Origin of the sequence: Streptomyces sp. NPDC087440, assembly GCF_044744005.1 — a bacterium.
GTDB lineage: Bacteria > Actinomycetota > Actinomycetes > Streptomycetales > Streptomycetaceae > Streptomyces.
In genome coordinates this window covers 113,992-219,401 of the sequence record NZ_JBIUXN010000012.1, presented here as the reverse complement: position 1 = coordinate 219,401, position 105,410 = coordinate 113,992, and the positions used below count along the sequence as shown (strand labels likewise).

At 71.2% G+C, this 105,410-nt stretch carries 82 protein-coding genes, 1 tRNA gene and 3 pseudogenes (1 of these 86 running past the window's edge); 50 read left to right on the top strand and 36 right to left on the bottom strand.

Translation table 11 applies throughout. The features are described from left to right. Both ACIO3O_RS23950 and ACIO3O_RS23945 read left to right on the top strand, forming a co-directional pair. A pseudogene (locus ACIO3O_RS23950) lies at positions 1–477 on the top strand (chaplin family protein); the annotation flags it as partial. Positions 478–1,162: 685 nt separating this feature from the next. After that, positions 1,163–1,480, top strand: a complete 318-nt coding sequence (locus ACIO3O_RS23945; RefSeq protein ID WP_401749018.1) for a hypothetical protein — start codon at positions 1,163–1,165, stop codon at positions 1,478–1,480. Between the two features lie 441 nt (positions 1,481–1,921). Here ACIO3O_RS23945 and ACIO3O_RS23940 read toward each other — a convergent pair whose 3' ends face one another. The 3 genes from ACIO3O_RS23940 to ACIO3O_RS23930 all read right to left on the bottom strand — a co-directional run bounded on the left by ACIO3O_RS23940 (position 1,922) and on the right by ACIO3O_RS23930 (position 5,232). Next, positions 1,922–2,161, bottom strand: a complete 240-nt coding sequence (locus ACIO3O_RS23940) for a chaplin (RefSeq protein ID WP_401749016.1) — start codon at positions 2,159–2,161, stop codon at positions 1,922–1,924. A 203-nt stretch (positions 2,162–2,364) separates the two neighbouring features. Then, the gene (locus ACIO3O_RS23935; RefSeq protein WP_401749014.1) at positions 2,365–4,431 is read right to left on the bottom strand and encodes a reprolysin-like metallopeptidase; all 2,067 of its coding nucleotides are present in this window, start codon (positions 4,429–4,431) and stop codon (positions 2,365–2,367) included. 402 nt (positions 4,432–4,833) lie between these two features. Continuing rightward, complete coding sequence (locus ACIO3O_RS23930) at positions 4,834–5,232, bottom strand: rodlin (RefSeq protein ID WP_401749012.1); 399 nt, start codon at positions 5,230–5,232, stop codon at positions 4,834–4,836. Positions 5,233–5,504: 272 nt separating this feature from the next. Here ACIO3O_RS23930 and ACIO3O_RS23925 point away from each other — a divergent pair, with 272 nt between their 5' ends. Further along, the gene (locus ACIO3O_RS23925; protein ID WP_401749011.1) at positions 5,505–5,915 is read left to right on the top strand and encodes a rodlin; all 411 of its coding nucleotides are present in this window, start codon (positions 5,505–5,507) and stop codon (positions 5,913–5,915) included. Positions 5,916–6,056: 141 nt separating this feature from the next. Here the strand turns inward: ACIO3O_RS23925 and ACIO3O_RS23920 are convergent, their stop codons facing one another. The 3 genes from ACIO3O_RS23920 to ACIO3O_RS23910 form a co-directional block, all read right to left on the bottom strand. Further along, the gene (locus ACIO3O_RS23920) at positions 6,057–6,554 is read right to left on the bottom strand and encodes a DUF5949 family protein (RefSeq protein WP_401749009.1); all 498 of its coding nucleotides are present in this window, start codon (positions 6,552–6,554) and stop codon (positions 6,057–6,059) included. A gap of 220 nt (positions 6,555–6,774) precedes the next feature. Then, the gene (locus tag ACIO3O_RS23915) at positions 6,775–7,968 is read right to left on the bottom strand and encodes a hypothetical protein (RefSeq protein WP_401749007.1); all 1,194 of its coding nucleotides are present in this window, start codon (positions 7,966–7,968) and stop codon (positions 6,775–6,777) included. A 131-nt stretch (positions 7,969–8,099) separates the two neighbouring features. Then, positions 8,100–8,957, bottom strand: coding sequence for a hypothetical protein (locus ACIO3O_RS23910; RefSeq protein ID WP_401749005.1), 858 nt, complete (start codon positions 8,955–8,957; stop codon positions 8,100–8,102). Between the two features lie 1,874 nt (positions 8,958–10,831). Here ACIO3O_RS23910 and ACIO3O_RS23905 point away from each other — a divergent pair. Then, a pseudogene (locus ACIO3O_RS23905) lies at positions 10,832–11,134 on the top strand (thiamine pyrophosphate-dependent enzyme); the annotation flags it as partial. Between the two features lie 553 nt (positions 11,135–11,687). Here the strand turns inward: ACIO3O_RS23905 and ACIO3O_RS23900 are convergent. After that, the gene (locus ACIO3O_RS23900; RefSeq protein ID WP_401749003.1) at positions 11,688–13,544 is read right to left on the bottom strand and encodes a potassium transporter TrkA; all 1,857 of its coding nucleotides are present in this window, start codon (positions 13,542–13,544) and stop codon (positions 11,688–11,690) included. A gap of 518 nt (positions 13,545–14,062) precedes the next feature. Here ACIO3O_RS23900 and ACIO3O_RS23895 point away from each other — a divergent pair. The 4 genes from ACIO3O_RS23895 to ACIO3O_RS23880 all read left to right on the top strand — a co-directional run bounded on the left by ACIO3O_RS23895 (position 14,063) and on the right by ACIO3O_RS23880 (position 17,917). Beyond that, positions 14,063–14,257 (top strand): hypothetical protein, encoded by a 195-nt coding sequence (locus tag ACIO3O_RS23895; protein WP_401749001.1) that lies wholly within the window; start codon positions 14,063–14,065, stop codon positions 14,255–14,257. A gap of 197 nt (positions 14,258–14,454) precedes the next feature. Further along, positions 14,455–14,871 (top strand): hypothetical protein, encoded by a 417-nt coding sequence (locus tag ACIO3O_RS23890; RefSeq protein WP_401749000.1) that lies wholly within the window; start codon positions 14,455–14,457, stop codon positions 14,869–14,871. 1,598 nt (positions 14,872–16,469) lie between these two features. Further along, positions 16,470–16,880, top strand: coding sequence for a rodlin (locus ACIO3O_RS23885; protein WP_401748999.1), 411 nt, complete (start codon positions 16,470–16,472; stop codon positions 16,878–16,880). 299 nt (positions 16,881–17,179) lie between these two features. Next, positions 17,180–17,917, top strand: a complete 738-nt coding sequence (locus ACIO3O_RS23880) for an SGNH/GDSL hydrolase family protein (RefSeq protein WP_401748997.1) — start codon at positions 17,180–17,182, stop codon at positions 17,915–17,917. A gap of 177 nt (positions 17,918–18,094) precedes the next feature. Here the strand turns inward: ACIO3O_RS23880 and ACIO3O_RS23875 are convergent, their stop codons facing one another. Further along, positions 18,095–18,589 (bottom strand): GNAT family N-acetyltransferase, encoded by a 495-nt coding sequence (locus ACIO3O_RS23875; RefSeq protein WP_401748995.1) that lies wholly within the window; start codon positions 18,587–18,589, stop codon positions 18,095–18,097. Positions 18,590–18,644: 55 nt separating this feature from the next. On the opposite strand from ACIO3O_RS23875, the gene ACIO3O_RS23870 reads away from it, so the two are divergent. Then, on the top strand, positions 18,645–19,442 hold the full coding sequence (locus ACIO3O_RS23870; RefSeq protein ID WP_401748993.1) for an exodeoxyribonuclease III: 798 nt from the start codon (positions 18,645–18,647) through the stop codon (positions 19,440–19,442). Positions 19,443–19,488: 46 nt separating this feature from the next. Here ACIO3O_RS23870 and ACIO3O_RS23865 read toward each other — a convergent pair whose 3' ends face one another. Then, positions 19,489–20,124 (bottom strand): MerR family transcriptional regulator, encoded by a 636-nt coding sequence (locus ACIO3O_RS23865; RefSeq protein WP_401749129.1) that lies wholly within the window; start codon positions 20,122–20,124, stop codon positions 19,489–19,491. A gap of 248 nt (positions 20,125–20,372) precedes the next feature. Here ACIO3O_RS23865 and ACIO3O_RS23860 point away from each other — a divergent pair, with 248 nt between their 5' ends. From ACIO3O_RS23860 to ACIO3O_RS23850, 3 genes are read left to right on the top strand one after another with little or no spacing between them, the layout of a single operon-like run. Beyond that, complete coding sequence (locus tag ACIO3O_RS23860) at positions 20,373–21,890, top strand: flavin-containing monooxygenase (protein ID WP_401748991.1); 1,518 nt, start codon at positions 20,373–20,375, stop codon at positions 21,888–21,890. Next, complete coding sequence (locus ACIO3O_RS23855) at positions 21,887–22,834, top strand: alpha/beta fold hydrolase (RefSeq protein WP_401748989.1); 948 nt, start codon at positions 21,887–21,889, stop codon at positions 22,832–22,834. Before ACIO3O_RS23860 ends, ACIO3O_RS23855 begins: the two co-directional genes overlap by 4 nt. Further along, entirely contained in the window at positions 22,831–23,709 is an 879-nt protein-coding gene (locus ACIO3O_RS23850; protein ID WP_401748987.1) for an SDR family oxidoreductase, read from the top strand. Before ACIO3O_RS23855 ends, ACIO3O_RS23850 begins: the two co-directional genes overlap by 4 nt. 23 nt (positions 23,710–23,732) lie before the next feature. On the opposite strand, the gene ACIO3O_RS23845 is transcribed toward ACIO3O_RS23850, so the two are convergent. Together ACIO3O_RS23845 and ACIO3O_RS23840 are read right to left on the bottom strand one after the other, a co-directional pair. After that, positions 23,733–27,104 (bottom strand): S41 family peptidase, encoded by a 3,372-nt coding sequence (locus ACIO3O_RS23845; protein ID WP_401748985.1) that lies wholly within the window; start codon positions 27,102–27,104, stop codon positions 23,733–23,735. A 158-nt stretch (positions 27,105–27,262) separates the two neighbouring features. After that, entirely contained in the window at positions 27,263–27,739 is a 477-nt protein-coding gene (locus ACIO3O_RS23840; RefSeq protein WP_401748984.1) for an SsgA family sporulation/cell division regulator, read from the bottom strand. A 234-nt stretch (positions 27,740–27,973) separates the two neighbouring features. On the opposite strand from ACIO3O_RS23840, the gene ACIO3O_RS23835 reads away from it, so the two are divergent. The 4 genes from ACIO3O_RS23835 to ACIO3O_RS23820 all read left to right on the top strand — a co-directional run bounded on the left by ACIO3O_RS23835 (position 27,974) and on the right by ACIO3O_RS23820 (position 31,856). Next, complete coding sequence (locus tag ACIO3O_RS23835; protein ID WP_401748982.1) at positions 27,974–29,029, top strand: energy-coupling factor ABC transporter permease; 1,056 nt, start codon at positions 27,974–27,976, stop codon at positions 29,027–29,029. A gap of 1 nt (position 29,030) precedes the next feature. Continuing rightward, complete coding sequence (gene cbiQ, locus ACIO3O_RS23830) at positions 29,031–29,795, top strand: cobalt ECF transporter T component CbiQ (RefSeq protein WP_401748980.1); 765 nt, start codon at positions 29,031–29,033, stop codon at positions 29,793–29,795. Next, a complete protein-coding gene (locus ACIO3O_RS23825; protein ID WP_401748978.1) occupies positions 29,780–30,544 on the top strand; it encodes an energy-coupling factor ABC transporter ATP-binding protein in 765 nt (254 codons plus the stop codon). Before cbiQ ends, ACIO3O_RS23825 begins: the two co-directional genes overlap by 16 nt. A gap of 145 nt (positions 30,545–30,689) precedes the next feature. After that, positions 30,690–31,856 (top strand): serine hydrolase domain-containing protein, encoded by a 1,167-nt coding sequence (locus ACIO3O_RS23820; protein ID WP_401748977.1) that lies wholly within the window; start codon positions 30,690–30,692, stop codon positions 31,854–31,856. 122 nt (positions 31,857–31,978) lie between these two features. Here the strand turns inward: ACIO3O_RS23820 and ACIO3O_RS23815 are convergent, their stop codons facing one another. From ACIO3O_RS23815 to ACIO3O_RS23785, 7 genes are all read right to left on the bottom strand, one after another. Further along, positions 31,979–32,872, bottom strand: a complete 894-nt coding sequence (locus ACIO3O_RS23815) for a D-alanyl-D-alanine carboxypeptidase family protein (protein ID WP_401748975.1) — start codon at positions 32,870–32,872, stop codon at positions 31,979–31,981. Positions 32,873–33,078: 206 nt separating this feature from the next. Next, positions 33,079–33,525 (bottom strand): hypothetical protein, encoded by a 447-nt coding sequence (locus ACIO3O_RS23810; protein ID WP_401748973.1) that lies wholly within the window; start codon positions 33,523–33,525, stop codon positions 33,079–33,081. Positions 33,526–33,728: 203 nt separating this feature from the next. Then, entirely contained in the window at positions 33,729–34,385 is a 657-nt protein-coding gene (locus ACIO3O_RS23805; protein WP_401748971.1) for a hypothetical protein, read from the bottom strand. A gap of 188 nt (positions 34,386–34,573) precedes the next feature. Further along, positions 34,574–35,425 carry an EamA family transporter gene (locus ACIO3O_RS23800; RefSeq protein ID WP_401748970.1) on the bottom strand — a complete coding sequence of 284 codons (852 nt, stop codon included), beginning with the start codon at positions 35,423–35,425 and terminating at the stop codon, positions 34,574–34,576. After that, positions 35,422–35,982 carry a YbaK/EbsC family protein gene (locus ACIO3O_RS23795; protein WP_401748969.1) on the bottom strand — a complete coding sequence of 187 codons (561 nt, stop codon included), beginning with the start codon at positions 35,980–35,982 and terminating at the stop codon, positions 35,422–35,424. Before ACIO3O_RS23795 ends, ACIO3O_RS23800 begins: the two co-directional genes overlap by 4 nt. 123 nt (positions 35,983–36,105) lie before the next feature. Next, on the bottom strand, positions 36,106–37,755 hold the full coding sequence (locus tag ACIO3O_RS23790; RefSeq protein ID WP_401748967.1) for a penicillin-binding transpeptidase domain-containing protein: 1,650 nt from the start codon (positions 37,753–37,755) through the stop codon (positions 36,106–36,108). 132 nt (positions 37,756–37,887) lie between these two features. Next, positions 37,888–39,651, bottom strand: a complete 1,764-nt coding sequence (locus ACIO3O_RS23785; RefSeq protein WP_401748966.1) for a dolichyl-phosphate-mannose--protein mannosyltransferase — start codon at positions 39,649–39,651, stop codon at positions 37,888–37,890. A gap of 168 nt (positions 39,652–39,819) precedes the next feature. Between ACIO3O_RS23785 and rsmI the strand changes: the two genes are divergently transcribed. The 6 genes from rsmI to ACIO3O_RS23755 all read left to right on the top strand — a co-directional run bounded on the left by rsmI (position 39,820) and on the right by ACIO3O_RS23755 (position 46,139). After that, complete coding sequence (gene rsmI, locus ACIO3O_RS23780) at positions 39,820–40,767, top strand: 16S rRNA (cytidine(1402)-2'-O)-methyltransferase (RefSeq protein WP_401748964.1); 948 nt, start codon at positions 39,820–39,822, stop codon at positions 40,765–40,767. A 130-nt stretch (positions 40,768–40,897) separates the two neighbouring features. After that, on the top strand, positions 40,898–41,353 hold the full coding sequence (locus ACIO3O_RS23775; RefSeq protein WP_401748963.1) for a hypothetical protein: 456 nt from the start codon (positions 40,898–40,900) through the stop codon (positions 41,351–41,353). Between the two features lie 45 nt (positions 41,354–41,398). After that, complete coding sequence (locus ACIO3O_RS23770; protein ID WP_401748961.1) at positions 41,399–42,367, top strand: TatD family hydrolase; 969 nt, start codon at positions 41,399–41,401, stop codon at positions 42,365–42,367. Between the two features lie 162 nt (positions 42,368–42,529). Continuing rightward, positions 42,530–44,140 carry a ubiquitin-like domain-containing protein gene (locus ACIO3O_RS23765; protein ID WP_401748959.1) on the top strand — a complete coding sequence of 537 codons (1,611 nt, stop codon included), beginning with the start codon at positions 42,530–42,532 and terminating at the stop codon, positions 44,138–44,140. A 197-nt stretch (positions 44,141–44,337) separates the two neighbouring features. Continuing rightward, complete coding sequence (gene rsmA / locus ACIO3O_RS23760; protein WP_401748957.1) at positions 44,338–45,228, top strand: 16S rRNA (adenine(1518)-N(6)/adenine(1519)-N(6))-dimethyltransferase RsmA; 891 nt, start codon at positions 44,338–44,340, stop codon at positions 45,226–45,228. After that, a complete protein-coding gene (locus tag ACIO3O_RS23755) occupies positions 45,225–46,139 on the top strand; it encodes a 4-(cytidine 5'-diphospho)-2-C-methyl-D-erythritol kinase (protein WP_401748955.1) in 915 nt (304 codons plus the stop codon). Before rsmA ends, ACIO3O_RS23755 begins: the two co-directional genes overlap by 4 nt. 55 nt (positions 46,140–46,194) lie before the next feature. On the opposite strand, the gene ACIO3O_RS23750 is transcribed toward ACIO3O_RS23755, so the two are convergent. Beyond that, positions 46,195–47,055 (bottom strand): hypothetical protein, encoded by an 861-nt coding sequence (locus ACIO3O_RS23750; RefSeq protein WP_401748954.1) that lies wholly within the window; start codon positions 47,053–47,055, stop codon positions 46,195–46,197. Between the two features lie 493 nt (positions 47,056–47,548). Between ACIO3O_RS23750 and ACIO3O_RS23745 the strand changes: the two genes are divergently transcribed. The 3 genes from ACIO3O_RS23745 to ACIO3O_RS23735 all read left to right on the top strand — a co-directional run bounded on the left by ACIO3O_RS23745 (position 47,549) and on the right by ACIO3O_RS23735 (position 53,611). Next, positions 47,549–49,354: an ABC-F family ATP-binding cassette domain-containing protein gene (locus ACIO3O_RS23745; RefSeq protein ID WP_401748952.1), complete on the top strand. Its 1,806-nt coding sequence runs from the start codon at positions 47,549–47,551 to the stop codon at positions 49,352–49,354. A 303-nt stretch (positions 49,355–49,657) separates the two neighbouring features. Beyond that, positions 49,658–51,460, top strand: coding sequence for a PQQ-binding-like beta-propeller repeat protein (locus tag ACIO3O_RS23740; RefSeq protein WP_401748950.1), 1,803 nt, complete (start codon positions 49,658–49,660; stop codon positions 51,458–51,460). Between the two features lie 147 nt (positions 51,461–51,607). Then, the gene (locus ACIO3O_RS23735) at positions 51,608–53,611 is read left to right on the top strand and encodes a PQQ-binding-like beta-propeller repeat protein (protein ID WP_401748948.1); all 2,004 of its coding nucleotides are present in this window, start codon (positions 51,608–51,610) and stop codon (positions 53,609–53,611) included. Between the two features lie 62 nt (positions 53,612–53,673). Here the strand turns inward: ACIO3O_RS23735 and ACIO3O_RS23730 are convergent, their stop codons facing one another. After that, on the bottom strand, positions 53,674–54,123 hold the full coding sequence (locus ACIO3O_RS23730) for a hypothetical protein (protein WP_401748946.1): 450 nt from the start codon (positions 54,121–54,123) through the stop codon (positions 53,674–53,676). A 226-nt stretch (positions 54,124–54,349) separates the two neighbouring features. On the opposite strand from ACIO3O_RS23730, the gene ACIO3O_RS23725 reads away from it, so the two are divergent. From ACIO3O_RS23725 to ACIO3O_RS23705, 5 genes are all read left to right on the top strand, one after another. Next, complete coding sequence (locus ACIO3O_RS23725) at positions 54,350–55,030, top strand: LuxR C-terminal-related transcriptional regulator (RefSeq protein WP_401748944.1); 681 nt, start codon at positions 54,350–54,352, stop codon at positions 55,028–55,030. Between the two features lie 142 nt (positions 55,031–55,172). Continuing rightward, complete coding sequence (gene galT / locus ACIO3O_RS23720; RefSeq protein WP_401748942.1) at positions 55,173–56,219, top strand: galactose-1-phosphate uridylyltransferase; 1,047 nt, start codon at positions 55,173–55,175, stop codon at positions 56,217–56,219. After that, entirely contained in the window at positions 56,216–57,202 is a 987-nt protein-coding gene (gene galE, locus ACIO3O_RS23715) for a UDP-glucose 4-epimerase GalE (RefSeq protein WP_401748940.1), read from the top strand. The genes galT and galE overlap by 4 nt, the downstream gene beginning before the upstream one ends. 3 nt (positions 57,203–57,205) lie before the next feature. Next, entirely contained in the window at positions 57,206–58,363 is a 1,158-nt protein-coding gene (galK, locus tag ACIO3O_RS23710) for a galactokinase (protein WP_401748939.1), read from the top strand. A 392-nt stretch (positions 58,364–58,755) separates the two neighbouring features. Beyond that, entirely contained in the window at positions 58,756–59,547 is a 792-nt protein-coding gene (locus ACIO3O_RS23705) for a LuxR C-terminal-related transcriptional regulator (protein WP_401748937.1), read from the top strand. Here the strand turns inward: ACIO3O_RS23705 and ACIO3O_RS23700 are convergent. After that, entirely contained in the window at positions 59,503–60,003 is a 501-nt protein-coding gene (locus ACIO3O_RS23700) for a MarR family winged helix-turn-helix transcriptional regulator (protein WP_401748935.1), read from the bottom strand. The genes ACIO3O_RS23705 and ACIO3O_RS23700 overlap by 45 nt on opposite strands. Before the next feature lie 89 nt (positions 60,004–60,092). Between ACIO3O_RS23700 and ACIO3O_RS23695 the strand changes: the two genes are divergently transcribed. Then, positions 60,093–60,896 carry a trans-aconitate 2-methyltransferase gene (locus ACIO3O_RS23695; protein ID WP_401748933.1) on the top strand — a complete coding sequence of 268 codons (804 nt, stop codon included), beginning with the start codon at positions 60,093–60,095 and terminating at the stop codon, positions 60,894–60,896. After that, positions 60,893–61,270 (top strand): VOC family protein, encoded by a 378-nt coding sequence (locus ACIO3O_RS23690; protein WP_401748931.1) that lies wholly within the window; start codon positions 60,893–60,895, stop codon positions 61,268–61,270. Before ACIO3O_RS23695 ends, ACIO3O_RS23690 begins: the two co-directional genes overlap by 4 nt. Here the strand turns inward: ACIO3O_RS23690 and ACIO3O_RS23685 are convergent. The 3 genes and pseudogenes from ACIO3O_RS23685 to ACIO3O_RS23675 form a co-directional block, all read right to left on the bottom strand. Next, positions 61,257–61,692, bottom strand: a pseudogene (locus ACIO3O_RS23685) (Uma2 family endonuclease); the annotation flags it as partial. The gene ACIO3O_RS23690 and the pseudogene ACIO3O_RS23685 sit on opposite strands and share 14 nt — an antisense overlap. 243 nt (positions 61,693–61,935) lie before the next feature. Then, complete coding sequence (locus ACIO3O_RS23680; protein ID WP_401748929.1) at positions 61,936–62,643, bottom strand: TetR family transcriptional regulator; 708 nt, start codon at positions 62,641–62,643, stop codon at positions 61,936–61,938. Continuing rightward, positions 62,640–63,680 (bottom strand): acyl-CoA desaturase, encoded by a 1,041-nt coding sequence (locus tag ACIO3O_RS23675; RefSeq protein WP_401748927.1) that lies wholly within the window; start codon positions 63,678–63,680, stop codon positions 62,640–62,642. The genes ACIO3O_RS23680 and ACIO3O_RS23675 overlap by 4 nt, the downstream gene beginning before the upstream one ends. A 360-nt stretch (positions 63,681–64,040) precedes the next feature. On the opposite strand from ACIO3O_RS23675, the gene ppc reads away from it, so the two are divergent. Continuing rightward, positions 64,041–66,770: a phosphoenolpyruvate carboxylase gene (gene ppc, locus ACIO3O_RS23670; protein ID WP_401748926.1), complete on the top strand. Its 2,730-nt coding sequence runs from the start codon at positions 64,041–64,043 to the stop codon at positions 66,768–66,770. 129 nt (positions 66,771–66,899) lie between these two features. On the opposite strand, the gene pth is transcribed toward ppc, so the two are convergent. The 6 genes from pth to ACIO3O_RS23640 all read right to left on the bottom strand — a co-directional run bounded on the left by pth (position 66,900) and on the right by ACIO3O_RS23640 (position 72,067). Beyond that, positions 66,900–67,523 (bottom strand): aminoacyl-tRNA hydrolase, encoded by a 624-nt coding sequence (pth, locus tag ACIO3O_RS23665; RefSeq protein WP_401748924.1) that lies wholly within the window; start codon positions 67,521–67,523, stop codon positions 66,900–66,902. A gap of 112 nt (positions 67,524–67,635) precedes the next feature. After that, a complete protein-coding gene (locus ACIO3O_RS23660) occupies positions 67,636–68,220 on the bottom strand; it encodes a 50S ribosomal protein L25/general stress protein Ctc (protein WP_401748923.1) in 585 nt (194 codons plus the stop codon). Positions 68,221–68,467: 247 nt separating this feature from the next. After that, positions 68,468–69,445, bottom strand: a complete 978-nt coding sequence (locus ACIO3O_RS23655; RefSeq protein WP_401748921.1) for a ribose-phosphate diphosphokinase — start codon at positions 69,443–69,445, stop codon at positions 68,468–68,470. Positions 69,446–69,547: 102 nt separating this feature from the next. Continuing rightward, the gene (gene glmU / locus ACIO3O_RS23650) at positions 69,548–70,996 is read right to left on the bottom strand and encodes a bifunctional UDP-N-acetylglucosamine diphosphorylase/glucosamine-1-phosphate N-acetyltransferase GlmU (protein WP_401748920.1); all 1,449 of its coding nucleotides are present in this window, start codon (positions 70,994–70,996) and stop codon (positions 69,548–69,550) included. A gap of 110 nt (positions 70,997–71,106) precedes the next feature. Further along, positions 71,107–71,177: transfer RNA gene (locus ACIO3O_RS23645), tRNA-Gln, on the bottom strand. Positions 71,178–71,188: 11 nt separating this feature from the next. Continuing rightward, positions 71,189–72,067, bottom strand: a complete 879-nt coding sequence (locus ACIO3O_RS23640; protein ID WP_401748918.1) for a hypothetical protein — start codon at positions 72,065–72,067, stop codon at positions 71,189–71,191. Between the two features lie 161 nt (positions 72,068–72,228). Here ACIO3O_RS23640 and ACIO3O_RS23635 point away from each other — a divergent pair, with 161 nt between their 5' ends. Next, positions 72,229–73,539, top strand: a complete 1,311-nt coding sequence (locus ACIO3O_RS23635) for a sensor histidine kinase (protein ID WP_401748916.1) — start codon at positions 72,229–72,231, stop codon at positions 73,537–73,539. Between the two features lie 299 nt (positions 73,540–73,838). Here the strand turns inward: ACIO3O_RS23635 and ACIO3O_RS23630 are convergent, their stop codons facing one another. Beyond that, a complete protein-coding gene (locus ACIO3O_RS23630) occupies positions 73,839–74,375 on the bottom strand; it encodes an SUKH-3 domain-containing protein (protein ID WP_401748914.1) in 537 nt (178 codons plus the stop codon). An 11-nt stretch (positions 74,376–74,386) separates the two neighbouring features. Continuing rightward, a complete protein-coding gene (locus ACIO3O_RS23625) occupies positions 74,387–74,932 on the bottom strand; it encodes a YwqJ-related putative deaminase (RefSeq protein ID WP_401749127.1) in 546 nt (181 codons plus the stop codon). A gap of 695 nt (positions 74,933–75,627) precedes the next feature. On the opposite strand from ACIO3O_RS23625, the gene ACIO3O_RS23620 reads away from it, so the two are divergent. The 3 genes from ACIO3O_RS23620 to ACIO3O_RS23610 all read left to right on the top strand — a co-directional run bounded on the left by ACIO3O_RS23620 (position 75,628) and on the right by ACIO3O_RS23610 (position 80,403). Beyond that, positions 75,628–76,611: an SMI1/KNR4 family protein gene (locus ACIO3O_RS23620; protein WP_401748912.1), complete on the top strand. Its 984-nt coding sequence runs from the start codon at positions 75,628–75,630 to the stop codon at positions 76,609–76,611. Positions 76,612–76,656: 45 nt separating this feature from the next. Next, entirely contained in the window at positions 76,657–79,314 is a 2,658-nt protein-coding gene (locus ACIO3O_RS23615) for an SUKH-4 family immunity protein (protein WP_401748911.1), read from the top strand. Positions 79,315–79,515: 201 nt separating this feature from the next. Further along, positions 79,516–80,403: a cellulose-binding protein gene (locus ACIO3O_RS23610; protein WP_401748909.1), complete on the top strand. Its 888-nt coding sequence runs from the start codon at positions 79,516–79,518 to the stop codon at positions 80,401–80,403. Between the two features lie 203 nt (positions 80,404–80,606). Here the strand turns inward: ACIO3O_RS23610 and ACIO3O_RS23605 are convergent, their stop codons facing one another. After that, entirely contained in the window at positions 80,607–82,205 is a 1,599-nt protein-coding gene (locus tag ACIO3O_RS23605) for an MDR family MFS transporter (protein WP_401749125.1), read from the bottom strand. A 341-nt stretch (positions 82,206–82,546) separates the two neighbouring features. On the opposite strand from ACIO3O_RS23605, the gene ACIO3O_RS23600 reads away from it, so the two are divergent. The 3 genes from ACIO3O_RS23600 to mfd all read left to right on the top strand — a co-directional run bounded on the left by ACIO3O_RS23600 (position 82,547) and on the right by mfd (position 90,139). Next, positions 82,547–83,335 (top strand): ABC transporter ATP-binding protein, encoded by a 789-nt coding sequence (locus tag ACIO3O_RS23600; protein ID WP_401748907.1) that lies wholly within the window; start codon positions 82,547–82,549, stop codon positions 83,333–83,335. Beyond that, positions 83,332–85,908, top strand: a complete 2,577-nt coding sequence (locus ACIO3O_RS23595; protein WP_401748905.1) for an ABC transporter permease — start codon at positions 83,332–83,334, stop codon at positions 85,906–85,908. Before ACIO3O_RS23600 ends, ACIO3O_RS23595 begins: the two co-directional genes overlap by 4 nt. A gap of 700 nt (positions 85,909–86,608) precedes the next feature. Further along, positions 86,609–90,139: a transcription-repair coupling factor gene (gene mfd, locus ACIO3O_RS23590; RefSeq protein ID WP_401748904.1), complete on the top strand. Its 3,531-nt coding sequence runs from the start codon at positions 86,609–86,611 to the stop codon at positions 90,137–90,139. Between the two features lie 99 nt (positions 90,140–90,238). Here mfd and ACIO3O_RS23585 read toward each other — a convergent pair whose 3' ends face one another. Next, positions 90,239–90,421, bottom strand: a complete 183-nt coding sequence (locus ACIO3O_RS23585) for an antitoxin (protein ID WP_401748902.1) — start codon at positions 90,419–90,421, stop codon at positions 90,239–90,241. Between the two features lie 317 nt (positions 90,422–90,738). Between ACIO3O_RS23585 and ACIO3O_RS23580 the strand changes: the two genes are divergently transcribed. Further along, a complete protein-coding gene (locus ACIO3O_RS23580) occupies positions 90,739–91,440 on the top strand; it encodes an HNH endonuclease family protein (RefSeq protein ID WP_401749123.1) in 702 nt (233 codons plus the stop codon). A 99-nt stretch (positions 91,441–91,539) separates the two neighbouring features. Here ACIO3O_RS23580 and ACIO3O_RS23575 read toward each other — a convergent pair whose 3' ends face one another. After that, entirely contained in the window at positions 91,540–92,439 is a 900-nt protein-coding gene (locus ACIO3O_RS23575; protein WP_401748901.1) for a DUF4352 domain-containing protein, read from the bottom strand. A 181-nt stretch (positions 92,440–92,620) separates the two neighbouring features. Between ACIO3O_RS23575 and ACIO3O_RS23570 the strand changes: the two genes are divergently transcribed. From ACIO3O_RS23570 to ACIO3O_RS23550, 5 genes are all read left to right on the top strand, one after another. Next, positions 92,621–94,711, top strand: coding sequence for an N-6 DNA methylase (locus tag ACIO3O_RS23570; protein WP_401748899.1), 2,091 nt, complete (start codon positions 92,621–92,623; stop codon positions 94,709–94,711). Positions 94,712–94,815: 104 nt separating this feature from the next. Continuing rightward, positions 94,816–95,484, top strand: a complete 669-nt coding sequence (locus ACIO3O_RS23565) for a hypothetical protein (protein ID WP_401748897.1) — start codon at positions 94,816–94,818, stop codon at positions 95,482–95,484. Then, positions 95,481–97,004, top strand: a complete 1,524-nt coding sequence (locus ACIO3O_RS23560; RefSeq protein WP_401748895.1) for a protein kinase — start codon at positions 95,481–95,483, stop codon at positions 97,002–97,004. Before ACIO3O_RS23565 ends, ACIO3O_RS23560 begins: the two co-directional genes overlap by 4 nt. Before the next feature lie 160 nt (positions 97,005–97,164). Beyond that, the gene (locus ACIO3O_RS23555; RefSeq protein ID WP_401748893.1) at positions 97,165–98,076 is read left to right on the top strand and encodes a class I SAM-dependent methyltransferase; all 912 of its coding nucleotides are present in this window, start codon (positions 97,165–97,167) and stop codon (positions 98,074–98,076) included. A 17-nt stretch (positions 98,077–98,093) separates the two neighbouring features. After that, entirely contained in the window at positions 98,094–98,477 is a 384-nt protein-coding gene (locus tag ACIO3O_RS23550) for a GtrA family protein (protein WP_401748891.1), read from the top strand. 165 nt (positions 98,478–98,642) lie between these two features. On the opposite strand, the gene ACIO3O_RS23545 is transcribed toward ACIO3O_RS23550, so the two are convergent. Next, complete coding sequence (locus ACIO3O_RS23545) at positions 98,643–101,126, bottom strand: YfhO family protein (RefSeq protein WP_401748889.1); 2,484 nt, start codon at positions 101,124–101,126, stop codon at positions 98,643–98,645. Between the two features lie 123 nt (positions 101,127–101,249). Here ACIO3O_RS23545 and ACIO3O_RS23540 point away from each other — a divergent pair, with 123 nt between their 5' ends. From ACIO3O_RS23540 to ACIO3O_RS23525, 4 genes are all read left to right on the top strand, one after another. Next, on the top strand, positions 101,250–102,278 hold the full coding sequence (locus ACIO3O_RS23540; protein WP_401748887.1) for a glycosyltransferase family 2 protein: 1,029 nt from the start codon (positions 101,250–101,252) through the stop codon (positions 102,276–102,278). 61 nt (positions 102,279–102,339) lie between these two features. Then, the gene (locus ACIO3O_RS23535; protein WP_401748885.1) at positions 102,340–103,017 is read left to right on the top strand and encodes a SurA N-terminal domain-containing protein; all 678 of its coding nucleotides are present in this window, start codon (positions 102,340–102,342) and stop codon (positions 103,015–103,017) included. 34 nt (positions 103,018–103,051) lie between these two features. Beyond that, positions 103,052–104,137, top strand: a complete 1,086-nt coding sequence (locus ACIO3O_RS23530) for a nucleoside triphosphate pyrophosphohydrolase (protein ID WP_401748883.1) — start codon at positions 103,052–103,054, stop codon at positions 104,135–104,137. A 32-nt stretch (positions 104,138–104,169) separates the two neighbouring features. Beyond that, positions 104,170–105,410, top strand: partial view of a cytochrome P450 gene (locus ACIO3O_RS23525; RefSeq protein ID WP_401748881.1) — the 5' portion only. Its footprint extends 43 nt past the window's final position; 1,241 of the gene's 1,284 nt are visible here — the first part of the coding sequence; it begins with the start codon at positions 104,170–104,172; its stop codon lies off the right edge, out of view.

Genomic DNA, 105,410 nt, shown 5'->3' with positions numbered 1-105,410 from the left:
TCGCCCGGCGTCGGGTCGGGCAACAACGTGCAGGTCCCCGTGCACGTTCCGGTCAACGCCTGCGGCAACACGGCGAACGTGGTGGCTGCACTGAACCCGGCGTTCGGCAACAAGTGCTCCAACGGCTCCTCGGTGAAGCCGGGCAAGAGCAGTGGTGCGACGGCATCTTCGACCGTGGCAAAGTCGCCCGGCGTCGGGTCGGGCAACAACGTGCAGGTCCCCGTGCACGTTCCGGTCAACGCCTGCGGCAACACGGCGAACGTGGTGGCTGCACTGAATCCGGCGTTCGGCAACGAGTGCTCCAACGGGCCGGCCGAGACGACTCCGCCGATCGTCACGCCCCCCGCGGACGAGCCCCCGGCCGACGAGCCCCCCGCCGACGAGCCCCCCGCGGACGAGCCCCCCGCGGACGAGCCCCCGGCCGACGAGCCCCCCGCGGACGAGCCCCCGGCCGACGAGCCCCCCGCCGATGAGCCGCCGGTGGTCCAGCCCCCGGTCAACCAGCCCCCGGTCAACCAGCCCCCGGTCAACCAGCCGCCGGTGACCCAGCCCCCGGCTGACGAGCCGCCCGCCGACGAGCCGCCCGCCGATGAGCCGCCGGTGGTCCAGCCGCCGGTCAACCAGCCCCCGGTGACCCAGCCTCCGGTGACCCAGCCCCCGGTCAACCAGCCCCCGGTGACCCAGCCCCCGGCTGACGAGCCCCCGGCTGACGAGCCCCCGGCCGCGGATGAGCCTCCGGTCGCTCCTCCGCACTCCCCGTCGAAGCCCGGCAAGCCCGGCCACGGCAAGCCCACGGGCCACAAGCCCGGCCACAAGCCTGGCGGCAAGCCCCACCTTGCGCACACTGGTGCTGGTGAGCTCGGCGGCGCTGCGGCCCTGAGCGCGGCGCTTGTTGCCGGTGGTGTTCTGCTGACCCGTCGCGGGCGCGCTGCTCAGCGCTGATCCGGTCGGACGGCAATTGTTTCTGGTGGGGCAGGCCTCGGAGGCCTGCCCCACCTTCTTTTACCTTTTTCCTGGCATGCGAGTGAAGCCCGGAGATTTGTGCATGAATTCAGTTTCTCTGGAGGCTGCGTGCGCGTTAGTCATGATGCTGGCGCCACGTGAGGAAATTGCGCAGCGCCAAATTCCTGAGTAGGCAACGACAGAGAATGAGGAAATTTTCATGAAGTACACGAAGGCGGCTTCGGTTCTGGCTGTGTCGATGGCTGCCGTCGCTGCGGGGTCCTCGGTGGCGACCGCTCAGTCCGGCGGCATGCCGACCAGCCCCTCGATGAGCCTGAACTCGGGTGTGGCGCAGGTGGTTGAGGCGTACAACACGCACACCAAGCCCCTCAACGCCCCGTTGCCGGTGGTCAACGAGGCCAAGGGCGCCGCCAAGATGGTGACCGACGCCAAGGACGCGGACCCGATGAAGCTGGTCGAGGGGGCGGTGGGCGGCCAGGGGGCATCGTCGATGCTCGGCGGGCTCCCCCTCGGCTGATTGAGCACGCCAGGTGGGGCAGTTGGCCCAATCGATTGCCCCGCAGGCGTGACATGGAGGGAGCTTAGGGAGGAAGGAGGAAGGCGGCGGTATGCCTTCTTGCGTCTCCATCCCCCTCCATGGGAGTGCACATGCGCAAGTTCGGAAACATTGCAGTACTGGCGGCGCTTACAGGCGCTGCTCTTCTTCCGCTGGCCGGTACGGCGTCAGCAGCAGGCGCTGAGGCGTCGGCCAAGCCTGCGGCGGTTGACCGCTGTTGGGTGCACCACGGCAAGGTGATGTGCTCTGATGACCCGCGGTGGTACCCGCACTACACCGGTGTCGGCGTGGGCCTGGGCTTGGGCCTGGGTATTGGGGTGCTCTGAGCGGTAAGTGACACTCAAATGAAGGTGGGGCCCCACAGCTGCTGTGTGGGGCCCCACCTTCTTGCCAAAACTGCTATCAGTTGTTGGCGGCGTCGTTGCCGAACGCCGGGTTGAGCAGGCCAGCCGCGTTGGCCGTGTTGCCGGCGACGTTGACCGGGACGTGCACGGGAACCTGCGCCTGGTTGCCAGAGATGACGCCCGGGGACTGGGTCGCGGTGCCGTCGGCGTCGGCGTCGGCAGCGGCGGTACCGGCGGCGGCGCCAGCAGCGAGACCGGCAGTGGCAAGGACGAATGCAGCCTTCTTGGCAGCGTTCATTTTGGTGCACCTCCTGGAGGAGTTGGGGTGTTTCGAGGATCTTTGCACACCCGCGGCACTACCCGGAAAGCAGAAGGAACTGCTGAATAAAGGTTCCCACCGATGGCTTATTGATAATTCTTTCTCTATGTATTACTCAGCGTGGATTGCAGTGTGCCCGGCCTCTTACCGAGGCCGGGCACACTGCTTGCGGTCGGAGGGGGTCAGCCCGTCTTGTAGAAGAGGGCCGTGAGAGTGTGGTCAGTGTCGTTGCTGAAGGACACGGCAGTCTCGCCGGTTGCCTTGTCGGTGTCCCCGCCGTACTCCTCACCGTCCAGGAGCCAGCGCTCGAACACGAAGCCCGGCGCGGGGGTGGCGGTGGCGATGACGGTGTCGCCCTCGGCGTAGGGGCCCTGCTCCGAGAGTGCGATCCGGCCTTGCCCTTCTCCAACCTCGGTGTCGAGGTCGTACTTCCTGCGGTCGAATTCCGCTCGCAGTTGGAGATCCTCGTCGTCCAGCTGGAGTTCGACGGTGTCCTCGTCACCGGCGCTGGAGCCGTTCAGTGTCCAGCCGGAGAACGACCAGCCCGGCTTCGGCACCGCTTCGTAGAGCAGGGTGTCGGTGGCTCCCCGTTTGGCGGGCGCCTTCTTGGCAACCGTGCCGCCGCGCGAGGCGGAGGTCTGGACGCTCTTCTGCGGGGTGTTGCCCTTGCGGAAGGTCGCGGTGAGCTTCCGGTCGGAGGTCACAGGCAGGTTGAGGGTGCGGTCGGATCCGTAGGCGCGCCCGTCGAGGGTCCATCCGGCGAAGACATAGCCCGCGTTCGGCTTGGCGGTGAACAGGGCCGAGGTGCCCTTGGGGTAGGGGCCGTTCTCGGCGGCCTCGACCGTCCCGGCTCCGGCGGGGGTGACGGCGGTGCTGACCGCGCAGAGGGTGTCGCTGGCCTTGGTGTCGCGGTAACTGGCGATGGCCGCGACGGTGGTGTTGAGGACGCGTGCGGCGTCGGCCTCGTCGGGCTGGCCGAGCGGCACGCCCAGAGGCAGCCCGCGGTAGGTCAGAGAGGCGTTCGAGAATCGGTTGATGCGCCCGCACGGGCCGTTGGTGGTCTTGCGGCAGCCGGACTCGTACGCCATGAGGGAGGCGAAGTCGCCGGTGCGGGGGAAGTAGCCGTTGGCGCCATAGGGCGGCGGCTGGTTGGGCTGGGTGGCGCGGTCGTGCGAGGAGCCCAGGTTGTGGCCGATCTCGTGTCCCAGGGAGAAGTTCTTCAGTGCGGCGTGTGCCACCACGTTGAAGCCGTAGTTGGCGGTGGACTTCGCGGGGGCCTTGGGCGAGTAGCCGAGGCCGCCTGCCGCCCGGCCGCCGGCGATCACCGAGACGAGGTCGGCACCGTACTGGTTGCGCAGGGTGTGCATCTCGTCGAGGAGGTTGTCGCGGGGGGTGGCCAGAGCCTTGATCAGGTCCTGGGTGACGCCGTCGCGGGCCGCGGGAACATTGCTGACGGCAGGAATGTGGACCAGCCGGACCCTGGCGTTGACCTTGCTGTCGGCCAGGGCGTCGTTGGTCAGGGCCACGGAGCGGGTGATGTCCGCCCGCATCTGGCTGACACCACCCGCCTCGGCGAGGGCCTTGGGCGTGTAGCCGACGAGAAGGTCGATCAGGGCCGTCCTGCTGCCCTGAGCACAGTTCTTGTCCGGGGCGATCGGGGCAGAACGCGGTGTGGCCGGCGCGGCTGCCGCAGGGGTGGGCGGCATGCTCATGTTGATTTCGTCCTCGTCGTCCACCGGGGTCACCTGGGTGATCGACACGCGGCCGGGGCCGTTGGACTCGATGGCGTAGTTGTCGCCGCCCAGCATGAACTGGGCCGTCACCTGTTCGTTGCCCAGCGCGCCGTCGCAGGCTCCCTGGGCGGTGGCGATCACTTGCTGGCCGACGGCCCCCTTGACGGCGGCGCTGATGACGGTGACGTCACCGACCTGGCTGCGAGACTGCTCGACCACCTCGACCGTGACGTCGTCGAACAGCGGGAAGGAGTACTCGCGGTCAGAGGGACCCTGGCACAGGGCGTTGACCGCTTGGGGGTTGAGCATTGCATCGCGCTGGCGCACGGCCTCCGAGCCGCCGCCGTCCTCCGGGGTGGTGTCTTCGGCAGGGGGCGCCGTGGAGAGCATGGAGCCGGATCCGCTGAACGCCACTGCTTCTGGGCGGGGTGGGGCGGGCGGGGCGGAGAACCCGGTGGCGCCGAGGACCATCGCGCCGAGCGCGATGCCTCCGGCCCACTTCTTACTGCGCGTCACGTGTCAGCTTCTTCCTGCCGGTGTGAGAGGGGAACGCACTGTCTCTTCCCGGGCAGAGGTACTGCCGCATCGTGGCATTGCGTGATGTCACCCGCGTGCCGCGCGCGCGATCATTCGGGTCCGTCTCTTCGCCTGAAGACATGGAAAGCAAATGGGGTATTTTTGTCCGGCGCGCTGCGGGATTGCGGTAATGTGGCGCTTGAGCCTGTTCGGGCGGTTTTCACAGCCGTCGGCTGCAATGCCGTCGAAAGCCGCCGCAGAGTGTCGTTCAGGTTGCCATTCCTCCGCACAACGGAAAAGCACAGTGTTGAGCCCCCCGGCCTGGATTCCGGGGGGCTCAACACTGTGTGGAAAGACCAGAATGGGTGCATGCAGCCCCGCAAGCTGCACGCACTCGGGAAATCAGCGGTTGTTGGCGCCGTTGCCGGAGAGGACCGGGAAGTCGTTCAGGAGGTGCGAGAGCGGCTCGTCACCCTTGGCCTGGGTGGAGTTCTCGACACACTGCTGGTTCTGCGGCGCGGACAGGATCGGGATGTCCTGGACGCCGACCGGGACCACACCGATGAGCGAGGTGGCGTTGGCCTTGGCCGGCAGGCCGATGCAGGGCTTGTTGAGCGAGCCCTGGACCAGGGACATCTGCGGGCTCATGTCACCGGCGGTCTTGGCGTTGCCGTAGTGCTGCTCGGCGCCGTTCCCGCTCTGGGAGGTGGTGCCGTGGTCATCGGCAAGCGCGACGGCCTGGGGGGCAGCCATGCCCATCGTGGCGGCGGCAAGCATGGCCGTTGCCATGATCTTCTTCATCTCTCAGTCCTTCTTTCCCATGGAGTACCCCTGTCCTGGAGCCCCCTGCAAAACTTCGGACTGAGCGTTTAGTTATCTACATTCACTCCAATGGCGGCATGATGGGCTTGAGCTCGGCCTTTTAGGCGACGAGTCTATTTCCCGGAGATAGTAGCGGAGCTGCCAGATGAGTAGCTTTTATGCCATACGGGTGAACGGACAGAACCAAACCCGTCACCGGGGGGTTGTGCAGCACGTAAGCAGCCAGCCCCCGGAACGAAGAGGTTTCCTCCATGCGTAACAAGATGATGGTTTCGTCTGCGGTCGCCGCAGCCGCCATGTCCCTCGGCGTCATCGCCGCTCCGCAGGCCATGGCAATCGCGGACGACGACGGCACCACGTCGATGAGTGGCAACGGCGCCGAGCAGCACTACGGCAACGCTGAGACCGCCGGTGACATGAGCCCGCAGATGTCCCTGGTCCAGGGCTCGCTCAACAAGCCCTGTGTCGGCCTGCCGGCCAAGGCCAACCTGACCTCCCTCGCCGGCGTGGTCCCGGTCGGCGTCCAGGACATCCCGATCCTGTCCGCGCCGCAGAACCAGCAGTGTGTCGAGAACTCCACCCAGGCCAAGGGTGACGAGCCGCTCTCGCACATCCTGGAGGACTTCCCGGTCCTCTCCGGCAACGGCGCCAACAACCGCTGACGCCGGGGCTGATTACCCTGGGCTGGTAGTTGCGGTACATGCGCGCGAACAGCCGCTTGCGCGCATGGGGACGAGGTGAGCAGTGTGTGGCCCCGCGAAGGGTTTTCCTCGCGGGGCCACACGCATGTCTGGGTGACGCGGCTACTTGCGCAGGCGGGCAGCAGGCAGCCGGCAGTGGGCGGCCGTCCGGATGGTGTCCTCGTCACCCACGAAGGCCTGGAGCTGATCCTCGGTGACCGACTGTCCGGGCTTGAGGTCTGGCCAGGGCCGTGTGGTGAACATCAGGTGCACTTGGCCGCGCTTTTCGGCCGCGGCGGTCCATTGCGGCGGGACGGTGCAGGTGACATTGAGGTGGGGCAGGGTCAGAACGGCGTTGACACCGTCCACCATGAGAGTCACGGGAACAGTGGAGAGCGCGCCGTTGACGATGGGCCCGCCCACGGGGAGCCCGGCGCTGGTGAGCACGGTCCGTACTGCAGCAAGTCCTTCCTCCTCGGAGCCCGTGCCGTCTCCCAGGGCGTAGGCGAGGAGGAAGGCGGCGTCGTGGCCGTCATCGGCGTTCTCTCCCGCCCAGGGAAGAACAGCGATGGTGCCCAAGTGGGCGCGGTTGAGAGGGGCATCTGTCTGGGTTGAAGTCATGCGACAGGACAGTAATTGCGCCGCTTGCACCTTCCAGGGCACTTGTCACCCACTCAGGCTAAAAAGTACCTGCTGATAGCCCGTACGTGTATCCCTGACGGTGGGCTCGTGCCAGCAGCCCCCTCCTCTGCGCACCGTGGGCTCCCCAGGATGCCTCGTCCACGCCCTCCTCGGGGCAGCCTCTGGGCGGCGAACCGTACACGCTCCTTGTGACTGTTCATCAGCGGGGCCGCGGGAGGCTGTGCGGGCCGAAAGGTGGTGGCCCATCGGCTGAGGGCGTGCGCGCGCTGGGCTCTGCCTGGGTGTATTCGCCGTGTTCATTGGCGTGGACGGAATGGGGAGCTCTTGGTGGGCAGGGCGGGGGGCGATCGGTGGTTTCCTGGCGTGGTGTTGGAGCGGCGGGGCCCGGGCCGAGCGTCCAGGGCACAGCGGGATTGTGGGACAGCCACCCGGTAGTGATCAGCCGGTAGATGACGAATCTGGTCAGCTCGAGGGGCTGGCATCCCCAGCCGAGGCCGTTGCGGACCTGATGCTCTGAGGGGCCGTGCCGGTGCCGGGCCCAGAAGGCGGCGACGAACTGGGCGGCAAGGGGACCGCGGTCGGGGTGGTTGCCCTTCCACGAACCGAACATGTCGCGGATGCGCGGGGAGAACTGCGGGGGTGCCGCGCCGCTCGTGAATGCCTGCACAAGGGTCTGAGCGGGGATACGGCACAGGGCGCAGTTCTCGACTGTGTCCACATGGCGGCGGAGCGGCCGGCTGGCCAGTTCCTTCCACCGTTGCCAGCTCAGGAAGCCGGGATCGATGCGCGGGGTGTGGTGGCCGACCAAATGCCAGGCGCTCTCGTCCAGCAGGTAGTGATCATGGCGCCAGTCTCGGATGTAACCCCGGGAGAGGAGGCCGGGCAGTACGGCCCGGCCGACCCGAGGGAACTCTGCGGGCAGTCGGCCGTGGCGGTTGGCGGCACTGTGGGCGGCCAGGGTCAGTGCGGCCAGGCCGCCTTCGGCGGTGGTGCTCCCTGCCTCTCGGCCGATGTGGGAGAGGGTCGCGGTGACCCACGCGGAAAGCCGGGAGCGGGTCAGCTTCCCGATGGGCAGCGGATGTTCCAGGTGGGCGCCGGTCAGAGGGGGAACAGTAATCCGTACGGGCTGTTGTCCCGGCTTTCGTGACGGGTCAATGGCGATGTGCCAGCCCAGTCGGGCGAGATCTCCCAGAGTGCGCGCTGCGTCAGCCAGCGGCTGCAGGTCACGGGCAGTGAGCGTGCTCTGGCCCGTCCGGGCGGCGCGGGACACCACCACCACGGCCAGCAACTGCGCGTCGGCGGCTGGCAGATTCAGGGTCGAGGCGTAGTGCAGAAGACTACGGGCGGCCTGTCCTTGTTCGCGCGAGAGGAGGAAGGCTGTGGGAACAGTCACCGGGAGGCTGTGGGTGCATGGCAGGGAAAGCAGTGAGGAAGACACACGGGTACAACCGGTACCGCTGGGCCGGGGTCACTGTCAGGGAGAGCGAGCCGTGCCGGCCGCCGCACGGCGAGGCCGGGGCGGATTCACACGGCCGGCGAGCAGCGCTGACAGAGCTTGAAGTACATGCCTCCCCTGGGGCCGGTGCGCTGCGCGATCCAGAAGTGAATCTCGTAGGCGTTCAGGGCCTCGAGCCGGGGATAGCGGCGAGCCCCGTGAAAGGCCCAGAGGTCACCGTGCCGGTCGATGCTGTGGCTGTATTCGCGCAGCGCGCTCGGGTAGGCGTCCCCACGGGGGCGTGCGTATGAGTCGGGGGTTTCTCGGTAGACGATGGAGCAGCCCGCCCTGTGCACCGATCGCTGGCTGACAATGAAGGGGTACTGAGTGGGCTGCGCGAGCCGCTTCCAGACGTCGTCACAGGTGTCGAGGAACTTGTCGAAGTGCCCTCGGTGGTGGGCGCACAGTTGGCAGCCGTTCTCGACGCGGCAGGCGTTCATGACAGCGTCCGGGTCCTCGGCGTGTACGCATCCCAGCGGCTCGTAGAGCGCGGCCGCTGCTTGTAGGAGCAGGCGGCGCAGTGAGTCGGCAGTGAGCGCGCCGGAGTCGACGTGGGCCAGGAGGTCGAGGACAGCGGGCAGTTCCACGGCAAAGCCGAAGCCGTCAGTAATGGGACGCTTGCGCATTTCTGCATACAGCTGACCGAAGTTCATCTGCACGTCGGGTACCGGTGCGTTGGGCACGAGGAAGTCGCAGGAGGCCTGTCCGCGGGTCTCCTGGAGGGGTTCAACGAAAAAGGCGTCGGCCTGAGCCGCGGGCGGCACATGCCGGGGCTGAACCCGTACTGCGGCCTCTGCAGCAGGGCGGCGCGACTGGGGGAGGTTCGCCTGCTTGTGGTCCTGCATGCCGGGCCCCCAGGGCAGTACGGGCTCGCGGGTTCGTGCCATCTGTGCTCCTGGAGTGCCGGTTTCGACCGGCTGGGCCGATGGTGTGCTCAGGGCGGGCCGGGGTGTTCTCGGCCCGCTCTGCGAGCGTTGTCCTCTACTGGGGCTAACGCGCGACTCGCCCGGGCGGGACTGCGCCAACCGGGTGGTGTGGCAGTCACCAGGTGGGAGCCTTCTTCCGGTGCCGGAACTGGACCATCAGGAGAGGCTGGATCGGGTCCTGGCCGAGCGAGCAGCTGCGCAGTCTGGGGGGGGGGGGCACCCTGATGCCGCGTCCCGCATGCGCCGGGGCTTCGGACTCCGTAGCGTCATCGGCGGGTGCTCCTGCCACAGGGACACACGTGGGAGGAATGGCTCCGCAATCCTTATGACGGAAGGTTGCGGGGCCATTTCCGTGTCGCTCGGCGAAGGGGCTTCCCGAGCCCTCTCGATTCTCCTGAAGCAGCGGGCAACCTGGCGGAACGGGCGGTAGCGGCCGTGCCGCGCATCCTGGGGAGGACGGTGCCGCCTGTGTCCTCGATGAGGAACGGCGAGAGGGCGACGGGCGCTTCCTCTGCACTTTGAAGCAGGTGTTCAGGGCCGCGTTCGGTGGCCCGGCTCAGCGCAGGAAGCCGAGCAGAGGTGCGGAGGAACACCGGCTTCCGCGTACGGGCCGAGGGCGCTGTCGCAGCTTGCACAGCGCTCGGCCGCCGTCCGGATACGGTGCGCCTCGACGCGTCCGATCTCTGTGAGCCGATGGCGTTCTCGTTCCTGGGCTCTGCGAAGGGCCCACCCTCTCTGCTCAGGTGGGACGGCCGACTCCTCATGTTCCTGCTGCGAGAAGGCTGCATCCACCAGCACGCCGACCACCCTGTCGCTAGCCCCGGCAGCAGCCGCTGCCCGTGCGATCAGCTCTGCCTCCGGGCGTCCTTCCCTGTGCCCCGGGCTGTCGTGCAGGTTCTGCGCGAGTCCCCAGCGGCGGGCAAGGGCGGTGAGTGTGTCCACACTGCAGCGGGCCAGGTGCTCGTCACAGAAGGCGATCTGTGGATGGGGAGCGGGGAAGGCGCAGCCAGGATGGCGGCAGAGTTCGTCGAGGCCGGCGCAGAGGAACGCGAGGGAGATGCGGCGCCCTTGGTGCACAACCACTGCACGCCTTCCGGGGTCCAGCGATTCCAGCGTCAGCTTCGCGTCCCGGCCGACACTCGCCAGGGCACCTGCGAGATGCAGCACACAAGTGACCGGTACCGCTGTGCCCAGGACTTCGGAGACGAAACCCAGCGGTACCGGTCCCGGGATGTCACTCCGCAGCGGGGCCGTGGGAGAGGTCGCGCACTCCGCCAGCAGTTCCCACAGGAAGAAGCCGGGCCGCGTGGGTGAGGGGAGGAATGCAGCACATGTACCGCGGAGGGCCTGTGCGCCGTACGCATCCCCCGCGCGCCACCACGAGGCGTCTCTGCCCTCCGCCCGTCGGCCGTCCTTCGCCATGCTCGTCCTTCCACGTCACGCAACGGGACTGAGGCTGCGTCAGGACCGGGTTTCGCAGTGCATACCGATCCGGTGCCGTTGTTCAGGAACGGCCGGACGTGAACTGCGCAGCTCCTACAGTGTGGCCTCTGCCAGGGACCTGGACGTGACGCCACGGCCTGGGAGAACGGCACGGCGGGCCAAGGGAGGGGGACCGACGGGCAAATCTCCGGGAGCGGCGGCGCGTCGCGCCGCCGCGCGGACTCCTGGCGTCCCCGGTTCGCCCGGGCATCGGACTCGTGGAAGCAGGCCCAGTCATGAGCTCCCTGAGCTGCCCTTCCGAGATCGTTTTCGAGAACGACATCATCTAGTGGGAGGAGACGCAGCACCTCAACGATCTACACCAACGACGCGCCCCAGGGCTATCGGATCGGATGGCACCCAACCGGGGCCAGGTCCTGTGCACCCTGGGCGACGGGGCCGCCATGCACTCCCCCCAGGCTCTGTGGACCGCAACCCAACTCACCTACGTCGTCGCCAACAATCAGGAGTACAACGTCCTCAAGGCCAACTGGCAGCACCGCAAGCCGGAATTCACCGCGTTCATCGGACTCGACCTGCACAAACCCGCACTCGACGTCAGTGCCTTGGCCACCTCAATGGGCGTCGCTTCTCACCGTGCGGAAACGCTCGACGGACTTCGCGACATGCTGCGCGCACCGTCCGTCGGCCCACGGCTCATTGACGTCACCCTCCCGCCCGGCAAACTGATCCTCAGCGCCGGGTGCTGGGCTCGGGGCGACGAGCACGTGCGGGCACACTCGCCTCGGGCTCAGGGGGTGGAGCAGACGTTTCAGATCATCCAGCTGCCCACGACGCAGGTCTTCTTGAACTGCCAGTCGCAGGTGCGGTGTTCGTCGGCAAGGGTCTGCCGAGAAATGGGCATCGACAACTGTGGGCTGTGTGCTCGCGCGTGTGCATCAGCGCCGGGCACGAAGAATGTGGGCGCGGCAGCTGTTGCCGCCCCTACGAGCAGCAGCAGGCCGTCAAGCCGTCGCGGGAACATGCAGGACACCTCTTTCGCCGTGTGTGTGGCGGGGGGCCTGGCCTCACACCGCCGTCACGCACCGGCCGCTCCTGGCAGGCATGAGTGCAGGTGGGGCGAGAGGCGCAGGGGTGGCCTTCGCTCGTGTTGCGGTCACCGCTGATATTTTACGAAGGCATCCCGTCGAGCGCCGCTCTTCACCTATCGGCAGGTAGGCGGAAGGAGTCCGGCCCGCCCAGGTCGCGTCACCGCGTCAAGATGATGATTCTGTCCTGGGACTCGTAGAAGACCTGGGCTTTCTTGTCCGGATTGAGGGTGTTCCCGAAACGCGGGGCCATATGGGCTTGCGCGTGGATGCGCTGCCCGATGGCGATTTCTCCTCGCTGGCGTGCTGCCTCGACGACGGTGTAGAAGTCGGTCTCCTCACCCAGAGGCGTGTAGTCGGCGGCCGGGCGAAGGGCGATGCGGCAGCCCTCCGGGGAGAAGAGTTCCTCGAAGATCCCTTCCAGCGGAGGATTCTCGGACACTTGGGCGAGCCAGAGGCTCAGCAGGTTGCCGCTCACCACGAAGTCGTCGGGTTTGGCGGCCTGGGCAAGGGCACGATGGCGGTCGTCAGCCATCTCGGTGACCATCGAGAAACCGCAGTGGCGCGACTCGGAGAGGTCCCGGAGGTTCAGCAGGACGGTAAGGGTCCGGGCGTCAGCACTCTCGGTACCGCGGGTGTCGGGGCTGATGACCAGTACGTGATCGTACGTTTCCAGCGGGAGTTCTTGGAGAACGTCCCGGCGCGTGACGTCCGCCCGACGAAAGCTCACCATGGCGCAGTCGGCCGTCTCGACTGGCGGTGAAGGGCTCTGTTCGGCCACCACGTCGATCCGGGAGCCGTCGGCCAGATGCGCGCGTAGCTGCCCGATGACGTCGGGAAGCCGCCGGTTGCTGCCCAGGATCAACACGGCCCGCTCTGTGGGTACCGCGCGCCCCGGTACGGCGGGTGTGGCCGGATTCGGCCGCACTGTGGGGGCTTGTGTCGTGTGGATGGTGCTGTCGTCCGCGCTGAGGACGACGATCTGGTGCGCAGCTTCGATCCGGGTAGCGCCGGGCGGGTTGAGGAGGATGCGCCCGTTCTGTTCCATCAGGCCGATCGCGCTGGAGGTCCGGTAGGCGCGCACGGCATCGTCAAAGGTGCGGCCCACCAGTTCGGGCTGGGCCCGGACGTAAATCTCGTCTCCGGCGAAGTCCAGGAGGTCGGTGTACACCGAAGACAGTCCGGTGTGCAGACTCGTCTGCACCAGGAGCCGCGAAATGAATCCCTGAACGCTCACGAGACGACAGTTGGGCCCGCCGGCGAGTCTCGCTGCGGGCACGTTCTCCTCGTTCTTGATTCCCGCCACGATTCCTGGCCCGGTTCCGTCGCCCTGCCTGGTCGAAGAGACGGCAAGGAGGCATTTGATGACCGTGAAGTCGGGCTCGTCCTCCTCCGGGGCCACCACGATCACCGACCGGGCCTGTTCGGGACACACCAGAGCGATGTCGCGGGCGTCCGAGGGGTCCCCTGTCCGGCAGACGACCCGGGTGCTTGCCAGGTCACCGACCCTCGCGCGGATCTCGTTCTCCATCTCGGTGCGGTCCCGCTCGGCGAGAACGACGACACAGGCACGTGGTCTGCTGCGATTGGCCTCCACCAGTTCCGTCACCAGCACGTGCACCTGGGGCGACCATCCGAGCAGGACCACATGCCCGGATTCAACCACCGGTGTTCGCCCCTGGCGCAGCCGAGCCAACTGATTCTGCAGGCCCGCACTGATCACCGGAATGAGAGTGCTCATCAGCAGGATGCCGCCGAAGGCCATGAACACGGCCGATGCGAGAAAGGGTGCCGGCCCCCGGTCCCGCATCAGAGCGGTCGGACTGAGCACCCGCAGAAACCCCGACCAGAGAGAGGACCCGACGTCCCCGTGATGCGTGCTTTCAGGAGCCAGCAGCAGGAGCAGCGCACCGTTCACCAGCGTGAACAGCAGACACGCAACGGCCAGCACACCCACCAGGGCGGGTGTGCCCCGCGTCATCACGTTGTCCAGCCTGTAGCGCAGACTCCGCAGCAAGAACAGCTCCTCATTGGTCGGCCCGGAACACCCCGAGGGGTAACGCCATGGTTGCCGCAGGCACAGCCGCGTCCGACGGCTGCATCCGGGGGCATGCCAACGGCATTGTTGCTCCGTGGCCCGCCTCGGGCTGGCTGACACAACGTTGGCTGCGGTCGTTTCCGACGGACCCGCGCGGAGTGGCCGCCCTGGTTGCGTTGTCCCGGCCGCCGTAGAAGATCCCTTCCACGTTCCGGATACGGATGCCCGGCCCTCGCCCAGGTGCTCGGTCCGGGATCCAAACCACCGCCTGCTCTGTCCACGCGAGGAACTGGCCGAGTGTCCGGAGGTGAGGTGAACGCACCGCCGAGACCCGGATGTTGTATCTCCGGCGTCACCACATCCTGGTGACCCTTGGCCTGCAAAGTAACCGAGCGTGAACGTCTGTCGTGCGAGTTCCCCCGCCGCGTGTGAGGCTGTTCGAGGCCGCGGGCACCCCGCCACGGCCCTTCCCCATCTCTCCGCAGGAGTGGTTCAGCATGGGTATTTCGGACCAGTTCAAGGACAAGGCGCAGGAGCTCCAGGACCGGGCCAAGCAGGCCGTTGAAGGCGTGAAGGACAACGCCCAGGAACGTGGCCAGCAGGAGCAGGAGCGTGGCCAGAAGGCTGCCGAGCAAGGGCGGGAGCAGGCCCAGCAGGCCCGCGAGGACGTCGAGGGCCGCTCCGAGCGCTGACACGCAGCGCTTCCGGCTGAACAGAGGTGGGGCTCCGGCGATTCGTGACGGGCCCCACCTCTGTCGCGGGAGGCCGCAGCAACCACCGCATACACCCCGGGGGCCGCATCCTCACAGCATCTGCAGCCGAGACGGACACGACTGGCGTGGACGGCTCCGCAGTGACAGCGACCACCTCACGGGACATGGAGATTTCGGTGACAGACACCGTCGAGGACACCGCAGGCACGGCGCTCGCCCAGGTCCTCGTGGAGAGGGTGACCGACCCCTGCAAGCGAACGGCGACGCGCCTGCTCGGCTCCTACGCAGACGGGTACTGGCTGCGGCGGCACCAGGACGAGGCAGTGCTCTCGCGTGAGGCCGACCTTCCCGTTCTCCACCGTGCGGGCGGCGCGACCTGCATGGACTTCGACGCGATCGGCCTGCTGCTGCTCGCCGGCCCCGCAGCGCTCGGCGGTTCGCCCGCCGATGTGGCCGTGCTGGAGATCGCGGCGTCGCTCACCACCCGGTGCGGCGTTCAGCTTGGGCAGACCGTTCAGCATGTCAGTGCGGCGGACTGGACGCTGATTCTGGGCGCCTTCGCGGAGATCAGCCCGCCCCGGGTTCAGATGTGATCTGCGGTTCGCTGTCGGGCCGCGCCACGATCTCAGCATGGGGGCGACCGTGTCCGTTTCCTGCACGCCTGGTTTGCCGTCAGTGGTGCTGGTGCTTCCCGCAGGGTTACCCCATCTGAAGTCCCGGGGCCCGAAGAAGTGGCGGTCCGTGGACCTATCGTCCCTCTGATGCCAGGAGGCGTAACCGAAGTCTGTGACGTGCTCGTAGCTGTTGCGGCCGACTCCGAGAACTGTGGCGCCCGTGTACCGGGCGGTCTCCACACAGGCTCCCTGTGCGGGGCGTATCGCTCAGTCAGCAGCCCTGGCTGAGGGGGCACCTTCGGCCGGCTACGCCGGGCCGGGCGCGGGCGAGACCGAGCCGCCGTCGACGTGGCGGCTCCCGGACTTCGGGCGCTGCGTTATGACGCGAGGCCGGGCGGCCGTCTGGGCGGTGTGAGGGGAGATCATCGGCCCAGCCCACAACACGTCGGACCTTCGCACCGTTGTGCAGCCAGGACGCTGTACGCAACGGCGTCTCCCGCCCGGCAGAAATCCTGCGCGACGGGCACCACGCGAAGGAGTATCGAGTGGGACGCAAGGGGCGCATGACGGTGGCGCAGCGGACAGCAGGCGAGGCGCTACGGCGAGCTGACGCGGCTGCACGACTGGCCGCTGCCAGGCGTGCAGTGCATCGGCCGCGAGCGGGACTGGCCGCGCGCACTGAACCTGCCGCCGCGGCTGAGGCGGTGTCGGCATGCGCCTCGGCCTGCGCGGTATGCGCGGCCGCAGCCGGGCAGTTCCGGGCAGTTCGCGACCAATCCCTGGCCCAGATGCGGCGTCTCGATCTGCCTGAGCAGTACCAACACGCCACCGTGGCAGGCAAACACGTTCTCCACGCGGTGTCATGCAGCGAGATCACGGCCGCCCTCGCGCCGATGAGAGGTGGCTCGCCGGTACGGGATGATGCGTTGGGCCGCTTCGCCCACGACGGTGACACCTCCGGGTGGTCGACTCAGGTTCGTGTGCTGGACCGGGCGGAGACGGAGGCGTGGATGCTCGAACGAACCGGTCCCCGCGGTGGTCTGCGGTACCGGCTGTGCCGTCGGTGCGCTCCTCAGCTCTGACCGCGACTTCCAGGGTGCTGTGCTGGCACCCCCTCGGGCGACCGGCGCGCCGGGGCATGTGCCCGGCGAGGACAGCGGGCTCGCGGCAGCCCCGTTCCGCTACCGGGTCGGTCATCAGCCGATTCTGTTGACGGGCGTAGGAGGGGACCGCGTTGTCTTGGCGGGGATGTCCTTGCGTGCCGGCATGCCCTCCAGGGTGCGTCCCGGTGAGGAGAGGTCCTTGAGGTGGGCGAGGGCCAGCTGGTCCTTGGTCCTGAAGTGCGAGTAGAGGACAGCGCGGGCCGGGAAGCGACGTGAGAACCGAAGACGTCGGCCGGACGGAATCCGGATGGGCTCGTCAGAGCCCCGGCGGCTTCGTTTCAGGTCCGGAGGCTGCTGCCTGACGGTGATATTGCGCGTCCGTTCGGGCGAAGAGTGATAACCGGCGGGCCCGGCAGGAGTTCTGCAGGGCACCCCAGTCCGGGGCGCAGCACGCAGACGGAAAGTGGAATCTTCATGAAGCATGCCATCACGTACGCAGCCCTCGCAGCGACCTCGCTGGGTCTTGGTGCCATGGGCGCCCCGCAGGCTCTTGCGATCACCGACGATGGCGGTACGACCTCGCAGAGCGGCGTCGGCGCGGAGGACCACTACGGTGACGCCACCACCGCCGGAAAGATGAGCCCCCAGATCGCTCCGGTACAGGGCACGCTCAACAAGCTGTGCGTGGGTGTCCCGGCCAAGGCGAACGCCACCTCCCTGGTTGGCCTCCTCGTGCCGGTCGGTGTCCAGGACATCCCCGTCCTGTCCGCGCCGCAGAACCAGCAGTGCGCCGACAACTCCACCCAGGCCAAGGGCGATGAGCCGCTGTCCCACCTCGGCAACGACTTCCCGATCCTCTCGGGCAACGGCGACGACAACCGCTGATCTTCGTCGTGTGTGCGGTCCTGTTCGGGACCGCACACACGACGGACGGGCGCTGGGCGGCGGTTGCAGGTGCGGTGCTGCAGTCACCGTCGAACCGGCTGGAAGAGGTCGCCGCCCAGCCTGTGCGGGGGGGCGTCCGGTGTGGCTGCACCGGACGCCCCTTGTGACGCCACCGCGCTCCGGCCCAGAATCCTGCCTCCTCCCCCGCCACTTCGTGTGCCGCCCGCGCACCGGGGGCCCGGCATGAGCTCCTAGATCAGAGTCCGGGCCGTCTTTCCTTCCCCGCCGTCAGGAGCGCCGTGTTCGACCGTCGATCCCTGCTCAGGACCGCCGCTTTCGCGGCCCCTGCCTTGTCCCTCACCACCGGTACAGCAGCTGCGTCGGTGCGTCCGCGCACCTTGGCTGCCGCGGGCGGACCACTCGTCTACGGGGTGCTCGGGGACAGCATCACCGGTCGCGGCAGTTTCGCCTCCCGCAACGACACAGCATGGACAGCCTTGCTGCAGGCACGGCTGGCGAAGGACTGGCAGGTCACACGGGTCGATGGCAGCACGTCGCGCGACGCTGCGAACCTGACCTGCCTGGCAACGGTGAACACCATCCCCTTCGGGTGTGATCTGGTCGTCGTCGGGCTCGGCACCAACGACTGCCATGAACAGCGCAACGGCCGCTACGTCTACACTCCGCACGACACCCGTATCGCTGCCCGCGGCCTGTTCAGGGCCGTTGCGGCCGCCAACCCCTGTGCGGTGATCGTGAGCCTGGGTGTCTGGGGCGACCGCAGCGTCCGGTGGAGCGTCGACGACTGGACGCCTCCCGTCTCCCGGGTGGCCTACTGGGACGCGATCATCGCAGAGTGCTGTCTGGAGAGCGGAGGCATTCCTCTCTCCTGCGCCGACCTCTACGACACCTCCGCCTATCGGCTTCCCGCAGGACGGCAGGCGTTCGGCGGCAACGTCACCGACGGATTCCATCCGAACGACGCCGGGCATGGAGCCCTGTATCAAAGGGTGGCGAACCAGCTGGGCCTCGCCTGACCGACTCCGCCCGTGCAGAAGGCGCCTCCCGTCGTTCACCCCGACTGCACGGTTGCCGGGATGCGATGGCCGGTGGCGTGGTTATGGCTATGCCGGTGGCCTGGGAGCGGAGAGTGTTGCATCCGGGGGCGCCGGGAGCGATGGTCGCGGGGCCGACGGCTTCCAGTGTGAGGCGAGTTACAGCAGGGGCTGCAGGGGTTTGGTGAAGCAGCGGCTCTCGTCGGTGTGGCGGTAGAGGCCGAAGCGGTCGGCCAGGGGGACCGCGGTGTAGCCGCTGGAGAGGTAGAGGGCGACGGCCTCGGGCTGTTCGGTGCCGGTCTCCAGGACCATGCGGGTGCGGCCGGCCGCCAGGGCGTCGGCTTCCAGGAGGGCCAGCATGCGGCGGGCGAGCGCCCTGCCGCGGGCGGCGGGGGCGACGTACATGCGCTTGAGTTCGGCGTCGCCGTCGGCGTAGTTCTCCTCGCCCGCGCGCTGGGTGCGCCAGCCGCCGGTGGCGACGGGGAAGCCCTCGTCGTCGTACGCGATCAGGTACAGGCCGCGCGGCGGCGTGAACATCGCCGGGTCGAGCGGGGTGAGGTCGCCCTCGCCGTAACGCTCGGCGTATTCGAGCTGTACGTCGGCGTTGAGCTTCACGGCGTCGGGGTGGTCGTAGGCGACGGGGCGGAATTCCATGCGTACGAGCGTACGAGTGCGGGGGAAGGTGGCGGAGGGTCGGTAGGGTTTTTGGATGCTCACTGTGACCAGCGTGAATGTGAATGGCCTGCGGGCCGCCGCCAAGAAGGGCTTCGTGCCGTGGCTGGCGGGGAGCGGAGCCGATGTCGTGTGCCTCCAGGAGGTACGGGCCGAGGCCGACCAGCTGCCGGAGGAGGTGCGGGCGCCCGAGGGGTGGCACGTGGTGCTCGCACCCGCGCAGGCCAAGGGGCGGGCCGGGGTTGCGGTGTACTCGCGGCAGGAACCGGAGCGGGTGCAGATCGGCTTCGGCAGCGAGGAGTTCGACGCCAGCGGGCGGTACGTGGAGATCGACCTGCCGGGGGTGACGGTGGCGAGCCTGTATCTGCCGTCGGGAGAGGTGGAGACCGAGAAGCAGGACGAGAAGTACCGCTTCATGGACGAGTTCATGCTCTACCTGGTCGCTCTGAAGGTGCGGGCCGCGGCGGCCGGGCGTGAGGTCGTGGTGTGCGGGGACTGGAACATCGCGCACCAGGAGGCCGACCTGAAGAACTGGAAGGCGAACCGGAAGTCGTCCGGGTTCCTGCCCGAGGAGCGGGAGTGGCTCGGGCGGGTCTTCGAGGAGGCCGGTTATGTGGATGTGGTGCGGAAGCTGCACCCGGATGTGGAGGGTCCGTACTCGTGGTGGTCGTACCGCGGGCGCGCCTTCGACAACGACACCGGGTGGCGGATCGACTACCAGGTGGCGACCCCCGGGCTGGCCGGCCGAGCGGTCAAGGGCTGGGTGGAGCGGGCCGCCAGCCACGGCGAGCGGTGGAGCGACCACGCGCCGGTGACGGTGGCGTACGAGAAGTAGACCCGGGGGAGTTGTGCCGGAGGGCCGTCACCGCCGGGGGAGGGGCCTATTCCGCTTGTGGGCGGGAGGGGGGCAGGTGACGGTCCAGGGCCATGGAGAGTTCGGCCTCGACCACGCTCTTGGCCAGGGGGCGCAGGCGCTGGGGGTCGGCGTTGTGGGTGCTGACCAGCGCGATGAAGATCTGGGCGAGGACGTCCGCGTGCTCGCGCACCTGGAGGCCCGCGGCCATGACTTCGGAGAGCGGGACACCCTCGCGGACGAGGGCCGCTGACGCGTCCAGCAGGCGGCGGCTGATGTGGACGATCTCGTCGCCGTCGACGGTGAGGTAGCCGAGCGACATGGCGGAGGCGAGGTTCTCGGGGGTGACCTCGCCCTCGAAGTAGTCGGCGAGGTTCTCGGGGGTGAGGCGGACCGGGGTCTCCTCGCTGGGCTCCGGTGGGGTGCCCAGGGAGAGCAGGTCGCCCATGTCGCGGCCGCTGTCGAAGGTGGAGGCCAGGTCGGCGATGCCGGTGAGGGTGTGGCCGCGCTCCAGGAGGGCGGAGATGGTGCGCAGGCGGGCCAGGTGGTGGTCGTTGTACCAGGCGATGCGGCCCTCGCGGCGGGGCGGGCCGATCAGCTTGCGCTCGCGGTAGAAGCGCAGGGTGCGCACGGGGATGCCGGCCGCCTCCGCCAGCTCCTCCATGCGGTACTCGCGGTAGGGGCGGGGCGCTTCGTCCTTGGTGCCGTCGCGCTCGCCGCCCTGGTCGGGGGATTCCGGTGCCTCTTCCACGCCGGGAAGCCTATGTCGTACCACCGGTAACTTTCCTCGGTCCTACCCCTACCGATCAGTACGGGGCTGCTCTACGCTCCCAACCATGCCAGTGATTGCTGGCGGGGTTATGGGAGTGTCACTAAGTGACATTTTGTCGTTGAGTGCGGGAGGCGTCGGGCATGGCCGAGTTCGAGCACGAGCATGTACGAGTGGCGGTGATCGGGTCCGGGTTCGGGGGCCTGGGGGCCGCGGTCCGGCTGCGCAGGGAAGGGGTCACCGACTTCGTCGTGCTGGAGCGTGCGGATGCGGTCGGCGGGACGTGGCGGGACAACAGCTACCCCGGGTGCGCCTGTGACGTACCGTCCCATCTGTACTCGTTCTCGTTCGCGCCCAACCCCGAGTGGCCGCGCACCTTTTCGGGCCAGGAGCACATCCGGGCCTACCTGGAGCACGTGACCGACACCTTCGGGCTGCGGCCGCACATCCGGCTCAACCACGAGGTCACGAAGATGACCTGGGACGCCGAGAAGCTCTGGTGGACGATCGAGGCGGCGAACGGCAAGACGTTGGTCGCGGACGTCGTCGTGTCGGCGACCGGCCCGCTTTCGGACCCGAAGACGCCGGACATACCGGGGCTCGACACCTTCCCCGGCAAGGTCTTCCACTCGGCGCGGTGGGACCACGACTACGACCTCAAGGGCAAGCGGGTCGCGATGATCGGGACCGGTGCGTCCGCGATCCAGATCGTGCCGTCGATTCAGCCACAGGTCGACAAACTCACGCTCTTCCAGCGAACGCCGCCGTGGGTGATGCCGCGTGCCGACCGTGCGATCAGCGGGGCCGAGCGCTGGCTGCACCGTACGGTGCCGGCGACCGGCAAGGCGCGGCGGGGGCTGCTGTGGGGTATCCGTGAGCTGCAGGTGCAGGCGTTCACCAAGCGGCCGAACGAGCTGGGCTTCATCGAGTCCATCGCCAAGGCCAACATGGCGAAGTCCATCAAGGACCCCGCGCTGCGCGCCAAGCTGACCCCCGACTACCGGATCGGCTGCAAGCGGATCCTGCTGTCGAGCACGTACTACCCGGCGCTCGCGCAGCGCAATGTGGATGTCGTCGCGTCCGGGCTGAGCGAGGTGCGCGGTTCGACCGTGGTCGCCGCCGACGGTACCGAGACGGAGGTCGACGCGATCATCTTCGGTACGGGGTTCCACGTCACCGACATGCCGATCGCCGACCGTGTGGTGGGTGCCGAGGGCATCACCCTCGCCGAGACCTGGAAGGGCGGCATGGAGTCGCTGCGCGGCGCCAGCGCCGTCGGCTTCCCCAACTGGATGACGATCATCGGCCCGAACACGGGGCTCGGGAACTCGTCGATGATCCTCATGATCGAGGCGCAGCTCAACTACCTCGCCGACTACATGAGTCAGTTGGACACGTTGGGCGGTCGCGTCGCGCTCGCCGCGCGGCCCTCGGCCGTCGGTGCGTGGAACCGGCGGGTGCAGGAGCGCATGAAGCGCACCGTGTGGAACACGGGTGGTTGCGACAGCTGGTACCTGGACGCCAACGGGCGCAATACGACCGTGTGGCCGGGCACCACCTCGGAGTTCCGGCGGGCGACGCGTGAGGTCAACCTCGCGGAGTACGAGGTGGTGCGGGCCGAGGTCGCCGCCCCCGCCGAGGTCGAGGAGGTCGTGGCGTGAGTCGCGGTGCGGGTCAACTCGGGCTTGACGTGCGGGAGGTGACCGTCACCTCGCGCGACGGTGCCCGGCTGCACGTCGAGGTGTACGGACAGGAAGGTGCGCCGGCGGTGGTGCTGGCGCACGGGTGGACGTGCTCGATCGGCTTCTGGGCGGCCCAGATACGGGAGCTGGCCAGGGACTTCAAGGTCGTGGCGTACGACCAGAGGGGGCACGGGCGTTCGCCGGGCTCGGACGCTTATGCGGTCGAGGGGCTGGCCGACGACCTGGAGGCGGTGCTGTCGGCGACCCTCGCGCCGGGGGAGCGGGCGGTGGTCGCCGGTCACTCGATGGGTGGCATGACGATCATGGCGGCCGCCGGGCGCGCGGTCTTCACCGAGCATGCGGCGGCGGTGCTGCTGTGCAGTACCGGAAGTTCGCGGCTGGTCGCCGAGTCGTTGGTGGTGCCGCTGCGTGCGGGCCGGCTGCGGACGCGGCTCACGCAGTCGGTGTTGGGTGCGAAGGCTCCGCTGGGGCCGGTGACGCCCGTATCGAAGGCGGTGCTGAAGTACGCCACGATGGGGCGCGGGGCGTCGCCGGAGCGGGTTTCGCAATGCGCTCGCATTGTGCACGCGTGCCCCCGGGGTGCACGCGTCGGGTGGTCGCACGTGCTGGCCGAGCTTGAGCTGGCGGACGGGGTGCGGCAGTTGGACGTGCCGGTCGCGGTCGTCGCCGGTGCGGACGACCGGTTGACGCCGCCGGTGCACGCGCGGGAGATCGAGGCGGCGCTGCCGCAGTCGCTGGGGCTGACGCTGCTCACCGGTGTGGGCCACATGACGCCGGTGGAGGCGCCGGAGGTCATCAGCGGAACGATTCGGCAGTTGGTGCGGGAGTACGTCGTCGTGGGTGCGGGCCGGCAGGCCGTCGCCGGTGCGGGCCAGGAACAGCAGAAGGAGGAAGTCGCGTGAGCTACAGCCTTGAGGGTCAGGTCGCGGTGGTGACGGGCGGAGCCCGGGGAGTGGGTGAGCTGCTCGCCCGCAAGCTGTCCGCGCGCGGGGCGAACATCGCCCTGGTGGGTCTGGAGCCCGAGCTGCTCAAGGACGTCACCGGGCGTCTGCACACCGAGAGCGACTGGTGGTACGCCGACGTCACCGACCACGAGGCGATGGCGCGCGTCGCGGAGGAGGTCAAGGAGCGGTTCGGGAAAGTCGACATTGTCGTCGCCAACGCGGGCGTGGCCGCCGGGGGACCGTTCGTCGACTCCGACCCGGAGGCGTGGCGGCGGGTGATCGAGGTCAACCTGGTGGGCGGTGCCGTCACCGCCCGCGCCTTCCTGCCCGTACTGATGGAGAGCCGGGGCTACTTCCTCCAGATCGCCTCGCTGGCGGCCATCACACCCGCGCCGATGATGAGCGCCTACTGCGCGTCGAAGTCGGGCGTCGAGGCGTTCGCGCACTGCCTGCGCGCCGAGGTCGGGTATCGCGGGGTGCGGGTGGGTGTCGGCTACCTGTCGTGGACGGACACCGACATGGTGCGGGGCGCCGACCAGGACGAGGTGATGCGGGAGTTGCGGCAGCGACTGCCGTGGCCGTCCAACCGTACGTATCCGCTGGGACCGGCCGTGGACCGGATCGTCGCGGGCATCGAGCGGCGGTCGCACCACGTGTACGCGCAGTGGTGGCTGCGCGGGATGCAGTCGGTGCGCGGCTACCTGCCCGGGGTCATCGGGACGGTCGGGCAGCGGGAGATGAAGCGTTTCGCCCCCCGGCTGGCCGGGGTCGGCAAGGGGCTGGTGGGTGCGGGCGGGGCGGCGGACGAGTCGACCCGGGGGGTGGGGGTCTAGCCCCCGTCCACCCTCCCGCCCCCCTACCTCGGCGGCAGCTGTGGCCTGCGCTTGTCCGGCACCGCCGAGTAGTCCGGCGGGGTTGCCGCCGGGGTCGACTCCAGCAGGTCGAGGGCGACCTTCACCGCGTCGTCCAGGACCGCGTACCTGCCCTCCGCCCAGTCCAGAGGGGTGCGGAGGGCGGAGACGTCCGGGGTGACCCCGTGGTTCTCCACCGCCCAGCCGTACTCGTCGAACCAGGCCGCGTTCATGGGGACGGTGATGACCGTGCCGTCCCCGAGCGGGTGACGGCCGGTCATGCCGACGACACCGCCCCACGTGCGCTGACCGACGACCGGCCCCAGCGACAGCAGCCGGAAGGCGGCGGTGATCATGTCGCCGTCGGAGGAGGTGGCCTCGTCGGCCAACGCCACCACCGGCCCCCGGGGTGCGTTCGACGCGTACGAGACGGGCTGGGCGTCCCGTGTCAGGTCCCAGCCCAGGATGCGGCGGGTCAGCTTCTCGATGACCAGCTCGCTGATGTTGCCGCCCGCGTTGCCGCGTACGTCGACGATCAGCGCGGGGCGCGACACCTCCAGGCGCAGGTCGCGGTTGAACTGCGCCCAGCCCGAACCGCCCATGTCCGGGATGTGCAGGTAGCCGCACTTGCCGCCGCTCAGGTCGCGGACGACCTCCCGGCGCTTGGCCACCCAGTCCTGGTAGCGCAACGGGCGTTCGTCGACGAGCGGAACGACGGCGACCCGCCGCGGCCGCACCTCCGCCCCCTCGGGCCCCTCCGGTACGAACGTCAGCTCGACCGTCGTGCCCCCGGCCGCCGACAGCAGCGGGAACGGGCCCGCCACCGGGTCCACCGGACGGCCGTCCACATGGGTGAGGACGGCACCGACCCGGATGCCCGTACCCGCGAGCGGCGAACGCGCCTTGGAGTCGGAGGAGTCGCCCGGCAGGATGCGCGAGACGGTCCAGTTGCCGTCCTTGACGTAGAAGTTGGCGCCGAGGAGGCCCATCGCCCGCTGGTAGTGCGGGGGGCCTTCGTTGCGGCGCGCCCCGGCGACGTACGCGTGCGACGTACCCAGCTCGCCCAGGACTTCGCGCAGCAGGTCGGCGAACTCGTCGGGGGAGGCGACCCGCTCCACCAGCGGGCGGTACTGGTCGAGGATTGTCGACCAGTCGATACCGCCCATGTTCGGCTCCCAGAAGTAGGAGTCGATGATGCGGCCCGCCTCCGCGTACGCCTGCCGCCATTCCGCGGCCGGGTCCACGTCGTGCAGGATGCGGCGCAGGTCGAGGTGGACGGTGGAGTCGCCGTCGCCGCGTTCGGTGGCGGGCACCGCGCGCAGTTCGCCGTCCTCGACGACGACCAGGCGGGTGCCGTCGCCGCTGATGGCGAACCATTCGAGGTCGTCGGCGAGTTCCGTCTTGCGGGCCTTGGCGAGGTCGAAGTGTTCGAGGGTGGGGCGGCCCGAGGTGTCGGCGGGGTTGGCGAAGGTCTCGCCGAGCGCGCCCGAGATCGGCCAGCGCAGCCAGACCAGGCCGCCGCCGCTGACCGCCGACAGCGAGGAGTACTTGGAGGCCGTCACCGGGAAGGGGGTGACGCGGTTCGCCAGGCCCTCGACCTCCACCGTCACCGTTCCGTCGCCCTCCGACGCCTCGTCCGGGTCCAGGCCGCCCGCCGCCGGGCGGCCGTCCGGTGAGAGTGCGAAGGGGGAGGGGGTCGCGGAGGAGAGCGGGACGAGGTACGGGCGGCAGCCGAGCGGGAAGGACAGATCGCCCGTGTGGACGTCGTACACCGGGTCGAAACCCCGCCATGAGAGGAAGGCGAGGTAGCGGCCGTCGCTCGTGAAGACGGGGTTCTCGTCCTCGAAGCGGCCGTTGGTGACGTCGACGATCAGCGCCGTGCCCGCGCCCTCCGCGGAGCTCGGGGACTGGATGCGCGCCATCTTGATCTGCCGCAGCGACCGGCCGATGCCCGGGTGCGACCACGTCAGCCACGTCCCGTCCGGCGAGAAGGCCAGGTCACGGACCGGCCCGTTCACCGAACGGATCAGCTCGGTCAGGGCCTCCTCGCCCTCGGTGACGGTGAGCAGCAGCAGTCGGCCGTCGTGCGAGGCGACCGCCACCCGCGTGCCGTCGGGGTCGGCCACCAGTTCGTGTACGCGGCCCAGTTGACCGGCGGCGAGACGGCGTGCGGCACGCGCCCCGGCCGCCCGGGGGAGGTACGCGATCTCCACCGCGTCCTCGCCCTCCGCGTCCGTGACGAACGCGACCTGCCCGCTGGCGCCCAGCATCTCCGGAAGCCGCACCCGTACCCCCGGAGTGTCGGCGATCGTACGGGCCGGACCGTCGCGGTGGGTCAGCCAGTACAGGCTGCCGCGCACCGAGACGGCGCTCGCCCGGCCGGTCGCGTCGACGGCGAGGCCGCCCACGTGGCCCGCCGCCGGGATCTGGTAGCCGCGGCGGCCGGTGCGCGGGCCGCCCAGGCGCACGTCCAGCCGGCGCGGCACCCCGCTCGGCGAGAAGTCGTCGACGAGCCACACCTCGCCCGCGCACTGGTAGACCACCCGCGTGCCGTCCGAGGAGGCGTGCCGGGCGTAGAAGTCCGCGTGGTCGGAGTGGCGGCGCAGGTCGGAGCCGTCGGGCAGGCAGGAGTAGAGGTTGCCGATGCCCTCGTGGTCGGAGAGGAACGCGATGCGCTCCCCGACGAACATCGGCGCCTCCAGGTGACCGTTCAGGTCCGGCAGCAGGCGTTCGCCGTGCAGCCACAGGCGGCCCGTCGCCCCGCCCCGGTACCGCTTCCAGGCGGCGGGCTCGTGCGGGGGCTTTCCGGTGAGGAGCAGGGTGCGGCGTTCGCCCTCGCAGCCGGGGAGGGTGTCGGTGATCGCGATGTCGGACACCGGCCCCCAGGGGAGCCTGCCGCCGGGGCCGCCGTCGGTGGGCAGGGAGTGCGCCCAGGAGAAGTACGAGAACGGCTGCCCGTGCGAGGACACCGCCAGGATCTGCCCGTCCGGCGTCCAGCCGCAGACCCGTGCGTCCACCGAACCCCAGTAGGAGAGGCGCCGCGAGGGGCCGCCGTCGACGGGGACGACGTGCACCTCGGGGTCGAGGCTGCGCCAGGTCGTGTACGCGAGGTGCCGGCCGTCCGGCGAGAAGCGCGGGTGCCCGACCCGGGTGCGGTCGACCGTCAGCCGCCACGCCCGGCCCGGGGCGCTCCCGGCCGGGGCGAGCGGGGCCACCCAGACGTCGTCCTCGGCCACGAAGGCCAGGGTGTCGCCGTGCAGGTGGGGGAAGCGGAGGTAGGCGGGGGACGGGGCGGCGGTGCGGTCGGTGCGGTCGGTGCGGTCGGTGCGGTCGGGGTGGCCGGGCTCCTGGGCGGACTCGTCTGTGGGCACTCGCATGCCCTCATGCTTTCCGCGCCAGGGGGGCCCGGCAACTCGTACGGCTGGATCTTTGTACGTACGTTCCGGGGCGGGCCGGTGCGGTGGGCCCGGCCAGGGGCGGCCGGCGCGGTCGGCCCCGGCTCGCGGCGGCCGGCGCGGTCGGCCCCGCCCGGCCCTCAGCCGTACGTCCGCCGCAGGAACCGCACCAGCGGCGCGCTGTCCAGCTGCAACAGCAGCACCCCCTGCGGCGCGTGCAGCTCCAGCACCACCTGCACCCGCCCGCACGGCCAGATCCGTACGTCGCCCTGCTCGGCCGGTGCCCGCAGGCCCGCCTCCAGGAGCGCGCGCGGGAAGGTCCAGGTGGGGCGGCCGCCCGTGCTGCCGGGCGGGCCGGGCACCGGCAGTTCGATGAGCAGCGCACGCGGGTCGTCCGCCGGTGCGTGTCGCAAAGTGACAGGGAGGCAGGTGGGGACCGGCGCGTCGGTGACCAGGTTCGCGCGCAGCCGCGCCTCGACGGGGGCGGCTGGTGCGGCGGGTGCGGTGGACGTGGTCGGCGCGGCGGCCGGGTTCGGGCCCTCGGCGGCCGTGGCCTCGGCGGCGGCGCTCTCGGCGTCGGTGCCCCCGAGGGGACGGTCCTCAACGGTGCGGGACATCGGCCCGCCTCCTCACCTCGTACGTACGCAACACTCACATTCGCGGTTAATTGACACCTAATGTCCCATATTCCGGCGCGGGCCCGGGTCCCGACGAATATCGACATCTTGTCGGCCGCCCAAGAGGGGTACTTATCGAGAGGGGGCTTTTGCAACTGCTTTGCAATAACTCCCTATCATCGAACGGCTGTCCGCTTGCACGCTCCGTAGCGGTTCGAACTCGGGAGTTCCGCCATGCATGTCCCCGACGGATTCATCAACGCACCCGTCTCGGCGACCGCCGGTGTCGCCGCCGTCGCCGCCGTCGGCCTCGGCCTGCGCGGCGCCCGCCGCGAGCTGACCGACGAGCGGGCGGCGCCGCTGGCGGGCCTGGTCGCGGCGTTCGTCTTCGCCGTGCAGATGCTGAACTTCCCGGTCGCCGCCGGGACCAGCGGTCACCTCCTCGGCGGGGCGCTCGCGGCGATCCTCGTCGGGCCGTGGACCGGCATCCTGTGCATATCCGTGGTGCTGCTGATGCAGGGGGTGCTGTTCGCCGACGGCGGCCTCACCGCGCTCGGCGTCAACATCACGACCATGGGCGTGGTCACCGTCCTCGTCTCCTACGGGATCTTCCGCGGCCTGGTGAAGGTCCTCCCGCGCAAGCGACGCACGGTGACGGTGTCCGCCTTCGTCGCCGCCCTCGTCTCCGTGCCGGCCGCCGCCGCCTTCTTCACCCTGCTGTACGCGCTCGGCGGGACCACCGACGTACCCGTCGGCAAGGTGCTCACCGCCATGGTCGGCGTGCACGTCCTCATCGGCATCGGCGAGGCGGCGATCACCGCGCTCACCGTCGGTGCGGTGCTCGCCGTGCGGCCCGACCTGGTGTTCGGGGCGCGCGGGCTGAGTGCGCCGCTGAAGCTGCGGATCGGCGGCGAGCTGGTGGACGCCCCGGCCCCGGACACGGCGGCCGTTCCGGTCGCGGCCCGCTCGGCCCGGCGGTTCTGGGGGGTCGGGCTGCTGGCCGCGCTCGCCCTCGCCGGTGTCGTGTCGCTGTACGCGTCGACCAGCCCCGACGGCCTGGAGAAGGTCGCCGCCGACCAGGGCATCGACAAGAACGTCCGCGAGCACGCCGCCGCCGACTCCCCGCTCGCCGACTACAGCGTCCGGGGCATCAGCGACAGCTCGCTGTCCGGCGGGCTCGCGGGCGTCATCGGGGTCGGAGCGACGGTCGTCGTCGGCAGCGGGATCTTCTGGGCGGTCCGCAAGCGTCGCGCGGACACCGCGCAGGCGGCCGACTCCGCAGGCGTCTGACATGGGTGCAGGTCACGCTCACGCGCTCTACCGACATGTCGACAGTCCCGTGCACACCCTGCCGCCGCACTGCAAGCTGGTCGCCGTCTTCGGCTTCGTGGTGGTCGTCGTCTCGACGCCGAGGGAGGCCGTGTGGGCCTTCGCGGCGTACGCGGTGCTGCTCGCGGCCGTCGCGTACGTCGCCCGCATCCCGGCCCGTCACCTGCTGAGCCGGATGCTGGTCGAGGTGCCGTTCGTGGCCTTCGCCGTCCTGATGCCGTTCGTGGCACAGGGGGAGCGGGTGGAGGTGCTCGGGCTCTCGCTCAGCGTGTCCGGGCTGTGGGGCGCCTTCAACATCCTGGCCAAGGGGACGCTCGGCGTCGCCGCCTCCGTACTGCTCGCCTCCACCACGGAGCTGCGCGAACTGCTGCACGGCCTCCAGAAGTTGCGGCTGCCGCCGTTGCTGGTGCAGATCGCGACGTTCATGATCCGGTACGGGGACGTCATCGCCGGTGAGCTGAAGCGGATGTCGATCGCCCGCAGGTCCCGGGGCTTCGAGGCCCGCGGCGTACGCCACTGGGGCGTGCTGGCGAAGACCGCGGGCGCACTCTTCATCCGATCGTACGAAAGGGGCGAACGCGTGCACCTGGCCATGGTGAGCCGCGGCTACACGGGCGTCATGCCGGTACTGGAGGAGACGGTGGCCACGCGCGCGGAGTGGACGCGGGTGGGCATGCTGCCGGGGGCGGCGCTGCTGGTGTGTCTGACGGGATGGGTGATGGTGTGACGGAAGCAGATTCGCTGGCGGTGCGCGGCCTGGCGTACGCCTACCCGGACGGGCACCAGGCCCTGTTCGGCGTCGACCTGACGATCGGGCGCGGCGAACGGGTCGCCCTGCTCGGGCCCAACGGGGCCGGGAAGACCACCCTCGTCCTCCACCTCAACGGCATCCTGACGGCGGGCGCCGGCACCGTCGAGGTCGCCGGACTGCCGGTCGCCAAACGCAACCTCGCGGAGATCAGGCGCCGGGTCGGCATCGTCTTCCAGGACCCCGACGACCAGCTCTTCATGCCGACCGTCCGGGAGGACGTGGCCTTCGGGCCCGCGGCGGCGGGGCTGCGGGGTGCGGCGCTCCAGACGTGCGTACGCGAGGCACTGGAGCGGGTGGGGATGGCGGCCTACGCGGACCGGGCCCCGCACCACCTGTCCTTCGGGCAGCGGCGGCGGGTGGCGGTGGCGACGGTGCTCGCCATGCACCCGGAGATCCTGGTGCTGGACGAGCCGTCGTCCAACCTGGACCCGGCGGCGCGACGGGAACTCGCCGACATCCTCAAGGACTTGGACGTGACCGTCCTGATGGTCACGCACGACCTGCCGTACGCACTGGAGCTGTGCCCCCGGGCGGTCGTCCTGAGCGAGGGGACGGTGGCGGCGGACGGGGCGACGCGGGACCTGCTGCTGGACGAGGAGCTGATGCGCGCGCACCGGCTGGAACTTCCGTTCGGCTTCGACCCGCGGTCGGTACGGGTGGGCTGAGCGGATGGGCTGAGCGGGGCCCTCCGGGGGGCAGTTCCCCGCCTCCCCGGAGGGGCCCCACCTGCACCCTCACCTCCCCACCCGGCACCATGGTGGGTGCAGCAACACCCCGACCCCCGACCCCTCCAGGAAGCGGAGCACACGCGTGGACGTCCAAGGCACAACGCTCGCCGGGTTCGAACCCGTCAAGGACGCCTTCCTGCGCAACTTCCGCGACCGGGGCGACCGGGGGGCCGCCGTCGCCGTCTACCTCCACGGCCGCAAGGTCGTCGACCTCTGGGGCGGCACCCGCGACGTCGACACCGCCGTCCCCTGGGCCCTCGACACCGCCCAGATCGTCCGCTCCGCGGGCAAGGGCATAGCCGCCGCCGTCCCGCTGCTCCTCCACCAGCGCGGCCAGATCGACCTCGACGCCCCCGTGGGCACGTACTGGCCCGAGTTCAAGGCAGCGGGCAAGGAGCGGGTTCTCGTACGTCACCTGCTCTCGCACCGCGCCGGACTCCCGGTGCTGGACCGGCCCCTGACCCCCGCCCAGGCCTGCGACGGCGAGTCCGGCGCGCGGGCGGTCGCCGCCCAGGCCCCCGTGTGGGAGCCCGGCACCGACCACGGCTACCACGCCCAGACGTACAGCTTCCTCGTCGCCGAACTGGTGCGCCGGGTCACCGGCCGCACCATCGGCCGCTGGGTGGCGGAGGAGATCGCCCGCCCGCTCGGGCTCGACTTCTGGATCGGGCTGCCCCAGGAGGAGGCCCACCGGGTCGGCCGTCTCGCACCCGTCGAGGAGCCGCCGACCACCACCGGCCTCAAGCTCCGCCCCAAGCGCACCGTCAGCGAGGCGTACGCCGACCCCGACTCCCTCACCCGCCGCGCCTTCGGGGCCATCGACCCGCTGCCCGACGAGAACGACGCCGCCTACCGCGCCGCCGAACTCCCCGCCTCCGGCGCCATCTCCACCGCCCGCGCCCTCGCCCGCTGCTACGCGGCGATGATCGGCCCGGTCGACGACGGCCCCCGGCTCTTCGCGCCCGCGACGCTCACCCTCGCCCGTACCGAGGAGTCGGCGGGACCCGACCGGGTGCTGGTCGTCAACACCCGCTTCGGCCTCGGCTTCATGCTGCACGGGTCCGCGTCCCCGCTGCTGGGCCCCGGTTCCTTCGGCCACCCCGGGCGCGGCGGCTCGCTCGGCTTCGCCGACCCCGAGTCGGGGATCGCCCTCGGGTACGTCACCAACGGCCTCCGCAAGGGAGTCACCGCCGACCCGCGTGCGCTCGCCCTGATCGCGGCCGTGAAGCAGAGCCTCGGCCGGGCGTGAAGCAGAGCCTCGGCCGGGCGTGAAGCAGAGCCTCGGCCGGGCGTGAAGCAGAGCCTCGGCCGGGCGTGAACGCCGGAGGGGCCGCCCCGCAGGACGGCCCCTCCCCATGTCCCGAATCCGGGTTACAGCTTGAAGCCGTAGTCCATGATCTTCTTCGCGTCCGCCGTGCGGTTCGCCTCGTTGGTCGAGGCCAGGACCGCGCCGACGACCGTGCGCTTGCCGCGCGTCGCCGCGAAGACCAGGCAGTACTTCGCCTGCGGGCCGGAGCCCGTCTTCACGCCGATGGCACCCGTGTAGCTGCTCAGCAGCTTGTTGGTGTTGGTCCACTTCATGTTGCGGTAGCCACCGCTCTTGGTGGTGGTCCGCTGCGTGGTCGACGTCGTCTTGACGATCGTCCGGAAGTTCCCGTTCTTCAGCGCGGCGGTCGCCAGCTTCGAAAGGTCGCGGGGCGTCGAGTAGTTGGCGCCGTTACCGATGCCGTCGAAGGAGTCGAACTTCGTGTTCTTCATCCCCAGGTTCTTCGCGGTCGTGTTCATCTTCCCGATGAACGACTTCACCCGCGCGTCCCGCGTGGAGCCCGAACCGAACTTGTCGGCCAGCGCGTACGCCGCGTCGCAGCCCGAGGGCAGCATCAGCCCGTACAGCAGCGTGCGCACGGACACCTTGTCACCGACGATCAGCCGCGCCGACGACGCGCCCTTGCGGACGATGTAGTCGCTGTACGCCTTCTGGATCGTGACCTTGGTGTCCAGGTTGACGCCCTTGGTGGCGAGCACCACCTGGGCGGTCATGATCTTCGTCGTGGAACCGGTGGAGAGCCGGGTGTCGCCGGCCTTCGAGAAGTACGTGCGCCCCGATGCGCTGTCCATCAGGAAGCCGCCCTTGGCGACGATCGACGGCGCCTTGGGGGCTGCGGCCTGAGCCGCCGGAGCGACGAGCGCCCCGGCGGTCACGACCGAGCCGGCGGTGACGAGAGTCGCCGTTATGCGACAGATCGCCTTGATTCCAGTCTTCAACGTGGATGCTCCAAATGCCCTTAATGGGGGGCCGCATGAGGGGGCCGCCTGCACGTGTGACGCCTGTGAAGGGCAAATGGATGTGGTGCGACGTCAGTCTTTACCAAAACTCAACCTGGATGGGTGAAGTGCGGGAACGGTGACTCCTCTTGACGTCTCGTGGCGTCTCCGGTCATGGCGTCTCCGGTCGTGACGTCTCCGGCGGCTCAGCTGCGCGCGTCGATCCGGTGCAGCAGATTCCCCTTCGCGCCGTACACGTCCAGGAGGTACCCGTGGGGAGCGTTCAGCTCCTCCCCCCGCTGGAGGTAGTCGACGACCTTCGCCTTGAAGGCGTCGAAGCCGGAAGCGTCGTAACTCCCCTTCCGGTCCGTCCAGACGACCACGCGGGGCACCTTCTCCTCCGTCCCCTCGCTGTCGATCGCCTGCACGGCCTTGTCGCCGCCGTCCTTGCGGAACCGCTCGCCGCGCTCGGCGGCCGGGGCGGGGGCGGCGCCGACCGTCGTCGTACGCGCGTAGTACGCGGGCGCAGCGCGCCCCTCTTCGCCGAGTCCGGTGGACGTGCCGAAGGCGGAGCAACCGGTGGCCAGCAGGGCGGCGGCCGCGAGCAGCGCGGCGGCGGCGAGGGGCCGGCGGCGGAGCCTGGTGGGTGTCATGCGGGGAGGGTAGCGGGGGAACGGACCCCTTCGGGGAGGGGAAGACATACCCACTTGGCGTGGAGAGCGGCCTTGTCGGGCTCGGGCCGAGGATCGCCGTGCCTCGTTCACCGACCGGTGGACGTCCCCCTCCGCGGCCCACTCCCGGGCCCGAGTGCTGCGGGCACCGTCGTGGCGCCCGCAGCGGGGTGTGGAGCGACCGGCTAGAAGGACAGGCAGTTCGCGTAGGGGGTGATCGGGAAGGTCGCCCCGTCCTCGTTCATCTGCTGGTAGGAGATCTTCCAGGCGTTGGCGGCGTGATCGGCCTTGCTCTCCCAGAACCAGAAGTTGAAGGTCTTCGTCGTGTCCGGGCGCGACCCGTGCTCGAAGCCGCCGCCCACGACCACCGTGCCCGCCGGGCACGTGGCGGTCAGCGTGATCTTCTCGTGCTTGCCCGACGGGAGGTTGCCCGCGGTGCCCGTCACCTGCGTGACCTTCGGCGGATTTGTCGGCCCCGGGTCACCCTTCGGTCCGGCAGGTCCGGCGGCACCGGCGGGACCCACAGCACCGGCAGGGCCGACGGCGCCAGCAGGACCAACGGCGCCGTCGGCACCGGCGGGGCCCGCAGGACCGGCCGGACCCGCGTCGCCCTTCGGGCCCTTCAGCTTGTCCTTGTACTTGTCGATGACCTTCTTCACGCACTTCTCGCACCACTTGTCCTTGTCCTCGTCGCCGCGCGGAGCGGCGAGGGAGGCGGCGGACGGGAGGGCGTAGACGGCGGAGGGGGCCTGGGGCACCGGGTGGGTGGAGGCGGCTGCCGTGGGGGCGAGGCCGCCCAGGGCGGCGGCGGAGAGGGCGACGAGCGCCAGCATCTTCTGCATGATCAGATGCTTAATCCCGGAGCGGCGCAGATCCGGGCCCACGCGCCCGGTGCCGCCTGCAACCCCCTCGTCTGGCCCAACACCTGGCGCCCGCCTGCGCACCCCGGCGGCGTGGACCGGAACCCGTGTGCGTACATCCGTGTGCGTACATCCGTGTGCGTACATCCGTGTGCGTACATCCGTGTGTGTCAGCTCGCCTGGAGCATGAGCCCGATGCCCACCACCATCAGGCCCGCCGCGGCGATCCTCGGGCCGCCGAAGCGTTCCTTCAGGAAGATGGCGCCGATGGCCGCGCCCACGATGATGCTCGACTCACGCAGGGCCGCGATCGGGGCCAGCGGGGCCCGCGTCTGGGCCCAGAGGACCAGGCCGTACGCGGCGACGGAGAGGGCCGCGCCGATGAAGCCGCGGATCGCGAACGGCTTGAGCTGGGAGGCCAGTTGTGCGCGGCGGCGGTAGATGGCGTAGGCCGGGATGGAGATGCCCTCCAGGACCATCAGCCACGCGATGTAGCCGAGGGAGGTGCCCGAGGCGCGGACGCCCAGGCCGTCGACCGTGGTGTAGAGGGCGATGGCGAGGCCGGTGGCCAGGGCCGCGCCGATGGCCGCCCACTGGGGCTTCTTGCCCGAGCCCCGGATGCCCCAGAGGGCCACCCCGACCAGGCCCGTACAGGCCACCGCCACCCCCGCGAGCTGCCAGCCGGTGGGGATCTCGTCGGCGAAGACCGCGGCGAGCGCGGTCACGGCGAGCGGGGCCGTACCGCGCGCGATCGGGTACATCTGGCCGAAGTCGCCCAGCGTGAACGAGCGCATGAGCAGCAGCATGTACGCGACGTGCAGGGCGGCGGAGATCGCCAGGTAGGGCCACGCCCCGGCGGCGGGGAAGGGGACGAAGACGGCCATGAGCAGGCCGATCAGCAGACCGCCGCCGGAGATCAGGGTGAAGGAGACCAGCTGGTCCTTGATGTTGTGCGCGATGGCGTTCCAGCTGGCGTGCGTGACGGCGGCGAGCAGGACGGCGGCTATGACGAGAGGGGTCACGCCGCATCTCCTCCGGAGGGTCGGGAGGGTCGGGAGGGTTCGGCAGATCCAGCAGGTCCGGCGGGGGTTTCCCGTACGTCGGCCAGCTTCGCGCCCGCGTGGGCGATCAGGTCCTTCGGGGGTATGGGGAAGACGGAGTGCGGGGTTCCGGCGGCGGCCCAGACGACGGGGTGGGTGAGCAGGCCCCGGTCGGCGAGGACGGTGGTGCGGGTGCGGTGGCCGAAGGGGGGTACGCCGCCGATCGCGTAGCCGGTGGTGGCGCGGACCAGGTCGGCGTCGGCCCGCTTGACCTTCCGCGCGCCGAGTTCGGAACGTACGAGATCGAGGTCGACGCGCGAGGAGCCGTCCATGAGGACGAGGACGGGAGCGCCGTCGGCCTCGAAGATCAGGGACTTGACGATCTCGCTGGTGTCACAGCCGATGGCCGCCGCCGCCTCGGCCGCCGTGCGCGTGGCGTCCGGGAAGCGGCGAACCTCCGCTTCCAGGTCGGAAAGCCCCATGTCGCGCAGGGCCTCGGCGAACAGCGGGTGAACGGGAGGAGGTTGCGAAGTGCTCATGGCCCGCACGCTACTGCTCCGCGTGCGGGCCGGGCGAGTGCGTTCCAAGGAATGACCCAAGGAATGACTAAAGCGTGACCAGGGGATGACTTTGGGAATGATTAATGGGTAAGTCGTGGTGAATTAGCGGGCGTTGAGGACATTCGCGACGATCGGGCCTGCGGCGTCGCCGCCGTGGCCGCCCTTGAGGACCATCGCCGCCGCCGTCAGGTCACCCGCGTACCCGGTGAACCAACTGTCCGACGTCTTCTGGCCGTCGAGCTCGGCGGAGCCGGTCTTCGCGCCCTTGTCACCGCTGACCGAGGCCATCGCGTTGGCCGCCGTGCCCGAGGTCGCCGTCAGGCGCATCATCGATTGGATGCCCTGGACGGTGGCGGGGGACAGGGTCGAGGAGGCCTTAGCGAAGGGGCGGTCGTCGAGCTCGGCGGCGACCACGTACGGCTGGCGGAACCGGCCCGTGGTCGCGGTCGCCGTGATCGAGGCGATGTTCAGCGGGTTGAACTGGGTCTGGCCCTGGCCGATGTACTGGGAGGCCGCCTCGCCCCCCTGGCCCGGCGGGATCCTGCCGTCGAACGTGGCGATGCCGGTCTTCCACTCCGGGCCGATGCCGAAGTGGGAGGCGGCGAAGGCGGGCAGCGCGCCGTCGTCGCCGACCTTGCGGATCTGCTTGATGAAGGCGCTGTTGCAGGAGACCGCGAAGGCCTGGGAGAAGGGGATGTTCCCGTACCCCTTGTGGTTGAGGTTATTGATCGTGCGGCCCTCGTACGTCACGTCCGCCGGGCACTCGACCGTCGAGCCCGGGCTGACGATGCCCTTTTCGAGGAGCATCGCGGCGGTCATGATCTTGAGGGTCGAGCCGGGCGGCGTGGCACCGCTGACCGAGACGCCGAACCCCGAGCTGTGGTTGTCCGCGATGGCCCGGATCGCGCCGCTCCGGCGGTTCAGCGCCACCACCGAGCTGCCCGGGAACCGCTTGACCGCCTTCTCCGCCGCCGCCTGCACCCCCGCGTCGATCGTCGTCTGGAGCTTCCCCGGGACGCCCTTGGAGAGCGTCAGCAGTGTGCGTGAGGGCTGTTCGGGCTGGGCGGGCTCGATGAACAGCTCGACGCCCGGCTTGCCGTGCGACTGCTCGCCGTACTTCTTGCGGAGCTGGTCCAGGACCGGGCCGAGGGAGGGGTAGTCCTCCTTGGTCAGCTCCTTGCCGCCCCGGTCGACGGCCTTGATGGGCGGCGCGGAGGCCGTGCCCGTCTTGAGCGTCTCGCCCTTCTTCAGCTCCGGGTGGATCACGGCCGGCTTCCAGTCGACCAGGGGCTTGCCGGTCGTCTTGCCGCGCACCACGGTCAGGCTGCTCTCGTACGAGAGGGGCTTGGCGGCGGTGTCCTCGGTGCCCACCTTGCCGGTGACGGTGAACGGGACCTTCGCGCCGGTCGCCGTACCGGGGGTGATCTTCAGGCCCGATATGTGGGCCTCCTCGGCGTACGCGGCCAGCACCGTGGTCGCCTCGACCGCGTTGTTGGTGAGCTGGGCGGCAGCCTCGGGGTCGCCCTTGGTCCAGGCGGCGAAGAAGGCCTGCGAGGTCTTGCCGATCTCGTCCTGGGACGGGGGGCCGGTCCGGAGTGGGGCGTTCTGGGTGCTGAGGTCACCCTTGCCGTCACCACCGGAACCACCGCCTCCGGTCATGCCGGTGTACAGGTTGTAGCCGCCGTAGCCGACACCGCCGGCGACCAGCACGAACGCACCGCCGACGACGGCGACCTTGGCTCCGCTGCGCATGACGCAGTCCCCTCCCCAGGAGCTCGCCGGGCGCTCGGTGCTGCCCGGGAGTTATCGGGGAGTGACTCTACGGGGTGGCAGTGACAGGAGCGTGGGGCGTTATGGGACTGGTACGTGGGGTGAGCGGCGCGCTCAGATCCACGTGTCCAGCCACATCCGGTGCCGCCACTCGTCGATCGGGATGGTCTGGCCGGTGTAGATCGGCCAGAAATAGATGAAGTTCCAGACGATGAGCAGGACCAGGACGCCGACCCCGATCGCGCCCACCGCGCGGCGGCGTTCGTCCGCTCCGGGGCGGCCGAGCAGGGCCCCGGCCAGCATTGCCACTGCCAGACACAGGAAGGGGACGAAGACGACGGCGTAGAAGTAGAAGATCGTCCGTTCCTGGTAGAGGAACCAGGGGAGCCAGCCCGCCGCCACCCCGGCGAGGATCGCCCCCGCCCGCCAGTCGCGGCGGAAGAACCAGCGCCACAGGACGTACAGGACGGCGAAGGCCGCCGCCCACCACAGCAGGGGGGTGCCGAGCGCCAGCACCTCGCTCGCGCACTTCTCCGTCTCCGCGCGCGGGCAGCCCGAGTGGCCCGGCTTGGGGGACTCGTAGTAGTACGAGACCGGGCGGCCGACCAGAATCCACGACCAGGGGTTGGACTGGTACGTGTGGCCCGAGGTCAGGCCGATGTGGAAGGTGTACACCTCGCTCTCGTAGTGCCACAGGCTGCGCAGCCACTCCGGCACCCACGTCATGTCGAACTGGGGGAGGGAGATCGGCCCGATGTGGTCCGGGGAGAGGCCCGCACGACCCTTCGCCCAGTCCCGGAAGTAGCCCTTCGAGGTGACGATCCAGCCCGTCCAGGAGGCGACGTACGTCAGCACCGCCACCGGGACCGTCGAGACGAAGGCCGGGAACACGTCCCGCTTCAGGACGGTCGGGTACGGGTGCCGCGCCCCGGCGGTGCGGCGTGCGGCCACGTCCCACAGGACGGTGAGCAGGCAGAAGACGACCAGCGTGTACAGGCCGCTCCACTTCGTCGCGAAGCCCAGGCCCAGGCACAGACCCGCCGCCAGCCGCCACGGGCGCAGGCCGAGCCGCAGCCGGGAGGCGACCTCCGACGACGGGCGCAGGATGCCGTCCGCGTCCACCGGGAGGGCGTCCGCCAGGCGTCGGCGGCTGTGGTCGCGGTCGACCACCAGGCAGCCGAACGCCGCCAGCACGAAGAACATCAGTACCTGGTCGAGCAGCGCCGTGCGGCTCATCACGAAGTGCAGGCCGTCGACGGCCAGCAGCAGCCCGGCGAGGCAGCCGAGGAACGTCGAGCGGAACAGGCGGCGGCCGATGCGGCACAGCAGCAGCACCGAGAGCGTGCCGAGCACCGCCACCGCGAAGCGCCAGCCGAAGGGGGTGAAGCCGAAGAGCTGTTCGCCCCAGCCGATCAGCCATTTGCCGACCGGGGGGTGGACGACGTATCCCGGGTCGGTGGGGATCGGCACCGTGTCAGGAGATGACAAAACCGATGTGTCGATGTCCTTCGGCCAGCTGCCCTCATAGCCCTGGTGGACCAGTGCCCAGGCGTCCTTCGCGTAGTACGTCTCGTCGAATATCACCGCCTTCGGGATGCCGAGGTTCCAGAACCGCAGCACGCCCGCGAGCAGGGTGACCAGCAGCGGGCCGCCCCACGGGGTCAGGCGCAGCACGGCGTGGAAGACGTTCGGGGAGATGCGCAGGAAGTGCCACACGTGAGGGCGGTACGGCATGACGGCGTACGGAGGGACCAGGCGTTCGCGCAGTCCCGTCGTCGTCCGGGGCACGTAGCCGAACCGGCGCAGCCTTCGCTGCCAGGTGGGCGGCTCCTCTTGCGGGGCCCGTCCGTGCTGGGCCGGGGGCGCTGTACTCGTCACCGCGCCATGGTAGGGAACGCGGCTGTGCGCGTCGCCCGTCAGGCCGGGTGGGGGCGGGTGTCGTACGGGGCGGGTGTCGTACGTCGGGCAGGGTGCGGCGCGGTCGGGTGTCGCCCCCCCCCCGGGTCTCGGGGAGGGGGTTCGCGCAAGCCCTGGGAGGATGGGGGCGTGACTGGATCGACTGCACCCACCGCGTCCGCCGCCTCCGCCTCTTCCGGGTCGGGCTCCTCCGCCGGAGTCCTCGTCCTCGCCGGGACGCCCATCGGCGACGTCTCCGACGCCCCGCCCCGGCTGGCCAAGGAGCTGGAGGCCGCCGACGTGATCGCCGCCGAGGACACCCGGCGACTGCGGAGGCTGACCCAGGCGCTCGGCGTGTTCACCACCGGGCGGGTCGTGTCGTACTTCGAGGGGAACGAGTCGGCGCGCACGCCCGAACTGGTCGAGGCCCTGGAGGGCGGCGCGCGCGTGCTGCTGGTGACGGACGCCGGGATGCCGTCCGTGTCCGACCCCGGGTACCGGCTGGTGGCGGCCGCCGTCGAGAAGGACCTGAAGATCACCGCCGTGCCGGGACCGTCCGCCGTGCTCACCGCGCTCGCGCTGTCGGGGCTGCCCGTCGACCGGTTCTGCTTCGAGGGCTTCCTGCCGCGCAAGGCGGGCGAGCGGCTCGGGAAGCTGCGGGAGGTCGCCGACGAGCGGCGCACCCTTGTGTACTTCGAGGCCCCGCACCGGCTGGACGACACCCTCGCGGCGATGGCCGAGGTGTTCGGGGAGGGGCGGCGGGCCGCCGTCTGCCGCGAGCTGACCAAGACGTACGAAGAGGTCAAGCGCGGCCCGCTCAAGGAGCTCGCCGAGTGGGCGGCGGAGGGTGTGCGCGGCGAGATCACCGTGGTCGTCGAGGGCGCGCCCGAGGCCGGTCCGGCCGAGCTCGACGCCGACGAGCTGGTGCGCAGGGTGCAGGTGCGCGAGGAGGCGGGGGAGCGGCGCAAGGAGGCCATCGCCGCCGTCGCCGCCGAGGCGGGACTGCCCAAGAGGGAGGTGTTCGATGCGGTCGTCGCGGCAAAGAACGCGGCTCGGACGCAGGGCGGCGGGGCGGGCGAAGGTAAAGGAGCTTCTTGAAAAGCAAAGCGAATCCCGTGCATAAGCCAACTTTCTTAGGCGGTCGTCAAATGCTCCTCACGTTTTGACAGGTCTGTCGCGCTTGTGCCCGAAAGGGCGTCCACTGGTTGGTGAGTGGAAAGGAGCTGGCATGAGCGAGATCGCGCAGAGCGCAGCCGGCAGCATCACGGCGCAGGGCGCAACGGCACAGGGCACGAAGCAGAGCACGGCACACGGTTCGGTGCAGGAGGCGTACGCCTTCGCGTGCATGAAGTGCGGCCACGGCTGGGAGCAGGCGTACGAGATAGAGCACCACACGGACGGCTCCGGTCACCCCTTCGTCGTGTACCGCGCCAACGGCGAGCGTGTGCCCTCCCCGCTGTCCCGCCCCTCCTGCCTCAACTGCAGCGGCACCGTCGTGCGCATCATGCGTTCCGGCCAGGTGTCCTCCATCCAGGACCTCCAGCGGCGCAATGCCGAGACCGTCTCCGCCGCCGGGCCCGTACCCGCCGAGGCCGAGGGCGCCGACGTCCCGCAGCCGCGCGAGCCGCACCACTGGCACCTCTCGGACCTGCTGCACCCCTTCCACCGCAAGCAGCAGCGCTAGGAGTACGGGCCGGGGGCCGGGCGGCGCTTTCGTAGGATCGACCGCATGAGCCCCCGCCCTGTCGGCGACAATGTCGACAAGAAGACAGCTGACCAGCAGACGGTCGACCAGCAGACGGTCGACCAGCAGACGGTCGACAAGCAGGCAGCTGACAAGAAGGCGGCACCGCCCGCGCCCGAGCCCCTCCGCGTGCCGGTCGCCGACTCGCACACCCACCTGGACATGCAGGACACCACCGTCGAGCAGGCCCTCGCCACGGCCGCCTCGGTCGGGGTGACGACCCTGGTGCAGGTGGGCTGCGACGTGAAGGGCTCCCAGTGGGCCGCCGAGACGGCCGCGACGTACGACGCCGTCCACGCCGCCGTCGCCCTGCACCCCAACGAGGCCCCCCGCATCGTCCTCGGCGACCCCGACGGCTGGTCCCGGCAGGGGGCCCGCCCCGGCGGCGGCGACAGCGCCCTCGACGACGCGCTCGCCGAGATCGACCGGCTCGCCGCCCTCCCGCACGTCCTGGGCGTCGGCGAGACCGGCCTCGACCATTTCCGTACGGGACCGGAGGGCAAGGCCGCGCAGGAGCGTTCCTTCCGCGCCCACATCGAGATCGCCAAGCGGCACGGCAAGGCGCTCGTCATCCACGACCGGGACGCCCACGAGGACGTCCTGCGCGTACTGGAGGAGGAGGGCGCCCCCGAGCGCACCGTCTTCCACTGCTACTCCGGCGACGCGGCGATGGCCGAGATCTGCGCGGCCAGGGGCTACTACCTGTCCTTCGCCGGGACGGTCACCTTCAAGAACGCGCAGCCGCTGCGCGACGCCCTCGCCGTCGCCCCGCTGGAGCGGGTGCTGGTGGAGACCGACGCGCCGTTCCTCACCCCGGCCCCCTACCGAGGGCGGCCCAACGCCCCGTACCTGATCCCGATCACCGTGCGCGCGATGGCCGCCGTGAAGGGTGTCGACGAGGACGCCATGGCGACCGCGATCGCCGCCAACACGGCACGCGTGTTCGGCTACTGAGCCCCAGCTCCACCGGGTTCGCACGCAAGTTCGTCGCGCAACCCTGCGTAGCCGCGTCGCTTTGGAGAGTGACGATCGCTCCGCTAGTGTCCCGGCCCGCAGCAGTGGCAGGCCGGGACACCGGTCTGTCCGTCGGGCGGATTCGCGCGGACCGGGAGCGACGTGAGCAATACGCAGGGTGGTGCGCTGTCGTACGAGGCGCAGTACGGGACCTCGTACGAACCGCAGCCGTACGCCACCGGGCACGACGGGGCGGCGGCGTACGGGGCCGGGCCCGGTCCGTACGAGGGGTCCGGCCCGTCGTCCTCGTACGGCGGTTACGACACCGGGCACCAGGGCGCGCCGGGCGCGTACGAGACGTACGGGAGCGGGGGCTACGGCACCGCCGTGCAGGACCCGTACGCCACGTACCCGCAGAGCCAGGACACGCAGGGCGCGTACGAGCCGTACACGACGGAGTACGCCGCCGATCCCGGCCCCGCGCCCGACCCTTACGACCTCATCCCGGCCCCGTCCCCGGCCGCCGACGAGCCGCTGCTGCCGCGCCAGCACCCCGTCTCCGCCGCGCTCCAGGCCGCCCGGCCCGACGACCCGGACGGCCCCGACGGTGACGGCCGCACCGGCGACGGGCGGCGGGCGGCCCGCCGGCGCAAGGGCGGCACGGGGGCCGGGCCCGGCACCGAGAAGCCCGACACCTTCCGCAAGCTGGTGCCGCAGGCGCTGGTCGTGGCGTTCCTCGCGGGCGGCACCTCCGCCTTCGTCGCCAACGACAAGGCCATCGAACTGAGCGTGGACGGCGCGCCGCGCACCCTGCACACCTTCGCCGACGACGTCACCGAACTCCTGGAGAAGGAGGGCGTCCACATCGGCGAGCACGACCTGGTGGCCCCTGGGCCGGGGCAGACCCTCGCCAGCGGCGACGAGGTCGTCGTCCGGTACGGGCGGCCGGTCGTCCTCACGCTGGACGGCGAGCGGCGGCAGGTGTGGACGACGGCGCAGACGGTGGACGGCGCGCTCAAGCAGTTCGGGGTACGGGCGGAGGGCGCGTACCTGTCGGCGTCCCGGTCGGCGGCCATCGGGCGCAGGGGGCTGACCCTGGACGTCCGTACGGAACGCACCCTGACCGTCATGGCCGACGGCCGCGAGCACACCATCCGCACCAACGCGGCCACCGTCGAGGAGGCCGTCGGCGAGGCCGGGATCTCGCTGGGCGCCGAGGACACCACGTCCGTGCCCATGGACAGCTTCCCGCGCGACGGGCAGACGGTCACCGTCATGCGGATCACCGGCAGCAAGGAGATCCGCGAGGAGGCCATCGACTTCAAGGTGGTCCGCAAGAACGACGCGTCGATCTTCCAGGGCACCGAGGAGGTCGAGCGGGCCGGGGTGAAGGGGTCGCGCAAGATCACGTACGTGCTGAGGACCGTCAACGGGGTCAAGCAGAAGCCCAAGAAGTTCTCCGAGGAGATCTCCCGGGAGCCTGTCGACCAGGTGGTGCGGGTCGGGACCAAGCCGATGCCCACGTCGGTGGCGGGCGCGGACGGGCTGAACTGGGAGGGGCTCGCGCAGTGCGAGTCGGGGGGCCGGGCGAACATCACCGACTCGACCGGCACCTACGGCGGCCTCTACCAGTTCGACCGCCAGACGTGGCAGTCCCTGGGCGGTTCGGGCGCCGCGCACGAGGCGACCGCCGAGGAACAGACCTTCCGCGCCAAGAAGCTCTACGTCCAGCGGGGTGCCAGCCCGTGGCCCCACTGCGGCCGCAAGCTGTAGGTGTCGGCAGTCGACAGGTGTTGGCAGCCGACGGGTGTGCACAGTCGACGGGTGTCGGCGGTCGACAGTGTCGGTGACGGGTTGCCATGCGCGTGCATGGCAACCGTGGGCGGCGGTCGGTTCCCATGCGCGTGCATGGGAACCCGTCGTCACCGACGGAGGCCGCCCCAGCAGCCCGCCCCCTTTACGCTGGTGCGGTGAGCACCCCTGAACACCCCGCCCCCCAAGAGCACGCCCTCCTCGGCCCCGCCGACATCCGCGAGCTGGCCGCCGCCCTCGGCGTGCGCCCCACCAAGCAGCGCGGGCAGAACTTCGTCATCGACGCCAACACCGTCCGCCGCATCGTCCGCACGGCCGAAGTGCGCCCCGACGACGTGGTGGTCGAGGTCGGGCCCGGGCTCGGTTCGCTGACGCTCGCCCTGCTCGAAGGGGCGGACCGGGTCGTCGCCGTCGAGATCGACGACGTACTGGCGGCCGCGCTGCCCAGCACCATCCAGGCCCGGATGCCGGAGAAGGCCGACCGCTTCGACCTGGTGCACTCCGACGCGATGCTCGTCGAGAAGCTCCCCGCCGAGCCGACCGCGCTGGTCGCCAACCTCCCGTACAACGTGGCGGTCCCCGTCCTGCTGCACATGCTGGAGCACTTCCCGACCATCGAGCGCACGCTGGTCATGGTGCAGGCGGAGGTCGCCGACCGGCTCGCCGCCAAGCCGGGCAACAAGGTCTACGGGGTGCCGTCCGTCAAGGCGAACTGGTACGCCGACGTCAAGCGGGCCGGGTCGATCGGGCGGAACGTCTTCTGGCCCGCACCGAATGTCGACTCCGGGCTGGTCTCGCTGGTGAAGCGGGAGCGGCCCGTCGAGACGTCGGCCACCCGCCAGGAGGTGTTCGCCGTCGTCGACGCCGCCTTCGCCCAGCGCCGCAAGACGCTGCGTGCCGCGCTCGCCGGATGGGCCGGTTCGCCCGCCGCCGCCGAGGCCGCGCTCGTCGCCGCCGGGATCTCGCCGCAGGCGCGCGGCGAGGCACTCACGGTCGAGGAGTTCGCGCGGATCGCGGAGGCCAAGGCGATCGCGGAGGCCAAGGCGTGAGTGCGGGGGCAGTTGACGCGGGCGTGACCGTACGGGTGCCCGCCAAGGTGAACGTGCAGCTGGCGGTCGGCGGCGTGCGGGCGGACGGCTTCCACCCGCTGGCCAACGTCTTCCTCGCCGTCGGCCTGTACGACGAGGTGACCGCCACCCCCGCCGGGGAACTGCGTGTCACCTGCACCGGCCCCGGGTCCCAGCACGTGCCCCTCGACGCCACCAACCTCGCCGCCCGCGCCGCGATCGCCCTCGCCGAACTCCACGGCCGCACCCCCGACGTCCACCTGCACATCGCCAAGGACATCCCCGTCGCGGGCGGCATGGCGGGCGGCAGCGCGGACGCGGCCGGCGCACTGCTGGCCTGCGACGTGCTGTGGGGGACCAACACCCCGTACGAACAACTCCTCGCGATCTGCGCCGACCTGGGCAGCGACGTGCCCTTCTCCTTCGTCGGCGGGGCGGCGCTCGGCGTCGGGCGCGGCGAGCAGCTCACCCCGCTGGAGGTGGGCGGGGAGTTCCACTGGGTGTTCGCCGTCGCGGACGGCGGACTGTCGACTCCGGCGGTGTACGGGGAGTTCGACCGGCTCACCGAGGGGATGCGGGTGCCGGAGCCGGAGGCCTCCGAGGAGCTGCTGGCGGCGCTCCGTACCGGCGACGCGACCGCGCTCGCCGCGAGCCTGAGCAACGACCTCCAGGCCGCCGCCCTCTCCCTGCGCCCCTCCCTCGCCGAGACCCTCGCCACGGGGGTGGAGGCCGGGGCGCTCGCCTCGCTCGTGTCCGGGTCGGGGCCGACGACGGCCTTCCTGGCGAAGGACGCCGAAGGGGCGGCCCGGGTCGCTCAGGCGCTGCTGGCGTCGGGGACGTGCGTGGCGGCCCGGGTGGCGGTGGCACCGGCACCGGGGGCCGTGGCGCTGTAGCTCCGCCGGGGGGTGGGGCGGGGGCCTGTTCGGCCCCCGCCCCGGGGGGCCGGTGTCAGTGCTGACCGGCGTTCCTGCGTCGTACGACATAGGCCGTGCCCGCGGCTGCGACCGCCGTCGCGGCGCCGAGGCCGAGCAGGACACCGCTCGCGGCGCCGTTCGACTCGGCGACCTCCGCACCGGCCTTGACCGCGCCGGACGGCGTGGCCTTGCCGGGCTGGGACGGCTTGCCCGGCTTGGTGGCGTCGCCCGGGGCGACCGGCGCGACGGGGGCGGTCGGTTTGGCCGTGCCCGTGCCCGTACCGGCGGACTCGGAGGCGGATGCCGAGGCCGATGCCGACGTCGATGCGTCGTCCGACGGTGAGGCGCTCGCCTCCGCCGAGGGGGACTCGCTCGCGTCGGCCGACGGCGAGTCGCTCGCGTCCGGCTCGGCGGGAGTGGCTGCCGCCGCGCCCAGGACCTTGCCGTCGGGGCCGACCAGGTTCCAGACCTTGCCGTCGGCGCCCTTCACGCCGTTGCCCTTGGTGTCGCCGGGCTTGGCGTCGTCCTTGAAGTAGTAGAGCGGCTTCTCGTCGAGGACGACCTGCTTCTTGTCGCTGCCCGCGAGGTCGATCTGGTTGGTGTCACCGGTGACGTCCGACGACTTGGTCGGGTAGCCGGTCGCGGCGGGCCAGGTCTTGGCGCAGTCGCCGGTGCAGTTCGACGTGTCCTTCTCGTCGCCCGCCCAGGTGTAGAGCGCGTTGCCGTCCTTGTCCGCGAGGGCCTTGCCCTCGGGGGTGTCGATGACGGTCAGCTCACCGGGGTCGGTGGGGGTGTCGATCGCGTACGCGGACCCGCCGCCGAGGGCGAGCAGCAGGGTGGCGGCGGCCGCCGTGGCGGACAGGCGGGTGCGGGATATGGAGGTGGGGGTGTGCATGACGTCCTGCCTCTGGGTCGGTACCGGGGGTACGGGACCAGCAGAACGCCGGGGTGGGGGTTCGGCCTGTCGGGGGGCGTGGGATACGGCCGTACGGGTGTAAGGGGTGTTACGGGGGCGGGTTCCTCCGGGGGGCCTGCGGTACGGGGCGCGCTGCCCGGGCGGCGGGCTGGTGGCCGTTTCCTCGGCGGTTGGTAACGGGCCGAGGGCCCCGGGGCGCTCAGGTAAGGACGAGGCCCCGGACCCGCCCCTTTCCCTAAAGCGCTGCCGCGCGGCTTCCTGGGGCCCGTGCGGGTGGGTGGGTGGCTGGTCGCGCAGTTCCCCGCGCCCCTGAAGGGGCGCTGCCCCCCCGGTAGCCCCGCGCCCCTGGAGGGCGCTGCGTGCCCCGATCCCCGGGCCCCGCGTGCGGCCACCCGCCCCGCGCCCGCAGGCACCTCCCCGTGCCGACTAGGCTGGGAGGTCTATCCGTCCCCGCCCCCTGGAGCACCCACTCATGGCCGTCAACCTGGTCAATGTCGAGGCAGTCAGCAAGGTGTACGGCACCCGTGCCCTGCTCGACGGCGTCTCCCTCGGCGTCTCGGAGGGCGACCGGATCGGCGTCGTCGGTCGCAACGGCGACGGCAAGACCACCCTCATCCGCATGCTCGCCCAGCTGGAGGAGGCCGACTCCGGGCGTGTGACGCACGTCGGCGGGCTCCAGCTCGGCGTCCTCACGCAGCACGACTCCCTCGACCCGGCCGCCACTGTCCGGCACGAGGTCATCGGCGACATGGCCGACCACGAGTGGGCGGGCAGCGCGAAGATCCGCGACGTACTGACCGGGCTGTTCGGGGGGCTCGACCTGCCCGGGTTCGGGCAGGGCCTCGACACCGTCATCGGGCCGCTGTCGGGCGGCGAGCGCCGGCGCATCGCGCTCGCGAAGCTGCTCATCGCCGACCAGGACCTCATCGTCCTCGACGAGCCGACGAACCACCTCGACGTCGAAGGCATCAGCTGGCTCGCCAAGCACCTCCAGTCGCGCCGCTCCGCCCTCGTGTGCGTGACCCACGACCGCTGGTTCCTGGACCAGGTGTGCACCCGCATGTGGGACGTGCAGCGGGGCGCCGTCCACGAGTACGAGGGCGGCTACAGCGACTACGTCTTCGCCCGCGCCGAGCGCGAGCGCATCGCCGCCACCGAGGAGACCAAGCGGCAGAACCTGATGCGCAAGGAGCTGGCGTGGCTGCGGCGCGGGGCCCCGGCCCGTACGTCCAAGCCGCGGTACCGCATCGAGGCCGCCAACGAGCTGATCGCCGACGTCCCGCCGCCCCGCGACACCAGCGAGCTGATGAAGTTCGCCAACGCCCGGCTCGGGAAGACGGTCTTCGACCTGGAGGACGTCACCGTCCAGGCGGGCCCCAAGGTGCTGCTCAAGCACCTCACCTGGCAGCTCGGCCCCGGCGACCGCGTCGGCCTGGTCGGCGTCAACGGCGCGGGCAAGACCTCCCTCCTGCGCGCCCTCGCCGAGGCCGCCCGCAGCCAGGGCGACGTGCAGCCCGCCGCCGGGAAGATCGTCGTCGGCAAGACCGTCCGGCTGGCGTACCTCTCCCAGGAGGTCGGCGAGCTCGACCCGAACCTGCGCGTGCTGGAAGCCGTGCAGAAGGTCCGCGACCGCGTCGACCTCGGCAAGGGCCGCGAGATGACCGCCGGGCAGCTGTGCGAGCAGTTCGGGTTCACCAAGGAGAAGCAGTGGACCCCGGTCGGAGACCTTTCGGGTGGTGAGCGCCGCCGTCTGCAGATCCTGCGGCTGCTGATGGACGAGCCCAACGTCCTCTTCCTCGACGAGCCCACCAACGACCTCGACATCGAGACCCTCACCCAGCTCGAAGACCTCCTCGACGGCTGGCCCGGCTCCATGGTCGTGATCTCCCACGACCGGTTCTTCATCGAGCGGACCACCGACAAGGTGTTCGCGCTGCTCGGCGACGCCACCCTGCGCAACCTGCCGCGCGGCCTGGACGAGTACCTGGAGCGCCGCCGGCAGGTCATCGACGCCGCCGTCGCCGCAGCCCCCGCGCCCGCCGCCGCCGCGAAGCCGGAGAAGTCCTCCGGCGACGTACGGGCGGCGAAGAAGGAGCTCCAGAAGATCGAGCGGCAGCTCAGCAAGATGTCCGACCGGGAGACCGTGCTGCACGCGCAGATCGCGGAGAACGCCACCGACTTCGGCAAGGTCGCCGAGCTCGACGCCGAGCTGCGCAAACTGATCGGCGAGCGCGACGAGTTGGAGATGCGCTGGCTGGAGCTGGCCGAGGACGCCTGAGCCGCCGTCGGCGAACAGCCCCGGATCTGGCGTTCCGTCAGGTCCGCCGGGGCCCCGGGACAGTCGTAGAGAAGACGTACAGACCTCATAACGAGCGCATCACAGGCCGGTCCTCCCTTGGGAACAGGGGCGGACCGGCCCCTTGTTCGAAGTGACTCCAGTGATAGAAAGAAGCCCCGCTCGACTGACGTAGATCTACGGGACCCAAGCCCGATTCGCTCCTTTCCGGGGGGATGTGACCGCCCGGAATCGCGGGGGAGACCGACCGGGCAGCGGGCCACCCGTGTGAAGAGGTAAGTGCTGATGTCTCAGCCGCCCAACCAGCCGCCGCAGGGGGGCTTCGGCGCACCGCAGGACCCGCAGACCCCGCCCGCCGGGGCTCCGCAGGGCCCGCCTCCGGGAGCACCGCAGCCGCCGCCGGGACCGCCGTCGGGCCCGCAGCCCGGCTACGGGTACCCGCAGACGCCGCCGGGACCGCCTCCGGCCGGGGACAACCCGTACGCGACGCAGCCGACGCAGGGGTACGGATATCCGGGCCGGCCCGCCCAGCCGGGCCAGCCGAATCCGTACGGCCAGCAGCCCCAGCCCGGTTACGGCTACCCCCAGCCCCCCGGCCAGCAGCCCGCCACCTACCCGGGCATGCCCGGCCCGGGCGGCGCCGGTGGCGGTGGCCCGCAGAACAAGCAGAAGCTGATGCTGATCATCGGCGCGGCCGTCGCCGCCCTGATCGTCATCGCGGGCGGCATCTACCTGGTCTCCGGCGGCGACAAGGAACCCGTCGCCCAGCCCACCGGGGCGACCAAGCCGACCGACGCCCCCACCGTCGACAAGGGCGACGGCAAGGGCAACGGCAACAGCGCCCCCGGCCGGGACGCGGGCGGGGACCTCAACGCGGGCCGCCAGCCCGGCGACTCCAAGGTCCTGTGGAACCACGTCAACGACGTCGACCTGCCCAACAACGGCGGCAAGGTCATGCCGATGTGGTTCGTCGGCGACACCGTGGTCCACACGTACTACAAGAAGATGACGGCGTACGGGGTGGCCGACGGCAAGAAGCGCTGGGAGCTGCCGTTCCCGAACGAGGTGTGCGCCGCACCCCAGGTCGTCGGCAAGGGCGACAAGATCGTCATCGCGGTCGAGAACAACAACACCGAGGACGCCGACTGCAACCAGCTCCAGCAGGTCGACCTGAAGACCGGCAAGGCGGGGTGGCGCAAGGAGGTCGAGAAGGAGAACCTCTTCGACATCATGAGCGGCCTCTCGCTGGTGGTCTCCGGCGACACCGTCGTGGTGGACCGCACCTTCCCCAGCGCCTACCGCATCAGTGACGGCGCGAAGCTGTTCGGCGACGTGCGCACCGGCCCCTGCCGGATGGGCGGCGGCTTCGCCTCCTCCCCGACCAAGCTGCTCGTCGCCGACACCTGCGGCAGCACCGAGAAGCCGACCTCGCAGCTCCGTGAGATCGACCCGGCCACCAGCAAGGCCCGGTGGACCTGGAAGGTGCCCAAGGACTGGACCGTCAAGCGCGTCCTGTCGGTCGAGCCGCTGGTGGTCTACCTGGAGAAGGGCAAGAAGGAAGCGGCCAGCATCGTCTTCCTCAAGCCGAACGGCACGATGGCCGCGCAGATGCCCGAGGGCGAGCAGATGCCCGCCCTGTCGTGCGGCGGACTCTTCCTGTCCTCCTCCGGCCTCCAGGGCTGCACGGGTGTCGCCGCCGACGCCACCACCCTCTTCGTGCAGAGCGAGCCGAAGAGCGGCACCGGTTCGGGCCGCTCCAACGAGATCCGCGCGTACGACGTCACCACCGGCAAGCGCAAGTGGGCCTCCCCGGGCGACCGCACGATGGAACTGGTGAAGGTCGAGGGCGGCAACGTCTTCGCGTACACCGAGGCCTCGTACGACAAGCCCGGCGGCGTCGTGAAGATCCCGGTGACGGGCGGCAGCCCGGCTCCCGTGCTCAAGAACCCGACGTCGGTGTCGGCCATCGAGCGCAGCATGTTCTCCAAGCTGCTCGCCTACGAGGGCGGCCGGCTGTTCATGTCCTCCGACCGGATCTCCGGCAAGGACGACGAGAAGCCGCAGGCCATTCTGGCCTTCGGCAACTGAGGTGTACGGGGCGGGAGTCCGGCTCTTCGCGGCCGGTCCCGCCCCGTGCCCGTACTCCTCAGGCCCCCCCGGACGGGCCCCCGGACTTCCGAAGGCCCGCGTGCCTTCGACCTGCCAGCACCCTTCGTCCCCAGAGGTAGAACCACCATGACGCAGCCGCCCAACCAGCCCCCGCAGAACGGGGAGGGGGCACCGCCGCCCTCGCCGTTCAGCAAGTCGCCGGAGCCCGGCCAGAACCCCGGCCAGAACCCCGGCCCCCAGAACCCCGGCCACCCGAACCCGGCCCCGCAGGACGCTCCGCCGCAGTCGCCGCCGCCCACCGTGGCGGGGGGCTTCGGCGCCCCGACGCCTCCGCCCGCGGGGGGCTTCGGCGCGCCCACCCCGCCGCCCGCCGGTGGTTTCGGCGCGCCCACCCCGCCCCCGCCGGGTCAGCAGCCGCCCCAGCAGCCCGCCTACGGCTACCCCCAGGCCGCCCCCGCGACCCCGCCGCCGCCCGCCCCGGGCCAGCCCCCGCAGGGGCCCCCGGTCGGTTACGGCTACCCGGGCCAGCCCGGTCAGGCCCAGCCGAACCCGTACGGCGGACAGCAGCAGCCCGGTTACGGCTACCCCGGCCAGCCCGGACAGCAGCCCGGCCAGGTGGCCCCGTACGGCATGCAGCCGCCCCAGGGCCCGGCCCCGCAGACGGTCGTCCAGGGCAGTGGCGGCGGTGGCGGCGGCGGTCTGACCAACCAGATGAAGATCATCATCGCGGCGGTGCTGGCCGTCGTCCTTATCGTCGGCGTGGGCGTCGTCATCAAGGCGACCAGCGGCGACGACCCGAAGGACGTCGCGGGCAACTCCACCGGCGGCGGCGACCCCAAGGGCGGCGACGCCCCCAAGGCCCCGGACGGCGCGGGCAAGGAGAAGGCCCCGCCGGTCGCCACCGCCAAGGTCGGCTTCCAGGTGCCGCTGCCGGTGGTCAAGGAGATCACCACCGTGCGCGGCTCCTGGGCCACCGACACCGTGTACGCCAAGAGCGCCGTCAACAGCGTGGTCGGGTACGACCCGGTGAGCGGCACCGAGAAGTGGAAGATCCCGCTCGACGGCTCGCCCTGCGGCGGCTCCCTCCAGGTCACCGCCGACAACAAGGCCGCGATCGTCTTCCAGGGCAAGAAGCAGGCCGGCGAGAAGATCGCCTCCTGCACCGAGGTCGGCCTGATCGACCTCAACGCGGGCAAGCTGCTCTGGCAGAAGAACTTCCCCGACGGCGACCGCAAGAAGCGCCTCACGATGGTCACCATCTCCGGCACCACCGTGGCCGCCGCGGGCTACTCGGGCGGCGGCGGCTTCAACCTGGCCGACGGCAAGGAGCTGTGGTCCCCCAAGCCCACCGCCGACCAGTGCAGCGACATCGGCTACGCGGGCGGCGAGAACCTGATCGCGGTGCGCCAGTGCGGCGACTACGACAACCCGCAGATCCTCATCCAGAACCTGAAGCAGGCCGACGGTGCGCCGCTGAGCACCTACAAGATGCCGGACAAGTCCAAGTACGTCTCGGTGGTGTCCACCAAGCCGCTGGTCGTCGGCGCCAACGTCGGTGAGTCGGGCGAGTACAAGACCAAGATGAGCCACCTCTTCTCGGTCGACGAGAAGACCGGCAAGCAGCGCGCCCAGATCAGCGTGGACAGCTCGAAGTTCACCATCGAGTGCGACTCCGACGACGTCGGCAGCTGCTCCAAGATCGCCGTCGGCAACGGCCGCGTCTACCTGTCCACCGTCGAGCACAAGGGCCAGGCCGAGACCGGCCGCACCAACGAGATCGTCTCCTTCGACCTCGCCACCGGAAAGCCCACCAGCGACAACTTCGCTTCCGGCGAGCGCTACACGATGGTGCCGCTGCGGATGGACGGCGGAAACCTGATCGTCTACAAGTTCCCGCCGTACGACAAGGGCGGCCAGGTCGCCAGCCTCGACGGCGGCTCCGGCAAGCAGACCGTCCTGCTGGACAACCCGGCCGACCGGTCGGTGCGGGACGCCGAGCAGACGATGACGCTCAAGCTGGGGGAGGTCCGCTTCCACCAGGGCCGCCTGTACATGGGCACCCAGCTGATCAGCGAGAGCCCGTCCACGTACAAGAAGTACCTGGCGCTGGCCTTCGTGCCGGCGAAGTAGCGCCGTACCAGGAGGGGCGGTGACGGCAGGCCCGTCACCGCCCCTTCGTCGTCCGCGTGCGCTCAGCCCGCGGTGTCCCAGACCGCGCGGGACACCAGGCACTTGTCGCTCAGGCCCGTGCTGGTCTTGACCCGGCAGATGCGGGCCGCGAAACCGGTGACCTGACCGCCGGGCCTGGCGTACGTCAGCCACCCGCCCTCCGTTCCGTTGCCGGAGTTGAGGACGCGGGCCTTCCAGGTGATGGTGCCGTCGGTGGGGCTCATGGTGACCAGCTGCACGGAGACGCTGTATCCGTCGGCCAGGCGGTCCCAGAGGCGTATCACCACCGGGTCCAGGCCGTAGGGGTCGTACCGGAAGCCGGCGGCGATCTCGGCACGGCCGTAGGCCGTCTGGATCTCCGCCGTGGGCGGCTGCGCCGCTCGGGGCGCCGCGGTGGCCGGGCCGGCGGCCGCGAGGGTCGCGCACGATGCCAGTGCTGCGGCTCCTGCGACCAGTGCTCGTGTGGGGCGCATGCTTCTCCTGGGGAGGAGGCGAAAGGTGATGGACGTCTGCATCATAAAGAGGTCCTGAAAGGGCCGGCTGTGCCGCATCCGGGCCGCAACTGCATCTCGAACGACGGCATTTGGCAACTTTGAGTGGCTTCTCACCGGTAAGGGGCGCGCAACGTCGAACAAGCGTGTAGCTTGCCGGGTCAGGAGGCCGGGGGGCCTGCTCCTGGGGGAATGTGGGGGTTGTCCGATGGGTGTGCGGCTCATGGTCGTCGACGACCACCGACTGCTGGCCGAGGCGCTCGCCTCCGCCCTCAAGCTCCGCGGGCACCGCGTGCTCGCCGCCGCCGCCCCCACCGCGGGCGCCGCCGAACTCGTCGTGAGCCGGGCCCCGGAGGTCTGCCTGTTCGGTACGGCGACCCCCGCCGCGCCGGGCGCCTTCGACCCGATCGTACGGATCAAACGCGAGCGCCCCCAGGTCGCGGTGGTCGTCCTCGGTCCCGTGCCCAGCCCCCGGGGCATCGCCGCGGCCTTCGCCGCCGGGGCGGCCGGATACGTACGGCACGACGAGCGCATAGAGGGCGTCGAGCGTGCCATGGTCAAGGCGCGGGCGGGGGAGGCGGCGGTCGCACCCGGCCTCCTGCAAGGGGCCTTCGCCGAGCTGCTCAACCCGGCCGCCCAGCCCGACGACGAGGGGCAGCGGCTCCTGCACATGCTCACCCCGCGCGAGGTGGAAGTGCTGGTCAGGGTGGCCGACGGCGAGGACACCCGGCTGATCGCGGCGGGCATGGGCATCGCCCCCAGCACCGCGCGCACGCACGTCCAGCGGGTGCTGATGAAGCTCGGCGTCGGCTCCCGCCTGGAGGCGGCGGCCCTCGCGGCCCGGACGGGACTGCTGGACCGGGCCACGGTGCCGCAGCACGAGCAGTGAGATCCGTCTAGGGGTGGCGGGGTTTCAACACCCTTCGCCGTCAGGGCATTTCGGGCACACGGGCGCACCGCATTGACGATGCTGTGCGCCTGTGGTTTGTTGTGTTCGATTCTGTTGGTGGGTGTTGGTATGTGAGGTGGCAGTGAAGAAGACATCGACCCGGCTCGCCGACGGGCGCGAACTCCTCTACTACGACACGGCGGACGGCCGGGTCCGCGACGCCGTCGACCTGCGCCCCCTCACCCCCGTCGCCACCACCTCCGAGATCCGGTACGACCCCCTGCTCGGCGACAGCGTGGCCATCGCCTCGCACCGCCAGGACCGCACCCACCTGCCGCCCGCCGACGCCTGCCCCCTGTGCCCCACCCGGCACGGCCACGAGAGCGAGATCCCGGCCGCCGACTACGAGGTCGCCGTCTTCGAGAACCGCTTCCCCTCCCTCGCCGGGGACTTCGGCCGCTGCGAGGTGGTCTGCTTCACCTCCGACCACGACGCCTCCTTCGCCGATCTCACCGAGGAGCGGGCCGCCCTCGTGGTGGAGGCGTGGACCGACCGGACCGCCGAGTTCGCCCAACTCCCCTCCGTCGAGCAGGTGTTCTGCTTCGAGAACCGAGGTGCCGAGATCGGCGTCACCCTCGGCCACCCGCACGGCCAGATCTACGGCTACCCGTACGTCACCCCGCGCACGGCCCTGATGCTCCACAACCTCCAGGCGCACGCGGAGCACACCCCGGGCGGCAACCTCTTCGACGACGTCGTCGCCCGTGAACGCGCCGACGGCTCCCGTGTCGTCCTTGAGGGTGAACACTGGATCGCCTTCGTCCCGTACGCCGCCCACTGGCCCTACGAGGTCCACCTTTACCCCCTGCGCCGGGTCCCCGACCTGCGCGACCTGGACGACGCGGCACGGGCCGAACTGCCGGGCGTCTACCTGGAGTTGCTGCGCCGCTTCGACCGCATCTTCGGCCCCGGCCAGCCCCCCACCCCGTACATCGCCGCCTGGCACCAGGCGCCCTTCCGGCACCCCCTGCGCGCGGACTTCGCCCTGCACCTGGAGCTGTTCACGGTGCGCCGCACCCCGGGCAAGCTGAAGGCCCTCGCCGGGTCCGAGTCCGGCATGGGTGCTTTCATCAATGACGTGTCGCCGGAGAGCGCGGCGCAGCGGATTCGAGAGGTGGCAGGCGAATGACGGACCCGGCTATGAAGTACCTGGTGACGGGCGGCGCGGGATACGTCGGGAGCGTCGTGGCCGCACACCTCCTGGAGGCCGGGCACCGGGTGACCGTCCTGGACGACCTCTCCACCGGCTTCCGCGCGGCCGTACCCCGGGGGGCCGACTTCGTGGAGGGCCGCATCCAGGACGCGGCCCGGGTGCTGGACCCGTCGTACGACGCCGTCCTCCACTTCGCCGCGTACTCCCAGGTCGGCGAGTCCGTCGCCGACCCGGAGAAGTACTGGCGCAACAACGTCGGCGGCACCATGGACCTCCTCGCCGCGATGCGCGACGCGAACGTGCGCCGCCTGGTCTTCTCCTCCACGGCCGCGACGTACGGCGAACCCGCCGTCACCCCGATCACCGAGGACCTGCCCACCGCCCCGACCAGCCCCTACGGCGCCTCCAAGCTCGCCGTCGACCACATGATCGGCGGCGAGTGCGCCGCCCACGGCCTGGCCGCCGTCTCGCTGCGCTACTTCAACGTCGCCGGTGCGTACGGCAGTTCGGGCGAGCGCCACGACCCCGAGTCGCACCTCATCCCGCTGGTCCTCCAGGTCGCCCAGGGCCGCCGCGCGTCGATCTCCGTGTACGGCGACGACTACCCCACCCCCGACGGCACCTGCGTCCGCGACTACATCCACGTCGCCGACCTCGCCGAGGCCCACCTCCTCGCCCTCACCGCCGCCGAAGCGGGCGTCCACCACATCTGCAACCTCGGCAACGGCGAAGGCTTCTCGGTACGGGAGGTCATCGACGGCGTCCGCAAGGTCACCGGCCACGAGATCCCCGAGGTCGTCGCCCCGCGCCGGCCCGGCGACCCGGCCACCCTGGTCGCCTCGGCGGACCGCGCCCGCACCCTGCTGGGCTGGCGGCCCTCCCGCACGGAACTGACCGACATCATCGGCGACGCATGGCGCTTCGCTCAGAACAACGTCGCACAGAGCAAGGGGGAGTAGGGCGTGAGTACGGGTGAACTCATAGGCGAGTTCGAGGAGTTGTACGGGTGCGAGCCGGAGGGTGTCTGGGCGGCCCCCGGCCGGGTCAACCTGATCGGCGAGTACACGGACTTCAACGACGGCTTCGTGATGCCGCTCGCCCTGCCCCACACGGCCCGCGTCGCGGTCGCCCGCCGCACCGACGGGGTGCTGCGGCTGCACTCCGGCGACATCGAGGCCGGTGTGACCGAACTGCGGGTGGCCGACCTCGCCCCGCAGCCCGGCGGCGGCTGGTGGACGTACCCGGCGGGCGTCGTCTGGGCGCTCCTGGAGGCGGGCCACACGGCGGTCGCGGGCGGCGCGGACGTCCACCTGCGCTCCACCGTGCCGACCGGGGCGGGGCTCTCCTCCTCGGCGGCGATGGAGGTGTCCGTCGGCCTCGCCCTCGTCGACCTGTACGAACTCCCGCTCAACCGACCGGAGTTGGCGCTGCTCTGTCAGCGCGCCGAGAACCGGTTCGTCGGCGTGCCGACCGGCATCATGGACCAGACGGCCTCCGCGTGCTGCACGGCGGGGCACGCGCTCCACCTGGACACCCGCGACCTGTCCCGGCGCCAGGTCCCCTTCGACCCGACCGCCCAGGGGCTTGAGCTGCTGGTGGTCGACACCCGGGTCCAGCACGCGCTGGGGGACGGGGCGTACGCCGAGCGGCGGGAGGGGTGCGAGGAGGGCGCGCGGCAGCTGGGAGTGCGCCGGCTCAGGGACGTACCGTACGAGGAACTTCCCGCGTTCCTGGGGAAGTTGACGGACGACCGTGTCCTTCGCTACGTACGGCACGTGGTGAGCGACAACCACCGGGTGACCCGGGCGGCCCGGTGCCTGGACGCGGGCGACCTGCGCGGCCTCGGGCCGATCCTCACCGAGGGGCACGCCTCGCTGCGGGACGACCTGCGGGTGTCGTGCGCGGAGCTGGACCTGGTGGTGGCCTCGGCGGTGGCGGCGGGGGCGCTGGGGGCGCGGATGACGGGGGGCGGCTTCGGCGGCTCGGCGATCGTCCTGGTGGAGAGCGCGGCGGCGGCCGCCGTGACCGAGGCCGTCACCGCGGCCTTCGCCGAGGCGGGACACCGCCTGCCGCGGGTCTTCCCGGCGACCCCGTCCCGGGGGGCGCACCGGGTGACGTGACGGCGCCCGTCCGAGGGGGCGAACTGGCGTTGGTCGCACGGGAGTTCGCGGTGCGGGTCGACGGGCAGGGCGGATCGCCCCCGTTCACGAATTGCCCATTCCCTCTCTCCTTCCGCCACAACCCGACACCCGTTGCCCACGACTCCCCCCGAGGCCAAACAGTTCTGCAAATACCCTTCCGATCAACGCCCCCACCCGTACTCTGAGGCTTGAGCACCGGTGGGGGCCGGTGCTGATCAGGGGGCGAGACAGTCGGATACGGCGCCCGGGGCAGGGGTAAGGATCGCACCGCACGGCGGCGGCCGTGCGCGCACACGCACCACCTCCCGCTCCCGTCCCGAGCGCCGCATCCGCGCAGGTCCGTCCTCCGACCCATGGGGGTGTCTGAGGCAGTGGTTCGTATCCGGGTCCTGGTGGTCGACGACCACCGCATCTTCGCCGAGTCGCTCGCCGCCGCCCTCGCGGCGGAACCCGACGTCGACGTGGCGGCCGCGGGCAGCGGCCCCGCCGCGCTGCGCTGTCTGGAACGGGGCGTGGCGGAAGGCCGCAAGTTCGACGTGATGCTCATCGACGCCGACCTCGGCACCGCCCTCCCGCAGGGCGGTCACGTGAGCCACCATCCGGTCGCCGTCCCCGACCATCCGGGCGCCGACCAGGACGGCCTGGTCGACGGCATCTCCCTGGTCGCGGGCGTGCGTACGGGGCACGGCAGCGTCCGCACGGTCGTCCTCGCCGAGAAGGACGACCCGCGCCGGGCCGCCCTCGCCCTCCAGGCCGGAGCCTCGGGCTGGGTGGCGAAGGACTGCTCGCTGCAACGCCTGCTGGCCGTCATCCGGGGCGTCCTGCGCGACGAGACGCACCTGCCGCCCGCCCTGCTCACCGGAGTGCTCCGCGAGCTGACCGCCGCCCGCAAGCACCGCACCGAGAGCGAACGCCTGGTGGAGTCGCTGACCCCGCGCGAACGCGAGGTGCTGCGCTGCATGGTCGCGGGTCTGGGCCGCAAGGCGGTGGCCGAACGCCTCTTCCTCTCGCCCCACACGGTCCGCACCCACATGCAGAACGTGCTGGGCAAGCTGGGCGTCCACTCCACCCTCGCGGCGGTCGCCCTCGCCCGCCGTGCCGGGGTCGGCCCGGCGGACCTAGTTCCCGGGGACGTTGTCGAACGGGGCGGTCAACTGGCGTAGCAGACCGGCCAGTTCGCCCCGCTGGGCGCGCGACAGCTCACCGAGGATCGCGCGCTCCTGCTCCAGCAGTCCCGCGAGCGCCTGGTCGGCCCGGTCCCGTCCCTCGACGGTCAGCCGCACCAGCACGCCCCGCCGGTCGTTGGGGTCCGGCAGCCGCTCGACGAGCCCCTTCTTCGCGAGCCGGTCGATCCGGTTGGTCATCGTCCCCGAGGTCACGAGCGTCTGCGTCAGCAACTGCCCGGGCGACAACTGGTACGGGTCACCGGCCCGCCGCAGCGACGTGAGCACGTCGAACTCCCACGGCTCCAGGCTGTGCTCGGAGAACGCCAACCGGCGCGCCCGGTCGAGATGGCGCGCCAGACGGGACACCCGACTGAGCACCTCAAGCGGCTCCACGTCGAGGTCGGGGCGCTCTCGGCGCCATGCTGCGACCAGTCGGTCGACCTCGTCCTCCATGCGGATCAGTGTAGGGGGTCTGTCGACATGAAGTCTCTTCACTTCAAGTCTCTTGACATCAAGATAGTTGTACGGTCACGCTTGCCGCCATGACGACGCAACCCGCCACCCCCGTCTGGGACCCCGCCCAGTACCTCCGCCACGAGGGCCACCGCACCCGCCCCTTCCTCGACCTCCTCACCCGCATCAACCCCCTCCACGACCCCACCCGCATCGCCGACCTCGGCTGCGGCGCGGGCAACGTGACCCGCCTGCTGACCGACCGCTGGCCGCACGCGCGGGTCACGGGCTTCGACAACTCCCCCCAGATGCTCGCCAAGGCGGCCGAGCACGCCACCGACCGGCTCACCTTCGCCCCCGCCGACGCGACGACCTGGGCGCCCGCCCCCGCCTCGTACGACCTGATCGTCTCCAACGCCCTCCTCCAGTGGGTCCCGGACCACACGGCCCTCATCCCCGCCTGGCTGGAAGGACTCACCCCCACCGGAACCTTCGCCTTCCAGGTCCCCGGCAACTTCGACGCCCCGAGCCACACGATCCTGGCGGAGCTGCGGGAGTCCCCGCGCTGGCGCTCCCGCCTGTCGGGCGTCGGCGACCGCACGGCGGCCGTCTCGTCCCCCACCGCCTACCACTCCCTCCTCACCTCCCTCGGCTGCGCGGCGGACGTCTGGGAGACCACCTACCTCCAGCTCCTCCCCGGCGAGGACCCCGTCCTCGACTGGGTCAAGGGCACGGCCCTGCGCCCGGTCCTCACCGCGCTGGCCGACGACCCGGAGGCGGTGGCGGCCTTCACCGCCGAGTACGCGACCGCGCTCCGCCGCGCCTACCCCCCGACCCCCGCCGGAACGGTCTTCCCCTTCCGCCGCATCTTCGCGATCGGAACCCGCCGATGATCGCTGCTCTCGACCACGTCCAACTCGCCGCCCCGCCCGGCTCCGAGCCCGCCCTGCGCACGTACTACACGTCCGTCCTCGGCATGCGGGAGATCCCGAAACCCCCGGCCCTGGCCGCCCGCGGCGGCTGCTGGTTCCAGGCGGGCCCGGTCCAGCTCCACCTGGGCATCGAGCAGGACTTCGTACCGGCGAAGAAGGCCCACCCGGGAATCCGCGTCACCTCGATCGAGGCGTACGCCGCCCGTCTGGCCTCGCACGGCGCGCAGGTCGTCTGGGACGACAACCTTCCGGGCCACCGGCGCTTCTCTGCGCAGGACCCGGTGGGGAACCGGCTGGAGTTCCTGGAACGCCTGGAGGCCGTCACAGCTGCTTGAGGGCGTCCAGCGAAATGTCGACGTCGATCGCGTACGGGCTGCTCACCTTGAGCCGGTCGTGATGGATGCCGGTGAGGGCGTACGTCTTCGACAGCGGGTCGATCCCGTAGACCCGTACGACGGGCTGCGCGTTGCTGTCGGCCATCTCGACGCGCCAGAAGTGCGGAATGCCCGCTGCGGCGTACTTGCGAGGCTTGGTGTCGTGGTCGCGGGACGCGGACTCGGGGGAGACGGACTTCCACGGCGAGGCGGACATCGGCTGCCTCGAACCGGGTCTGGTCGAGATCGGTCGCGGCCTGGGCCAGGACGACCGAGAGGTCCGGCCCGGGCCCGTTGCGCCGGTCGAGCACGACGGTCATCTCCCGTTCGACCTTCAGGTCGTCGGGCAGGGTGCTGCGCAGGCCGTTCATCAACAGCTCGACCTCGTGGACGACTTCGACGGGGACGGAGCGGTCGTCGTGCTCAGCTCGCCCGATGCGGCGAAGGCCGTGTACACCGACGAGCACCGGGTGCCGTACGGGAAGGACGCCGTCGTCCCGTCCGGGCCCGCCGCGGGCTTCGTCATCGGGAGTGACATCACCGGGGCCTGAGCGTGCGTATGGAGAAGGGGCCGTGCCCGGTGCAGACCGGGGGCGGCCCCTTCGTACGCGTGCCCGTGGTGGCGCTCAGTTCTTGCGGTGCCCTATCAGGCGGGGCTTCGCCTCCAGGTTCTCCAGGCCGTGCCAGGAGAGGTTCACCAGGTGGGCGGCGACCTCGGCCTTCTTCGGCTTGCGGACGTCCAGCCACCACTGGCCCGTCAGTGCCACCATGCCGACCAGCGCCTGGGCGTACAGCGGGGCCAGCTTCGGGTCGAAGCCGCGGGCCTTGAACTCCAGGCCCAGGATGTCCTCGACCTGGGTGGCGATGTCGGAGATCAGGGACGCGAAGGTGCCGGTGGACTGGGCGACCGGGGAGTCGCGGACCAGGATGCGGAAGCCGTCCGTGTACGTCTCGATGTAGTCGAGGAGGGCGAAGGCGGCCTGCTCCAGGAGCTCGCGGGGGTGGCCGGCGGTCAGGGCGCTGGTCACCATGTCCAGGAGGGAGCGCATCTCGCGGTCGACGACCACCGCGTACAGGCCCTCCTTGCCGCCGAAGTGCTCGTACACGACGGGCTTGGAGACCCCCGCCTTGGCGGCGATCTCCTCCACCGACGTGCCCTCGAAGCCCTTCGCCGCGAACAGGGTGCGGCCGATGTCCAGCAGCTGTTCGCGGCGTTCCGCGCCCGTCATGCGGACCCGACGGGTCCGTCGGGGCGCGGTGCGGGGTTTGTCGCCGCTCGCGCTCGGATTCGTACCTGAGGTGCTGCTGCCTTCGGTCGCCACAGGCTCCATCATGCCGTTTCTGTTGCGTTGGTCTTGTCGGGGGCTTCCTGTCCCTTACGCCGGGAGGCCAGCCGCGACGCGGTCGGCCAGCGCACGTCGTACGCCCAGCCCGCCTGCTCGAACCAGCGGATGAGGCGGGCGGAGGAGTCGACCTGACCCTTCATCACGCCGTGCCGGGCGGAGGTCGGGTCCGCGTGGTGCAGGTTGTGCCAGGACTCACCACAGGAGAGGACCGCCAGCCACCACACGTTCCCGGAACGGTCGCGGGACTTGAACGGGCGCTTGCCGACCGCGTGGCAGATGGAGTTGATGGACCACGTCACGTGGTGCAGGAGCGCGACGCGGACCAGGGAGCCCCAGAAGAAGGCCGTGAAGGCGCCCCACCAGGACATCGTGACCAGACCGCCGACCAGCGGGGGAAGGGCCAGGGACAGCATCGTCCAGTAGATGAAGTCGCGGGAGATGCGGCGGATCGCCGGGTCCTTGATCAGGTCCGGGGCGTACTTCTCCTGCGGCGTCTGCTCCTCGTCGAACATCCAGCCGATGTGGGCCCACCACAGGCCCTTCATGAGGGACGGAAGGTCCTCGCCGAAGCGCCACGGCGAGTGCGGGTCACCCTCCGCGTCCGAGAACTTGTGGTGCTTGCGATGGTCGGCCACCCAGCGCACCAGGGGCCCCTCCACCGCCATCGAGCCCATGATCGCCAGCGCGATGCGCAGCGGGCGCTTGGCCTTGAAGCTGCCGTGGGTGAAGTAGCGGTGGAAGCCGATCGTGATGCCGTGGCAGCCCAGGTAGTACATGAAGACCAGCAGGCCGAGGTCGAGCCAGCTCACCCCCCAGCCCCAGGCGAGGGGGATCGCCGCGACGAGCGCCACGAAGGGGACGGTGATGAACAGGAGCAACGCGATCTGTTCGATGGAGCGCTTCGACTCTCCGCCGCGCGTCGCCAGCGGTACCGGAGTGACGGAGGGGGCGGGGGAGGCGGCGGACGGCTTGCGGCCGTCGGGAGACTCCTGGGCCTCAGGGAGTAGATCGGGGCTGATGGTCATGAAGGTCCCCTGTGGGGTGAGAAAGCGGGTGACGCCTGGCTACGGGTCCTGCGGGTTCTGCGGGTCCTACGGGTTCTGCGGGTTCTGCGGGCGGTTCCCGCGTTTCTGCGAGTACCGCGTTCCTACGGTTCCGTAACCTACGGCCTCGTAAGTATGGCAGCGGTGAGGCCCGCCACACGAGGGCGGCGCACTCCCCGATAGGAGGCCCGGACATGGGGCCCGGACAGGAGGCCCGGATATGAGGCCCGCCACACCAGGGCGGCGAGTACCCGAAGGAGGGGACACATATCCTGGACCCGTCGGACAGCGCGGTCCGAGTTCCTGCCGTACGCGTAATCCCCACTGCAAGGAGCCGCACCTGTGAGCAGTGCCGACCAGACCCCCAACACCAGCCCCGAGCTGCGCGCCGACATCCGCCGCCTCGGCGACCTCCTCGGCGAGACGCTCGTCAGGCAGGAAGGCCCCGAGCTGCTGGAGCTCGTGGAACGGGTCCGGGCCCTGACCCGTACCGACGGCGAAGCCGCAGCAGAGCTGCTCGGCGACACCGACCTGGAGACCGCCGCACGCCTCGTGCGCGCCTTCTCCACCTACTTCCACCTCGCGAACGTCACCGAGCAGGTGCACCGCGGACGCGAGATGCGCGAACTGCGCGCCCAGGAGGGCGGCCTGCTGGCCCGCACCGCCGACCTGCTGAAGGACGCCGACCCCGAGCACCTCCAGCAGACCGTCAAGAACCTCAACGTACGGCCGGTCTTCACCGCCCACCCCACCGAAGCCGCGCGCCGCTCCGTACTCAACAAGCTGCGCCGCATCGCCGAGCTGCTGGAAACCCCGGTCATCGCCTCCGACCGGCGCCGCCAGGACGTCCGCCTCGCCGAGAACATCGACCTCATCTGGCAGACCGACGAGCTCCGCGTCGTACGTCCCGAGCCCGCCGACGAGGCCCGCAACGCCATCTACTACCTGGACGAACTGCACGCCAACGCGGTCGGCGACGTCCTCGAAGACCTCGCCGCCGAACTGGAGCGCGTCGGCGTCGAGATCCCCGCCGGCACCCGCCCGCTCACCTTCGGCACCTGGATCGGCGGCGACCGCGACGGCAACCCCAACGTCACCCCCGCCGTCACCTGGGACGTCCTGATCCTCCAGCACGAACACGGCATCGAGGACGCCCTCCAGCTCATCGACAAGCTGCGCGGACAGCTGTCCAACTCCATCCGCTACACCGGCGCCACCGACGAGCTCCTCGAATCGCTCCAGTCCGACCTGGAACACCTCCCCGAGATCAGCCCCCGCTACAAGCGCCTCAACGCCGAAGAGCCCTACCGGCTGAAGGCCACCTGCATCCGGCAGAAGCTGGTGAACACGCGCGAGCGCCTCGCGAAGGGCGCCGCCCACAAGCCCGGCTGCGACTACCTCGGCACCGGCCAGCTCATCGACGACCTCACCCTCATCCAGACCTCGCTGCGCGAGCACAAGGCCGGACTGTTCGCCGACGGCCGCATGGACCGTACGATCCGCACGCTCGCCGCCTTCGGCCTCCAGCTCGCCACCATGGACGTACGCGAACACGCCGACGCCCACCACCACGCCCTCGGCCAGCTCTTCGACCGCCTCGGCGAGGAGTCCTGGCGGTACGCGGACATGCCGCGCGACTACCGGCAGAAGCTGCTTGCCAAGGAACTGCGGTCGAGGCGTCCGCTGGCACCCGTGCCGGCCCCGCTCGACGCGGCGGGCGAGAAGACCCTCGGCGTGTTCCTCACCGTCAAGGAGGCCCTGGAGCGCTTCGGGCCCGAGGTCATCGAGTCGTACATCATCTCCATGTGCCAGGGCGCCGACGACGTCTTCGCCGCCGCCGTCCTCGCCCGCGAGGCCGGACTCCTCGACCTGCACGCCGGCTGGGCCAAGATCGGCATCGTGCCGCTCCTGGAGACCACCGACGAACTGCGCGCCGCCGACGTCATCCTCGACGAGATGCTCGCCGACCCCTCCTACCGTCGACTTGTCTCCTTGCGCGGTGACGTGCAGGAAGTCATGCTCGGCTACTCCGACTCCTCCAAGTTCGGCGGCATCACCACCTCCCAGTGGGAGATCCACCGCGCCCAGCGCCGCCTGCGCGACGTCGCCCACCGCTACGGAGTGCGCCTGCGCCTCTTCCACGGCCGCGGCGGCACCGTCGGCCGCGGCGGCGGCCCCTCCCACGACGCGATCCTCGCCCAGCCCTGGGGAACCCTCGAAGGCGAGATCAAGGTCACCGAGCAGGGCGAGGTCATCTCCGACAAGTACCTCGTGCCCTCGCTCGCCCGCGAGAACCTGGAACTGACGGTCGCCGCCACCCTCCAGGCGTCCGCCCTGCACACCTCCCCCCGCCAGTCCGACGAGGCGCTCGCCCGCTGGGACGCGGCCATGGACACCGTCTCCGAAGCCGCCCACACCGCGTACCGCAAGCTGGTCGAGGACCCCGACCTGCCCACGTACTTCCTCGCCTCCACCCCCGTCGACCAGCTCGCCGACCTCCACCTCGGCTCCCGGCCCTCCCGCCGCCCCGGCTCCGGCGTCTCCCTCGACGGCCTGCGCGCCATCCCGTGGGTGTTCGGCTGGACCCAGTCCCGGCAGATCGTCCCCGGCTGGTACGGCGTCGGCTCCGGCCTCAAGGCCCTGCGCGAAGCCGGTCTGGAAAGCGTTCTGGAAGAAATGCACGCGCATTGGCACTTCTTCCGCAACTTCCTCTCCAACGTGGAGATGACGCTCGCCAAGACCGACCTGCGCATCGCACGCCACTATGTCGACACACTCGTCCCCGACGAGCTCAAGCACGTCTTCGACAGCATCGAGGCCGAGCACGCCCTCACCGTGCAGGAGGTCCTCAGGATCACCGGCGGCACCGAACTGCTCGACACGAGCCCGGTCCTCCAGCAGACCTTCGCCATCCGCGACGCCTACCTGGACCCGATCTCCTACCTCCAGGTGGCACTGCTGAAGCGCCAGCGCGACGCCGCAGCCGCCGGCCAGGACCCGGACCCGCTGCTGGCCCGCGCCCTGCTGCTGACCGTCAACGGCGTCGCGGCCGGACTGCGCAACACCGGCTGATCACCCGGCGACACAAGGAAGGGCGCACCCGGAATGCTCCGGGTGCGCCCTTCCTCGTACGGCATACGGGTTCGTATGACTGGTGACGGGTCGTACGACCGACAACCGGTCCTACGAACGCCGACGAACCTACGAGTTGTACGTCGACTGCGCGCGCTCCAGGCCCTCGATCAGCAGGGCCTCCACAGCGTCCGCCGCGCGGTCCACGAAGTAGTCCAGCTCCTTCTTCTCCGCGCCCGAGAAGTCCTTCAGCACGAAGTCGGCGACCTGCATGCGGCCCGGCGGGCGGCCGATGCCGAAGCGGACGCGGTGGTAGGCGGGACCCATCGACTTGGTCATCGACTTCAGGCCGTTGTGGCCGTTGTCGCCGCCGCCCAGCTTCAGACGCAGCACCCCGTAGTCGATGTCCAGCTCGTCATGGATGGCCACGATGTTCGCCGTCGGCACCTTGTAGAAGTCGCGCAGCGCCGTCACCGGGCCGCCCGACAGGTTCATGTACGAGAGCGGCTTGGCGAGGATCACGCGGCGGTTGAACGGGCCGGGGGGACCGATCCGCCCCTCCAGCACCTGCGCGCGCGCCTTGTGGGACTTGAACTTGCCGCCGATGCGGGAAGCCAGGAGGTCGGCGACCATCCAGCCCACGTTGTGGCGGTTGGCCGCGTACTCGCCGCCCGGATTGCCCAGGCCCACGACCAGCCAGGGGGCCGACGGGTCCGGGGCGGCCGGAGAGGCGGCCGGGCTCGGGGTCGTCATCTGCATGTCTCCTTGTGTCCTGCCGGTGGCCCGCACATACGGAAGGCCGCCGCCCCGCACCCCGAAGGGCGCGAAGCGGCGGCCGAAACCGTACAACGAAAAGCTACGAGGCTCAGGCCTCGGAACCCTCGGCGTCGGCGTCCGCGGCCGGCTCCTCGGCCTGCGCGGAGACGACCTGGATGACGACAGCGTCGGCGTCGGTCACCAGCGTGGTGCCCTTGGGCAGCGGGACGTCCTTCGCCAGGATCGAGTCACCGGCGTCCAGGCCCTGCACCGAGACGGTGACGGACTCGGGGATGTGCGTGGCCTCGGCCTCGACGGAGAGGGTGTTGAGCACGTTCTCCAGGAGGTTGGAGCCCGGCGCCAGGTCGCCCTCGGAGAGGACCGCGACCTCGACCGTGACCTTCTCGCCCTTCTTGACCGCGAGCAGGTCGACGTGCGTGATGGTGCGCTTGATGGCGTCACGCTGGACGGCCTTGGGGATGACGAGCTCGGTGCGGCCTTCGATGTCCAGGCTCAGCAGGGCGTTGCTGGTCTTGAGCGCCATCATCAGCTCGTGACCCGGCAGCGTGATGTGCACGGTGTCGGCGCCGTGACCGTAGATGACGGCCGGAACCTTGTTGGCGCGACGGGTCTGGCGGGCAGCGCCCTTGCCGAACTCGGTACGGACCTCAGCGGTGAGCTTGACCTCAGCCATGATTGCGCTCCTCGTAAATGATGGAAACGGGGTAGGTCGTCACCCGGCCACACGAACGGCCCGCTGCGGAGCCTGCTACGAAGAGCGCGTCGATAACGGAGGACCGAGTCCTCCCTCGCCGAGCAACCCCGGAAGTCTAACCGCACTATCACGTACGGCCCAATCGATCACCGCTCCGGTACGCGGATACGCGGAAGGGCCGCCCGGTGCGCCACCGGACGGCCCTTCCCCGTACAGCCGGAGCCTGTCAGGACTGCTCCTCGAAGAGGCTCGTCACCGAACCGTCCTCGAAGACCTCACGCACCGCGCGGGCGATCGACGGCGCGATCGAGAGCACCGTGATCTTGTCCATCTCCAGGTCGGACGGGTCGGGGAGCGTGTTCGTGAAGACGAACTCGCTCACCTTGGAGTTCTTCAGACGGTCGGCGGCCGGGCCCGACAGGATGCCGTGCGTGGCCGTCACGATGACGTCCTCCGCGCCGTGCGCGAACAGGGCGTCGGCGGCGGCGCAGATCGTGCCACCGGTGTCGATCATGTCGTCGACCAGGACGCAGACGCGGCCCTCGACCTCACCGACGACCTCGTGGACGGTCACCTGGTTGGCGACGTCCTTGTCACGGCGCTTGTGCACGATCGCCAGCGGGGCGTCCAGGCGGTCGCACCAGCGGTCGGCGACACGCACGCGGCCGGCGTCCGGGGAGACGATCGTCAGCTTCGAACGGTCGACCTTCGCGCCCACGTAGTCCGCGAGGACCGGCAGCGCGGTGAGGTGGTCGACCGGGCCGTCGAAGAAGCCCTGGATCTGGTCGGTGTGCAGGTCGACCGTGAGGATGCGGTCCGCACCCGCGGTCTTCAGCAGGTCCGCCACCAGACGCGCCGAGATCGGCTCGCGGCCCTTGTGCTTCTTGTCCTGACGGGCATAGCCGTACGACGGAACGATCACCGTGATGGAACGGGCCGAGGCCCGCTTCAGCGCGTCGATCATGATGAGCTGTTCCATGATCCACTTGTTGATGGGAGCCGTGTGGCTCTGCATCAGGAAGCAGTCGGCGCCACGAGCGGACTCCTGGAAGCGGACGTAGATCTCACCGTTCGCGAAGTCGAAGGCCTTCGTCGGCACGACGCCGATGCCCAGCTGATGTGCGACCTCCTCGGCCAGCTCGGGGTGTGCGCGGCCGGAGAAGAGCATCATCTTCTTCTCGCCGGTCGTCTTGATCCCGGTCACAGCACGGTCTCCTCAGAGTGTTTCTGGCCGCCGCAGCCTGCGAGCCAGCCGAAATGGTGTGCATCTATCACGGTACGCGGTGCACGGAGCACCCGTTTCCGGTCAGCTTTCGTCGCTCGCCTCGGACGAGGCGGCCGAAGCGGCCTGCGCGGCAGCACTGCCGGGCCGCTTGCGGGCCACCCAACCCTCGATATTCCGCTGCTGGCCCCGGGCCACGGCCAGCGAACCGGCCGGCACGTCCTTCGTGATCACGGACCCGGCGGCGGTGTAGGCACCGTCCCCGACAGTGACAGGAGCCACAAACATGTTGTCCGAACCCGTGCGGCAGTGCGAGCCGATGGTCGTGTGGTGCTTGGCCTCGCCGTCGTAGTTCACGAAGACGCTCGCCGCACCGATGTTGGTGTAGTCGCCGATCGTCGCGTCACCGACGTAGGACAGGTGCGGGACCTTGGAACCCTCGCCGATCGTCGCGTTCTTCGCCTCGACGTACGCACCGATCTTCGACTTCACACCGAGCTTCGTGCCCGGACGCAGGTACGCGAACGGGCCGACGCTGGCGGCGGCGCCGATCTCGGCGGAGACGGCGACGGTGTTGTCCACGCGGGCGCCGATGCCGACCGTGGTGTCGGTCAGGCGGGTGTTCGGGCCGACCTCGGCGTTCGCGGCGATGTGCGTGGTGCCCAACAGCTGGGTGCCCGGGTGCACGATCGCGTCCTGACCGAAGGTCACCGTCACGTCGATGAACGTCGACTGCGGGTCGATGACGCTCACGCCCGAGAGCATCGCCGCCTCCAGGAGACGGGCGTTGAGCAGGCGGCGGGCCTCCGCGAGCTGCACACGGTTGTTGATGCCCAGGATCTCGCGGTGGTCGGCGGCGACCGACGCACCGACGCGGTGACCGGCCTCGCGCAGGATGCCCAGGACGTCGGTCAGGTACTCCTCGCCCTGGCTGTTGTCCGTGCGGACCTTGCCGAGGGCGTCGGCGAGCAGCTCGCCGTCGAACGCGAACACACCGGAGTTGATCTCACGGATCGCGCGCTGGGCGTCGGAGGCGTCCTTGTGCTCGACGATCGCGGTCACGGCCTGCGTCTGCGGGTCGCGCACGATACGGCCGTAGCCGGTCGAGTCCGGGACCTCGGCGGTCAGCACCGTGCAGGCGTTGCCGTCGGCGGAGTGCGTGGCGGCGAGGGCGGTGAGCGTCGCGCCGGTCAGCAGCGGGGTGTCGCCGCAGACCACGACGACCGTGCCGGACGGGCTGCCGCCGAGGGCTTCGAGGCCCATCCGCACCGCGTGACCCGTACCGAGCTGCTGCTCCTGTACGGCGGTGTGCGCGTCGGCGTCGATCTCGCCGAGGTGGGCGACGACCTTCTCGCGGGCGTGGCCGACGACGACGACCAGATCGGCCGGGTCCAGCTCGCGCGCGGCGGCGACGACGTGACCGACGAGCGAGCGCCCGCTGATCTCGTGCAGGACCTTCGGGGTGGCCGACTTCATGCGGGTGCCCTCACCCGCTGCGAGGACGACGACGGCTGCCGGGCTATTGGCGCTCACGGTGGTGCCCTTCGGCTACTACGGGGGTGGACTTCCGCAGGATACCGGGGGGTTACGAGGGGGAAACGAGTGCGGGTCCCGGCTCGTGAGCCAGGACCCGAACTTTGCAGCTCCCAGGGAAGGAATCGAACCCTCATTCAATGGACCAAAACCATTTGTCCTGCCATTAGACGACCTGGGATGGTCTGCCGCTTATGTCCGATTTTGCTGATCGGGCTGCGGTGCGGCACCTACTATGCCGTACCACCAGCCCTCGATGCGACGGTAAAGGTCGGCGCTTTGCCGGACTTGGATCACAAGGCAGCCGTGATATGCGTCACCGGTGTTCTTGCGGTTGGTCTTGGGGTTGTGCTTCTTGAGGCTGGTCTTGCCGAAGTTGGCGAAGTCCTCTCCGACGAAGTCGGCCCAGAACTGCTCGGCCGCCGCGACATCGGCGGTCTCGTGGATGTGCACGTAGAAGCGGATCTGCTCCGGTCGCACGTCGACCAACTTCAGCCAGGCCAGGAAGACCTTGATCATGTCGGGGTCGCTGTTGACGAAGGTGACTCGCTCTTGTTGGCGATGGGCCTTCGCCTTGGTTCCTTCGGCCCAGTAGAGCCCGACACCCACCATGAAGAGTTCCCGGTCGTTCATCGTGCAGGTCTCCGAGCCGGCCTGCCGTTTCGTTCGCTGCCGGTCCTCCTCCCGGCGTCGCATCGTCGCCTCCCAGCCGCGTTTGGCGATCGCCGAGGCCTCCTCGGAGCTGCGCCTGCGCTCCGGCTTTGGCAGGTCCCGTACCCACAGCGAGATCGAGCTCTTCGAGCAGCCCAGCTCGACCTGGATCTGGTCGTACGTCATGCCCTTCAGCCGCAGCTCGCGGGCCGTCTCGCGGAGGTCGTCCTTGGCGTTGGGGCGCTTGGTCCACTCCGGGGCCGGTTCGCCGTCCAGGAGGCGGTTGAGGAGGTCGTTGTTGTCGACGTGGATGCGGTCGCGGATCTGGCGGCGGCTGAGGCCCTCGCGCCGCAGGGCGATCGCCTGCTCGCGCAGCGCTTCGAAGTCCGCGTACTTGTTGCGCGGAGGTGTGGTCGTCATGCGGGCAGCTTTGTTCGCTGGGCGGACGCGTGTGCCGAAAATGCGGGCGATTCATGGATTCGGGTGGACTGTGGCCGAAACGGTGGCGGCCTGAAGTCGACCGTGCTTCGCGCGGAGAAGTCGCAGGAAAGGGGACACCGGTCGCCCGTAGGCTGGGTTGTATGACCGTTACGGGGGAGAGCCGGGGCGACGTGGACCTGACCAGTCCGCGGTTCTGGTGGTGGGAGCGGCGGCGCGGTGTCGTGCTCGACGCGGGGCTGGCCGCGGCGTCGGCGGCGGAGTGCGCGGTCGAGGGGATCTCGTTCACGGACCAGACCGGCGTGCCGATGGTGCTCGGGGTGCTGCTGGGGCTGGTGGTCGGGTCGACGCTGCTGGTGCGGCGGCGGTGGCCGATCGCGGTGGTGCTGGTGTCGATCGCGGTGACGCCGGCCGAGTTGGGCTTCCTGATGGGCGTCATCGGGCTCTACACGCTGGCGGCGTCCGAGGTGCCGCGGCGGATCACGGCGTTGCTGGCGTCGATGTCGTTCCTGGGGACGCTGGTGGCGTCGTGGGTGCGGATGCGGACGCTGGCGGGGGACGACGGCGCGGAGTTCGACCAGGGGATCGGGTACACGGCGGTCATCTCGTTCGTACTGGCGTTGGGGATGGCCGCGCCGCCCGTGCTGCTGGGGTTGTACATAGGGGCGCGGCGGCGGCTCATGGAGAGCTTGCGGGAGCGGGCGGATTCGCTGGAGCGGGAGCTTTCGCTGCTCGCGGACCGGGCCGAGGAGCGGGCCGAGTGGGCGCGTACGGAGGAGCGGACGCGGATCGCGCGCGAGATGCACGACGTGGTGGCGCACCGGGTGAGTCTGATGGTGGTGCATGCGGCTGCCTTGCAGGCGGTGGCGTTGAAGGATCCGCAGAAGGCGGTGAAGAATGCCGCGCTGGTCGGGGACATGGGGCGGCAGGCGTTGACGGAGTTGCGGGAGATGTTGGGGGTGCTGCGGTCGGGGGAGGCCGTGGTGCGGGAGGCGGCTGCTGCGGGGCCGCAGCCGTTGGCGGCGGTCGGGGCGGCCGCGGCCGCTGCGGCTGCCGCGGCGGAGGGCGGTCCGTGTCTGGCCGATGTGGAGATGCTGGTGGAGCAGTCGCGGGCGGCCGGGATGGTGGTGGAGCTGTCCGTGGACGGGGAGCCGGTGGAGTGCGGGGCGCTGGTCGAGCAGACGGCGTACCGGGTGGTGCAGGAGGCCCTGACGAACGTGCACAAGCATGCGGCGGGGGCGAAGGCGTGGGTGCGGCTGGCGTATCGGGACGGTGAGGTCGCGATGCAGGTGGAGAACGGGGTGTCGGATGCGGGGGCGGTCGAGGTGGGGCTGCCGAGTGGGGGGAACGGGCTGGTGGGGATGCGGGAGAGGGTGAATGCGCTGGGGGGTGTGTTTGTGGCGGGGGGGACGGAGGCGGGGGGGTTTCGGGTGTCGGCGGTGTTGCCGGTGTAGGGGGTTTGGGGGGTACGGGGTGGCTTGGCCCCTTCGGGGGCGTGGGCGGTACGAGGGTGGGGCGGGGCCTCTTGGGACGGGCGTCCGGCGGGGGGCTTGGCCAGGGGGCGGTGCCGGGGTGGGCCGGTGGCGAGAGGGCCGGGAGCGGGGTGGCCCGGAGTCGGGCGGGCCGCCCCCTTGCCCGCCCGTTCCGCCCCCTTGGGGCGGCCCCGTCGCCCAAGGGGGCGGGGGGAGAGGAAGAGGGCGGAGCCCAAGGGGACGGGGCGGTGAGAGCCGGAGCCCAAGGGCCCCGGTGATCGTCAGGTCGTGGTGAGGCGTGGGGGTTGGGTGCCTGTGATCAGGGTGGCGAGGGCCGTGTCCACGGTGTGGCCCAGGAACCAGTCGCCCGTGTGGTCCAGGCTGTAGACCCGGCCCTCGGTGTCGATGGCGAGGGTGGCCTGCGGGTCGCCTGCGGGTGTGGATTCCTGGCCCAGGGGGCAGATCCCGGTGTCCAGGGCCCGGCCCAGGTCCGCGAAGGTGCGGGCCAGGTGGAGTCCGTGCAGGGGGTCGAGGTGGATCGGGGTGGGCGCGATCTGGCGGCCCGCCCCCGGGGGCGTGATGCGCAGGCCGCCGAATTCGGCCCAGGCCTCGACGGCTGCGGGGAACACGGTGTGGTGGTGACCGGCGGGGGACATGTGGGCGCGCAGGGTGTCGGCCCAGTGTTCGGCCTGCTTTATGTCCCAGCGGCCCGGCTGCCAGCCCGCGTCCCGCAGTGCCGCGTCGACGGCGACCGGGAAGCGGGTCGTGCTGGTGTTGAGGTGGGCGGGCCCGTTGGTGGGGGTGGGAGTGGGGGGCATGGGGGTGCGGGTCAGCCCTTCTCGGCCGTGGGGTCCACCGGACGTACGCCGAAGTGGGCGAGGAGCGGTGCGCAGGAGCGGCAGGGGGGTGCGTAACTGCCGTGCAGCGGGTCGCCGTCCTCGCGGATGCGGCGTGCGGTGAGCTTGGAGTGCTTGAGGGAGCGGCGTGCCTCGCTGGCCGTGAGCGGTTTGCGGGCGGCACGCTTGGAGCGGCCCGACTCGGCGGCCGTGATGTGCCGGGAGAGCAGGATCGCTTCGGGGCAGCGGCCGGTGGAGCGGGTGCGCTGGTTGCTGGTGAGGGTGTCCAGGAAGTCCTGGACGAGGGGGTGCAGTGCGGGCGGCTGGTCGCCCCTGCCCGCGGTGCAGGTGAGCGTGTCCGCGCCGCGTACCGACAGGGCGGCGGCGACGGTGGGCAGTATGCCGTCGCGGCGGTGGCGGAGGGCGGGCGGCGCGGGCTGGGCGCCGGTGCTGCTCCAGGTGAGGCGGGGGTCGCCGCTGGAGCGGTCCGCGGAGGGGCGGTCGCCGGTGGTGGAGCGGTCGCCGGACGCGTCGCCCACAGTGGACCGGTCGCCGGACGTGTGGCCCCCGGTGGAGCGGTCGCCGGAGGTGCGGTCCGCGGCCGGGCCCGACGGTGCCTCGGTGCGGTCACCCGTGAGGTGGATCGTGGGGTGGGTGGCGGTGCTTCCCGGAGTGTCGCCCCGGGAGTTGCCCGGGGTGCTTCCCGGAGCGTTGCCCGAAGTGGTCCCCGAGACGCTTCCCGGCGCGTTGCCCGAAGTGCTTCCCGTGGCAGTCCCCGTGGCGCTTTCTGCGGCGTGGCTCATGCTGCGGCCCATGGTGTGGCCCGTACGGCTTGCTGGTGTGCCCGCGGCTCCTGTCGCCTCTGTTGTCCCCGTTGCCCGCATTGTGGGCGGTTTTCCTGTTTGTGCAGTGTGCATGGTGGTGCGTTCCCTCCCTGCAATCCCCCGAGTTGCGGGGACAGCCTGCCAAATGTGCCCTGTCCTGGGGAAGCTGGGGCACCGGTTCGGGCGAGTCCCCCCGAAGCGGCGCCCGATGCGGCACTCTCCGCGCCCCCTCTCCCGGGACGCGAGTGGGCCCCGGGACGCCTGCGCGTGACGGCCCGTGGAGGGGCGGTCCACCGCCGGTCACGGCCCTTTCGTACGAGCGTCACAGCCGCCCCACAGGGGCGGGACCCCCTGTTGCACCACCGCATAGGCTGTGGTGAATCCGCCGGACGCAGCAGGGGGCAACAGCCATGACGACAGGTCGGCTCGGGCACGAGGCCGCGCCACCGAACGCGGCCTACGCCGGGCAGCTCGTGAACTTCCCGGACCCGGTCCGGGCCGCCCGCCACCCCCAGGGTGTGCGGGTGGACGGCGAGGGCTACCCGGACTTCGCGCCCTACGCGCGCGCCGCCGCCGAGATCGCCGAGCCCCCCGAGGGCTTCGGCGTGGACGAGTTGCGGCTGACCGACTACGTGTCGGCCAACGCGGCCCTGCACGCCGAGGGCCACGAGCTGTGGGAGACGCTCGACCCGGTCGCCACCCCGCACGGCTGGACCTGGCACCACGTACCGCACACCCGGCGCATGCACCTGGTCCCGGTCGAGGTGAAGGCGCTGCTGCGCCACCACGGCGGGCTCGCGACGACCGAGGTCGACCAGGACAAGCGCGGCACCCGACCGCTCCAGGAGACCCGGCCCGTGCACTTCGGCCTGCCCAAGGGGACGGTCGCGGTGTCGGAGTCGCAGGTGCTGGGCGTGGAGGAGGACCTGGGCTACCGGCTGCCCGGTGCGTACCGCTCCTTCCTGAAGGCGGCGGGCGGTTGCGCGCCCGTCGGGGCGGCGCTGGACGCGGAGTTGGGGCTGCTGGTCGACCAGCCGTTCTTCACCGTGCGCGACGAGGCGGGTGTCAACGATCTGGTGTACGTCAACAAGTGTCTGCGCGATCACCTGACCAAGGACTACCTCGGCGTGACCTTTGTGCAGGGCGGGATCCTCGCCGTGAAGGTGCGCGGGGAGAACACCGGTTCGGTGTGGTTCTGCGCGTACGACGACGCGCGCGACCAGGACGGCTGGTCGGTCCAGGAGCGGGTGGAGCGGCTGCTGCTGCCCTGTGGCGAGGACTTCGACGAGTTCCTGCAGCGGCTGGCGGGCAGTCCGCCGGAGTTGCAGACGGTGGCGGATCTGATGGTGGACGGCGGTTTCGCCCGCGCGGTCCCCGTCTCCGACGAGGTGTGACGTGTTGGTGGGTTCAGGTACGAGTACGACGGGGGTGACGGTCCGATGGTGACGTTCGCGCAGGCGCAGGAACGCGCAGACGAGTGGGTCAACGGGGACGTGCCCGCGTACCAGCACCGCGAGGTGCGGGTGCGGGAGTTCGACCTCGGGTTCGTGGTGTGGGCGGAGGACCGGGAGAACGGTCCGGTCTCCGACGGCGGGCGGCAGCGCCTGGTCATCGCCCGCGACAGCGGCGAGGCCACACTGTGGCCGGAGCTGCCGGTGGGCGAGGTGATCAGGCGGTACGAAGAGGCGTACGGAAGCCCGGCGGGCGAACCGGACGAGCCCGCTCCGGCCCCGCCGCAGCGCGTCGACCTGCAACAGACCTCCTTCCTCCTGACACCGCCGGAGTGGTTGCAGGAGGCCGCGGACAAGATGGGCGTCCCGGACCGGCGGTCGTCGTCGGGGTCCGGATCTGGGTCTGGGTCCGGGCCGGGTTCCGGATCGGGCTCCGGGTCGGGTTCCGGTTCCTCCGGTTCCGCTGCCCCGGCGGCTTCCGCTTCCCCGTCCGGTACGGGTCCGGGCTCGCCCGCCGGGTACGGCGGCGGCCCCACCCCGCCGCCGGCCGGGGCGACCCCCTGGGCCGGGACGGACACCAACTCCTCGGACGCGGGCGGTGTTCCGCTGCCCGCCACCGTGTTCGCACCCCCGCTCGTCGGGGCGGACGACGACGACACCCCGCCGCCCGGCGTCGGGCCCGAGGCCAAGACCTCGCTGATCCAGGGCGGCAGCCAGCTCCCCAGCACGGCCGTCGCACCCGCCCTGCCGGACCCGTCGGCCCCACGACCGCTCCCGGGAGCGGATTCCGCTTCGGCACCGGGTGCGGGTTCCGGTACGCAGCCGCCCGCAGCCCCGGCAGCTCCCGGCGCCCCTGCGGCCCCCGGTGCCCCCGGACGCCCCGGCCTGTCCGCCGGGGCCGAGGACATCGCCGACGCCGCGACCAGCAAGGCCACCCTGCCGCCCGGCGCCCGGCGCGGCAGTGCTTCGACGACCCCGCCGCCGCCCGGTGCCCCCGGCACCCCGGGTGCGCGTCCCGGTGCGGTGCCGCCGCCCTCGGGGCCGGGTGCTCCCGGCGCTCCGGCGGGGGGTTACGTACCGACGGCGATGGTTCCGCACCTCGGCTCGGGCGGCGGTCCCGGTGGCCCCGGTGCGCCTCAGCCGCCCGGCCCGCCCGGGCCTCCCGGCTCGACTCCGCCGCCCCCCGGCGGTGGTGTGCACCACGCGGCGACGATGCTGGCCGACCCGAGCCAGGGCGGACAGCCGGGCGCGCCCCAGCCGCCCGGCCCGCCCGGCCCTCCCGGTGCGACCCCGCCGCCCGGTGGCGGTGTCCACCATGCCGCGACCGTGTTCGCCAGTCCGCCGCAGGGCGGTCCCGGGGCTCCGCAGCCGCCCGGCCCGCCCGGAGCTCCGGGGGCCCCAGGGGCTCCACAGCCCCCCGGGCCTCCCGGTGCGACCCCGCCGCCCGGCGGCGGTGTGCACCACGCGGCGACCATGTTCGCCAACCCGCCCGGTGGTCCCGGGGCTCCGCAGCCGCCCGGTCCGCCCGGTGCGATGCCGCCCCCGCACGCCCAGATGCAGCCGCCGCCCGCGAACATGCCGCCGCCGAACATGCCGCCCCCGCACGCCGGTCACCAGCCGCCGCCCGCCTACGGCTACCCGCAGCAGCCCCCCGCCGGGCTGCCCACGGTCGGCCCCGGCTACCAGGCGGTGCTGCGCTACCGCGCCCAGGACGGCTCCGAGCAGCAGCTCATCCGCCGCAGCGCGCCCGGCACCCCGCACCCGGAGTGGCAGATGCTGCACGAGCTGCGCGCGATGCAGGTCCCGCCGCAGCAAGTGCTGGAGCTGCACACCGAGTTGGCGTCCTGCGAACTCCCGGGCGGCTACTGCGCGCGGATGATCCGCGAGACCTGGCCGCAGGTGCGGATCACGAGCGTGGCTCCGTACGGTACGGATCACGCCTCGCGCCAGCAGGGCATGCGGCACCTGCTCACCCACCAGGGCGAGCTGCACCAGGTCGCCGACGGCCCGGCGCGGCCGGCTCCGGTGCGGGCGCCGCTGCCGCACCCGAGCCAGCTGCCGCAGCTCCCGCCGGCGACGCCGGAGGGGGTGGCGCACGAGCTGGTCTCGGCGTTCGGGCCGCAGGCGCTCTTCCGGTTCGACCAGAACGCGGTCTCGCGGCAGGGTGTGCCGGAGGCCGTGGCGGTGACGCTGATGTGGGCCGGGCTGCCGGTCGACTTCGGGCCGTTCTTCTGGGCTCAGGCGGTGCCGGGGCAGCCGGTGCCGACGCTCGCGGAGCTGGCGCAGCAGCGCGGGGTGCAGCCCGCGTCGGACGCCGGGTCGTACCTGGTGATGGGCTCGGACTTCGGGCGTGCGCTCTGCGTGCAGTACGGCACGGCGAACATCGTGGCCGTGCCGGTCGAGGCGGGTCCGGGCGGGGCTCCGGTGCCGCCGCAGTTCGTGAACACCGGTCTGCCCGAGTTCGTACGGTCGCTGGCGCTGCTGGGACGGATGTGGCGACTGCGGTTCGGGCTCAACCCCGAGCAGGCGGGCCGCTGGACCGTCGACTTCCAGGCGCAGCTGGCGGCACTGGACCCGGCGGCGCTGGCGTCGCCGGAGAGCTGGTGGTCGGTGCTGCTGGAGCAGATGTGGGACGGGCTGCTGTAGGGCGGCTTCGGCGCGGGGCCGGGGCGTACGACCTGAGGGATCGGGTGGTGCGCCCCGGCCGTTTTCCTGCCCCGAACGGGGGCGGCCATCGGGCAGAGTGTCGGGTTATGGACACTTGAGTCCGTTACATCAGGTTCTGCCGGAGTCTCTGGCCTGCTTCCTGGTCGCCGCCGAAAGGCCGCTGAGAAAGGGGAAAACAGGATGAACGCATCGACGTCACCCCACGGCTTCACCACGGTGCGGGGCCGCGGCTACCGCCCGGAACAGGTGGACCGCCGTATCGACGCACTGTTCCGGGACCGCGACGACGCGTGGGAGCGGGCGGCGCGGCTGACCGTGCTGGCCAAGCAGATGGAGGCCGAGGCGGACGCCCTGCGGGAGCGGGTCGCGCAGTTGCCGCCGCAGACGTACGAGGCGTTGGGCGAGGGGGCGCAGACCATCCTGGCCCTGTCCCGGGAGGCGGCCGACGAGCTGCGGGCGGGGGCGGAGGAAGAGGCGTCGGAGGTGACGGCGGCGGCCGAGGCCGAGGGGTTGTCGGTACGGGACGCGGCCCGGGCGGCGGCCGAGCGGGTGCGGGCGGAGGCCGAGGAGACGGCGTCCCGGCTGCTGACGGAGGCGGCCGCGCACGCGGACGGGGTACGGACGGCGGCCCGCCGGGACGCCAAGGAGTGGCGGACCCGGGCGCAGGCCGCCCTGAAGGAGATCCGCAAGCAGAGCGAGGGTGTCCGTACCGACCAGGAGAAGGAGCACGCCGAGCGCTGGGAGGCCGCCGAGCGGGCCGTCGCCGCCCGGGAGGCGGAGGCCGACGAACGCTTCGCCGCGCTCACCTCGCGGGCGGAGGCGGTCCTGGCCGCGGCCCGCAGGGGGCTGGCCGAGGCCGAGGAGGAGGCCCGGCACGGCCAGGAGGACGCGGAGGCGCGGGGTGCGGAGCTGGTGGCGCAGGCGCGGGGGGTCGAGGCGCGGGTGGAGCGGGAGACGGAGCGGGTGCTGAGGGAGCACGAGGAGGAGCGGGAGGAGGTGCAGGCGCATATGGCGCATGTGCGGAACAGTTTGGCGGCGTTGACGGGGAGGGCGGTGGCGGAGGGGTGAGCCCTGGGGGGGGGCGGGGGTTTCTGTGCGGGTGGGTGGGGGGTTGCTGTTCGTGGGGGGGGGGGGGGCCCCCCCCCCCCCCCCCGCGTTCCCCCCCCCCCCCCCCCCCCCAAACCCCCCCCCCCGCCGCGGGGGGGGGGGGTGGGGGTGCGGGCGGGGGGCGCTGCCCCCGGACCCCCGGGTTTCGCCCCGGTCCCGCCCCTTCACCTAGAGCGCTCGCCGCGCGGCTTTGTGGGGGGCTGGCGTTTTGCGCAGTTCCCCGCGCCCCTTTCAGGGGCGCGAGCAACCCCCGGCCGGGCCGCCGGGTCCCCGTCGGCCGAACCCGGCGTCGGGTCGGTCAGGACCGGGAACCTCCTGGGGGCCAGCACCAGCAGGGCGACCAGGGAGAGGAAGCCCGCCGCCGCCGCGCCCACGTACACGTGGTCCACCGCCGCGTCGACCGCCCGGCGCAGATAGTCCGCGGCCGCCGCGCCCAGCGTCGAGTCCGGGTCGGTGAGGGCGTGGGAGACCGAGTCGAGGTCGCCCGGGAGGCCGTCCCGGAGCGCGGGGGGTGCGGAGGCGAGGCGGTCGGAGAGGGTCGCGTTCGCCACCGCCCCGAAGACGGCCGCCCCCACGCTCTGGCCCAGTTGCCGGTAGAAGAGGATCGACGCCGTCGCCGTTCCCCGTTCCGACCAGCCCACCGTCGACTGCACCCCGACGATCAGCGGGAGTTGGAAGAGGCCGAGCGCCCCGCCCAGCAGCAGCATGATCAGTGCGGGCATCCAGGCCGAGCCGGGGAAGGGGAGCAGGGGGAAGGCCAGCAGAATGAGCGTGGCCAGCGAGATGCCGATGATCGCGGTCTGGCGGAACCCGATCCTCCCGTACACGTGCTGGCTCAGCGCCGCGGACACCGGCCAGCTCAGCGTCATGATGGAGAGCACGAAGCCCGCTGCGGTCGGGCCGAGGCCGAGCACCGTCTGGGCGTAGGTGGGCAGGAAGACGGTCGGGGCGACCATGAGCAGCCCGAGCATGCCCAGCGCCACGTTCACCGCGGCGATCGTGCGCCGGCGCCACACCCAGCCGGGGAGGATCGGCTCGGCGGCGCGCCGCTCGATCAGGACGACGACCACGACCAGTACGGCGCTCGCCGCCAGCAGCGTCAGGGACGGGGCGGAGAGCCACGGCCAGACGACCCCGCCCTGCACCAGCGCCGTCAACAGCAGCCCGCCGCAGGCGAATACGGCGAGTGCTCCGGGCCAGTCGATACGAGAACGCAGGGGGGAGGCGGAGGGTTCCCGGGTGCGGTCCGGTTCCCGCAGGAACTTTGCGATCAGCCACATCGCGACCGCACCCACCGGCAGGTTGATCAGGAAGATCCAGCGCCAGTCCGCGTAGGTGGCGAGGACGCCGCCCACGGCCGGGCCCGCCACCGCCGACACCGCCCACACCGTGGACAACTTGGCCTGGATCTTGGGGCGTTCCTTGAGGGGGTAGAGGTCGGCGGCGACGGTCTGGACCGTGCCCTGTATCGCCCCGCCGCCCAGGCCCTGCACGATGCGGAACGCGATGAGCGCCGGCATGTTCCAGGCCAGCGCACAGAGTATGGAGCCGAGGAGGAAGAGGGCGATGCCGGTGATCAGGACCGGCTTGCGGCCGAAGGTGTCGGACAGCTTGCCGTAGACGGGCAGGGTGACGGTCACCGCGAGGAGGTAGCCGGAGAAGAGCCACGAGAAGACCGTGAAACCGCCCAGGTCGGCGACGATCTGGGGGACGGCCGTCGAGACGATCGTGCCGTCCAGCGCGGCGAGCGCCATGCCCAGCATGAGCGCGGCGACCACCGGCCCGCGCCGGGCCGCGGCCGCCCCGGCGACGACGCCGGGTGCGGGGCCTGCGCCCGTGCCACTTACATCTTTGTCGGCCACCGAATTCCCTTCCCCCTGCACGTATTTTCTCGGCACAGCGTCTCACCCGCAGGTCGGCGCGGGGAGGGCGCGCAGCGGGTGGAGAGGCCCGGGCCCCGTGCTCCACCCATGGGTTGAGGGCGGGGGGTGGAGGTCCCTACGTGGGTGCAGTGCCCGCTTGGTACCCACGGCCGACGTGCCCGGAGATTCCCGTCCTTAGCTTGGTCTTAGGCGAAGTACGGGATCGAATAAGGGGACTTGGCATGACAACGGCGGTAGGCATTCCCCAGCACGGGGGCGCAGCAGGGAACGCGGCCGTCGCGGCGCGCGCACGGCAGGTCGTCAAGGCGTACGGGATGGGGGAGACCCGTGTCGTGGCGCTCGACCACGTCGATGTGGACATCGTCCGGGGGGAGTTCACGGCGATCATGGGGCCCTCGGGGTCGGGCAAGTCGACGCTGATGCACTGCCTCGCCGGGCTCGACACGGTGACCGAGGGGGAGATCCACCTCGCCGACACCGAGATCACGGGGATGAAGGACAAGCGGCTCACGCAACTGCGGCGGGACCGGGTGGGGTTCATCTTCCAGTCGTTCAACCTGCTGCCCACGCTCAACGCCATCGAGAACATCACGCTGCCCATGGACATCGCGGGCCGCAAACCGGACGCCGACTGGCTGCGCCGGGTCGTGGAGACGGTGGGGCTGGGGGACCGGCTGAAGCACCGGCCCAGCGAGCTGTCCGGCGGGCAGCAGCAGCGGGTTGCGGTGGCGCGGGCGCTGGCGGCCCGGCCGGAGATCATCTTCGGTGACGAGCCGACCGGGAACCTGGACTCCCGGTCCGGGGCCGAGGTGCTGGACTTCCTGCGGCTGTCGGTGGACGAGCTGGGCCAGACCATCGTGATCGTCACGCACGACCCGGTGGCCGCCTCGTACGCGGACCGGGTGCTGTACCTCGCCGACGGCCGGATCGTCGACGAGATGCGCCGGCCGACCGCCGAACTCGTACTCGACCGGATGAAGGCGTTCGACGGGCGGGGGCGGACGTCGTGACCGTCTGGAAGACGTCGCTGCGCAACTTCTTCGCGCACAAGGGACGCATGGTGCTCTCCGCCGTGGCCGTCCTGCTGTCGGTGGGTTTCGTCTGCGGGACGCTGGTGTTCACCGACACCATGAACACCACCTTCGACAAGCTCTTCGCGACCACCTCCGCCGACGTCACCGTGACGCCGAAGAAGGAGAAGGACGACCAGGCGGCGCGCAACTCCGGCCGCCCGCTGACCCTTCCGGCCGCCGCCGTGAGCACCCTGAAGTCGACCGAGGGGGTCAAGGCCGCCGAGGGCACGGTGAGCAGCGAGTCCGTCACCGTCGTCAACGGCGACAACACGAACATGGGCTCCGAGAACGGCGCCCCCACCTTCGCGGGCAACTGGTCCTCCAGCGACGCCCGTTCCCTCGACATCACCTCCGGGCACGCCCCGCGCGGGCCCACCGAGGTCATGGTCGACGCCGACACCGCCGACAAACACGGGCTGAAACTGGGCGACGAGCTGCGGACCATCGCCGTGACCGGGGACCACACCGCGCGGATCAGCGGCATCGCCACCTTCCGTACGACCAACCCGGGGGCGACGCTCGTCTTCCTGGACACCGCGACCGCGCAGCGTCAACTGCTGGGTGGGGCCGGGCTGTTCACCGGGATCAACGTGACGGCCGGGGACGGTCTCTCGGAGACGCAGCTGAAGGCGGCGGTGAGCGGCGCGCTCGGGGCCGGCTCGTACACGTACCAGACCAAGACGGAGGAGGCGGCGGCGAACAAGAGCGACCTGGCGTCCTTCCTGGACGTCATGAAGTACGCGATGCTCGGCTTCGCCGGGATCGCGCTGCTCGTCGGCATCTTCCTGATCATCAACACGTTCTCCATGCTGGTCGCCCAGCGCACCCGGGAGATCGGGCTGATGCGGGCGCTCGGGTCCAGCCGCCGTCAGGTCAACCGGTCGGTGCTGCTCGAAGCGCTGCTGCTCGGCGTCGTCGGGTCGCTGCTCGGGGTGGCCGCCGGGGTGGGGCTGGCCCTCGGGCTGATGAAGTTCATGAGCGCGATCGGCATGAACCTGGCCACCGCCGACCTCACCTTCCGGTGGCCGACCCCGGTGATCGGGGTGGTGCTGGGGGTGGTGGTCACCGTGGTCGCCGCCTATCTGCCCGCGCGGCGGGCGGGGAAGGTGTCGCCGATGGCGGCGCTGCGGGACGTCGGCGTTCCGGCGGACGGGAGGTCCGGGCGGGTGCGGGCCGTGCTGGGTGCGGTGCTGGTCCTCGCCGGTGGGGCCGCGCTGTACGCGGCGGCACGGGCGACGACGTCGGGGCAGGGGGCACTGCTGCTCGGTGTGGGGGTGGTGAGCAGCCTGGTGGGCTTCGTGGTGGTCGGGCCGCTGCTGGTGGGGCTCGTGGTGAAGGGGCTGTCGGCCGTGGTGCTGCGGGTGTTCGGGCCCGTGGGACGGATGGCCGAGCGCAACGCGCTGCGCAATCCGCGGCGGACCGGGGCGACCGGGTCGGCTCTGATGATCGGGCTGGCGCTGGTGGCGTGCCTGTCGGTGGGGGCGTCCTCGATGGTCGCCTCGGCGACGGACGAGCTGGACCGGTCGGTGGGGGCGGACTTCACCGTACGGTCCAGCAACGGGCAGCCGGTGCTGCCGCAGGCGCGGGCGGCCGTGGAGGGCGTGGCCGGGCTCGCGCACGTCACCCACTACAAGGGCGTCGACGCGAAGGTCACCGCCCCGGACGGGACCACCGGGCGGCGCATGCTGTCGGCCACGGACCCCTCGTACATGCAGGACCTGAAGCGTGAGACGGTCTCCGGCACGCTGGCCGACGCGTACGAGCCCGGGGCGATGTCGGTGGGCGAGGAGTATGCGAAGCAGCACCGGGTGAAGGTCGGCGACGAGCTGGGGGTCGTCTTCCCCGGAGGGAAGAGTGTGCAGCTGCGGGTGGCGGCGGTGACGACCGACGACGTCAATGTCGACAAGGGGGCGATGTATCTGAGCGTCGCGACCGCCGCACAGCACATCCCGGCCCGGGCGATGCCGCAGGACGTGATGCTGTTCGCGAAGGCGGCGGACGGGCAGGCGGACGCGGCGTACGCGGCGATGAAGAAGGCCGTGGCGGCGTACCCGCAGTACAAGGTGCTCAACTCGACCGACTACAAGAAGGACCTGAAGGCGCAGATCGACCAGCTGCTCAACATCGTGTACGGGCTGCTGGGGCTGGCGATCGTGGTCGCCGTGCTCGGCGTCGTCAACACCCTGGCCCTGTCGGTGGTCGAGCGGACCCGGGAGATCGGGCTGCTGCGGGCGATCGGGCTGTCGCGCAGGCAGATGCGGCGGATGATCCGGCTGGAGTCGGTGGTGATCGCCCTGTTCGGGGCGGTGCTGGGGCTGGGGCTCGGGCTGGCGTGGGGGACGGCGGCGCAGAAGCTGCTGGCGCTGGAGGGGATCACGATTCTGGAGATTCCCTGGAGCACGCTGGTGGTTGTGTTCGTGGCGTCGGCGGTGGTGGGGTTGCTGGCGGCGCTGGTGCCGGCGTTCAGGGCGGGGCGGCTCAATATCCTGAACGCGATCGCGACGGACTGAGGGGGGCTTCTCCCTGGCCCCACTGCGGGCCCCTGACCTCTGACCCCTGGCCCTGCTGCCCGGGCTCCGCCTGGCCCTCTTGGGCGGCGGGGCCCGGGCGCCGGTCTTTGCCGCCCCGTCCCCCCGGGCTCCGCCCCCCTCTCCGTAGCCCCCTTGGGCGGCGGGGCCGCCCCCCGGGGGCGGGACGGGCGGGCAAGGGGGCGGCCCCTCCCGCTTCCGGCCCCGCCCGGTGCCGCCCCTGGCCCAGCACCTGCGCCGGGTGCGCGTCCAAAGGGGCGCGGCCCGCCCCCGTACCGGACGCGTCAGCCCGTGCCGCTCAGGCAGGAGAGGCCCCGGACCCGCCCCTTTCCCTAAAGCGCTCGCCGCGCGGCTGCCAAGGGTTCCCGTGCGAGTGCGTCGTGGCTGGTCGCGCAGTTCCCCGCGCCCCTGACGGGGCGCGCCCGCGCGGCGGAGCCGCACATCGAGTACAGCCCCGCGCCCCTGAAGGGGCGCCCAGCGCGGTGGAGCCGCAGATTGGGTGCAGGGCCGCGCCCCTTACGGGGCGCCTCGCTTCCGCCAGCGGCTCGGCGGGACGCGTCGTAGGCTGGGAAGCCCCCGGCCCGTGCGACGTGTCGGGCGGCTCGCGTTGCCCACTCGGCCCCCGGCCACGGGCGTGCGCGGTCCACCTCAGTGATCGAACGCGTTCGGATGGATGCCTTTCATGAGCCTGCACGGCCTGCTGGATGCAGTGGTACGAGACTCGGCGCTCGCCGAAGCGGTCAAGGCCGCCGTCGACGGCAACCGCATGCACGTCGACCTCGTCGGACCCTCCGCCGCCCGCCCCTTCGCCCTCGCCGCCCTCGCCCGTGACGCCGGCCGGCCCGTGCTGGCCGTCACCGCCACCGGGCGGGAGGCCGAGGAGCTGGCCGCCACCCTGCGGACCCTGCTGCCGGAGGACTCCGTGGCGGAGTTCCCGGCCTGGGAGACCCTGCCGCACGAGCGGCTCTCGCCCCGGTCGGACACGGTGGGGCGGCGGCTCGCGGTGCTGCGCAGGCTTGCCCACCCGAGGGCGGACGACCCGGCCACCGGGCCGGTCAGCGTGGTCGTGGCACCCGTACGATCCGTGCTCCAGCCGCAGGTCAAGGGGCTGGGGGACTTGGTGCCGGTGGCCATCAGGTCGGGGGAGACGGCTGATCTGGCCGAGGTGACCGACGCGCTGGCGGCGGCCGCGTACCAGCGGGTCGAACTGGTGGAGAAGCGCGGTGAGTTCGCCGTACGGGGTGGGATTCTGGATGTGTTCCCGCCGACCGAGGAGCACCCCCTGCGGGTGGAGTTCTGGGGGGACGATGTTGAGGAGATCCGTTACTTCAAGGTCGCTGATCAGCGGTCGCTGGAGGTCGCCGAGCACGGGGTGTGGGCGCCGCCCTGCCGCGAGCTGCTGCTGACGGACGAGGTGCGGGAGAAGGCCGCGGCGCTCGCCGAGGCGCATCCCGAACTGGGGGAGCTGCTGCACAAGATCGCCGAGGGGATCGCCGTCGAGGGTATGGAGTCACTGGCTCCGGTTCTCGTGGACGACATGGAGCTGCTGCTCGACGTGCTGCCCGAGGGGTCGATGGCGGTCGTCTGCGACCCGGAGCGGGTACGGACCCGGGCCGCCGACCTGGTGGCGACCAGCCAGGAGTTCCTCCAGGCGTCGTGGGCGGCCACCGCCGGGGGCGGCGAGGCGCCGATCGACGTCGGCGCGGCCTCGCTGTGGGGCATCGCCGACGTCCGCGACCGGGCCCGTGAGCTCGGGATGATGTGGTGGTCGGTGTCGCCGTTCGCGGCCGACGACGCGGACTTCGAGGACGACACCCTCAAGCTGGGCATGCACGCCCCCGAGACCTACCGGGGCGACACCGCCAAGGCCCTCGCCGACACCCAGGGGTGGCTGGCCGACGGCTGGCGCGTGGTGTTCGTGACGGAGGGGCACGGAACCGCCTCCCGTACGGTCGAGGTCCTCGGCGGGGAGGGCATCGCCGCCCGCCTCGACGCCGACCTCGCCAGCATCTCGCCCAACGTCGTGCACGTCGCCTGCGGTGGTCTCGACAATGGATTTGTCGACCCGGTGCTCCAGCTCGCGGTACTGACGGAGACCGACCTCACCGGGCAGCGCACCGCCACCAAGGAACTCGGGCGGATGCCCGCCCGCCGCCGCAAGTCCGTCGACCCGCTCACCCTCCAGGTCGGCGACTTCATCGTGCACGAGCAGCACGGTGTGGGTCGATATGTCGAGATGGTGCAGCGTACGGTGCAGGGCGCGACCCGCGAGTACCTGCTCGTCGAGTACGCGCCCGCCAAGCGCGGCCAGCCCGGCGACCGCCTGTACATCCCCACCGATCAGCTGGAGCAGGTGACGAAGTACGTCGGCGGCGAGGCCCCGACCCTGCACCGGCTCGGCGGCGCGGACTGGACGAAGACCAAGGCGCGGGCGAAGAAGGCGGTCAAGGAGATCGCCGCCGACCTGATCAAGCTGTACTCCGCGCGCATGGCGGCGCCCGGCCACACCTTCGGCCCGGACACCCCCTGGCAGCGCGAACTGGAGGATGCCTTCCCGTACGCGGAGACGCCCGATCAGCTGTCCACCATCGCCGAGGTGAAGGAGGACATGGAGAAGTCGGTGCCGATGGACCGCCTGATCTGCGGCGACGTCGGTTACGGCAAGACGGAGATCGCGGTGCGGGCCGCGTTCAAGGCCGTGCAGGACGGCAAGCAGGTGGCGGTGCTCGTGCCGACGACGCTGCTGGTGCAGCAGCACTTCGGGACGTTCACCGAGCGGTACGCCCAGTTCCCGGTCAATGTGCGGGCGTTGAGCCGCTTCCAGACGGAGACCGAGTCGAAGGCCACCCTCGCCGGGCTGGGGGACGGTGCGGTCGACATCGTCATCGGTACGCACCGGCTGTTCTCCCAGGAGACCAAGTTCAAGGACCTGGGCCTGGTCATCGTCGACGAGGAGCAGCGCTTCGGCGTCGAGCACAAGGAGCAGCTGAAGAAGCTGAGGGCCAATGTCGACGTATTGACCATGTCGGCGACACCCATCCCCCGTACGCTCGAAATGGCGGTCACCGGCATCCGCGAGATGTCGACCATCACCACCCCGCCGGAGGAGCGGCACCCGGTGCTGACCTTCGTCGGTCCGTACGAGGAGAAGCAGATCGGCGCGGCCATCCGCCGCGAACTGCTGCGCGAGGGCCAGGTCTTCTACATCCACAACCGGGTGGAGTCCATCGACCGGGCGGCGGCCAAGCTGCGCGAGATCGTCCCCGAGGCGCGCATCGCCACCGCGCACGGGCAGATGTCGGAGACGGCGCTCGAACAGGTCGTCGTGGATTTCTGGGAGAAGAAGTTCGACGTGCTCGTGTCGACGACGATCGTGGAGTCCGGCATCGACATCTCCAACGCGAACACGCTGATCGTCGAGCGCGGCGACAACTTCGGTCTCTCCCAGCTGCACCAGCTGCGCGGTCGCGTGGGCCGTGGCCGCGAGCGCGGTTACGCGTACTTCCTGTACCCGCCGGAGAAGCCGCTCACGGAGACCGCGCACGAGAGGCTGGCGACGATCGCCCAGCACACCGAGATGGGTGCGGGCATGTACGTGGCGATGAAGGACCTGGAGATCCGCGGCGCGGGCAACCTGCTCGGCGGCGAGCAGTCCGGCCACATCGCGGGCGTCGGCTTCGACCTCTACATCCGCATGGTCGGCGAGGCCGTGGCCGACTACCGGGCGGCCGTCGACGGGACCGAGGAGGAAGAGGCCCCGCTGGAGGTCAAGATCGAACTCCCGGTGGACGCCCACGTCCCGCACGACTACGCACCGGGGGAGCGGCTGCGCCTCCAGGCGTACCGGGCGATCGCCGCGGCCACGACCGAGGCGGACATCGCGGCGGTACGGGAGGAACTCACCGACCGTTACGGCAAGCTGCCGGAGCCGGTGGAGAACCTGCTGCTGGTCGCGGGCCTGCGCATGCTGGCCCGGGCCTGCGGGGTCGGCGAGATCGTGCTCCAGGGGCCGAACATCCGGTTCGCGCCGGTGGAGCTGCGGGAGTCGCAGGAGCTGCGGCTGAAGCGGCTGTACCCGCGCACGGTGATCAAGTCCGCCGCGCACCAGATCCTGGTGCCGAGGCCGACGACCGGGAAGATCGGCGGGAAGCCGGTGGTGGGCCGGGAACTGCTGTCCTGGACGGGCGAGTTCCTCACCACCATCCTCAGCTGAGCAGGATGCGGGGAGGGTGCGGGCAACACACCGCCCGCGAGGCCGGGATGAGCGGCTTCGCGGGCGGGGGTTCGGGAGGTTCCGTTCGGTGCCGGACGGCTAGGGTGCGGGGTCGTCCTTCCGGTCGCCCATCCCCAGTGCGCCTTCCACCTTCTGCTGGGCCTGGTCGACCTTGTCGGAGTACTTGCCGCCGGTCTTCTCGTTGACCTCTTCCTCGACGGCGTCGGAAATGTCCTTCGCCTTGTCCTGGGCCTGGTCCTTGAACCTGTCGAAGATCCCCATGGGCGGGCTCCTTCCGCAGAAGAGAACGGGACATTTCCGACGCTACGCCCGGCCGGGGCGTCGCGCGCGCCGGGGAGCCGCCGGGCGCGACGTGTGGAGCGGGCCACATTTTGGTGGTATGTCGCGGGTCGGCCGGTTCGTTCGGGGCAGGCATTCCTAGGGTGGGGCGCTTGCCGGTGCCCAACAGTGCTTGCCGGTGCCGAGCAGCAGTGGAACAGCTGAAGAGTCGTGGGGTGGGGTTCGTCGTGATAGCTCGTACATCGCGTACGTCTGGTTCGTCGGGTACGTCCGGGAGGGTCTGGAAGGCCGTGTCCGCGGTGGGACTCGGGGCCGCGTTGCTGGCGGGGACCGTCGGCTGCGACGCCGTGAAGGACGGCGCCGGTTCGGGGTCGGGGCAGGCCGGTCCCGTCGGCAAACCCGGGTCCGCGCTGGCGGCCGTGGACGACCTCCCCGTGAAGGGCCGCGCCCCGAAGACGGGCTACGAGCGCAAGTCCTTCGGCCGGGCCTGGGCCGACACCGACGACAACGGCTGCGGCACCCGCGACGACATCCTCAAGCGGGACCTGAAGGACGTGAAGTTCACCGACGGTGCCAAGCAGTGCAAGGTCGCCTCCGGGGTGCTGGTCGACGATCCGTACACGGGCACCCGCGTCGAGTACAAGCGCGGTGCGAGCAAGGTCGACATCGACCACCTGGTGGCCCTGTCGGACGCCTGGCAGAAGGGTGCCCAGCAGTGGAGCACGGGCAAGCGGCTCGCCTTCGCCAACGACCCGCTGAACCTGCTGGCCGCCGAGGCCTCCGCGAACCGCAAGAAGGGCGACGGCGACACCGCGACCTGGCTGCCGCCGAACAAGGGCTACCGGTGCGCGTACGTCGCCTCGCAGGTCGCGGTGAAGAAGAAGTACGGGCTGTGGGTGACGGACGGGGAGCGCGACGCGATGAAGTCCGTGCTCAAGGGCTGCCCGAAGCAGGGCCTGCCCAGCGGCGGCAACCCGACCGAGGCTCCCGCGAAGCGGTAGTGCGCGCGCAACGCCCCGGCAGGGCCGCCCCCCTCCAGGGGCCCTGCCGGGGCGTTCGCGTGTCTCCGGGCGCGGTGCTCGGACCGCCGGGCGCGGTGCTCAGAGCTTCAGCTCCCACTGCGACGCCTCGTGCTCGATGTCCGGGGTGACCTCGACCGTCAGGTTCTTCGCGTCGGCCGGGACGCTGAAGGCGTACTTCACCGTGGCCTTCTTGCCGGGCAGGATGCTGCCCTGGAACATCGTGCCCGCCTTCTCGTCGAAGATCTGCTCGGCCGTCGTGCCGTCCTTGCCCGCGAGGGCCGTCGTCAGGACGCCCGAGGCGTCGAACTTCTTCGTCCCCGTGTTCTGGATGACCACCGTGACCAGGCGGGCCTTGTTCCCCTTGGTGTGACCCGCGGCGTACGGGCTGGGCGTGTACCTCGCCGGCGCGGACACCGTGACGGTCACCTTGTCGTCGTACACGGCGGAGTCGCCCGCGCTGAGGATCTCGTCCTTCGCGTCCTTGTCCTTGGCGGCCTTGTCCCCGGAAGCGGCCTTGTCCCCGGACGTGTCCTTGTCCTTCGCCCCGTCGGCCGTGCCGCCCTTCTTGGTGGCCTCCTGGCCCGACAGGGACTTGTCGATCTCCTTGATCCCCTCGTCGACGGCCTTGAAGAGCAGCACCGCGCCCACCACCGACAGGATCAGCGACACCAGGCCGAGCACCGCGCCGGTCAGCGTCACGCCCTTGTTCGTGGCCTCGCCGCGCTTGACCCGGCCGTTGCCCGTCAGGCCCAGGATCAGGGCGATCAGTCCGAGGATTCCGGCCAGCCAGAACAGCAGCGGGATCAGGCCGGTCAGCGCGCCGATGAGGCCGAGGATCAGGGCGGCCGTGCCCAGGCCGTTGCGGGCGGCACGCGGACCGCCGTGGCCGCCGTGACCACCGCCGTGGCCGCCCTGGCCGCCGTAGTGCTGCGGCTCGGGGGCCTGGGGGTACGTCGGCTGGTTCGAGAACTGAGACATGGGATGCCCTCCGGCAGTGGCCCTCGATGGGGACGGGTTGCGATGGGTCAATGACAACAGATGCTGTGAACCGAGTCAACACGGTTCACAAGGAATCGCGAGTTCACGTTGTGAAGTGAGGTGTGAACGCGTGTGTCGGTATGCTCGGATCACAGCTCACACGCCGAGAGGGGCAACAGCGGTGCCGGACAACGCAACAGAGGTGACCGCCGCCGGGATCGCCCGGCTGGCCGGGGTCGGCCGGGCCGCCGTGAGCAACTGGCGGCGCCGCCACGCCGACTTCCCCAAGCCCGTCGGCGGCACCGAGACCAGCCCCTCCTTCGCGCTCGCCGAGGTCGAGGACTGGCTCCGCGCCCAGGGCAAGCTCGCCGAGGTCCCCCTGCGCGAACGCGTCTGGCAGCAGGTCGCGGGTCACCCCGCCGGTGCGGTCACCGCCCTGGTGCACACCGGATGCGTGCTCCTTCTCGTACGGGAGCGGCCGACGGCCTGGCGGGCGACGGCCGCCGGGTCCGACGACACCTGTGCCGAACTCCTGCCGACCGCCCTGGCGCAGGTCCTGGACGGGCGGCTCGGCGGCGAATGGCTGCGCGCCGTGCGCACACCGGACGCGGCCGCGCTCGCCGCCTCCGTGCCGCTGCTGCGGGCCGCCGCCGAACTGGCCGCCCAGGAGGGACCTTCGCAGGCGTACGAGTTCCTGCTCGGCCGCCACCTCGACGCCAACCCGCGCCAGTACACGCTGACCCCGCCGGGCCCCGCCGCCCTGATGGCCGCCCTCGCCGGGCACCCCCGCACCGTCCTCGACCCCGCCTGCGGCACCGCGTCCCTGCTGTGCGCCGTGCTGGAGGCGGGCGGCGACGCCGAGGACCGGCCCGGCGCCCTGTACGCCCAGGACGCCGACCCGGACCTCGCCGCCCTCGCCGCGCTCCGGCTCGCCCTGCGCACCGACGCCCGCACCACCGAGGTGCGGGCCGCCGCCGGGGACACCCTGCGCGCCGACGCGTACCCGCAGGTCGGCGTGGACGCCGTGGTCAGCCACCCGCCGTTCAACGAACGCAACTGGGGGCACGACGAACTCGCCTACGACCCCCGCTGGGAGTACGGCTTCCCCGCCCGCACCGAGTCCGAGCTCGCCTGGGTGCAGCACGCGCTGGCCCGGCTGCGCCCCGGAGGCACCGCCGTGCTGCTGATGCCCCCCGCCGCCGCGTCCCGGCGCTCCGGCCGCCGCATCCGGGCCGACCTGCTGCGCCGGGGCGCCCTGCGCGCGGTGGTCGCCCTGCCCGCGGGCGCGGCACCGCCGTACGGGGTGCCGCTGCACCTGTGGGTCCTGCGCAGGCCCGCGACGGCCGCCCCCACCACCCCCGAACTCCTCGTCGTGGACACCGCCGACCTGTCCGAGGCCGGGCGCGACCGGCTCGACTGGGCCGCCCTGCACACCGCCGTGCTCACCACCTGGCAGGCCTTCGACCGCGTGGGCACCGTCGAGGAGCGCCCCGGGGTGAGCCGCGCCGTGCCCGTCATCGAGCTGCTGGACGACGACGTCGACCTCGCCCCCGCCCGCCACCTCCCGCCCCCGGCCGCCGGCGGCGGCGCCGCCGAGCTGGCGTCCGTACGGGAAAGGCTGGCGGACACCCTGCGGCTGACGGCCGAGCTGAATCCGCACACCGGTGCCGGTGCGCAAACGGGCACCAGCGCCGGTGCGCAGCCCACGCACTGGCCCGTCACCACGGTCGGCGAACTCGCCCGCGCGGGCGCGCTGGTCCTGCGTACCGGATCGGCGGGCGGCGGCCCCGACGGCGCACCCGTGCTCACCGAACAGGACGTGCTCACCGCGAGCGCCGCGTCCGGAGCGCCGGGCGACACCGGTGACGGCGACGCCGTGCTCACCGCCCCCGGTGACGTCGTCGTGCCGGTGCTGGGCGGCGGTTCCGTCGCCCGCGTGGTCGACGAGGCGGGCGCGGGGGCCGTGCTCGGGCGCAACCTGCACCTCCTGCGGCCGGACCCGGCGGCCGTCGACCCGTGGTTCCTCGCCGGGTTCCTGCGCGGCACCGCCAACAACCGGCAGGCCAGCAGTTACGCCTCCACCGCCGCCCGGCTCGACGTGCGCCGCCTCCAGCTGCCCCGGCTGCCGCTCGCCGACCAGCGCCGCTACGGCGACCGCTTCCGGGCGCTCGCCGCGTTCGAGGACGCGCTGCGGGTGGCGGGGAGGCTGGGGGAGCAACTGGTGCAGGGGCTGTACGACGGGCTGGCGGACGGGACGGTTCCCCCGGAATAGTCGTCCGATCCGTACAACCCTGGGGACGTTGTCGGAGTCGCTGTATACGCTCGTCGTACGTCCCCCAGCACGTCCCGCCACGTGCCGTCACCCCAGGAGCAGCCATGCACGGCCCCGGCCTCACGCCGCCGCGCAGCCAGCCGAGTACCGGTGCGCTGGTCACGCTCCGCGTGGTGTTCGTCGCGCTCGCCTTCGTCAGCTGCGGGCTGCTCTCCTGGGCGACCATGCTGCGCGTCGCGGTGGTGCGGCGGCGGGGCGTGGACTGGGTGCTGTTCGGGCTGTCCCTGGCACTCTCGGCGGCGATCTTCATCACCATCGGCGTCACCTCCAACCCGGACGAGAACGCGCCGCTCACCGCCCTCGACTGGGTCTGCCTCCTGCTGATGCTCGTGCTGGCGGGCGGGGTGACCACCTATTACCTGGTGGCCGACATCAAGCACTTCTCGCAGCCGGCGCAGGCCCCCTACGCGTGGGGGACGCCGGGAGCGGTCGGTCCCGGGCATCCCACGGTCCCGTACGGCTACCCGCAGCAGCAACGGCCCACCGCCGCCGGGCCGTCGTACGGGTACCCGCCGGTCCAGCAGCCCGTACAGCCCCCTGCGCAGCCTCCCGTACAGCCGCAGCCGCAGCCGTACCAGCCGCCCGTGCAGCCACAGCCACAGCCGCAGCCGCAGCCCCGCATCCACCAAGTCCGCGCCGAGCTGGACGAATTGAGCGAGCTGCTGCGCAAGGAACCCAGGGACGGCCACGGCGACGCGGGGCAGCCCCGGTGAACGGCCGTGTCATCGCGAGCCGTTACGAGCTCGCCACCCTGATAGGCCAGGGCGGCATGGGCCAGGTCTGGACGGCGTACGACCAGCGCCTGGACCGGCGCGTCGCCGTGAAGCTCCTGCGCCCCGACCGGATGCACGCGGCCACCGAGGCCGAGGACATGCGCCGCCGCTTCGTGCGCGAGTGCCGGGTCACCGCCCAGGTCGACCACCCGGGCCTGGTCACCGTGCACGACGCGGGCAGCGACGGCGACGACCTCTACCTCGTCATGCAGTACGTCGAGGGCGCCGACCTCGCCGACCACTTCGCCGAACACGACGACCCGTACCCCTGGCAGTGGACCGTGTCCATCGCCGCCCAGCTGTGCGCGGTGCTGGCCGCCGTGCACGCGGTGCCGATCGTCCACCGCGACCTCAAGCCGCGCAACGTCATGGTCAAGCCCGACGGCACCCTCACCGTCCTGGACCTCGGCGTCGCCTCCGTCCTCGACACCGACACCACCCGCCTCACCCACACCGGCACCCCCATCGGCACCCCGGCGTACATGGCGCCGGAGCAGGCGATGGGCGGCGCGGTCGGCCCGTACACCGATCTGTACGCACTCGGCGTGCTGCTGCACGAACTGCTCACCGGCGACGTCCCCTTCGCCGGGACGACCGCGCTCGGCATCCTGCACCGGCACCTGTACGAAGCACCGGCGCCGGTGCGTCAGTTGCGGCCCGAGGTGCCGCAGGCGCTGGAGGCACTGGTGCTGCACCTCCTCGCCAAGGACCCGCAGCACCGGCCGGGCTCGGTGCAGGAGGTGTACGAGCGGCTGGCGCCGCTGCTGCCCGCGCGGGGACCGCTGGCCGGACCGCTCGACCCCACCCGCCCCTTCCTGCGCCCGCAGGCGCCGTGGCCGGACCGGGCGGCGGCCCCGCCCGCTCCCGTACAGCCACCGCCGCCCGCCAAGCCGGACGTGGCCGGGGCCGTCGACGAGGTCAAGCAACTCCTCGGCGAGGGGCGCATCACCCAGGCCGTCGACCTGCTCGGCACCATCCTCCCGGCGGCCGCCGCCGAGCACGGGGAGCGTTCCCCGGTGGTGCGCATCCTGCGCAAGCAGTACGCGGCGACGCTCCTGGACGACGGCCAGTACCGGCGCGCACTGCCGGAACTGCGCCGCCTCGCCGACGAGCGGGCCGCGGAATCGGGCCCGGCGGACCCGCAGGCACTCCAGTTCCGGTACGACGCGGCGCTGTGCCTGGAGCAGCTGGGCGAACCGGCGGCGGCGCTGGCGGAGTACCGGGTGCTCCTGCCGTACTACGAGAACGGCTACGTGTCCGGCGGCGACCCGTCCCGCGCCTTCGAACTCCGGCACCGGATCGCCCAGTTGCTGCTGGCGATGGGGGGCCACGGGGAGGCGGGCCGCCAGCTCCAGGGCCTGCTGTACGACGTGGAGCGGGCGTACGGGTCGTACCACCCGCTGGTGGGGGAGATCCGGCGGGGCCTGGACCGTCAGCGGCAGTTCGGGGGGCGGCGCTGAGCGGGCTGCCGCTTGAGGGGCGGCCAGGTTGATTCGGGCCGGCCGTGTCGGTCGGGTCGGACGTGTCGAAGCGTGCCGCCGCCGCTCCGACACCTCCCCTTCGCCCCGTCGTCAGCCCGCCGTCACGCCCCGCACCCCCGCACCCCCTACCGTCCCCGCCATGCCCCTGCTGACCCACCCCCTCGCCCGCCGCGCCCTGCGCCCCCTCGCGGACCTCGTCGATCAGCGCGTGCGCAGCCAGACGCGCGGCACCCGCGCCCAACTCGACGCGATGCGGGCCGAACTGGACGCCCTGAAGAAGCAGAGCACCGCCGTCGGCCTGCTCCTCGACCGCACCGGCCGGGGCGCCCACCGCATGCCCTCCGCAGGGCAGATCGACACCCTCGTCGCCCAGGTCGCCGAGGTCACCGGCAGCGGGCACGCGCGGCGGGCGGTGACCTCGGCGTTCCGTACCGTCGTCGCCCTGGAGGCCCTCGGCGTCGGCCGGGCGGCGGGCGGCACCTCCAACGTGTGCGGCAAGCTGGCCACCATCCCGCTGCTCGCCCCGCCCCAGCACCCCGACGTACTCGAAATCGGCACCCTGTACGGCCTGTTCGCGACCGCCCTCACCCGGATGCTGCACCGCGAGGGCGTCGAGGCGCATCTGACCATCGTCGATCCGCTCATCGGCTCGCAGCTCCAGCCGGACGCGGTACGGGAGACGGCCGACCCGACGGGGACGCCGGTCCGCGAGGACGTCGTACGGGCCAATCTCGCGCTCGCCCACGCCGACTTCCGCATCCAGCGGGGCTTCTCGCAGGACACGGACGTACGGGCCGCCGTGTCCGACCGGCGCTACGGTGTCGTGATCGTCGACGGCGACCACTCCCGCGAGGGCGTCCGTTCCGACCTCCGCTGGGTCGAGGAACTCGTCGCCGACGGCGGCATCGTCGTCCTGGACGACTACGGCGACGCGGCCTGGCCGGGTGTCGGCGAAGCCCTCACGGAACACCTCGCGGACGGCGGCTCCCGCCTCGAACTCCTGGGCCGGGTGGCGACCTCGGCCTTCCTGCGGGCGCGTCCCGGACAGTGAACCCGCAGCTTCTTCAGGTGCTTCGTTTCGGGCTGGTGGGCGGGGTCAACACCGGGACTTTTTACGGGTGCTACCTCGCTCTGCACGGGTGGCTGCCGTACTACCCGGCGTACGTGGTGGCATTCGTGGTGAGCATGGTGGGGTCCTTCTTCCTGAACACGTACTTCACGTATCGGACACGGCCGAGCTGGCGGAAGTTCCTGCTCTTTCCGCTGACCAACCTCACGAACTTCGTGGTGACGTCGGTGGGGGTCTTTGTGCTGGTGGAGTGGGGCGGGGTGGGGGAGCGGGTGGCTCCGCTGGTGGCGGCGGTGGGGGCGATTCCGGTGACGTACGTCCTGTCGCGGCGGATTCTCCTGGCGGAGGGCGGGGTGGGGGCGCCCGGGGGCCGGTTGAGGTGATGGCGGTGCCGGGGCGGGGGTCTCCGTACCGTCCGCGGTACCTCGGTTGCCTGCGGCGCCTGCCCCAGCCCCGCCCCTTCACCTAAACTCGCGAGGCTGGTGGGTGGGGTGCTGTTCCCGATGGGGCTACGCCCCTTGCCCCCTGCACGGCTTCGCCGCGCGTCCTCAAACGCCGGACGGGCTGAAGTGCCGGACAGGCTGGGACGCCCCCCGGACGGGCTGGGGTGCCCGCCGGATGCGTTGAAGCACCAGCCACCCCACCACCCCCACCAGCGCCGCGCCCCCCACCGCCGACCCCGCCCGCAGCCCCGGCGGGCGGAACGTGCAGCGCAGCAGCCCGCCCTCCGGGTCCACCGGCACCGCCAGCATCCCCAAGTAGGCCGCAGCCGGGGCGGGTTCCGTGCCGGCGACCGCGCACTGCCAGCCCGCGATCCGAGGTGCCGCCACCACCGCGACGCGCTTGCCCGTACCCGCCGGAATCCGCGCCTCCACCGTCCCGTCCCCGAACGACACCCCCGACGCGGCCCGCGCCCGCAGTTCCCGTACCGCCGCCGCCAGCCGGTCCGTCCGCAGGCACGCCACCTCCGCACCCCGCTTCCCCGACCCCTCCAGCCACACCCGTACCCGCCCGTCGCCCGGCGCCATTCCCACCTGCTGCATCGGGGCCCGCACCCGGCCGCGTTTGGCGTCGAACCCCACCGGCTGTCCGGCGTCCAGCCGCGCCGACCCCTTCAGTCCCGGCGCCCACACGAACACCGGCGACCCCGGCGTGCACCGCCCCTCCGTCCCCGGCAGCCGCTCGTACACCGTGGACCCCAACAGCAACTCCTGGTTCGCGAAGGCCGACGTCCCGTACCCGACCCCCTCCGGCAACGCCTCCCGCACCGTCACCAGCGGCGCCGCCTCCCCGCGCACCACCGTGAACCGTGTGTCCGCGCCCTGCCGGTACGTCGACCGCAGCCGCGCCCCCACCCCCCACAGCGCGTCCGTCACCGGGTTGTCCAGGCTGTGCGGGGCGCGCCCGCTGCCGTTCCAGCCGTCGCCCAGCGCGGACAGCGTGCGGGTCAGGACCGCCGAGGTGACGCTGCTGTAGTACGAAGCGCCCTGGCCTCCCACCACCATCGCGTCGTTGTGCACGGTCTGCGCCCGGCCCGGGTCCGTCCGGTACCGGGGCCACCCGTCCACCGACGCGATCGTCGCCCGGTGCGCCACCTGCCGTGGCCCGTACGGCGCGTGGTCGTCCTGGGCGGCCACCCGCCGCTTCGCCGCCCACGCGGTGGTCAGCGCCGACTGCCCCACCGTGCAGCCGATCAACAACACCGCGGCCACCGCCGCGTACCCCCGACGCCCCCGTCCCAGCAGCACCAGCGCCCCCACCACCGCCACCAGCCCCACCCCGGCCCCGACCCACGACCACCGCACCGTGAACGCACCGCCGAGCCCCGCGAGCCCCACCAGCAGCACACACCCCACCGCCCCCGCCAGCGCCGGGCGGGGCAGCACCCCCTCGCCCACCGCCACCCACCCGGCCATCACCAGCACCCCGCTCAGCACAAACGTCTGCCGGTACGGGCTCCCGTTCGGCTCCGTGAACGCGTGCCACGCCAGATGCGTCGGCCCCCACTGCATCGACAGCACCACCAGCACCGCCAGCAACGACCACCCCACCCGCACCCGCACCGCCACCGCCCGGTGGAAGGGCAGCGCGCACGCCAGCAGCAGGACGGCCGTACTCACGTACATCGCAGGCGAGTTGAAGGAGTACGTCGCCGGGAGCAGCCGCCCCAGCAGATCCCCCCACCCCGCCGGGCGGAACGTCAGGCCCATCCCCGGATACGCGTGCCGCGTCCCCGCGAACACCGTCAGCAGCAGCGGCGCCGACAGCCCGATGCCCAGCGCCACCGCCGCGCACGCCCTGCCCGCCACCCGCAGTCGGGGCCGCCACGCGCCGCCGTCCATCAGCAGCCGCGCCGCCAGCACCAGGCCGGCGCCCAGCGTCGCCATGTACGCCGTGTAGAAGTTCGCCACCCACACGTACGCGACCAGCAGCACCCCGCCGAGGAACCACCGCACCGGCCGGCGGCCCTCCCGCAGCGCCTCGCCCACCGCGCACAGCAGCGGGAACGCGATCAGCCCGTCCAGCCACATCGGGTTGTACGACGCCTCGATCACCGACCAGCCGCACAGTGCGTACGCCGCCCCCAGTGTCCCCGCCAGCCACCACCGCCCACCGGGTCGCATGCGCAACAGCAGCCACGCCATCACCGCCGCCGCCACCGCGATCCGCAGCACCGACGTCACGTACACCGCGAGGTCGATCTGGTCGCGCGGGAAGAGCGCGACCAGGAAGGAGAAGGGCGACGACAGATACGTGCCCACGTCCGGCAGGAAGCTGGAGCCGTACCCCGACTGCCAGTTGATCAGCCAGCCGCCGTCCGCGCGGCCGTGCAGCACGTCCCACAGGTGCGCGTGGAAGGGGACGAACTGCGTTCCCAGGTCGTTCACATTCCGGTTCATCGCCCCGAAGGGCTGACTGCCCGCCACCGCCGAACCCAGGCAGTGCGCGAACGCCGCCAGCACCGCGGCGAGCAGCGAGGACGCGGGAACGGGACGGAAACGAGGGAGCGCGAGCCGGGGCCGAATCAGCATGGAACCGACCGTAAACACGCCACCGGCCCTTTCACCACCACCCCGCGATTCCGTTAACCGAACCGCCCTTTCCCCGTCATCCGACTCCTGAGAGAACGTCATCTGGCCGCGTTCCCATGGCACATGCTCATCTCCCTCGTCGTGCCCTGTTTCAACGAGGCGGAGGTCGTGCGCCGATTCCACGCGCACGTGTCCCGGGAAATCGCCTCGTTCGCGCCCACCTTTCCCTGTGAAATCTCCTTCGAATTCGTGTACGTGGACGACGGGAGCGGCGACGACACGCTCGGCCACCTCCGCTCCCTCGCGGACGACGACCCCCGCGTCCGGTACGTCTCCTTCAGCCGCAACTTCGGCAAGGAGGCCGCGATGCTCGCCGGACTGCGGCACGCGGGCGGCGACGCCGTCGTCATCATGGATGCCGACCTCCAGCACCCGCCCGAGCTGATCGCCCGCATGATCACCCTGCACGCGCAGGGAAACGACCAGGTCGTCGCCCGCCGCACCCGGGCCGGCGACCGCGTCACCCGCACCCTGACCGCCCGCGCCTACTACCGCTTCGTCAATCGACTTGTCGACGTCGAACTCGTCGACGGTGTCGGTGACTTCCGGCTGCTGTCGAGGCGGGCCGTCGACGCGGTCCTGAAACTCACCGAGTACAACCGCTTCTCCAAGGGGATCTTCGCCTGGATCGGATTTCCCACGGCGACCTTCGCCTACGAAAACGCGGTGCGCGAGGAAGGGAGGTCCAAGTGGACTTTCGGCAAACTCCTCAACTATGGCCTCGACGGCGTCATTTCCTTCAACAACAAACCACTCCGCGCCGCCCTCTATCTGGGACTCCTCCTCCTCGCCGTCGCCTTTGCCTACACCGCATGGATCGTCGGTGACGCACTCGTCAACGGCGTGGAAACTCCCGGCTACGTCACCCTCCTCGTCGCCGTCACCGCCCTCTCCGGAGTGCAGATGGTGCTGCTCGGCGTCGTCGGCGAATACGTCGGACGCATCTATTACGAGGCGAAGCGACGCCCCCACTTCCTCGTCGGCGAGACGAACACCGCCCCAAGCCCCGGTCACGGCCTCCCGGCCGCCGCATCCCCACTCGTACGCGACTCGTTGGTCGAACCAGTGGCCCGGACCACTCCGGCTGCCTAACATCAACAACCGCAAGGCTGTTGTGCAACGCCGCACGATCACCGCCCCCGGGAGGCACCCTTTGCACCGCCGTACGCGCACCCGCTCCACGCTCCTCGCCGCCGCCGGTCTGCTCGCCGCAGGCCCTCTCCTCACCGCCTGCGGCAGTCAGTCCCACCCGGGAGCCGCGGCCATCGTCGGCGGCGAGCGCATCGAGGTGTCAGCCCTCCAGGGGCAGTCCAACGCCGTACGGGCCGCGCAGGCGAAGACCCCGCAGGGCAAGGAGGTCATCAGCGGCACCGGCCAGCTCACCCGCGCCGAACTCCAGATCACCCTCTTCCGCCGGGTCGTGGAGCGCGCCGCCGACGACGCGGGCGTCACGGTCAGCCGCAAGGAGATCCAGCAGGCGCGCGCCGCCGCCGTCCAGCAGAAGGGCGGCGAGGAGCGGCTGCGCTCCGACCTGCTCGGCCAGGGGTACGCGCCCGAGCAGATCGACACGGCCGTGCGCCGCGACATCCAGCTCACCAAGCTGGCGGCCCTGAACCAGGCGGACCTCTCCACCAACGAGGGCATGCAGAAGATGACCGCCGTCCTCGCCAAGGCCTCCAAGGCCCTGAAGATCAACGTCAACCCGCGCTTCGGCGCGTGGAACGACGAGCAGATCATGCTGGTCGCGAAGAAGACCCCGTGGATCGTCCAGAAGACCAAGGACAAGGAGGCCCAGGCGGCCGCCGACGCCGGGGCGCAGCAGGTGCCGTAACCCGGAGACAAGGGGGCGCGGGTACGGTCGTGGGGTGACCACAGAAGCACCCCTCGACGCACCCGCCGCCACCCCCGGCCGCATCGTCCTGCTCACCGCCAGCCACCGGGTCGCCCCCGGCCTGCTGTCCTGGCCCGCGTGGCAGACCCTGCGCTCGGCGGACCGGGTGCTGTGCGCGGACGCCGCCCACCCGCAGCTGCCGTATCTGTACGAGGCCGGGGTGAGCGTCGAGCAGTCGGTGCCGGTCGCCGAGGACCTGGTCGCCTACTGCACCGACGGCGGCCGGACCGTCGTCGTCCTCCCCTCCTCCTCCGAGAGCTCCCCCGAGGGTTCCTCCGGGGGCGCCGGCGCGGGCGACGCCCGGCTCACCGACGGCCTGGCCCGCCTCGCGGGCTCGAACCGTGTCCAGATGCCCGACCTGGAACTCCTCCCCGGCTCCTACGACCTCCCCGGCGCCCGCCTCCTCGACCTGGTCCAGGTCATGGACCGCATCCGGCGCGCGTGCCCGTGGTCCTCCCAGCAGACGCACAAGGGGCTCGCCAAGTACGGCATCGAGGAGGCCTACGAACTCGTCGAGGCCATCGAGGCGGGCGACCGCACGGAGCTCCGCGAGGAACTGGGCGACGTCCTCCTCCAGGTCGTCTTCCACGCCCGCATCGCGGAGGACGCGACGGGCGAGGACGCATCGGGCGAGGACGCCTCGGGTGAGGAGGGGGAGGAAGAGGAGGGCCCCTTCTCCATCGACGACGTCGCCGCCACCCTCATCGACAAGCTCATCCACCGCCACCCGCACGTCTTCGGCGACGAGACCGCCGAGACCCCGGCGGACGTGAAGGCCACCTGGCTGCGCACCAAGGCCGTCGAGAAGCAGCGCACCTCGGTGACGGAGGGCATCCCTCTCGGACAGCCCGCGCTCGCCCTCGCGGCCAAGCTCTCCTCCCGGGTCCGCTCGGGCGGCATCGACGCCCCCCTCCCGCCCGGCGACGGCGGCATCGGCTACCAGCTCCTCGCCCTGGCCGCCCGCGCCGAGGCGGACGGCATCGACCCGGAGACCGCCCTGCGCGCCGCCGCACGCGTGTACCGGGACGCGATCCTGGCGGCGGAGGGACAGGCGGGATGAGCACCGTGGCGCAAGGCGGCTAACGTCGACGGGTGAGCACCGCACCCCCCGCCGAACCCGCCCCGGAACTCTTCACCTGGGAGTTCGCCACCGATCCCTACCCGGCCTACGCCTGGCTCCGCGAGCACGCGCCCGTGCACCGCACCCGGCTGCCCAGCGGCGTCGAGGCCTGGCTCGTGACCCGGTACGCCGACGCCAAGCAGGCCCTCGCCGACCAGCGGCTCAGCAAGAACCCGGCGAACCATGCGGGCTCCGCCCACGCGAAGGGCAAGACGGGCATCCCCGGCGAGCGGAGTGCGGATCTGATGACGCACCTGCTCAACATCGACCCCCCGGACCACACCCGGCTGCGCCGCCTGGTGTCCAAGGCGTTCACCCCGCGCACGGTCGCCGAGTTCGCGCCCCGCGTACAGGAGTTGACCGACCGGCTCATCGACAACTTCGCGGGCGAGGGGTCCGCCGACCTCATCCACGAGTTCGCCTTCCCGCTCCCCATCTACGCGATCTGCGACCTGCTGGGCGTGCCCCGCGAGGACCAGGACGACTTCCGGGACTGGGCCGGGATGATGATCCGGCACGGCGGCGGCCCGCGCGGGGGCGTGGCGCGCTCGGTCAAGAAGATGCGCAACTACCTCGCCGAGCTGATCCACCGCAAGCGCGAAGACCTCGGCGACGACCTCATCTCGAACCTCATCCGCGCCAGCGACCACGGCGAGCACCTCACCGAGAACGAGGCTGCCGCGATGGCGTTCATCCTCCTCTTCGCGGGCTTCGAGACGACGGTCAATTTGATTGGAAACGGGGTGTATGCCCTGCTTCGGAACCCCGAGCAACGGGAGAGGCTCCAAGCGGCCCTCGCTGCCGGCGACACCGGCCTCCTCGCCACCGGCGTCGAGGAACTGCTCCGCTACGACGGCCCCGTCGAGCTGGCCACCTGGCGGTACGCCACCGAGGCGCTCACCCTCGGCGGGCAGGAGATCGGGGAGGGGGACCCCGTACTCGTCGTGCTGGCGGCCGCCGACCGCGACCCCGAGCGGTTCCAGCATCCGGACACCCTCGATCTCAGCCGTCGGGACAACCAGCATCTCGGTTACGGGCACGGCATCCACTACTGCCTCGGTGCCCCCCTCGCGCGGCTCGAAGCGCAGACCGCACTCGCGACCCTGCTGACCCGTCTCCCTGACCTGCGACTCGCGGCGGAACCTGCCGATTTGCGCTGGCGCGGCGGCCTCATCATGCGGGGTCTGCGCACGCTTCCGGTGGAGTTCGGAAG

Bases quoted from the DNA above. Each gene is read 5' to 3' on its own strand.
- ACIO3O_RS23945 (WP_401749018.1), top strand. From the start codon at position 1,163: ATGAAGTACACGAAGGCGGCTTCGGTTCTGGCTGTGTCGATGGCTGCC.
- ACIO3O_RS23940 (WP_401749016.1), bottom strand. From the start codon at position 2,161: ATGAACGCTGCCAAGAAGGCTGCATTCGTCCTTGCCACTGCCGGTCTC.
- ACIO3O_RS23930 (WP_401749012.1), bottom strand. From the start codon at position 5,232: ATGAAGAAGATCATGGCAACGGCCATGCTTGCCGCCGCCACGATGGGC.
- ACIO3O_RS23925 (WP_401749011.1), top strand. From the start codon at position 5,505: ATGCGTAACAAGATGATGGTTTCGTCTGCGGTCGCCGCAGCCGCCATG.
- ACIO3O_RS23920 (WP_401749009.1), bottom strand. From the start codon at position 6,554: ATGACTTCAACCCAGACAGATGCCCCTCTCAACCGCGCCCACTTGGGC.
- ACIO3O_RS23910 (WP_401749005.1), bottom strand. From the start codon at position 8,957: ATGGCACGAACCCGCGAGCCCGTACTGCCCTGGGGGCCCGGCATGCAG.
- ACIO3O_RS23895 (WP_401749001.1), top strand. From the start codon at position 14,063: ATGGGTATTTCGGACCAGTTCAAGGACAAGGCGCAGGAGCTCCAGGAC.
- ACIO3O_RS23885 (WP_401748999.1), top strand. From the start codon at position 16,470: ATGAAGCATGCCATCACGTACGCAGCCCTCGCAGCGACCTCGCTGGGT.
- ACIO3O_RS23875 (WP_401748995.1), bottom strand. From the start codon at position 18,589: ATGGAATTCCGCCCCGTCGCCTACGACCACCCCGACGCCGTGAAGCTC.
- ACIO3O_RS23870 (WP_401748993.1), top strand. From the start codon at position 18,645: ATGCTCACTGTGACCAGCGTGAATGTGAATGGCCTGCGGGCCGCCGCC.
- ACIO3O_RS23865 (WP_401749129.1), bottom strand. From the start codon at position 20,124: ATGGAGGAGCTGGCGGAGGCGGCCGGCATCCCCGTGCGCACCCTGCGC.
- ACIO3O_RS23860 (WP_401748991.1), top strand. From the start codon at position 20,373: ATGGCCGAGTTCGAGCACGAGCATGTACGAGTGGCGGTGATCGGGTCC.
- ACIO3O_RS23845 (WP_401748985.1), bottom strand. From the start codon at position 27,104: ATGCGAGTGCCCACAGACGAGTCCGCCCAGGAGCCCGGCCACCCCGAC.
- ACIO3O_RS23840 (WP_401748984.1), bottom strand. From the start codon at position 27,739: ATGTCCCGCACCGTTGAGGACCGTCCCCTCGGGGGCACCGACGCCGAG.
- ACIO3O_RS23835 (WP_401748982.1), top strand. From the start codon at position 27,974: ATGCATGTCCCCGACGGATTCATCAACGCACCCGTCTCGGCGACCGCC.
- cbiQ (WP_401748980.1), top strand. From the start codon at position 29,031: ATGGGTGCAGGTCACGCTCACGCGCTCTACCGACATGTCGACAGTCCC.
- ACIO3O_RS23825 (WP_401748978.1), top strand. From the start codon at position 29,780: ATGGGTGATGGTGTGACGGAAGCAGATTCGCTGGCGGTGCGCGGCCTG.
- ACIO3O_RS23810 (WP_401748973.1), bottom strand. From the start codon at position 33,525: ATGACACCCACCAGGCTCCGCCGCCGGCCCCTCGCCGCCGCCGCGCTG.
- ACIO3O_RS23805 (WP_401748971.1), bottom strand. From the start codon at position 34,385: ATGCAGAAGATGCTGGCGCTCGTCGCCCTCTCCGCCGCCGCCCTGGGC.
- ACIO3O_RS23795 (WP_401748969.1), bottom strand. From the start codon at position 35,982: ATGAGCACTTCGCAACCTCCTCCCGTTCACCCGCTGTTCGCCGAGGCC.
- ACIO3O_RS23790 (WP_401748967.1), bottom strand. From the start codon at position 37,755: ATGCGCAGCGGAGCCAAGGTCGCCGTCGTCGGCGGTGCGTTCGTGCTG.
- ACIO3O_RS23775 (WP_401748963.1), top strand. From the start codon at position 40,898: ATGAGCGAGATCGCGCAGAGCGCAGCCGGCAGCATCACGGCGCAGGGC.
- ACIO3O_RS23770 (WP_401748961.1), top strand. From the start codon at position 41,399: ATGAGCCCCCGCCCTGTCGGCGACAATGTCGACAAGAAGACAGCTGAC.
- ACIO3O_RS23750 (WP_401748954.1), bottom strand. From the start codon at position 47,055: ATGCACACCCCCACCTCCATATCCCGCACCCGCCTGTCCGCCACGGCG.
- ACIO3O_RS23745 (WP_401748952.1), top strand. From the start codon at position 47,549: ATGGCCGTCAACCTGGTCAATGTCGAGGCAGTCAGCAAGGTGTACGGC.
- ACIO3O_RS23740 (WP_401748950.1), top strand. From the start codon at position 49,658: ATGTCTCAGCCGCCCAACCAGCCGCCGCAGGGGGGCTTCGGCGCACCG.
- ACIO3O_RS23735 (WP_401748948.1), top strand. From the start codon at position 51,608: ATGACGCAGCCGCCCAACCAGCCCCCGCAGAACGGGGAGGGGGCACCG.
- ACIO3O_RS23730 (WP_401748946.1), bottom strand. From the start codon at position 54,123: ATGCGCCCCACACGAGCACTGGTCGCAGGAGCCGCAGCACTGGCATCG.
- ACIO3O_RS23725 (WP_401748944.1), top strand. From the start codon at position 54,350: ATGGGTGTGCGGCTCATGGTCGTCGACGACCACCGACTGCTGGCCGAG.
- galE (WP_401748940.1), top strand. From the start codon at position 56,216: ATGACGGACCCGGCTATGAAGTACCTGGTGACGGGCGGCGCGGGATAC.
- ACIO3O_RS23700 (WP_401748935.1), bottom strand. From the start codon at position 60,003: ATGGAGGACGAGGTCGACCGACTGGTCGCAGCATGGCGCCGAGAGCGC.
- ACIO3O_RS23695 (WP_401748933.1), top strand. From the start codon at position 60,093: ATGACGACGCAACCCGCCACCCCCGTCTGGGACCCCGCCCAGTACCTC.
- ACIO3O_RS23690 (WP_401748931.1), top strand. From the start codon at position 60,893: ATGATCGCTGCTCTCGACCACGTCCAACTCGCCGCCCCGCCCGGCTCC.
- ACIO3O_RS23680 (WP_401748929.1), bottom strand. From the start codon at position 62,643: ATGATGGAGCCTGTGGCGACCGAAGGCAGCAGCACCTCAGGTACGAAT.
- ACIO3O_RS23675 (WP_401748927.1), bottom strand. From the start codon at position 63,680: ATGACCATCAGCCCCGATCTACTCCCTGAGGCCCAGGAGTCTCCCGAC.
- pth (WP_401748924.1), bottom strand. From the start codon at position 67,523: ATGACGACCCCGAGCCCGGCCGCCTCTCCGGCCGCCCCGGACCCGTCG.
- ACIO3O_RS23660 (WP_401748923.1), bottom strand. From the start codon at position 68,220: ATGGCTGAGGTCAAGCTCACCGCTGAGGTCCGTACCGAGTTCGGCAAG.
- ACIO3O_RS23640 (WP_401748918.1), bottom strand. From the start codon at position 72,067: ATGACGACCACACCTCCGCGCAACAAGTACGCGGACTTCGAAGCGCTG.
- ACIO3O_RS23635 (WP_401748916.1), top strand. From the start codon at position 72,229: ATGACCGTTACGGGGGAGAGCCGGGGCGACGTGGACCTGACCAGTCCG.
- ACIO3O_RS23630 (WP_401748914.1), bottom strand. From the start codon at position 74,375: ATGCCCCCCACTCCCACCCCCACCAACGGGCCCGCCCACCTCAACACC.
- ACIO3O_RS23620 (WP_401748912.1), top strand. From the start codon at position 75,628: ATGACGACAGGTCGGCTCGGGCACGAGGCCGCGCCACCGAACGCGGCC.
- ACIO3O_RS23615 (WP_401748911.1), top strand. From the start codon at position 76,657: ATGGTGACGTTCGCGCAGGCGCAGGAACGCGCAGACGAGTGGGTCAAC.
- ACIO3O_RS23610 (WP_401748909.1), top strand. From the start codon at position 79,516: ATGAACGCATCGACGTCACCCCACGGCTTCACCACGGTGCGGGGCCGC.
- ACIO3O_RS23605 (WP_401749125.1), bottom strand. From the start codon at position 82,205: ATGCTGGGCATGGCGCTCGCCGCGCTGGACGGCACGATCGTCTCGACG.
- ACIO3O_RS23600 (WP_401748907.1), top strand. From the start codon at position 82,547: ATGACAACGGCGGTAGGCATTCCCCAGCACGGGGGCGCAGCAGGGAAC.
- mfd (WP_401748904.1), top strand. From the start codon at position 86,609: ATGAGCCTGCACGGCCTGCTGGATGCAGTGGTACGAGACTCGGCGCTC.
- ACIO3O_RS23585 (WP_401748902.1), bottom strand. From the start codon at position 90,421: ATGGGGATCTTCGACAGGTTCAAGGACCAGGCCCAGGACAAGGCGAAG.
- ACIO3O_RS23575 (WP_401748901.1), bottom strand. From the start codon at position 92,439: ATGTCTCAGTTCTCGAACCAGCCGACGTACCCCCAGGCCCCCGAGCCG.
- ACIO3O_RS23565 (WP_401748897.1), top strand. From the start codon at position 94,816: ATGCACGGCCCCGGCCTCACGCCGCCGCGCAGCCAGCCGAGTACCGGT.
- ACIO3O_RS23555 (WP_401748893.1), top strand. From the start codon at position 97,165: ATGCCCCTGCTGACCCACCCCCTCGCCCGCCGCGCCCTGCGCCCCCTC.
- ACIO3O_RS23545 (WP_401748889.1), bottom strand. From the start codon at position 101,126: ATGCTGATTCGGCCCCGGCTCGCGCTCCCTCGTTTCCGTCCCGTTCCC.
- ACIO3O_RS23540 (WP_401748887.1), top strand. From the start codon at position 101,250: ATGCTCATCTCCCTCGTCGTGCCCTGTTTCAACGAGGCGGAGGTCGTG.